Origin of the sequence: Saccharothrix carnea (assembly GCF_003014735.1) — a bacterium.
Lineage (GTDB): Bacteria > Actinomycetota > Actinomycetes > Mycobacteriales > Pseudonocardiaceae > Actinosynnema > Actinosynnema carneum.
This window is the reverse complement of sequence record NZ_PYAX01000001.1, coordinates 510,068-623,091: the sequence shown is the minus strand read 5'-3', so window position 1 is coordinate 623,091 and position 113,024 is coordinate 510,068. Positions and strand designations below refer to the sequence as shown.

Sequence of the window (113,024 nt, the reverse complement as noted above, 5' to 3'; positions counted from 1 at the left end):
ACACCGACGCGCCGAACGTCTCCCGGCCCGGGTGCTCGAACACGATGTCCGGGTCGTCGCCGCCGGTCAGCTCGCGGATCTTCGCGCCGAGCCGCTTCCACTCGCGCACGTCCTGCTCGTGCTCGTCCTTCCAGAACCGGTAGCCCTCGGCGCTGCGGTCGATGATCAGCTCGGCGCCCATCCGGCGGCAGATCTCGGCCTTCTCCGGCGACGACACGACGCAGATCGGGGTCGCGCCGCCGTTCAGCGCGAACTGGGTCGCGTACGAGCCGAGGCCGCCGGACGCACCCCAGATCAGCACGGTGTCGCCCTGCTTCATGTTCGCGCCGTTGGCCGACACGAGCTGCCGGTAGGCGGTCGAGTTCACCAGACCGGGTGACGCCGCCTCCTCCCACGTCAGGTGGGCGGGCATCGGCATCAGCTGGTTGGCCTTGACCAGCGCGATCTCGGCGAGGCCGCCGTAGTTGGTCTCGAAGCCCCAGATCCGCTGCTCGGGGTCGAGCATGGTGTCGCTGTGCCCGTCCGGGTGCTCCAGCTGCACGTCGAGGCAGTGCGCGACGACCCGGTCGCCGGGCTTCCACGTGTTCACGCCGGGCCCGGTGCGCAGCACCACGCCCGCGAGGTCCGAGCCGACCACGTGGAACGGCTGGTCGTGCCGGCCGCCGTACTTCTTCAGGAACGCGAACGTCGACAGCGGCTCGAAGATCGAGGTCCACACCGTGTTGTAGTTGATGGCGCTGGCCATCACGGCCACCAGCGCCTCGCCCGGTCCGAGCTCCGGCGTGGCGATCTCGTCCACGTGCAACGACTTGCGGGGGTCCTTGTCCTTGGTCGCGAGACCCTCGAACATCTTGACCTCGTCGGCGTGCACCGTCACGCCCCGGTAACTCTCCGGTACGTCCAGTGATCCGATCGCGTCCAGTTCGTCCGCGAGGATCGCGTCGAGGATCTTCTGCACGGCGTTCCCTCCCAATGGGGGCTTGGGGGATGGTCGGTGTGGCGGGCTCTAGAGGTCCACGCAGGTGGCCGGAGGTTACCCACGGGTAACCGATTCAGAACCGGAGCTGTGAGCCACCGCACTGGGTTTTCGCCCGATCGGTTCATCTTGACCGGGCGGCCAATCAAGCAGACCATCGAAGACGTCCGATCGACGGGGACGGAGGTACGAGTCATGGCAAAGGCGTGGACCAGGTGGCAGGACTGGGCCGAGGTCGTCATCGGTGTCCTGGTGCTGCTCTCGCCCCTGGTGGTGGAGACGACCACCGGGGCCATGTGGACGATGATCGTGCTCGGCGCCCTGATCGCCATCGACGGCCTCGCGTCGCTCGCGATGCCCGGGATGGTGTACGGCGAGTGGTTCCAGATGGTCCTGGGCGCGCTGCTGTTCATCTCCCCGTGGGTGATGGGCTACAGCGATCTGATGGCGGCGTCGTGGATCTCGTGGATCGGCGGCGTGCTGACCGTCGCGGCGGGCGCCATGGCGGTCCCGCTGGCGAACGCGGCGCACGGCGGCCGGGTGGCCGGCACCGCCTGAGAGTGACGGAACACCGGGCCCACGGCGAGCCGCCGTGGGCCCGATCAACGGGGAGGGTGCGTTGGCAGAGGACTCGTCGGCCCGGGAACGGATCCTGCAAGCGGCCGAGGAGTTGTTCGCCGAGTCGGGTTTCGACGCGACGCCGACCTCGCGCATCGCCGAACGGGCCGCCGTGCCCAAGGGGCTCGTGCACTACTACTTCCGCCGCAAGACCGACCTGCTGGCGGCCCTCGTGCAGCGCCTGCCGGACGGCAACGTCGACGCGCGCCGGGTCGTGGTCGTCGGCGACATCGCGGAGAGCCTGCGCAGGCTCGTCGCCGCGCTGGACGCCAGGCTCAACGCGTCACCGCTGCTCAGCCACCTGCTGTGGCGCGAGGCGGACACGCACAAGGCGGTCCGCGACGCGCTGCACGAGCGGTACGAGTCGGTGGTGCGGCAGATCCGCAACGTGATCATCGCCGCCGGTGGGGCGGCGGTGGCCGCGAAGGACGTGGACAGCGCCTCCGCGCTGCTCGCGCTCGCGGTCAGCTACCGGCACTCGGTGGCCAGGCACGCGCCGGGCGACGACCGGATGGACCTGGAGCTGTCGTTCGTGGCCGCCGCCCTGGAGCGGCCCTAGTGCCGTGCGGGCTCCACCAGCTCCACCAGCACGCCCCCGGCGTCCTTCGGGTGCACGAAGTTGACCCGGCTGTCCGACGTGCCGCGCCGCGCCTGCTCGTACAGCATCCGCAAGCCCTTGGCGCGCAGCGCGTCCGCCGCCGCGTCCACATCGGACACCCGGTAGGCCAGCTGCTGCAACCCCGGCCCGGACCGGCCGATGAACTTCGCGATGGTGGACTCCGGGGTCAGCGGCGCGAGCAGCTGCACGGCGGCGCCCGTGCCGTCGTCGCCCGGAGCGCGCAGCATCGCCTCGCGCACGCCCTGCTCCTCGTTGACCTCCTCGTGCGCTACCTCCAGGCCGAAGTGCTCGCGGTGGAACGCGATCGCGGCGTCCAGGTCGGGCACGGCGATGCCGACGTGGTCGATGGCGGTGACGAATCCGCGGAGTTCTTCCATGCCTCGCAGGCTAGTGGCCGAATCGGTGCAGGTCCCGCTGTGCGACGCCTCACACGGCTACTCTGCGGTAACCGTGGGTATCGTGGCGTGTTAACAACCGCTTACACCCGCTGTGGAGGCTGCTGTGTCCGGTTCCGTCATCGTCGCCGGGGCCCGTACCCCGATGGGGCGACTGCTCGGATCGTTGAAGGACTTCTCCGGCGCCCAGCTCGGTGGCGTCGCGATCAAGGCGGCCCTGGAGCGGGCCGGTGTCGCGCCCGAGCAGGTGCAGTACGTGATCATGGGCCAGGTGCTGACCGCCGGCGCGGGCCAGATCCCGGCGCGGCAGGCCGCGGTGGACGCGGGCATCCCGATGACCGTGCCCGCGCTGACGATCAACAAGGTGTGCCTGTCCGGCATCGACGCGATCGCGCTGGCCGACCAGCTCATCCGCGCCGGCGAGTTCGACATCGTGGTGGCGGGCGGCCAGGAGTCGATGACCCAGGCGCCGCACCTGCTGCCGAAGTCGCGCGGCGGGTTCAAGTACGGCGACGTCTCGATGGTCGACCACATGGCCCACGACGGCCTGTTCTGCGCGTTCGACCAGGTGGCGATGGGTGCCTCCACGGAGAAGTTCAACGCCCGCTACGGCGTGACCCGCGAGGAGCAGGACGCGTTCTCCGCCCGCTCGCACCAGCTGGCCGCCAAGGCGGCGGAGAACGGGATCTTCGGCGAGGAGATCGCGCCCGTCGCCATCCCGCAGCGCAAGGGCGACCCGGTGCTGTTCGCCGAGGACGAAGGTGTGCGCGGCGACACCACCGTGGAGACGCTGGCCAAGCTGCGCCCGGCGTTCGCCTCCGACGGCACGATCACCGCGGGCTCGGCGTCGCAGATCTCCGACGGCGCGGCGGCCGTGGTCGTGATGAGCAAGGCCAAGGCCGAGGAGCTCGGCCTGACCTGGCTGGCCGAGATCGGCGCGCACGGCGTGGTCGCCGGTCCGGACGCCAGCCTGCACGAGCAGCCCGCGAACGCGATCAAGGCCGCGTGCGCCAAGGAGGGCATCGACCCGGCCGACCTGGACCTGGTCGAGATCAACGAGGCGTTCGCCGCGGTCGGCGTGGTCTCCACCCGTGAGCTGGGCATCGCCGAGGACAGGGTCAACGTCAACGGCGGTGCGATCGCGCTGGGCCACCCGATCGGCATGTCGGGCGCCCGGATCGCGCTGCACCTGGCGCTGGAGCTGAAGCGCCGCGGTGGCGGCGTCGGCGCGGCGGCCCTGTGCGGCGGCGGTGGTCAGGGCGACGCCCTGATCGTCCGCGTGCCTAAGGTCTAGAGGTGTGGCCCGCACCGTTGACGTAGCCGAACTGGTCGACCGCGCGCGCGAGGGACAGCCGCGCGCGGTCGCCAGGCTCATCTCGCTGGTCGAGGACGCCAGCCCGCAGCTGCGCGAGGTGGCGGGCGCGCTGGCCCCGTTCTGCGGGAACGCGCAGGTCATCGGCTTGACGGGTGCTCCGGGCGTCGGCAAGTCCACGTCCACGTCGGCGCTGGTCGCGGCCTACCGGCGGCGCGGCAAGCGGGTCGGGGTGCTGGCGGTGGACCCCTCGTCGCCGTTCTCCGGCGGCGCGCTGCTCGGCGACCGGGTGCGGATGGGCGAGCACGCCACCGACCCCGGCGTGTTCATCCGGTCCATGGCCACCCGCGGCCACCTGGGCGGGCTGTCCTGGGCCACGCCGCAGGCGCTGCGCGTGCTCGACGCGGCGGGCTGCGACGTGGTGCTGGTCGAGACGGTCGGCGTCGGCCAGTCCGAGGTCGAGGTCGTGTCGCTGGCCGACACCACGGTGGTGCTGCTCGCGCCCGGCATGGGCGACGGCATCCAGGCCGCGAAGGCGGGCATCCTGGAGATCGCCGACGTGTTCGTGGTCAACAAGGCCGACCGGGACGGCGCCGACCAGACCGCGCGCGACCTCAAGCACATGATCTCGCTGGGCCGCCGCGAACGGGAGGGCGGCCGGTGGCGGCCACCCGTGGTGAAGGCGGTCGCGTTCCGCGCCGAAGGGCTGGACGAGGTCGTGGACGCGATCGACGCCCACCACGCGTGGCTCGCCGACCGCGGCGAGCTGGAACGACGCCGCGCCACCAGGGCGGCGGGCGAGATCGAGGCCATCGCGCTGGAGCGGCTGCGTTCCCGGATCGGCGGCTTGCGCGGCGCGTCCGCGCTCGAAACCCTGGCCAAACGGGTCGTGGCGGGGGACCTGGACCCCTACGCTGCGGCTGATCGACTGGTCGAGGGGGTGGGGCATGACGACGCCGGTGGTGATCGACATCGGTAGGCGGGACGTGCGCCGCGTGCTGATCGGGGGCGCGGTGACCGGTGCGCTGGGGGTGGCGGCACTGGTGGGCGCCGTGACGGCGTACGCGGACGGTGAAGGGGTCGGCGGCACGATCGGGCTGGTCATCGGGTTGGCGTTCACGGCCATCACGCTCGGCGCGATCGTCAACTGGAAGAGGATCTCCCGGCCGCGCAAGCTCGTGCTGGAGATGCCCGGCGTGCGGTGGGACGACCCGGCCGGCACGCCGTGGGCGGTGGCCTGGCCCGAGTTGGGCGGCGTGCGGATCTCCCGGACCCGGGAACGCGTGTTCCACCCGGCCGACTCGGTGGTGCGCAAGACCATGGTCCGGCTGGACCTGCTGCCGGCGGACCCGCCGACCTTCCAGGCGCGGCACGCCGACATGGCGCACCTGGCCCGCCAGGACGGCGTCTACCGGCTCCCGCTGGGCGACGCGGCCGCCTTGATCACGGTGGTCGAGCGGGCCGTGCTTGGATTCGCACCGCACCTGTACCGCGGAGTGCAGGACGAGGGCTTCACGGTGGGGTTGTCATGAACGAGATCGAGATTCCCTTCGGCAACAGGACCGAGCGGCGGGTGGCCCTGGCCGTCCAACTCGGCCTCACGCTCTTCGGCGTCCTGCTGATGTTCCTGTCCTACGCCGACGGCCACCTGGCGGCGATGTTCGTCGGACCGGTGGTGGCGCTCGGCGGCCTGGTCGGCGGCGGCGTGTGGCGGGCGAGCGCCCGGCCGCGCCGGCTCGTGGTGGAGCACCAGGGCCTGCGCTGGGTCGACAAGGGCCTGTCGTGGTCGGTGCCGTGGTACGAGCTGGCCGCGGTGGCGCTGGCGCGCGGCGGTGCCAAGCCGGCGCTGTGGCTCAACCTGGTCCCGAACGACCCGCAGGCGTTCCAGGCCACCTACCGCCGCATCCCGCACAACGTGCACGGCCACTGGATCAAGCTGGCCGACGACATCGGCGCCGAGATGCTGGACCTGGCACTGCGGCGGTACGCCCCGCAGCTCTACCGGGGCTTCGTGCCGCACTTCGCCGGTTAGCCCGGGGTCGCCGTCCGGGCCAGGTGCGCCTCGTGCTGGGACACCGCCTTGCGCCACAACGGTTCCCGGTCGTCGTCGGCGACGACCAGCCCGAAGACGTCGGCCAAGGCGGTGAACCAGTCGGCCCGGTCGTCCAGCACGGTCTTGGTGGTCGTCGCCTCGACCCGGGACAGGGTCAGCGCGCGCAGCACGTCCCAGCCCGCGGCGTCGGTCCGCAGCACGCCGAACGTGCGCACGAACCCCGACTCGGGTGACGTGGACAGCTCCACGTGCGGGTCGGCGAAGTGGTCCAGGCCCACCTCGTCGAGCGTGAAGTGCATGGCGAAGAAGCTGCCGCGCACGTCGTGCCGCAGCCGCCACGCGCCGGGCGCGGCCGTCGACGGTCCCAGCTCGAACTCGAACGGCCCCTGGCGGTGGACGCCCGCGCGCAGCGGCAACGGCGAGTGCAGGCCGTCGCCCAGACCGGCGTCCACCAGCCAGATGTCGTCGGAATCAGGCAGGTCGCGGACGGTGAGCGCGAGGTGCTTGCGGCTGATGGTCGGCGCGGACTCCGGGGTCATCTGCACGCCGCCGGGGTGCCGCGTCACGCGGTAGCCGAGCGCGTGCAGCAACTCGGCGAACGCGCCGTTGAGGTGGAAGCAGTACCCGCCGCGGCCGGACAGCACGCGGGCCACCGAGTCACGCGGGTCCAGCGAGGACACCCGGCCGAGCTGGATGTCGACCGACTCGTACGGCACCCGTTCCGCGAACGCCCGGTGCAGACTGGTCAACGCCGCGACGCTCGGTGGTTCGGCGTCGGCCAGGCCGAGGCGGCGCAGAAACGCCGTTACGTCCATTGAGTCCATCTGAAAATCCCCCATCCGGGTGGGACGCGTCGAAGCCGGGACTTCCGACTCTAGGCAAGGACGATCACAGCGCCGAACGTCTATCCCAGCGACCGGGTGACGAAGAGGTGCGATGTACGACTCCGCTGGGCTTCAGGTCCTGTCCCGCGAGGAATGCCTGAAGCTGCTCGGCACGGCCGCCATCGGTCGCCTGGTCTACACCGACAGGGCGCTGCCGGTGGTGCACCCCGTCGTGTTCGTGCTCGACGGCGAGTGCGTCGTGCTGCGCGTGCCGGACGGCAGCGCCACCCTCTCCGCCCGCGACACGATCGTGGCCTTCCAGATCGACGACGTGGCGCCCGACCTGTCCCGCGGCTGGTCGGTGATGGCCGTCGGGCACGTCACCGAGGTCGAGGAGCAGAAGCGGCTGACCAGGCTGCGCCAGTTGCCGCTGGCCTCGCGCGGGCACGGCCGCGGCGACCACTTCCTCGTGGTCGACCTGGAAGTCCTGTCGGGTCGTCGCATCCCCTAGGAGAAGGCGTTAACCTCGACACCTCCGACTCGTGAGGTGGTCTGGGTGGCCGGAACCCCGGACGCGAACGCGGCGACGCGGCTGGACGGCCTGCTGCGCGAGCTGACCGACCGCACCACCGAGGTCGTCGTGTCGCAGGAGCGGCTGAGCAGGCTGCTGACCGCCGTGGTGTCGCTGACCAGCGACCTGTCGCTGCCCGACGTGCTGCGCCGCATCGTGGAGTCCTCCTGCGGCCTGGTCGGCGCCCGGTACGGCGCGCTGGCCGTGGTCGGCCCGAACCGGCAGCTGCTGGAGTTCACCTACGACGACGGCCACCACAACGCCGACTTCGAGAAGCACGGGTCCGAGGCGACCGCGTTCGACCCGTCCGGGCCGGGGTTCCTCGGTGTGCCGGTGCACGTGCGCGGCGCGGTGTTCGGCAACCTCTACCTCAGCGACAAGGCGGACGGCTCCGAGTTCACCCGGGCCGACCGCGAGGTGGTGGTCGCGGTGGCCGCGGCGGCGGGCATCGCGATCGAGAACGCCCGCCTCTACGAGCAGTCGCGGCAGCGCGAGGTGTGGCTGCGCGCGTCCAACGAGGTGACGAACGCGCTGCTCACCGGCACCCCGGACCGGGACGCGCTGCGCCTGGTCGCGGTGCGCGCCCGGCTGGCCGCGGACGGCGTGAACGCGCTGCTGTCGCTGCCCGACCTGCAGGGCGAGCTGGCCGTGCGGGTGATGGACGGCGAGATGCGCGGGTTCGGCGAGGCGGGCGAGGGCGGTCCGGCGCACGAGGTGTTCGACACCGGCAAGGCGAAGGTGCTCGACGGGCTGCCCGGCCAGACCAGGATCGGCCCGGTGGTGTTCGTGCCGCTGGCCGCCGGTGACCGGGTGCTGGGCGTGCTGATGGTGGCGCGGGCGCGCGGGCAGCGGGCGTTCGACGCCTCCGACGTGGCGCTGGTCGAGTCGTTCGCCCGGCAGGCCGCGCTGATCCTGGAGTTCACCAGGGCCACCGGTGCCGGCAGGCGGCTGGCCGTGCTGGAGGACCGCGACCGGATCGCCCGCGACCTGCACGACCTGGTCGTGCAGCGGCTGTTCGGGCTCGGCCTGGGGTTGCAGAGCATGAACGGGCTGGTGGAGCAGCCGATGGTGGCGCAGCGGCTGGCGGACTTCGTGACCGAGGTCGACCAGACGATCCGCGAGATCCGGCGCACCATCTTCTCGCTGCAGGAACCGCCCGCGGGCGCGGCCGACCTGCGCGCCCAGCTGATGAAGGTGGTGCAGGAGTCGGTCAGGCTGCTCGGCTTCGAGCCCGCGCTGAGCATGGACGGTCCGATCGACTCGGTGGTGCCCGACCACGTGCGGCCGGACCTGCTGGCCACGCTGCGCGAGGCGCTGGCCAACGCCGCCCGGCACGCGTCGGCGAAGAACGTCGAGGTCGAAGTGGTGGTGGACCGGGCGGCGACGAACCTGCGGCTGGTCGTGCGCGACGACGGCGACGGCCTGCCGTCCGGGCGGGGCAGGCACACCGGCGGCCTGGTGAACATGGCGGCGCGGGCCGCGAAGTGGGACGGTTCGTGCCAGGTCGAGTCGGCCGAGGGCCGGGGTGTGACGCTGACGTGGTCCGTCCCGTTGGTATCGGTGTAGGGAGGGCTCGTGTCCATCTCGGTGCTTTTGGTGGACGACCACGAGATCGTGCGGCGCGGTCTGCAGCAGTTGCTGGCGGTCGAGTCGGACATCGAGGTCGTCGGTGAGGCGGAGAGCGCCGCGGCCGCCGTGTCCGCCGCCGCGTTCCACCGGCCCGACGTGGCCGTGATCGACGTGCGGCTGCCCGATGGCGACGGCGTGACCGTGTGCCGGGAGATCCGTTCGACGGTCCAGCCGCCGCCCGCGTGCCTGATGCTGACCTCGTACTCCGACGACGAGGCGCTGTTCGGCGCGATCATGGCGGGCGCCGCCGGGTACCTGCTCAAGCAGGTGTCCGGCAACGACCTGGTGTCCGCGATCCGCACCCTGGCCGCGGGCGGTTCGCTGCTGCACTCCGGCGTGACGGCGACCGTGCTGCAACGGCTGCGCGGCGGACCGGTGGAGGACCCGCGCTACGCGTCGTTGAGCCCGCAGGAGCGGCGGATCCTCGACCTGATCGCCGAGGGCCTGACCAACCGGCAGATCGCGAACCGGCTGTACCTGGCCGAGAAGACGGTGAAGAACTACGTCTCCTCGCTGCTGCACAAGCTCGGCTTCGACCGCCGGACGGAGGCCGGTGTCTACGCCGCGCGCAGGCGGCAGGCCGGCGGGATCTAGAGCGGCCAGCCGACCACGGGGCGGGTGTTCGCGGCGGCGGGCGCGGTCGGGTCGGGCAGGGGCATCCCCGGGCAGGTCAGGTCACGTGGCGGCACCTTCCCGTCCACGATGAACGCCTCCACGACCTCGTCCACGCACGGGTTGCCGAAGGCGTAGATGCCGTGGTCGCCCTCGTCGGTCACGGTGAGCATCCGCGAGCCCTCGAAGGCGCGGTGCGCGCGTAGGGCGCCTTCCACCGGCGTCGCCGGGTCGCGCACCGACTGCACCATGAGCACCGGCGGCACGCCCTCGCCGGTCGGCTTCTTCAGCTCCAGCGGCGGGCGGTCCCAGAACGCGCACGGCGCGAGCCGCTGGAAGTAGCCGTTCAGCGGGTACCGCGCGCCCAGCCGTTCCGCCTCCCGCGCCAGCGTGGTGCGGTTGTGCCGGAACTCCGTGTCGTTGCACGTGACGGCGTACAGCGTGGCGCTGGGCGCGTCCGGGTACCGGGCGGGCAGCACCGTCGCACCGGTCCGCGTGGCCTGCCGGAGCATCACGAGGGCCTGCGCCGCCTCCGCGAACAGCAGCTTGCTGTACTGCGCCCGGGTGAGCGTCAGGTCGAGCGCGAAACCGTCGACGACGGTCCCGTCCGGCAGCGTGAGCGGGTTCGCGGCGAGCTCCGCGCGGGTCGTCTCGTAGACCTGGCGGACCTGCTCCGCGGTCGTGCCCAGGTGGTAGACGCCGTCGTAGCGGGCCACCCAGGGCAGGAAGTCGGTCCGGAACCGGCGTTCGACGGCGTAGCCGAAGTTGTCGAAGATGTCCTGGAACGTCGAGGTGAAGTCCGGGTTGGAGTCGAGCACGACCTTGTCGACCCGGTCGGGGAAGTAGGTGGCGTAGTACGCGCCCATCCAGCTGCCGCCCGAGTAGCCGATCCAGTTGACCTTCTCGTGGCCCAGCAGGCGGCGCAGCAGGTCGAGGTCGTGGACGGTCTGCTCGGTGTTGACCACCTCGCCGAACTCGCCGGAACGGGTCTGGCACGCGGTGGCCTGGAGCCGCGCGGCGTCGTAGAGCAGGTCGGTGTTGGCGCGGCCGCGGTCGCGCGGGTCGGCGATGCCGACCCAGCTGTACCCGCCGCAGGTGGCGTTCGTGCTCGCGCCCGTGCCGCGCGGGTCGATGCCGATGACGTCCAGGTCTGCCACCAGCCTGGCGCGGTCCGCGTAGAGCAGCGGCAAGCCCCGGCCGGGCGCTCCCGGACCGCCCGGGTTGGTCAGCACGACGCCCTTCGCCTGGCCGGAGCGCGCCTTGAGCCTGCTCACCGCGATGGTGACGGTGCGGCCGTCGTCCGGCGTGCGCCAGTCGAACGGCGCCTGGAACGTGCCGCACTCCAGGCCTTCGTACTCGGCGCACGGCGACCAGGTGATGGTCCGCTCCGGCACCGGCTCGGCCTGCGCGTACGTCGGCAGGGCCGTGCCGATCAGGGCCGCGATCGCGGCGATGGCCGTTCTCGCTCGCATGGATGTCCCCCTCCGTCGAGGCCTCCACCCCACCGCGCACGTACGCTGGGGGACAACCGCAGAAAGGCCCTGTTCGGCTCTACGAAAGACTTAAGCCACTCGGGCTCGGAGGAAAGTAAGGTCGCTGGAGTGGGGATTTTCCGGAGGAAGCGGCCTGCCGCGCTCGCCCGTGAAGTGGTGCGGGACCACACCTACGACGACGCGATCCTGGACATCGCGGCGGAGGAGATGGACGCGGGCCACCTGAGGGCGGCGACCACGGTGCTCGCGGAGTGCCGTGACGAGCCCGAGGTGCGGGCGTTGCGGGTCGAGGTGCTCGGCGAGCACGCCATCGGCCACGCCGACGAGCTGCTGGAGCTGGCGAAGAACAACACCGACCCGGACCTGTGGCTGCTGGCCGGCACGGCGTTCATCCGGGAGGCGTGGGCGATCCGCGGCTCGGGGCGGGCCGACAGCGTCGGCAAGGACCGGTTCAAGGTCTTCTTCGGCACCCTGCGCAAAGCAGTCGGCCCGTTGCACGAAGCCGCCAAGCTCCTGCCGCGGGACGCGGTGCCGTGGGCGCAGCTGCAGACCGCGGGCCTCGGGTTGCAGGTCGACCGCGACCAGAAGGACGAGGTGTGGCGGGAGATCGTGGCGCGGTGCGCGACGCTGTACCCGGCGCACTGGACCCGGTTGCAGATCCTGGCGTCGAAGTGGGGCGGGTCGGCCGAGGAGATGATGGCGTTCGCGCAGGGCAGCGTCGACGCCGCGCCGCCGGGCGACCCGGTGGTGGCCATGCTGCCGCTGGCGCACTTCGAGATCTTCCTGGAGCAGTTCGAGGACGCCGTGCAGGCGCGGTCGGCGTTGAAGATCGCGACGTTGAAGATGCGGTACTTCACCCGGCACCGGGAGGAGATCGCCGCGGCGGCGGACAAGTGGGACTCGACCCCGACCAAGCCGCACCCGCGCGCGTTGCAGGCGCACAACCTGTTCGCGGCGGCGTTCGCCCTGGCCGACGACGCGCCGCGGGCCAAGCGCCACCTGCTCGGCATGCGCGACCACGTGCACGAGGTGCCCTGGGCCTACGTCGCCTACCTGGCCGACGACCTGGAGAAGGAGTACTCCGAGCTGGCCAACAAATACCTCTGACCGCGAGAGTCCAACGCTCACGCCGCGAGAGTCCAACGCTCAGCGCACCTGAATTCAACGCTCAGGTGCCCGCGCGGGACGCGTGAGCGTTGAATTCAGGGTCCGTGAGTGTTGGACTCTCGCGGGCTGAGTGTTGGACTCTCGCGGGCTGAAGTCCACCTCTCAGCTCCTCGGCACCGATGGCGGCCTGCACCGGACGGCGACCACGTCGCCGGTCACCACGACCTCGCCCGCCGCGTGCGGCACGACCACCGTGCTGCCCCGGTGCACCGCGACAGGACCCAGCGTGCCGGCGCCCTCCAGCACCACGAACACGCCGAACGAGGGCTCCAGCGCCGCCGTGCCGGACACGTGCAGCCGGTCGGCGCGGAAGAACGGGTCGGCCTGGGCGTCGAACAGGTCCACCGACCGGCCGGTGAGCGCCCGCGTGCGGCGCACGAGGTCGTCCGGCGACTGGGCGCGGCGCTCCAGGCAGTCCAACGCCTTGTCGTAGCCCAGACCGAGGTGCCCGGCCTCGGCGTCGGCCAGGAAGCCCTTCCACTCCAACGTGACCGAGAAGTCGGTCGGCTGCTGGAGCTCCACGATGAACACGCCCTCGCCGATCGCGTGCGGCACGCCCGCGGGCACGAACACCGTGTCACCGGGCGAGACCTTGACCGGGTTCAGCGCGGCCAGCATGGCGGCCGAGTCCTGAGTGGACACCCACCCGGCGGCGACCGCGGCGGGCACGTCCTCGCGGAACCCGATGTACACCGTCGGGTCGGGCCCGGAGGTGCCGATCACGATCCACGCCTCGGTCTTGCCGTGCCGGCAGCCCAGGTGCGCGGCCGCGAACGCGTCGGACGGGTGGCAGTGCACCGGCAGCCGCTGACCGGCGTCGAGCAGCTTCACCAGCAGCGCGGTGTCCGCGCCGAACTCCGCCGCGTGCTCCGCGCCCAGCCACACCTCCGGGTCGGCCGCCACCGCGTCCCGCAGCCACCGCCCGTCCGGCAGCCGCGTCAACCCCGCCTCGTCCTTGCCGAACTGCGCGGTGGTCGACGCGACCCAGTCCTCGGGCCCGGCGTCGGCGGAGTCCTGGCTCCGGAACGCCGCGATGGCCGCACCGCCCCGGTAGAACTGCCGCGGCTGGTTGGCCTCCAGCGCGACGGGCTGGGTGTCGGAACTCATGATGGGCGTACCTCTCCTGATCCACGGGCCACCAACCGGACCGGCAGGACGACGCGGCGCGGTGGGGAGCCGTCGCCGTCCAGTCGGGCGAAGAGCAGGTCCGCCGCTGCCTTGCCGAGCGCGCTCGCGTCGTGCGCGATCACGGTCACCGGCGGTGACAGCAGGTCGGCCAGCTCGAAGTCGTCGAAGCCCACCAGGGCAGGTCGCACGGCACTGCCCGCCAGCGCGCGCACCGCGTGCACGGTGATCCGGTTGTTGCCGGTCACCACCGCGGTCGCCGGGTCGGCGGCGTTCTGCAGGCCCTGCAACGCCTTGCGCACCGACTCCTCGTCGTGCGGCCCCATGACCACCAGGGACTCGTGGTACCCGATACCGGCGCGCACGCAGCCCTCGCGGTAGCCGCGCAGCCGTTCGTTGGCGGTGAAGATGTCCGGCGCGTCGCCGAGGAACGCGATCCGCCGGTGCCCGAACGACGCCAGGTGCGCCACCGCCGCCGCGGTGCCGCCGATGTTGTCCACCAGCACCGTGTCGGCCACGACGTCACCGGCCGGCCGGTCCAGGAACACGACCGGCGTGCCCGCCCGCATCTCCGGCACCAGGTACCCGTGCTGCAACCCGGCGGGCACGATCAGCAGCCCGTCCACCCGCCGCGAGCAGAACTCCAGCGACAGCTCGCGCTCCCGCGCCGGGTCCTCGTCGGACGAGCCGGTGATCACCTGACGGCCGCGCAACCGCGCGATCTCCTCGACCGCACGCGTGACGCCGGAGTAGAACGGGTTGCCGACGTCCTCCAGCACCAGGCCGACGGTGCCCGTGGACGAGCCGCGGCGCAGGTTGCGGGCGCTGAGGTTGCGCCGGAAGCCGAGCTGGTCGATCGCCGCCAGCACCCGCTCGGCGGTGGCCGGGTGCACGCCCGCCTCGTCGTTCACCACGCGCGAGACGGTCTTGATGCTGACGCCCGCCAGCCGCGCCACGTCGTTCATCGTGGCACGCCGCACCTTGCGGACGCCTGCCGCGCCGTTCGGGGACAACGTTGTCATAGTGCGCGAATCACACACCCCGCTGTCACGTCTGTCAACGTCCTGGCTGTCTCGAACCGGACAAACCCCGGACACCGGGGTTGACGGCCCCCCGACACTCTGCGCACCGGTACGTCTCGACGTTCTCGCACCGCGACGAGACCGCGTCCCCGGGCTACTACGGGGTGACCCTCGACAGCGGGACCGAGGTCGAGCTGACCGTCACCCAGCCAGCGCACCACGCCGTACCGCAACAACTCCAGCGGCGAGCCGCAGCAGCTGGAGGTGCACGTGTTCGCGACCGCGCCGATCGCGTCGCAGGCCGACAAGCAGGTCCGATCGGTTGCTCTGCCGCCTTCGGTGACCGGCGGGACGTTCCACGTGTTCGCCATCGCGGTGGGCTGACCCTATGGTGGATCGGTGACGGCTGACCCCGTGGAGTCCGTGAACACGTTCATCGGCACGAAGGACGACGGGAACACGTTCCCGGGCGCGTCGATGCCCTTCGGAATGGCCCATTCGAGCCCGATCGGCTCGCACTACGCCGGTTACCGCTACGACGACCCGCTGATCCGCGGGTTCGGGCACTTCTTCCTGTCCGGCGCCGGGTGCTCGGAGCAGGGCGGGCTGGTGTCGATCCTGCCGACGACCGGCTTGCCGCGCACCTTCGACCACCGCGCGTACGGCGCCGCGTACGCGCACGAGGGCGAGGTCGGCAAGCCCGGCTACTACCGCGTGCGGCTGGCGTCCGGCATCACGGTGGAGTCGACGGCGACCACGCGTGCCGGGGTGGAGCGGTTCACGTTCCCGGCCGGGGTGACGCCGCACGTGCTGGTGAACGTGGGCCAGGCGAACGACGGCGAGCCGGTGTCCGCGAGCAGCGTCCGGGTGGTGGACGACCGCACGTTGGCCGGAACCGTGGTGGCGCAGGCGTTCTGCGGCGGCAAGCCGTACACGACGTACTTCACCACGACGTTCGACCGGCCGTTCGAGCGCACCGGCAACTGGGGCGGCGCCGAGGGCGGCGCGGGGTTGCGCGGGCAGTGGGTGACGTTCCCGGAAGGCCCGGTGACGGCGGCCACCGCCATCTCGCACGTCGACGCGGACGGGGCGGCGAAGAACCTCGGCGAGGCGCGCGGGAAGTCGTTCGACTCGTTGCGCGCGGAGGCCCAGGAGGCGTGGCGGCGAGAGCTGTCGAGCGTCGAGGTCTCCGCGGAGGGCGCCGACCGCACGGTCTTCTACACCGCGCTCTACCACGTGCTGTTGCAACCGTTGACGGGCAACGACGTGGACGGCCGGTACCGCGGGTTCGACGGGCGGGTGCACACGGCCGACGGCTGGACCTACTACGAGTACTTCTCGCTCTGGGACACCTACCGGGCGCACAACCAGCTGCTGGCGCTGCTGCGGCCGGGGCGGGCGAAGGACGTCGCGCGGTCGTTGCTGGCGATCCACGAGCAGGGCGGGTGGCTGCCCCGCTGGGCGTACGCGAACCAGGAGACCAACACCATGACCGGCGACCCGGTCACGCCGTTCCTGGTCGACCTGTGGCGGTTCGGCGCGTTGGAGGGCGTGGAGGAGCGGGCCTACGAGGCGTTGTGGCAGAACGTGAACGGCGTGCCGCCCGCGTCGTCGCCGTTCGAGGGCAGGGCGGGCAACCCGTCCTACCTCCGGCACGGTTTCGTCCAGTACGACAAGGGTTTCCGCAAGAAGGGGCAGGACGTCGACCCGCACCACGGCGCCTCGGCGACGTTGGAGTACGCGCTGGCGGACTCGTCGCTGGCAATCATGGCCGCCGCACTCGGGCGCCACGACGACGCCGCGGTCCTGCGCGGGCGCGGGCTGAACTACCGGGTGCTGTGGGACGCCGCGGTGTCCGACCGCGGGTTCTCCGGCTTCCCGCGGCCGAAGCTGGGCGACGGGCGGTGGCTGGCACCGTTCAGCCCGCAGGGCCCGGACGGCTTCCACGAGGGCACGGCGTGGCAGTACCAGTGGCTCGTGCCGCAGGACGTGCCCGGGTTGGTGTGGCTGCTCGGCGGCCGTGACGCGGCGGTGGCCCGGCTGGACGACTTCTTCGCCTACCCGGACCTGGTGGCGGACCCGGCGCGGACCGTGCGCGACAAGTGGGTCGTCGGGCCCTATGAGTACTACAACCAGTTCCGCTACAACCCGAACAACGAGCCGGACCTGCACGTGCCGTGGATGTACGCGCTGATGGGGCAGCCGTGGAAGACCTCGGCCGTGGTGCGGGCGGCGCAGACGTTGTTCGTGGACGCGCCGAACGGAGTGACCGGCAACGACGACCTGGGGCAGATGTCGGCCTGGTACGTGTGCAGCGCCTTGGGCCTGTACCCGGTGACGCCGGGCACCGGTGACTTCGTGCTGAACGCGCCGAGGTTCGACCGGGCGGTCGTGCACCTGGAGAACGGGCGTGACATCACCGTCACGGCGGACGGCGCGGACCCGTCGAAGCTGCAGTACGTGCGGTCGCTGGACGTCGACTCGCAGCCCTGGGACAAGGCCTACCTCAACCTCTCGCGGCTCGACGGCGCGCACCTGGACTACCGCCTGACCACCGACCCAACGGAGGCGACGTGGGCGACCGGTCCGTCGTCCGCGCCGGCCTCCCCGAACACAGGTGAGCACGTCTCGTAATCGGTCGCGCGCGGGCTGCTACCAGCAGGTCCGTCGAAAGTCTCGATCGTCGTCCACTTCCGTCGCGAACGGACCGAAGCGGCACCACCGGCGGTCGGGGCGGCTTACCGTCCAGCCATGACAGGGGCACGCATACCGGCCGTCGTGGTTGCCGACATCAGAAAGAGCTACGGCGAGCTGAAGGCGGTGGACGGCGTCTCGTTCACCGTCGCCGAGGGGGAGTTCTTCGGCATCCTGGGGCCGAACGGCGCGGGCAAGACCACCACCCTGGAGATCGTCGAGGGCCTGCGCAAGCCAGACGGCGGCCAGGTGACGCTGCTCGGCGAGCAGCCGTGGCCGCGCAACCCGAAGCTGCTGCCGCGCATCGGCGTGCAGCTTCAGGCGTCGAGCTTCTTCGAGAAGCTGACCGCCCGGGAGCAGCTGCAGACGTTCGGCTCGCTGTACGGCGTGAGCCGGCGCACGGCCGACGAGATGCTGGAGCTGGTCGGCCTGACCGACAAGGCCGACGTGCAGGAGAACAAGCTCTCCGGCGGCCAGCGGCAGCGCCTGTCGATCGCGTGCGCCCTCGTGCACGACCCGGACCTGGTCTTCCTGGACGAGCCGACCGCCGCGCTGGACCCGCAGGCCCGGCGCAACCTGTGGGACGTGCTGCGCGCGATCCAGGCCAGGGGCAAGACCATCGTGTACACGACGCACTACCTCGACGAGGCCGAGATCCTGTGCGACCGGGTGGCGATCATGGACCGCGGCCGGATCCTCGCGATGGACGCGCCCGCGACGCTGGTGCGCGGTCTCGACGCGCCCACGCACGTGGTGCTGCAGAAGGGGTTGCTGACGCGTGAGGCGGCGCGTGGCATCACCGGGGTCGAGGACGCGCACGAGGACGAGGTGTCGTTGACCATCTCCACCCGCAAGCCCGCGCCGGTGCTGTCGGCGTTGGCCGAGCGCGGCACGTTGGACGGCCTGCAGGTGCGCACGGCCACGTTGGAGGACGTCTTCCTCGACCTGACCGGACGGGAGTACCGCGCATGACCGCGTTCCGGAGCCTGTCAGCGGCCATGGTCAAGGGCTTCCTGCGGGACAAGATGACGTTGTTCTTCGTCTTCCTGTTCCCGCTGATGTTCCTGGTCGTGTTCGGGCTGTTGCTCGGTGACTCGGGCAGCGACAAGACGAAGATCGCGGCGGTGGGCGAAGGGCCTGTGCTGTCGACGTTGGAGCAGACCGGCGCGATCGAGCTGGAGAAGCACCCGGACGTGGCTTCGGCGCGGCAGAAGGTGGACGACGGCGACCTGCCCGCCGCCGTGGTGGTGTCCGGTGACCGGGTGGAGCTGATCTACGCGGCCAGCGACCAGGTCGCGGCGGGCACCGTGACGGGCATCGTGTCGGGGGTGGTCGACAAGATCAACCTGGGTGCGGCGGACGTGACGCCTCGGTTCACGTTGGAGACGAAGTCGGTCGAGGACGCGTCGCTCAAGCCGATCCAGTACCTGACGCCGGGCATCCTGTCGTGGGCGATCTCGATCTCGGGCGTGTTCGGCTCGGCGTTGACCATGGTGTCGTGGCGCAAGAAGCAGGTGCTGCGGCGGATCCGGCTGGCGCCGGTGAGCACGACGACCGTGCTGACGTCGCGGGTGCTGGTGAGCATCGGCACGGCGGTGGCGCAGGGCGTGGTGTTCGTGGCGGTGGCGCTGCTGCCGCTGTTCGGGCTGAGGCTGACCGGCCAGTGGTACCTGGCGCTGCCGTTGCTGGTGCTGGGCACGACGGCGTTCTTCGCGATCGGGATGCTGGTGGGCGCGTTCTGCAAGACGGAGGAGGCGGCGTCCGGTGCGGCGAACATCGTGATCATGCCGATGGCGTTCCTGTCGGGCACGTTCTTCCCGGTGGAGAACGCGCCGGGGTGGCTGCAGACGGTGTCGTACATCTTCCCGTTGCGCCACATGAACGACGGCATGCTGGACGTCCTGGTCCGCGGCAAGGGCGTCGAAGCCCTGCTGCTGCCCTCCGCCGTCCTGATCGCCTTCACCCTGGTCGTGGGCTTCATCGCCGCCCGCATCTTCCGCTGGGAGGACTGACCGCGAGTCGAACGCGCGGGGGTGGGGGTGGGGTGAGGGGGGTCACGAAGCACAATGGGGGCATGTTCAGCAGCGCTGTTGGTCGGTTTCGCCTGCTCGCCCTGGCCGAGGCGGTGTCGTGGGCCGGTCTGTTGATCGGCATGTTCTTCAAGTACGTCGTCGTCGAGAACGAGATCGGCGTGAAGATCTTCGGGCCGGTCCACGGCGCGATCTTCGTCGGGTACGTGCTGGTGACGTTGATGCTGGCGGACCGCTGGGACCGCAAGACGCTCATCCTCGGCCTGGTCGCGAGCATCCCGCCGTTCGGCACCGTGGTGTTCGAGCGCTGGGCCAACCGGACCGGTCGCCTGGACGAGGCTCAGACCGCGAAGGACTGAGCGCGTTCCAACTCCGCCTCGGGGTCACCGAGGTGGTAGACCCGCTCACTCGGCTCGATGTTGTCCAGGAACTCCTGGTACACCAGCGCGCCGACGAGGTGTGACGCCGGCCGGGCGTGCCGCAGCGCGCTCGCCGGATCGCTCGACGGGTAGTGGCGCGACCACGCGTCCACCCACGCGCGTTCGATCGCGGGCCGGAACTCCGGCGCGACGAACCCGATCAGCCGCGCCGCGTCCAACGCCGGGTGGCCCCAGTGCGCGTCACCCCAGTCGAGCACCACCCCGCCGGAACGCCAGTTGCCCGGGTGGAAGTCGCCGTGCAGCAGGGACTCCGGCAACCCGAAGTCCGGCACCCGCACCCCGCGCACCCGCGACAGCGGCTCACCCGAACCGGCCAGCGCCGCCTGCACCGCCACCCACCGCGGCACGATCCGTTCGATCACGTCGTCACCCGGCTGCCAGCAGTCCACCCCGGGAGCCTCCGCCAGCAGCACCCGGCCGGGCTCGGCAGCGATCAACCCCGGTGCCAACGACGGGTCGACCGACGCCACCAGCCGGATCACCTCGCCCTCGTCCGCCATGAACGGCGGCGTGGCCTTCGCCCACACGTTCCCGCCCGCGGTCGGCAGCCGGTACAGGCACGACAGGTTCCACGTCTTCACCTGCACGGGCGGCCCGGTCACGTCGACGTGCCGCCGCGCCCACGCCACCAACGCCGCCGGACCGCCCGGACGCGCCCACGGCAGCCGCAGCGGGTGATCGGGGAACTCGTGCGGCGGCGAGTCGGCCGACAGCCCCCGGTCGGGCACCCGGTCGGCTTCCACCTGGTACGTCACCACGCCGTCACGCATCGCCGGCGTGGTGGTCCCCACCAGCCGCAACACGCTCGTCGTCACGCCGAGCACCCGGTCCAGGTGCGCGGTGACGGGTTCGACGTCGTTCCACCACGGGCTGTCGACGGTGAACGGCTCGGCCGCGCCGACGAACCGGCCGCCGACCGTCACCAGAGCCCTGATCTCCCGCACGACGTGCAGGGTGGCCGGGCCGGCGACGGTCTGTCGACCGAATTCAGTCCTCGAAGTCGCCGACCGCGCGGCGGACCTTCGCCAGCAGGTCGGTCAGCTGCTCGGTCTGCCGCTCGGTCAGCCCGCGCAACCCGAACCCGACGTCGGTCACGGCTTCGGTGGCGGCCTCGCGCCGGGCGTGCCCGGCCTCGGTGATCTCCACCAGGGTGGTGCGCCGGTCGGTGGGGTGGGGGTTGCGGCGCACGAGTCCGTCGGCTTCCAGCCGGTCCACGATGTTCGTGACGCTGGTCGGGTGCAGTTGGAGGCGTTCGCCCATGACCCGCATCGGCAGGCTGCCCGTGCGGGCGAACGTCAACAGCACCAGCGCCTCGAACCGCGCGAACGTCAGCCCGTGCGGCTTGAGGGCGGCGTCCACGGCGGACTGGATGATCTGCTGTACTCGCATGACGCTGGTGACCGCCGCCATCGCCGTCGACGGTCCGATCCGCTTCTCCCACAGCTCGGCGGCGCGCGCGATGGGGTCGAACGGCAGCGGCTGGGACGTCATGCGCCGAAGCTACCAGTGGGTACCCCGACCAGGAGGCAGAAGTGCTCGTCGCGTTCAGTGTCAGCCCGCTCGGCGGGGAGTCCGAAGGGGTGGCGGAGGCCGTCGCCCAGGCCGTGCGGGTGGTCCGCGAGTCCGGTCTGCCCAACGAGACCAACGCCATGTTCACGCTGGTCGAGGGCGAGTGGGACGAGGTGATGGCGGTGGTGAAGAAGGCGGCGGAGGTCGTGCAGGCCACCGCGCCGCGGGTCAGCCTGGTGCTCAAGGCGGACATCCGGCCGGGGTGGACGGGTCAGCTCACGGCCAAGGTGGAGCGGCTCGAACAACACCTCCCCACCGACGAGGGTCACTGACGAATAGTCGGACGTCCAACTAAAGTCGGTGCGCATGGAACCGAGGGAGCTGTGGGTCCGCTTCGAGACCTACCACGACGTCACGTACTTCTCGCCCGAGTCGCGGGCGGTGACCGACGCGCTGGGCTGCAAGGGCGGCTGGATGGGCTACTTCGGCCAGCGCGCGGCACCGCTGGGCGCGGTGCCGCCGGAGGTCGTGACCGCCGCGTTCTTCAGCTTCCACCCGCGCATGGTGGCCCGTGCGCTGCCCGACGCGTGGGACGTGGCCAGTCCCGCCCGGTTCCTGGAAGCCCGGCTGGAGGGCGTCGACCGGGCCCTGCGGCGGATGCTGGCGAGCCTGGACGTCGCCGAGGCCGCCGACCTGGCCGGGCAGGCGGCCGAGGCGGTGCCGCCGGCGGGACGCGTGCTGGGCGCGGCGAACCGCGCGCTGCCCGTGCCGGACGAGCCGCACCTGGCCCTGTGGCAGGCGTGCACGACGCTGCGCGAGTCGCGTGGTGACGGCCACATCGCCGCGCTGGTGGCCGCCGACCTGGGCCCGTGCGAGACGTTGGTGCTGTTCAGCGCCGACAAGGGCCTCGACCCGGCCTACATGCGCACCGCGCGCGGCTGGTCGGAGGAGGAGTGGCGGGAAGCCGAAGCGGCACTCACCGAGCGCGGTTTGCTGGACGGCGGCCTCACGCCGGCGGGTCGGGCGCTGCGCGAGGACGTCGAACGCCGCACCGATGAGGCCGCCACCCGTCCGTGGGACGTTCTGGGCGCGGCGGGCACCGCCCGTTTCGTCGAGTTGACGACGCCGATCGCGCTCCGCCTGGGACGTCTCAACGAGGCCATGCGGACCAACCCGATGGCGATCGACCCGGTCGCGCAACTCCCCGGCTAGCCGCGCGCGGCCCACCGCCGCACTCGTGCCAGGATGGAAGGCGTGACAAGGCCAGACCCCCGAAAGACCGCCGCACTGTCCGCCGCGCTGTCCGGGGCGGTCGACCTCGGCGCGCTGAAGGCCCGGGCCGACGCCGCGAGGCAGCGTGCCACCACCCCACCCCCGTCGTCCGGTACCGGTCCCGGCCCGGTCGGCGGCGGTTCGGACGCCGGTCCGAGCCCGTGGGTGCTGGACGTCACCGAGGCGACGTTCCAGTCGGTCGTCGAGCGCTCCCTGGACGTTCCGGTCGTCGTCGAGCTGACCGCGTCGTGGAGCCCCGAGGCGGGCCAGCTCTCACCCGTGCTGGAACGCGCCGCCAGGGCGTCCGGCGGCACCTGGCTGCTGGCCAGGGTCGACCTGGACGCCAGCCCGCGCATCGGCCAGGTGTTCGGCGTGCAGTCCGTGCCGACCGTGGTCGCGATCGCCGGCGGCCAGCCCATCGACGCCTTCGCCGGTCCGCTGCCGGAGGCCGAGTTCGGCCAGTGGATCACCCGCCTGCTGGACGCCCTGCGCGACCGCCTGCCGGGCATCAAGGCGGCTGAAGCGAACCACGCCGGTCAGCCCGGTGAGGAGCCCGCGGGCGAACCGGAAGACCCCCGCTTCACCGCCGCGGAAGAGGCATTCGAGCAGGGCGACTTCGCCGCCGCCGAGGCCGCGTACGAGGCGATCCTGGCCGCTGAGCCGGCCAACGCCGAGGCGAAGGCGGCCCTGGCGCAGGTGAGGTTCACGGCTCGGGCCGAGGCGGTGCCCGCGGACGCCATCACCAAGGCCGACGCCAATCCGGAGGACGTCGACGCCCAGCTGGCGGCGGCCGACCTGGAGCTGGCGACGAACGACGTCGACCAGGCGTTCAAGCGCCTGGTCGACACGGTCCGCCGGGTCTACGGCGAGGACCGCGACCGGGTTCGTGAACACCTGGTGGGCCTGTTCGAGCTCTTCCCGCCGGACGACGACCGGGTCGCCAAGGCCCGTCGCAACCTGGCCAGCGCCCTGTTCTGACCCACCGCTCGCACACCACTCCTGGCAGGGGTCCTGTTCGCAGGGCCCCTGCCGGGCGTCTTCGGCCTCAGCCCGCGTACTTGCGGGTGCACAACCCGGCACCCTGGTAGAAGCCGTCGCGGAAAGCCTCGACGCGGGCGAAGCCGGACGGCACGACGGTCCCGTTCACGTCGGCCGCGATCAGGCTCTTGTCCGCCAGCAGCTCGGCCACCGCCTCGTCCAGGTCACCGGACGACAAGCGCAGCTTCGCCCCGTTCTGGTTCGTCGTCCCGGCCCAGGCCCCGGTCAGGCACGCCGTCCGCAGCCCGGCCGCCGGTCCTTCCAACCCGTACCCGGTCGCCTTCTGGATCGACAGCGCGAACCGCGACGCGATCTCGGCGAACGCGGCGAAGTCGCCGATCCCGCCCTTCTGCCCGCGCTTCGGCGGCGTGCCGATCTTCACCAGGTCGGGCAGGTCGACGGAGATCGTGTTCGTGGACGGGCAGTACGCGGCGGGCGAGGTGTCGCCGCCGTCGGTGCACGCGGCGGCGGGGCTCGTGGTCAACGTGGGCGGGGTGGCGGCGGCGTCCTTGAAAGCCGAGCGCAGCGACTCCTCGAGCAGTTCGAGCGAACGGTCGTCGTCCACCTTCAGGTTGCCCTTGCCCTGCCCGGTGTCCCTGTCCTCCGAGTCGAACTTCTGCTGCGTGATCCGCGCCTTGATCTCGGCGTCGTCGATCTGCGCGCACCGCGTCGGATCACCGGCGAACCCGAACTGGAACGCCGCCACCCGGTCGAACGCGCTGCCGTGCGCACCCTGCTTCTCGGCCGACGTGCCCGCCGCGTCCCGGATGAAGAACATCGTCGCCAGCACCTGGTTCAGCCCCGGCCCGGTCGAGATCCGGAAGTGCTTGGACTTGCCCTCGGCCACCCAGCGGAAGAAGTTGCCCGCGAAGCAGTCCGCCTGCTGCTCCTTGATGATCGACGGCGTGGCCTGGTTGATGCCGCTGATGTCACCGAGCTTGTACTGGACCGCGTGACCCATCTCGTGCGCGAGCACGGTCACCACCGACATCGGTCCGAACGCGTCGTCCAGCATGGGCAGCAGCTCACCGCGGTCCCACGCGATCGAGTCGTCCAACGAGCAGTAGAACGCGTTCGCCACCCCGGCCGTGTTGGTCCGGCAGATGTCGACGCCCTTGCCGTTGGAGTCGTAGGACACCAGCCGCTTGACCGGCTCGAACTCCTTGCCGAACCGGGCGGGCAGCTGCTCGGCCCAGTACTCCTCGACGTCGGCCAGCGTGTTGATGGCCAGCCGGTCCATCTCGCCGCCGTCGCCGTTCTCCACCTGCAGGTCGGCGTCCGGCACACCGGGCTTCGCGCCGCTCTCGCCGGTGGTGATCTCCAGCCCGGCCACCTTGGTGACGTCGGGCCGTTCCGACCGGCCCTGCCCGGTCACCGTCTGGGTGCACCCGGTCAGCGCCAACGCGGCGGCCATCGTCGCCGCAACCCAAGCCCGTCGAGCCATGCCCAAGCCCCATCCCCGGTCGTGCCGTTCCGAGCCCGAACCCTACTTGGCCCGCCCGCGCGGTCAGGCCAAACCGCAGGCTTTGGTGCCCTCGAACACGCCGCCGCGGAACACCTCGACCCGCTTGAACCCCGGTTCGAGCGCCGCCGACCCCGTCGCGTCCCGGGCCGCGTAGTCGTAGGCCAGCAGCACCTGCACCGCCTCGTCCAGGTCACCGGGGGAGAGCCCGAACCCCTTCTGCCGGGTGAACACCTCCCGCGTGTACGCCCCGGCCAGGCACAACGCGCCGGCGGCGGCCTCCTCGCCCTCGAGGTCGACGTCCACGGCGGCCATCGCGGCCATCGCGTAACGGCTCGCCAGCAGCACGCCGGTGGCGTAGTCGCCGATCTCGGCGTGCAGCTCGGGCAGGTCGGCCTCGACCTCGATCTCCACCGACTTCTCCGCCGGGCAGTACGCCACCGGCCCCTGGTCGCCGGAGCAGTCCGGCTCCTCCTCGGTGGGGGTGGCCTTCGGCTCGGTCCACGTCTTGCCGGACTGCTCGACCAGCGTCTTGTAGTACAGGTTCAGATCGGGGGTGACGTTCTCCAGCATCTCGTCGAACGGCAGGTTGCCGCCGCGGTCGCGGTCGTCGGCGGAGGTGAACGCCTGCTGGGTGAACACCCGGTTCTCGATCGACATCTCCGCGCAGAACCCGGTGCCCTGCTGGTAGCCGTCCTGGAACGCGGACACCCGGTCGAACGCGTTGCCGTGCGCGGACCGGTCGCTCGCCGAGGTGCCCACCGGGTCCCGGAACGTGACCAGCGCGCCGAGCGCCGAGTCCAGCGTGTCGGTGCCGATGTCGAGGTGCTCGGACTTGCCGTCGTTGACCCACTTGATGAACGCGCCCGCGAAGCAGTCGGCCATCGCCTCGGTGAGGATCGTGGGGAACCGCCGCGGCTCGCGCCGTTCGGCTTCGGGCGTGATGCCCATCCGGTTCTGCACGGCGTGGCCCATCTCGTGGGCCAGCACGATCACCACGGCGGCGTCGCCGAAGCGGTCCTTGAGCACGGGCAGCAGCGCGGCCCGGTCCCAGGCGATGGCGTCGGCGCTGGGGCAGTAGAACGCGTTGCCCTCGACGTCGCTCGCCTTCTCCGTGCACGGCGGCGGCTTGGCGGACGCGTCGGAGGTGTCGACGGAGTAGATGCCGCCCTCGATCGGCTCCCACGGCTTGTCGAACGTGTCCGGGAACGCTTCCTGCCAGAACGTGTCGACGTCGGTGATCGCGGTGGCCGCGAGCTGGTCGATGGGACCGCCGTCGGTGCCCCTGATGAAGCCCGGGTCGACCTTGCCCTTGGTGACGGTCTCGCCCGCCACCGGTTTGCCCGGGATCACCTGGGCGCACGCGCCAACCGTGAGCAGGACCGCCGCCAGCAGGACCAGCCGAGCCGATACGAGCCGCATTGACCCATTGTGCCTGCCGGGAACCCCTACGGGTTCGTGTTCGACGGCACCGCCGGATCACGGGTTCGCGTCGCCCACCGGGTCAGCGCGGGCACGGGCGCGACCGCGACCAGGAAGATCACCGCCACGGCCAACCAGCCGCCCGCGCCGAACCCGCCGAGCGCGAACGTGAAGACGGCCGGCCCGAACAGCTGCACGGTGGCCGTCGCCGCCTCGTTCACCCCTTGGTACGCGCCCCGCGCGTCGTCACGCATCAGTTCCACCGACAGGCCCCAGTTCGCCGCCACGTAACCGAGTTCGCCGACCACGTGCAGCACCGCCGCGACCACCACGACCGTCACGCCCACCGCACCCGAACCGCCCGCCGTGGTGGCGAGCAAAGCGCAGCTCGCGGCCAGCACGACCCCGGATCGCACGGCCGTGCGTGCCGCTCGGGACGGCGTGCGGGCGAACCGCGCGAACGGCACCTGGAACACGGCGATGCCCACCGAGCTGACGACCACCACCACACCGCCCAGCGCGAGCGGCAGGTCCGTGGACCGGGACAGCCACAGCGGCAGGCCGGTCGACAGCATCGCCCAGCACAGCGACAGGACCGAGGTGACCCCGACGACGGCCAGGTACGGGCGGTCGCGCAACACGACACGTGCCCGGGGCGTGGCGCTGATCGACGGTTTCCGCACGGCGAGCGCCGTCACGGCCAGCACGGCGAAGGTGAGCGCGTTGCCGGTGATCGCCCACGCGTAGGCGGACGGGCTGTCGGCGGTCAGCACGAGCGCGCCGACCCCGGCCCCGATCGCGTAGCCGACGTGCTGCGCCACCCGCAACCGCGCCAACGCCCGCAGCCTGGCCGCGTTGTCGGCCACCAGACCCGCGACCAACGCGGTGCGCACGGCGTTGCCGCCGTTGGCGGGTGCGGTGAACGCCACCGTGGCCGCGAGGAACGCCCACGTGCCGTCCACGACCAGGTAGGACGCCATGGCCACGGCCCGCACGAGGGTGATCGCGGCCAGCACCACCCTCGGGTCGAAGCGGTCGGCCAACGCGCCGAGCGGCACCGCCGCCAGCAAGCCGGCCGCCCCGGCCACCGCCATCACGACACCGACCGTGACCAGCGGCAACCCGAGGACTCGGGTGAAGAAGAGCGCCCACGTGGTGAACCACAGGCCGTCGCCGAGCGCCGAGACACCGCGTCCCCACAGCAGTAGACCCATCGGCATTCACCCTTCACGGCTCCGTGAACTGTCACCGTAACGGGCGCTGTGGTGAGTCGCAATCGGGGTTCACGGCATTGTGCAGGGTGCTAGCGTGGACGTGTGGCGGGATGGATCGACTCCGGCAACGCCGTCCAGGCGTCGGTCGTCGGGCTGGCGCGCGAGCTGTCCGACCCGGTCCGGCTCACGGCGCTGCAACTGCTCGCCGCCGAGGGCCCGCACACGATGGTGCAGCTCGCCGACGCCATGGGCGTCACGCCGCCGCGCCTGGGCAACCACCTGGCCCGACTGCGCGCGGCGGGCCTCGTCACGGTCGAGCACACCGGCCGGCACGCCGTCTACCGCGTCACCCGACCGGAGATCGCCGACGTCCTCACCGCACTGGCCCGTTACGCCCACCACGACGGTCTCGCCACGCCACCGCGCACGTCATCGCCGGTCGACGTCGCGCACACGTGCTACGACCACGCGGCCGGCCGCCTGGGCATCGCCGTGTTCGCCACCCTGGTCGACGGCGGTGCGCTCGACCCGCCCGACGGGCGCACCGGCGAACTCGCGCTGGGCGCCGACCTGACCGCGTTGCACCGCCTCGGTGTCGACCCGGACGCCGTCGCGCCGCGCCGCCGCCTGGCGCTGGCGTGCCTGGACCGCACGCACCGCGTGCCGCACCTGGGCGGCGACCTCGGCCGGCTCGTGCTGGACGCGTTCGTGGCGGACGACCTGGTGCGCCGTCAGGAGGGCACCAGGGAACTCCTGGTCACCGCACGGGGCGTCGAACGCCTGCCCGTGCTGCTGCCGGGCTTCACACCGGCGACGTGACGCCCCGCACCGCCCACGCCCGCGCGGCGAGCCGGATGGAGCCGTCCGGGTCGGTGGGCAGGCGGGTGCGGAGCAGGTCGCGGAGGGCGCGGCGCCGGTCCTCGGGCAGCGACGCGGTGTAGCCGGGCGCCGGTCCCTGGCCGCCGAGGAACGGGCGCCAGAAGTCGTCGAAGTCGGCGAACACGGTGGGCACCTCCAACGCGTCCACGCGCACCGAGCCCAGCCCGGCGTCGTGCCACAGCGCCCGCAGCGGTTCGGGTCGGCAGATCGGGAAGCGCCTGCCCTCGTCCAGCGTCGTCGCGGCGGGGTCGAGGGCGGTGGCGGCGTCCCAGAAGTGCCGGGTGGTCGCCATGCCCTCGGCGTAGTCCCAGACGTAGGCGGCGACCACACCGCCGGGCGCGGCGACCCTCGTGCACTCGGCCAGCGCCCGCACCGGGTCCGGCACGAAGTTGAGCGCGAGCCCGCTGACCACGGCGTCGAACGTGTCGTCGGGCAGCGGCAACGACCGGGCGTCACCCACGTGGAAGGCCGTGCGCGGGTCGGCGACCCGGTGCTTCGCCGTGGCAAGGAACCCCTCGGACGGGTCGACCCCGACGACCTCGACCGGCTGCGCCACCTCCAACACCGCCGTCGTCAACGCCCCCGTCCCGCAACCGACGTCCAACCACCGCCGCCCGGCCGGCACGTCCAACAGGCGGAGGAACCGCCGCGCCACCGGCGCGCTCCAACGCCCGACGTAAGCCTCGTACGCCTCGCCGACCGCCCACACCTCGTCCGCCATGGGGCTCAGCATGGCAGGGCGACCCCACGGCGTCGGCCCGAACACCGAACCGACGTGCACCCAGTTCCCACCCGAACCCGCCGCAGCAGCGTCCCCTCCTCCGTGGGCCGCCGCTCATCCCGGCCACCTCTCGCGGTTCATGCGCGGTCTCGTTCACCCCTCCGCGGCTCCCGCGTTGCTCGCTCGGGCAAGAGCGGCTCGGAGAAACTCGGGCATCCGCAGCGTGGCAGGCAGGGCCGGTCGGCGACACCGTTCCCGTTCCGCGGTACGGCGCGGCCCCGGAGTTGTCCACAGACCACGTGCCGGCGCCACCGCGCTGTCGTACCCCTGTGGCAGGGTAAAAGCGGGGGTCCCCTGGGCGGGGACCCCCGCGAAGCGCGGCGCTAGGCCGGTCAGGTGTTGTCCAGCGCGGTCCGGTCCGGGGTCGGGTCGGTGACGTCGGTCGGGGCCGAGGCGGTATCGAGGCTGCCGGTGACACTGGTCGGGTCGGCGGCGGCCTCGACGGTGTCGGCGCTGGTGACGGTGGTGGTGGGCATCGGGGTTTCCGGTGCCAGCCAGAGGACGCCCGCCGGCGGTAGTTGCAGGACCGCCGAGGCCGGGCGGCCGTGCCACGGGTGGTCCTCGGCCTCGACCACGCCGAAGTTGCCGACACCGGACCCGCCGTAGACCTCCGAGTCCGTGTTCACCACCTCGCGCCACCGGCCGGCGACCGGCAGGCCCACCCGGTAGTCGTGGTGCGGCATGCCGGCGAAGTTGGCCACGCACGCGAGCACCGAGCCGTCCTCACCGATCCGCAGGAAGCTCAGCACGTTGCCCGCCGAGTCGTTCGCGTCGATCCACGAGAACCCCTCGGGACGGTTGTCCGCGCTGTACAACGCGGGCGAGCCCTTGTACACCCGGTTCAGGTCGCCGATCAGCCTATGCAGGCCGCTGTGCAGCGGCGACTCCAGCAGGTGCCAGTCCAGCGACCGGCCCTCCGACCACTCCTCCCGCTGCCCGAACTCGCCGCCCATGAACAGCAGCTGCTTGCCCGGGTGCGCCCACATGAACGCCAGCAGCGACCGCAGCCCCGCGGCCTTGTTCCAGTCGTCACCGGGCATCCGCTGCCACAGCGACCCCTTGCCGTGCACGACCTCGTCGTGCGACAGCGGCAGCACGAAGTTCTCGCTCCACGCGTACACCAGCGAGAACGTGATCTCGTTGTGGTGGAACGACCGGTGGATGGGCTCGCGCGACAGGTAGTGCAGCGAGTCGTGCATCCAGCCCATGTTCCACTTGAACCCGAACCCGAGGCCGCCCAGGTGCGTCGGCCGCGACACGCCCGGCCACGCCGTCGACTCCTCGGCCACCATCACCACACCGGGGTGGCGCTTGTAGACGGTCGCGTTCAGCTCCTGCAGGAACCGCACCGCGTCGAGGTTCTCCCGGCCGCCGTACTGGTTGGGCAGCCACTGCCCTTCCTGCCGCGAGTAGTCCAGGTACAGCATCGAGGCCACCGCGTCGACCCGCAGGCCGTCGATGTGGAACTCCTCGATCCAGTACAGGGCGTTGGCGACCAGGAAGTTGCGCACCTCGTTGCGCCCGAAGTCGAACACCAGCGTGCCCCAGTCGGGGTGCTCACCGCGGCGCGGGTCCTCGTGCTCGTAGAGCGCGCTGCCGTCGAACCGGGCCAACGCCCAGGAGTCCTTCGGGAAGTGGGCGGGCACCCAGTCCATGATCACGCCGACGCCGCGCTGGTGCAGCACGTCCACGAAGTGCCGGAAGTCGTCCGGCGAGCCGAACCGCGAGGTCGGCGCGTAGTACGACGTCACCTGGTAGCCCCACGACCCGCCGAACGGGTGCTCGGCCACCGGCATCAGCTCCACGTGCGTGAACCCGGCGCCGACCACGTAGTCCGCCAGCTCGTCGGCCAGCTCCCGGTACCCCAACCCGGGCTTCCACGAGCCCAGGTGCACCTCGTACACGCTCATCGGCGCGTTGATCCACTGCGTGGCGTCGCGCTTGGCCTCCCACTCCGCGTCACCCCACTCGTGCGCGGACCGGGTGACGACCGACGCCGTCGCGGGCGGTGTCTCGGTCGCGAACGCCATCGGGTCGGCCTTCTCGTGCCACCCGCCGTCCCGGCCGAGGATGCGGAACTTGTACCGGGTGCCCTCCGTGATGCCGGGGATGAAGACCTCCCACACCCCGGACGAGCCCAGCGACCGCATCGGGTTCGCCCGCCCGTCCCAGCCGTCGAAGTCGCCGCACACCCGCACACCGCGCGCGGTCGGGGCCCACACCGCGAACGAGACACCCGAGACGGTGCCGTTGGGCGTGTCGTAGGTGCGCACCCGCGCGCCCAGCACGTCCCACAGCCGTTCGTGCCGACCCTCGCCGATCAGGTGCAGGTCCAGCTCGCCGACAGTCGGCAGCCACCGGTACGGGTCGTCCACCTCGACGACGTCGTCGCCGTACTCGACCTCCAGGTGGTAGTCGCCCGCCGGGTGCTCGGGCAGCTCGCCCTCGAACAACCCGTCGGTGACCCGGTCCAGCTCGAAGCGCTTGTCACCCGCGATCACGGCCACCGCGGTCGCCCCCGGCCGCAGCGCCCGCGCGACCACGCCCTCGGGGACGTGGTGCACGCCGAGCACCGAGTGCGGGTCGTGGTGCGCCCCGGCCAGCAACCGGTCGACGTCCTCGGGCGAGATCATGACTGCACCGCTCCCTCTCCAGTGATCCGCGCGATCGACGACAACGGGACCGTCAACCACTCCGGCCTGTTCGCGTGCTCGTACGCGACCTCGTACACGGCCTTGTCCAGCTCGAACGCCCGCAGCAGGTGGCCGCGCTTGCGCGGGTCGCCGACCGACTCCGACGCCGCCTCCGCGTAGCCCTCGGTGAACGCCGCGCGGTTGCGCCGCGCCCACTCCAGCGCCCGCACGGTCAGCTGGTTGTCCTCCGGCTGGCCGACCAGGAGCTGGTGGGCCGCGTAGTCGAAGGATCGCAGCATCCCCGCGACGTCGCGCAACGGTGAGCGCAGCTCGGTCCGCTCGGCGATCGGCGAACCGGGCTCGCCCTCGAAGTCGATCAGCAGCCAGCCCTGCACGGTCCGCAGCACCTGGCCGAGGTGCAGGTCGCCGTGGATGTGCTGCACGGCCACCGCGTCCGGGGTGTCCCTGGCCTGCTCGAACGCCTCCCGCAACGCGGGCACGTACGGCCGCAGCTCGGGCACCGCGGCGACCACCTCGTCCAGCCGCGACACCATCGCCCGCACGGTCCGCTCGATGTCCTCGGCGTCCGCGTGCTGCGTGCCGAGTGCGCGCTCGAGGTCCGCGTGCACGGTGGCCACGGCCTGTCCGAGCCGCTGCGCCTCGCCCGCGAAGTCGCCGCCCACCTCGTCGGCGTGCAGGTCGGCCTCGGCCATCAGGTCCCGCACGCTCGTGGTGGCCATCGCCCAGCCGTCCACCGCGTCCGGCATGAACTGCTGCAACATGCCGACGGTCGTGGTCTGGCCGTCCAGCCTGCCGGTGATCGACCCGAGCGGCTGGGCGATGTGCTCGCACCCGACCTGGCGCAACGCCCGGTGCAGCACCAGGTCCGGGTTGTCGCCGTAGGTCAGCTTGCGGAACAGCTTGAGGATGTACTGGCTGCCGAACACGATCGAGGTGTTGGACTGCTCGGACGTGATCGGCCTGCCGCGCAGCCCGGTCTGCAGCTCCACGTCAGGCTCGTGCGCGAACCGCAGGCCCTCGATCTCGGCGCCCTCGGCGATCAGGTCGAGCAGCGCGCCGGTCAGCTCCGGCACGTGCGTCGCGTCGTAGTTGTCCACGTGGTCGGTGACCAGCAGCTGGTACGGCTCGCGCCGGTCCGGCTGCTCGACCTCCACCACCAGGTGCACCAGCACCGGCTCCTCGGCCCGCAGCACCGCCGTGCGCAGCGGTCGGATCGAGGTGACCGGGCGGTCCTTGCCGCCGAACCACCGCTGCGCGGGCAACCACTCGGGCAGCTCGGCCATCACCTTGTCGACCAGGTCGTGCGGTTCGGTCACGTCCATCACCTCGGCTCGCTGTCGTCGCCGGCTTCCACTAGCTGGAACCAGTAGAAGCCGTGACCGGGCAGGGTCAGCAGGTAGGGCAGGTCACCCACGGTGGGGAACACCACTCCGCCGGTCAGCTCCACGGGCCTGCTGCCGTGGTGCTCCGACAGGTCCAGCTCGACCGGCTGCGGGAACCGCGACAGGTTGTTCACGCACAGCACCACGTCCTCGTGGCCGTCCGGTCGCAGCCACCGCCGCCGGTAGGCCAGCACGCTCGGGTTGGAGCCGCCCAGGTCGGTGAAGTCGCCCTCGGCGAACGCGTGGTGCTGCTTGCGCACCTCGATCATCCGCCGGGTCCAGTGCAGCAGCGACGACTGGTTGTTCAGCTGGGCCTCGACGTTGAGCGCCTGGTAGCCGTACACCGGGTCCATGATCACCGGCAGGTAGATCCGTCCCGGGTCGCAGCTGGAGAACCCCGCGTTGCGGTCCGGTGTCCACTGCATCGGCGTGCGCACCGCGTCGCGGTCACCCAGCCAGATGTTGTCGCCCATGCCGATCTCGTCGCCGTAGTACAGGACCGGCGAGCCGGGCAGCGACAGCAGCATCGCGGTGAACAGCTCCTGCTGGTTGCGGTCGTTCTCCAGCAGCGGCGCCAGGCGTCGTCTGATGCCGATGTTCGCCTTCATCCGCGGGTCCTTGGCGTACTCCGCGTACATGTAGTCGCGCTCTTCGTCGGTGACCATCTCCAGCGTCAACTCGTCGTGGTTGCGCAGGAAGATGCCCCACTGGCAGCCGTCCGGGATCTGCGGCGTCTGCGCCAGGATCTCCGAGATCGGGAACCGCGACTCCCGCCGCACGGCCATGAAGATGCGCGGCATCAGCGGGAAGTGGAACGCCATGTGGCACTCGTCGCCGCCGACCTCGGGGTTGCCGAAGTACTCGACCACGTCGGACGGCCACTGGTTGGCCTCCGCGAGCAGCACCCGGCCCGGGTACTCGTCGTCCACGACCTTGCGGCAGCGCTTGAGGAAGTCGTGCGTGCGCGGCAGGTTCTCGCAGTTCGTGCCCTCCGACTCGAACAGGTACGGCACGGCGTCGAGCCGGAACCCGTCGATGCCCAGGTCGAGCCAGAACCGCAGCGTGTCCAGCATGGCTTCCTGGACGTGCGGGTTCTCGAAGTTCAGGTCGGGTTGGTGGGAGAAGAACCGGTGCCAGTAGAACTGGCCGCGCACCGGGTCGTAGGTCCAGTTGGACGACTCGGTGTCGACGAAGATGATCCGCGCGTCCGCGTAGCGCTGGTCGTCGTCGCTCCACACGTAGTAGTCGCCGTAGGGGCCGTCCGGGTCGGTGCGCGACTGCTGGAACCACGGGTGCGCGTCGCTGGTGTGGTTGAGCACCAGGTCGGTGATCACCCGGATGCCGCGCCGGTGCGCCTCGTCCAGCAGGTACACGAAGTCCTCGACCGAGCCGAACTCCGGCAGCACCGCGCGGAAGTCGGAGATGTCGTAGCCGCCGTCGCGCAGCGGCGAGGCGTAGAACGGCGGCAGCCACAGGCAGTCGACGCCGAGCCATTCCAGGTAGTCCAGCCGGGACGCCAGGCCCCGCAGGTCACCGGTGCCGTCGCCGTTCGAGTCGCTGAACGCGCGCACGAGCACCTCGTAGAACACCGCGCCCTTGAACCAGTCGCGCTCGCGCGGCACGAGCTTGGCCGACCGGAAGTCCTCGGCCTGCGGTTCGACCAGCAGGCCGTCGGCGCCGATGGCCTCGCCGGTGTGCGGCACGTTCTCCAGGCCTACCAGCGCGGCGTCGGGTCGGGCCTCTTCTTGCATGTGTGCTCCACCTCGTCCCACCTCATTGGGGGTGCGTTCGGTCGCCCCTCGTGCTCTTCGGCGGGCACGGGGGCTCGGTAAAAGGGGACCGGGCTGAGTTGTTCGCTAGCTGCTGAACCGTGCCCTAGGAGAACCTGCGTTGGACGCTCACGACGTGCGCCGCGGCGCGCCAGGGTTCCAGGCGGACGTAGTTGGCCTGACCCCAGTCCCAGGTCTCCCCGGACACCTCGTCGTGCGCGATCAGCCGCTCGTGCCAGTCGACGCCGAGCGCGGGCAGGTCCAGCCAGACGGTGCCGTCCTGCGCGGTGTGCGGATCCAGGTTGACCACGACGACGACCGTGTCGCCGGTGCCCGGGTCCTGCTTGGAGTAGGCGATCAACGCCGGGTTGTCGACGTGGTGGAACCGGAGTGTTCGCATCTGCTGCAGCGCCGGGTGCGCCCGGCGGATCGCGTTCAGCTTGCGCAACCACGGTTCCAGCGACCGTCCCTCGGCCACCGCCGCCGCGTAGTCGCGGGGACGGAGCTGGTACTTCTCCGAGTTCAGGTACTCCTCGCTGCCCGGACGCACGGCTTCGTGCTCGAACAGCTCGTAGCCCGAGTACACGCCCCAGGTCGGCGCCATCGTCGCCGCCAGCGCCGCGCGCAGCGCGAACATGCCCGGACCGCCGTGCTGCAGCGATTCGTGCAGGATGTCGGGGGTGTTCACGAACAGGTTGGGCCGCGCTTCGTCCCAGTGCTCGACCAGTTCGGTGCCGAACTCGGTCAGCTCCTCCTTGGTCGTGCGCCAGGTGAAGTAGGTGTAGCTCTGCGTGAAGCCGAGCTTGGCCAGGCCGTACAGGCGGGCCGGCCGGGTGAAGGCCTCGGACAGGAACAGCACGTCCGGGTGGCGGTCCTTGACCGCCCAGATCAGCCACGCCCAGAAGTCCGGCGGCTTGGTGTGCGGGTTGTCGACCCGGAAGATCCGCACCCCGTGGTCCACCCAGTGCAGCACGACGCGCAGCACCTCGTTGTAGATGCCCTGCGGGTCGTTGTCGAAGTTGACCGGGTAGATGTCCTGGTACTTCTTCGGCGGGTTCTCCGCGTAGGCGATCGAGCCGTCCGGCCGGGTGGTGAACCACTCGGGGTTCTTCAGCACCCACGGGTGGTCGGGTGCGCACTGCAGCGCCAGGTCGAGCGCCACTTCGAGGTTCAGCTCGCGGGCGCGGGCCACGAACGCGTCGAAGTCCTCGATCGTGCCCAGCTCGGGGTGGATCGCGTCGTGCCCGCCCTCGTCCGCGCCGATGGCCCAGGTCGAGCCGGGGTCGTCCTCGGTGGCGGTGAGCGTGTTGTTCGGGCCCTTGCGGTTCACCCTCCCGATCGGGTGGATCGGGGGCAGGTAGGCGACGTCGAAGCCCATGGCCGCGACGCGGTCCAGCTCCTTGGCCGCGGTGACGAACGTGCCGTGCACCGGCACGCCCGACTCGTCCACGCCGCCCGTGCTGCGGGGGAAGAACTCGTACCAGGACCCGAACGCCGCCCGCTTGCGGTCGACCCACACCTTCTGCGGCTTGCCCTTGGTGATCAGCTCGCGGACCGGGTGGTCGTGCATGATCCGCCGGACGTCGCCCGCCAGCGCGGGCGCGACCCGCTCGGCGAGGGGGCGGTGCTCGTCGCGCAGCGCGGTGGCCGCGTTGACCAGCAGCGGCTTGTCCTTGCGCCGGTCCGGGCGGCGGCTGACCCGGTCGAGCAGCAGCGCGCCGGTTTCCAGGTCGTTCGCCAGGTCGTCGGCGCTCTGGCCGGCGGCGATCTTCACCTCGACGGCGTGCTGCCAGGTGCTCCAGGGGTCGCTCCAGGCGTCCACGCGGAACGTCCAGGCGCCCTCCCCGTCCGGCACGATCGTGGCGGCCCAGCGGTCCAGGCCCACGCCCCGCGGCACCATCCGGGTTTGTCTGGCGACCCGGTCGTTCGGGCCCCGCCACACGACCGTGGCGGCCACGGCGTCGTGGCCCTCGCGCCACACCGTGGCCTCGACCGGGACGTGTTCGCCCACCACGGCCTTCGCCGGGTAGCGACCGCCGCTCACGGTCGGGGAGACCTCGTCGATTCCGAGTCGTCCGCTCATCGGCAGCGCCCCTCTCACCTGGTGTGACGCGTGCACGTGCAAGTCTGCCCGCAGTGATCGGACCAGCCGTCACCGGGACCCGTACCTGCTGTTCCTACCCCTTCTGGTTGGATTGCACACTTGGCGGTGGCGTCCGTCCCGCGATGGAAGAGCAGATTCCCAGGTCGTGATCAGCTCTCGCGTCAAGCCACGCCGGGACCGATCGGGCGATCTTTGATCACACGGTCGTGGTGGTGATCGCCGTCGTCGTCACGCAGCGGCAGCCGTGGTGCCGTTTGCGCACTGTGGCCGAAATAACTTGCGGCGCGCCGTTTCCGCTGGTGGGGCTGGATCGGTCCCTGCATCGGTTCGGGTGACCGTTGTCCCGCACCGCTGGATGGGGGATAAGGTCCGACGCCATGCGAGCACTTCGCCGGTTCACCGTCCGAGCCAGTCTGCCCGAGCCGCTGGCGGCCCTGGGCACCCTCGCCACGAACCTGCGCTGGACGTGGCACCAGCCCACCCAGGACCTGTTCGCGTCGGTCGACCCCGAGTCGTGGGCCGAGAGCGGCGACCCGTTGCGGCTGCTGTCCGTGGTCGCGCCCGAACGCCTCGAAGCGCTCTCCCGTGACGAGCAGTTCCTCGCGCACGCCCGCGCCCTGGCCGACGACCTGCACCGCTACACCACCGGACCCCGCTGGTTCCAGCGCCGCCAGGACGAGATCGCGCAGCGCCGCGAGCACGGCCACCACGACCCGCACCCCCTGCCGAACGCCATCGCCTACTTCTCGATGGAGTTCGGCGTCACGGAGGCGCTGCCGAACTACTCCGGCGGCCTCGGCGTGCTGGCGGGCGACCACCTCAAGGCGGCCTCCGACCTGGGCGTGCCGCTGATCGCGGTCGGCCTGCTCTACCGGTCCGGCTACTTCCGCCAGGCGCTGTCCCTGGACGGCTGGCAGATCGAGCACTACCCGGTCCTCGACCCGCGCGGCCTGCCGCTGGAGCTGCTCACCGAGCCGTCCGGCGCGCCGATCCTGGTGCACGTCGCCATGCCCGGCGACCGGGTGCTGCGGGCCAAGGTGTGGAAGGCACAGGTCGGCCGCATCCCGCTGCTGCTGCTCGACTCCGACGTGGAGGAGAACGACGAGGACCTGCGCGGCGTCACCGACCGCCTGTACGGCGGCGACCAGGACCACCGCATCCGGCAGGAGATCCTGGCCGGCGTCGGCGGCGTCCGCGCCGTGCGCACGTACTGCGACCTGACCGGCCACCCCGCGCCCGAGGTGTTCCACACCAACGAGGGCCACGCGGGCTTCCTCGGCCTGGAACGCATCCGCGAACTGGTCACCGGCGAGGGCCTGGACTTCGACCAGGCGTTGGCGGCGGTCCGCGCGGGCACGGTGTTCACCACGCACACGCCGGTCCCGGCGGGCATCGACCGGTTCCCCGTCGACCTGGTGCAGCACTACTTCGGCGCCGAGACGCTGCTGCCGGGCGTGAACACCCAGCGCATCCTCGCGCTGGGCGCCGAGGACAACCCCGGCCTGTTCAACATGGCGCACATGGGCCTGCGGCTCGCGCAGCGCGCCAACGGCGTCTCCAAGCTGCACGGCACGGTCAGCCGGGACATGTTCCGCGCCCTGTGGCCCGGGTTCGACGCCTCGGAGGTGCCGATCGGCTCGGTCACCAACGGCGTGCACGGCCCGACCTGGGCGGCGACCGAGATGAGCAGGCTCGTCGGCGACACGGAGGACTCCGGCGTCGGCCTGCACGGGTTCGAGCCGGTCACCGACCAGCGGCTGTGGGAGCTGCGCAACGACCTGCGCGCCAAGCTCGTCGACGAGGTCCGCCGCCGCACCCGCGCGTCGTGGCTGCAGCGCGGCGCGTCGGCGCTGGAGCTGGGCTGGACCGACTCGGTGTTCGACCCGGACGTGCTGACCGTGGGCTTCGCCCGCCGCGTGCCGACCTACAAGCGGCTCACGCTGATGCTGCGTGACGCGGACCGGTTGCGCGCGCTGCTGCTGCACCCCGAACGGCCGGTGCAGCTGGTCGTGGCGGGCAAGTCGCACCCGGCCGACGACGGCGGCAAGGCGTTGATCCAGCAGATCGTGCGGTTCGCCGACGACGCGGGCGTGCGGCACCGGATCGTGTTCCTGCCCGACTACGACATGTCCATGGCCCGGTACCTGTACTGGGGCTGCGACGTGTGGCTGAACAACCCGATGCGCCCGCTGGAGGCGTGCGGCACGTCCGGCATGAAGTCGGCGTTGAACGGCGGGCTGAACCTGTCGATCCGCGACGGCTGGTGGGACGAGCTGTACGACGGCAGCAACGGCTGGGCCATCCCGACCGCGGACGGCGTCACGGACCCGACCCGGCGGGACGACCTGGAGGCCGCCGCGCTGTACGACCTGCTCGGCAGCCAGGTCGCGCCGCTGTTCTACGACCGCGGTGAGGACGGCGTGCCGACCCGGTGGCTGGCCATGGTGCGGCACACGCTGGCGTCGCTCGGCCCGGCCGTGCAGGCGTCGCGGATGGTGCGCGAGTACGTGGAGAAGCTGTACGCGCCCGCCGCGTCGTCGGCCTCCTCGGTGGTCGGCGAGGGTTTCCGGGGCGCGAAGGAGCTGGCCGCGTACCGGCAGCGGCTGCGGGCGTCGTGGACGCGGGTGCGGGTGCTGGACTCGGAGATGTCGCTGAACGGGTCGGCCACGCCGAAGCTCGGCGCGCCGGTCGGCGTGCGGGCGCGGGTGGAGCTGGCCGGGCTGGAACCGTCCGAAGTGGACGTGCAGGTGGCGCTGGGCCGGGTCGGCGACTCCGACGAGCTGTACGACGTGGTCACGCACGGGATGCGTTACGCGGGCAACGGCAACTACGAGATCGAGGTGCCGCTGCCGCACGCGGGCGCGGTCGGCTACACGGTGCGCGTGTTGCCGCGGCACGACCTGCTCGCGTCACCCGCGGAACTCGGCCGGGTCGTGCTGGCGGGCTGACACCGCTCGACCGGATGACCGTCGACGTGACCGGCGGTCATCCGGTTCGGCGTAGTTTCACCCTTTCTCCCGGGTTTTCTACCGTCGGGTGAACTCGGCTCGTTCGCCGCGAGGTGCCGGGGTGTTCGTGCCTACGCTTTGCGGCGTGAGGAAATTCGCGACGATCGGCACGGTGCTCGCCGTGGTGCTCGCCGTGGCCGTCATCCCGGCCGCGTCGGCACAACGGCACTCGGCGGAACCTCCCGCCGCGTGCGCGGGACTGGTCACCCAGCTCGCGGACACGCTGAAGAAGGCCATCGAGCCGTTGGCCGCGAACCCGCCCGCACCGGACAAGGTCGCCGCGCCGCTGGGTGACGTGCTCCGGTTGCTGGTGGCGATGACGGCGGCGAAGTGCCTGCCCACGCCGCCGACGTCCGCTCCGGCGGAAGTCCGGGCGCACGGGCCGGAGCTGTGCCTGTCCCAGGCCATGGCGGTGTTCGCCGGGCTGTTCAGCGTGCTGAGCAAGGTCGTGCCCGGTGCGGTGGCGCCGGACCCGGGGAAGCTGCGCGGTGAGGTGCAGGCGTGGTTGAAGGCGGTGGCCGACGCGGTGCAGACGTGCGGACTGCCCGCGCCGCCAGACGGGATGCCGACCATGCCGAATCCGCCCGCGTAGCGCTGGTCAGGAGATGTTGAGCCGGGCCGTGGTTTCCGCGACCCGGGGCATCCAGCCGGCGAGCTGTTGTGCCTCGACCAGGGTCGCGCGTGCCGCCGCGTTGTCACCGGCCGCCATCTGCGCGCGGGCGATCGTGGCGAGGGCGTCGGCGCGGGCCAGCCCGGTCTCGCTGGTGGCCTTGGCCTGCGTGGCGAGGGTGAGGGCGGCGGCGTGGTCCTCCTCGATCAGGGCCAGTTGCGCCAACGTGCCCGTGCAGCGGTAGCGCGGGTAGCCGAGGCTCATCGCACCGTCTGCGGCTCGTCTCGCGGCGGGCACGCCGACCTCCGCGGGCAGTTGGCCGCCCTCGACGGCGTTGGCGGTGGAGCTGGCCATCGCCGCCAGGACGAACGCCATGTCGCGCGGTTCCAGGTCGCTGCGGCCCACCAGGCGGCTGATCAGGTGCAACGCCTCGCCGTACTGGGCGCGCAAGGTGAGCACGGCGGTCCGCGCGCCGATCGCGACCAGCAGCGTGGGGTGGCGTTCGACCAGTTCGTCGGCGATGGCCTCGGCCCGGTCGAGGTCGCCGACCGCCAGCGCGTCGGTCACCTCGTTGAGCAGCGGCGTCGCCTCGTACTCCGCGGTCGTGCGGGCCGACGCGCGGGGCAGGCCGAACAGGAACCAGCCGGGTGAGGTGGTGCCCGCGCCGCGTCGCGGCCACAGGCCGTTGACCAGCACCGCCGTGGCCGCGACGGCGAAACCGCGCAGGAACGGCTGGTCGGCGTCCGACCAGACCAGCGCGCCGAGCCAGACCACCACCACGACGGCCGTGGACAGCACCGCCGCCGTGAGGCCGGTGAACCACAGGCGACGGCGGACCGGCGCCTTGATCGACGTGAGGCCGACCGACATCAGCAGCGGGATCGTCCGCCAGACCACCCGCTGCTGGGGCCGCGTCCACGTGCGGATCTCACCGCCGACGCCGATCTCGACCAGCGACACCCGCACCCGGAACACCAGCGCGCCCACCAGCAGCCCGAGCTGAAGCACCGCGTGCAACGCCCACGCCCCGACCGCGGCCCCGCCGAACGTCGCGACACCCGGCCGCCAGACCACGAGGACGACCAGGGCCAGCCCGGTCAGCACTTTCCACACGACCAGGAGACGCGACCACCGCGCCCGCGGTTCCCGAACGTTCAACTCGGGGGTCCTGAACGTAGGACACGGTCGTTCCGAACGTAGGACACACGGGCGCTGAACGTACGACTCGCGCGTGTCCTACGTTCCGGTACCCCGAGTTGAACGCTCGGGACGGGCTAGGTGACGGCTTGGGTGGCGCCCGGGCGGACGGGGAGGCCGGCGGCGGCGTAGGCGCGGAAGCCGCCGACGAGGTCGGTGGCGCGGGGCAGGCCCACGCGTTGCAGGTCGCGGGCGGCCAGGCTGGAGGCGTAACCCTCGTTGCACAGCACGACCACGGTGGTGTCGGCGGTGAAGCCGGGGATCCGGTGCTCGCCGCCCGGGTCCAGCCGCCACTCCAGCACGATCCGCTCCACCGGGATCGAGCCGGGGATCTCACCCTCCGCCGCACGGTTGTGGTGCGGTCGGATGTCGACCACGAGCACGTCCGGCAACCCGGCCAGCTCCTCCGGCGACACCCGGCTCAACGACCGGCGCGCCTCCTCCAGCAACTCCTCGGCACTCACGGGCCCTCCTGGTCGGCCAGAACGCGCAGCTGCTCCAACGGCAGCCGCCGGGCGGGCAACGGCTCGATCTCCTGCGGGATGTCGGCGAGGCTGCGGTACTCCCGGGTCGGCACCAGCGGCGGGGAGTAGGCGTGCACGCTCGCCGCGCCCGCGGCACCCCGGTTCACCACCTGGTGCGCACGTCCGGCACCGAACCCCAGCGCGCTGCCCACGGGCCGCGAGGCACTGCGGATCGGCCCACCGGGGTAGCGGTAGTCCTCCGCCAGCTCGCCGGTGAGCACGGTGAACGAGCCCGCCGCGCCGCCGTGGTCGTGCGGCTCGGTGCCCTGACCGGGCAGCCAGCTCAGCAGCCACAGCTCGACGCCCTCGGTCAGCCCGAGCCGCGCCCACCAGCGGCGGTCCGGGTCGAACCGGAGGATGTCCAGCAACGGGGTGGTCAGCTCGGCGGCCACGGTCGAGGTCAGCTCACGCAGCTCGCGCGGCGTCCACAGGTCGCGTTCGGGGTGGATGATGTCGCGCAGGAACCGCACGTCCAGCTTCGGGTGCAGGTCGGCGCGCGCGATCGTCGCGGTCACGGTTGGTCGCTCCTGATGGCTACGGTTCGGGCGGGGTAGCGATCAAGACGCGACGCGGCGTCAACCCGATGAGCGGGACCGGCCACGTCGCGTCCGGCTACACCCGCACGACGCCACCAGCAGGAGGTCGATCGTGCGGTCGCACCAGGTCAGCAACGGGCGGGCCACGCCGGCATCGTGCCACGGATCCGCGATCCGCGGGCAGCGCTCTCACCAGGCAGGATTGCCTCGGGATCCGACAGTTCCGACAGTTCAGTTCGGCACGCGCAGCAGCAACAGCGAGCGGCCCTCCAGCACGACGGTCGCACCGGCCGCCAGGTCGCCCTCCAGCGCGGGCGTGCCGTCTGCGGTGGTGGAGTCGATCGTCGGCTCGTAGCGCCCGCCGTACTCGGGCCCCGGCAGGGTGACCTCGATCGGGTCCGCGCCCGCCTGCACGAGCAGCAGCCACGAGTCGTCCGACACCAGTTCGCCGTCACGGGAGCGCGACAGGCTGTTCGACCCGTCGATCCACATGCCCAGGAACCGACGCCCCTCGTCGAACCAGTCGGTCTCGGCCATCTCCTCGCCGTCCGGCCGGAACCACACCAGGTCGGGCGCGCCGGACGCGGTGGTGCGGCCGTCGAAGAACTGCGGCTGCCGCAACGCCGGTGACGCGCGGCGCACCCCGATCACCCGCCGGGCGAACGCCAGCATCGCCTCACCCTCGCCGGCGAGCTTCCAGTCGACCCACGACGTCTCGTCGTCCAGGCAGTACGCGTTGTTGTTGCCGCCCTGCGTGCGCCACTGCTCGTCACCGGCGGTGAGCATCGGCGTGCCGGTGGACAGCATCAGCGTGGCGAACAGGTTGCGCGCCTGCCGTGCCCGCAGCGCCAGCACCTCGGGATCGTCGGTCTCGCCCTCGACACCGCAGTTCCACGACCGGTTGTCGTTGGTGCCGTCGCGGTTGTCCTCGCCGTTGGCCAGGTTGTGCTTCTCGTTGTACGACACGAGGTCGCGCAGCGTGAACCCGTCGTGCGCGGTGATGAAGTTGACCGACTGCCACGGTCGCCGCAGGTCGTCGGCGTACAGGTCGGACGAGCCGGACAGCCGGTACGCCAGGTCGCGCACGCTGGTCATGCCGCGCCAGAAGTCGCGCACGGTGTCGCGGTACCGGCCGTTCCACTCGGCCCACTGCACGCCGAAGTCACCCACCCGGTAGCCGTCGCCGGTCGCGTCCCACGGCTCCGCGATCAGCTTGCACCGCGACAGCACGGGGTCCTGGGTGATCGCGGTCAGCATCGCCGACGCCCGGTCGAACCGCCCGCCGCCCGGCCTGCCCAGCGTGGACGCGAGGTCGAACCGGAACCCGTCCACGCCCATCTCGGTGGCCCAGTACCGCAGCGAGTCGGTCACCAGCCGGACGAACTGCGGCGATCCGGCCTCGGTGGTGTTGCCGCAGCCGGTGATGTCGAGCGTGCCGCCGCCGTCGATGTGCAGGTAGTAGCCGGGCGCGTCGAAGCCCCGGTAGGACAGCGTGGGGCCCTCCGGCCCGCCCTCGCACGTGTGGTTGAACACCACGTCGATGATCACTTCGATCTCGGCGTTGTGCAGGGCCGCCACCATCGTGCGGAACTCCTCCACCTCCCGGCCCGGCTCGCTGGCGTAGGCGGGGTGCGGCGCGAAGTAGCTCAGCGGCGAGTAGCCCCAGTAGTTGTGCCTGCCTTCGCGGATCAGCGACGGCTCGTCCACGAACGCGTGCACGGGCAGCAGCTCCACCGACGTCACGCCGAGCCGCGTCAGGTGCTCCAGCACGGCCGGGTGCGCCAGCCCCAGGTAGGTGCCGCGCTGGTGCTCGGGCACGGCCGGGTGCTGCCGGGTGAAGCCCCGCACGTGCAGCTCGTAGACCACCGCCTCCTCGAACGGCACCTCCGGCTTCACGCCCGTGTCCGGCCCACCGGGCGAGGTGACCACGGACAGCGGCACGCTGCCCAGCGAGTCGACCGGCGACGGCCCGCCGAGCATCGGGTCGCCCACGTAGCCCAGCGCCGCGTCCAGGTCGGAAAGAGTCCCCGTGATCCGCGTCGCATACGGGTCGACCAACAGCTTCGCCGGGTTGCACCGCAGGCCCCGGGACGGGTCGTACGGGCCGTGCACGCGGTAGCCGTACCGCTGGCCGGGCGTGACGCCGGAGATCAGCCCGTGCCACACACCGAACGTGCGCTCGGTCAGCTCCACCCGTTCCTCGGTGCCGTCTTCGCTGATCAGGCACACTTCGACGGCGTCAGCGGGCGGCGCCGAGACCGCGAAGCGCACACCTCCGGCCTCGGGGTGAGCCCCGAGGGGGAACGGTCGGCCCGCGAGCAGGATCGAGTCGGCAGCCATGTCCCCGATCTTTCCAGCACACGCGCCCCGTGTGGGATGAGCGCGCTGAGGTTCACCGACCCCGCCCATACCTCCCCCCACCGGACCACCGGCGGAAGGGGGTGCAGAACAATGGCGGCGGCGATGCACCGACGGGGCGAGGGCAGGCGTGGAAAACGAAGATCTGGTCATCCACATGCAGGGTGTTTCGGTTCGACGTGGCAAGACCACGCTGGTCGGGGACGTCGACTGGAGCGTGGAGCTGGACGAGCGCTGGGTCGTGCTCGGCCCGAACGGGGCGGGCAAGACCACGCTGCTGAGGCTGGCCGGCGCGGAGCTGCACCCGACCAAGGGCAAGGTGCACCTGCTCGGCGAGCGGATCGGCCGGACCGACGTGGCCGAGTTGCGGCCCCGGATCGGGCTGTCCTCGTCGGCGTTGAACGGGCGCATCCCGGCCGACGAGAAGGTGGTCGACCTGGTGGTCAGCGCCGGGTACGCGGTGCTGGGCCGCTGGCGCGAGGAGTACGACAAGCTCGACACCGGCCGTGCCAAGGAGCTGCTGGCCACGATGGGCATCGAGCACCTGGCCGACCGCACCTACGGCACGTTGTCCGAGGGTGAGCGCAAGCGCACGCTGATCTCCCGGGCGTTGATGACCGACCCCGAGATGCTGCTGCTGGACGAGCCGGCGGCGGGCCTCGACCTGGGCGGTCGCGAGGACCTGGTGGCCCGGCTGTCGGAGCTGGCGCTCGACCCGGACGCGCCGGCGATCGTGCTGGTCACGCACCACGTGGAGGAGATCCCGCCCGGTTTCACGCACGCGCTGCTGCTGCGTGACGGCGGCATCGTGGCGCAGGGCCTGCTGGACGACGTGCTGACCGAGGAGAACCTGTCGAAGACGTTCGACCAGCCGTTGGAGCTCCAGCGGTCGGGTGACAGGTACTTCGCCCGGCGCAAAACTACCCAGGGGTAACCTGCGAGGCGCACCGACGTCAGGTCGAGGAGGACCGCGTGGCTGAGTTCGTGAGGCTCGAAGTCGAGGACGGGATCGGCACCATCCGGCTGGACCGCCCGCCGATGAACGCGCTCAACCGGCAGGTCCAGGAGGAGATCCGGTCCGCCGCGCTGGAGGCGACCGACCGGGCCGACGTCTACTCGGTGATCGTGTACGGCGGTCCGAAGGTGTTCGCGGCGGGTGCGGACATCAAGGAGATGGCCGAGCTGTCCTATGCCGAGATGGCGGCCCGCGCGGGCGCGTTCACGTCGGCGTTGCGCGCGGTGGAGGAGATCCCGAAGCCGACCGTGGCCGCCATCACCGGCTACGCCCTGGGCGGCGGGTTCGAGCTGGCGCTGTGCGCGGACCGGCGGATCGCGGGCGACAACGCCAAGGTCGGACAGCCGGAGATCCTGCTCGGCGTGATCCCCGGCATGGGCGGCACCCAGCGCCTGCCGCGGCTGATCGGGCCGTCGCGGGCCAAGGACCTGATCTACACCGGCCGGTTCGTCGGCGCCGAGGAGGCGTTGCGGATCGGCATGGTGGACGAGGTCGTGGCACCGGACGACGTCTACGAGGCGGCGAAGCGGTGGGCCGGCCGGTTCGTCAACGGCCCGGTGCGCGCGTACGCCGCCGCGAAGGCCGCGATCGACGGCGGGCTGGACACCGACCTGGGCAGCGGGCTGAAGCTGGAGAGCCAGCTGTTCGCCGCGATGTTCGCCACCGAGGACCAGAAGACCGGCATGGCGTCGTTCATCGAGAACGGCCCGGGGAAGGCGAAGTTCAGTGGCCGTTGATCCCAAGCCGAACCCGCACGCCACCGCCGAGGATATCGAGGCGGCGTACAAGGACCCCAAGCTCGCCAACGTGCTCTACCACGACTGGGAAGCCGGCACGTACGACGAGAAGTGGTCGATCTCCTACGACGAGCGCTGCATCACCTACGCCAAGGACCGGTTCCGGGCTGTCGCGGGTGACACCGGGCCGTACGAGCACGCGCTGGAGCTGGGCTGCGGCACCGGGTTCTTCCTGCTCAACCTGATGCAGGGCGACTTGATCAAGCGCGGCTCGGTCACCGACCTGTCGCCGGGCATGGTCGAGGTGGCGCTGCGCAACGCCGACCAGCTGGGGCTGCCGGTGGACGGCCGGGTGGCCGACGCCGAGCGCATACCGTACGACGACGACACGTTCGACCTGGTGGTGGGGCACGCGGTGCTGCACCACATCCCGGACGTGCCCGCCGCCATGCGCGAGGTGCTGAGGGTGCTCAAGCCGGGCGGCAAGTTCGTGTTCGCGGGCGACCCGACGAACGTGGGCAACTTCTACGCCCGCAAGCTCGGCCGGCTCACCTGGTGGCTGACCACGAACGTGACCAAGCTCGGCCCGCTCAACGACTGGCGCCGGCCGCAGGAGGAGCTGGACGAGTCCTCGCGCGCGGCGGCGCTGGAGGCCGTGGTGGACCTGCACACGTTCGACCCGGGTGACCTGGAGCGGACGGCTCGCGGTGCCGGCGCGGTCGGGGTGCGTGCGGTGACCGAGGAGCTGTCGGCGGCGCTGTTCGGCTGGCCGGTGCGCACGTTCGAGGCCGCCGTGCCGCGCGAGAAGCTGGGCTTCGGCTGGGCGATGTTCGCCTACAAGACCTGGCAGCGGCTGTCCTGGGTGGACGAGAACGTGCTGGCCAAGGTGCTGCCGCGCGAGTTGTTCTACAACGTGTCCGTGACGGGCCGCAAGCCGCTCTAGTGGCCTACGCGTTCAGCCTCGACGACGTGGCGTACCTGCGTTCGGACGCCGGGTGCGCCGCGTTGTCGGCGCTGGCCGACCTGCCGTTGACGCCCGCGTCGCGGCTGGCCGACGTGAACCGGGCCAGGCAGGTCTCGCCGACGCACTTCGCGGCGGTGCTGGAGACGTTGCTGCTCCGGCGCAAGGCAGTGGCGAAGGTCGCTTTCGCCGACGGGTTGTTCACCTCCGACGCGGTGCAGCAGGCCACCGCGCACCCCGTGGCGGTGCACCGGGCGCGTCGGTTCACCGGACCCGCGCACGACGTGACGTGCTCGATCGGCGCGGACCTCGCGGCGTTGCCGGAGGGCTCGGTCGGGTCGGACCTCGACCCGGTGCGGCTGGCGATGGCGCGGCACAACCTGGGCGACGCGGTGCCGCTGGTGCGGGCCGACGCGTTGCGGCCGGTGTCGCGTGGCACGGCGGTGCTCGCGGACCCGGCCCGGCGGGACGCGAGCGGGCGGCGCACGTGGCACCCCTCGGACTTCGCGCCGCCGCTGGACGAGCTGGCCGACGCCTACGCCGCGCGTGACCTGGCGGTGAAGTGCGCGCCGGGCGTGGACTTCGCGGTCGCGCCGTGGGCGGACGAGGTCGAGCTGGTGTCGTTGGACGGGCAGGTGCGCGAGGCGTGCCTGTGGACGCGCGGCCTGGCCACGCCGGGGGTGACGCGGCGGGCGACCGTGCTGCGGTCGGACGGTCCGGAGTGGACGATCACCTCCGCCGAGCCGGACGACTGCGGGGTGAGCGAGCCGGCCGAGTGGCTGGTCGACCCGGACGGCGCGGTGGTGCGGGCCGGGCTGGTGCGGCACTACGCGGCACGGCACGGGCTGGCGCAGCTGGACGAGCGGATCGCCTACCTGACCGGGCCGGTGCCGCCGCCGGGCGTGCGCGCGTTCCGGGTGGTGGAGCACGGGCACTACAGCGAGAAGGCGTTGCGGTCCGTGCTGCGCGCGCACGACGTGGGGCGGCTGGAGGTCCTGGTGCGCGGGCTGGACGTGGACCCGAACGCGTTGCGGCCGAGGCTGAAGCTGTCCGGTTCGGGCGAGGCGACCGTGGTGTTGACCCGCATCGGCCGCCGTCCCGTCTACCTGCTCGCGCACGCCGAGCGCACCTAGCCCGCCAGGCCCGCCAGGCCCGCCAGCCTTTCGAACAGGAACGCGCGCAGGCCGTCGAGGTCGGCGTCCATCGTGATGTCGAGGGTCTTCGGCGCGTCCACTTCGAGGCGTTGGTCGACCACGAGCGCGCCCCGGTTCGGGCCGAACGAGCAGTCGACGTCCACCGGGAACGGGGTGCCGCTGAGGATCCCCGGCCGCACGGCCTCGGCCACCGCGACCGCGTCGTGCACCGCCATGCCGTCCCAGCCGAGGAACCGCCGGTAGGTCTCCAGGTAGGACGGCGTGAGGCCGACCAGCGTGGCGGCGACGGCGGACGTCTTCGCCAGCGCGTCCAGCCACTCGGCGCTGACCGCGCACCGGCGGGTGAGGTCCATCGGGACCAGCGTCGTCGGCACGTCCTCCTCGACCAGCACGCGGCGGGCGGCCTCGGGGTCGCTCCAGACGTTGAACTCGGCCGTGGCGGTGACGTTGCCGCCACCGACACCGCCGCCCATGACGACGAGCCTGCCGATCTTCGGCTTGAGGTCCGGGTGCGCGGCCAGCAGCAGGGCGATGTTGGTGAGCGGGCCGATGGGCACGATCGTGACGGGTCGGGCTGCCTGTTCGAGGAGTTCGCGCAGGAGCGTGACGGCGTCACGCGCGTCCGGGCCGCGGGTGGCTTCGGGCAGCGTGTCGGCGTACCCGGAGAGGCCGTCCGAGCCGTGTGCGCTGGACAGGTGCGGGTGGGGGTGGACCAACGGTCGGGACGCGCCCACGCCCACCGGCACGTCGTCGCGGCCGAGCAGCGCCAGCAGCCGCAGGGCGTTGCGGGTGGTGTTCTCCAGCGAGACGTTGCCGAAGACCGTGGTCACCCCGATCAGCTCGACCTCGGGGCTGGCGGCGGCGACGGCGAGGGCGAACGCGTCGTCCACGCCAGGGTCGGTGTCGATGATCAACGGAGTGCGCACGGGCCCCACTGTGACACGGTTCGTCGGTGACCGGGAGCGCCGGCTACCCTGCCTGCGTGACGAGCATGTGGGGCGCACCGGTGTGGACGAGGTGGCGTCGGTCGCGCCGCGACCCGGCGCAGGCCAGGTTCCTCACCCTGGCCTCGCTGCGCTGGGTGCTGCGGCACCGCGCGTACACGCCCTGGTACCTGGTGCGGTACTGGCGGCTGCTGAAGTTCCGGGTCGCGAACCCGCACGTGGTGCTGCGCGGCATGGTGTTCCTGGGCAAGAAGGTCGAGCTGCACTGCCGCCCCGGCTACGGCCGGCTGGAGATCGGCCGCTGGGTCCACATCGGCGACGGCAACGCCATCCGCTGCCACGAGGGTTCCCTGCGGATCGGCGACAAGGCCGTGTTCGGCAAGGACAACACGGTCAACTGCTACCTGGACGTGGAGATCGGCGCCGCCACGCTGATCGCCGACTGGGTCTACATCTGCGACTTCGACCACGTGACGGCGGACATCACGCTGCCGATCAAGGACCAGGGCATCGTGAAGTCGCCGGTGCGCATCGGGCCGGACTGCTGGCTCGGCACGAAGGTCACCGTGACCCGCGGCACGCGGATCGGGCGCGGGTGCGTGATCGGCGCGCACGCGGTGGTGCGCGGCGAGGTGCCGGACTTCAAGATCGCCGTCGGCCTGCCGGCGCGGGTCGTCAAGGACCGCCGTGAGGACTACGAGGCCGACGCGGTGCGCCGGGCCGCCGTCGCCGACATGGCCCGCAAGGCGCGGGAAGCCCTGGAACAGTCCCGCAACGGTTCCTAGCTACACGGGCTGGAGTTCCTCGCCCGCCTTGCGGTCGTACGCCTCCTGCGCGGCGCGGATGTCCTCGATGTGGTTCTCCGACCACGCCCTGATCGCGTCCATCAGCCCGCCCACGTCGTCACCCAGCGGCGTGAGGCTGTACTCGACGCGCGGCGGCACGCTGGGGTAGACGGCGCGGTGCACGAGACCGGCCCGTTCCAGGTCGCGGAGCGTCTGGGTGAGCATCTTCTGGGTGATGCCGTCGAGGCGGCGGCGCAGTTCGCCGAAGCGCATGGTGCCTGGCCGCAGGGCGGCCACCACCAGGCACACCCACTTGTTGGCCAGCAGGTCGAGCACGGCCCGGGAGGCGCAGGTGCGGAGGTAGGCATCCGCGCCGCCGTGGGCGCGCAGGTCAGAGACGGTATACACAAGGTACCTAGATACCATTCAGGTGCCTTCTTCACAAGAGATACCACCATGGATGATCCTTTCGACCATGACGAACGAGATGCGTGCGGTTGTGGTCGAGGCCTTCGGCGAGCCCGAGGCCCTGAAGGTGCGGGCGGTCGCGAAGCCGGAGCCGGCGATGGGCGAGATCCTGGTCGAGGTGCGCGCGGCGGGCGTGAACGCGTTCGACTGGCTGGTGCGCCGCCACGGCTACTGGTTCAGCACGCCGTGGGTGCCGGGTTGGGACGTGTCCGGCGTCGTTGCGGCCGTGCCGGCGGGGGAGAACCGGTTCCGGGTGGGCGACGAGGTGTTCGGGATGCCCCACCTGCCGCGCCCGGCCGGTGCGTACGCCGAGTACGTCGCCGCGCCCGCGCGCCACTTCGCCCGCAAGCCCGCCAACGTCGACCACGCACAGGCGGCGGCGCTGCCGCTGGCCGCGCTCACCGCGTGGCAGGTCCTGACCGAGGCCGCCGGGGTCAAGCCCGGTGACCGGGTGCTGGTCCACGCCGCCGCGGGCGGTGTCGGGCACGTCGCCGTGCAGCTGGCGAAGGCGCTCGGCGCGTGGGTGATCGGCACCGCGAGCGCGGGCAAGCACGACCTGCTGCGCGAGCTGGGCGCCGACGAGCTGGTGGACTACCGGACGCGGGACTTCGGCGAGCTGGACGACGTCGACGTGGTGGTCGACCTGGTCGGCGGCGACTACGAAGAGCGGTCGATGCGGGTGCTCAAGCCGGGTGGGGTGTACGTGGGCCTGACCGACCCCAGCCGGCTGCCCGAGCTGCTCGTGATGGCCGAGGCGCTGGGTGTGCGTGCCAAGACCGTGTCCGTGGCGCCGGACCACGCCGCGCTGGAGCACCTGGCCGGGTTGGTGGAGCGCGGCGAGCTGAGGGCGGTCGTCGCCGAGACGTTCCCGCTGGAGGACGTCGTCAAGGCGCACGAGGTCGGCGAGGCCAACCGGACCACGGGCAAGCTGGTGCTCACCGTCTGAGGCCGTCCACCACCAGGTCGACGGTGGCGACCAGGAACTCGTCGGTGACCGGCCGACCGGTCACCAGCAGGCGGAAGTAGGGCGGCCCGAGCACCGCCTCGATCACCCGCTCGGGGTCGACGGGCGCGATCTCGCCGCGTTCGACGGCACGGCGGACCACCTCGCCGTCCACCGCGAGGCGTTCGGTCCAGAACGCGCGGCTGGTCGCGGCCACCGCGTCGTCGTGCGGCGAGAGTGCGACGGCGACCCGGACCATCGCCTGCACCTCGACCGTCGCCAGGTTCGCGATCGCGGTCCGGACCAGGGCGAGCAGGTCTTCGCGCAGGTCACCGGTGTCCGGGATGGGCACCTCGGCGGTCGCGCGGGCGCGGATCGCGTCGAGCAGCAACGCCTCCCGCGTGCCCCAGCGCCGGTAGACGGTCGTCTTGTTGACGCCCGCGCGCCGGGCGACACCTTCCAGGCTCACATTGTGGTAGCCGGCCGCGGCCAGCTCGGCGAGGCCGGCTTCCAGCACGGCGGCGCGGACCTGCGCGCTGCGACCACCTGGACGACGGCGTGGCTCGGGCACGTGGTGCAGTCGGCGGCCCTGGAGTACGGCGTGGACGGCATCCGCGTGAACGCGATCATGCCCGGCATCACCGACACCCCGATGATCCGCCCGGCCGAGTTGGACGACGCCACCTGGAACCAGGCCAAGGTCGCGTTGGGTCAGCTCAACGTGGACGGCCTGAAGCGGATCGCGTCACCGGACGACATCGCCCGCGCCGTGCTCGCGCTGGCGTCCGACGACCTGGCCTACCTGACCGGCGCCGCCATCCCGGTGGACGGCGGCATCGTCGCGGGCCGCCGGATGCTCCTGCCGCAACTGCCCGCCTGACCTCGATCCGCAGAAGTGCGGCTCATCGGAGTCGATCTCCTGCGAGGATCGGCCGAACCCCGCCGTCCCGCCTCGTGGAGTGCCCGTGTCACGACCCGACTTGTTCACGTACACGGGCGCTCTTCGCGTGCTGGGGAAGTACGAACGGCCGTGGTTCGAGAAGTTCGACATGGCCTTGGGCGGCGCGATCCTGGCCGGTGGCGCGCTCGGCGGCGGGGACGTCCTCGGGCTGATCGACCCCAAGAACGAGGCCATGTCGTCGTTGCGGAAGGTGCTCGACGGGCTGTCGGCGAAGCTGACCGGCCTGTCCGGTGTGCACCGCCAGGAACTGGTGTCCGCCGCGCACACCGTGATCGCGGTGAACTCGGTGTTCGACGCCTTCCGCGACCTGCTCGGTCCCGCGTTCGACCGGCTCGACATCACCGATCGCGAGAAGTTCAGGATGCTCGGCGTCGAGCCGGCCGGGAAGAACGAGGCATCCGCCTTACCCGCGTTGGCCGAACTGGACGTCCCGGCTCCCGGCGCCACGCGCGGTTTCCAGCAGAACCTCGACGGCCCGCTCACGCACTTCTTCTCGGCGACCGCGACGGCGGTGGCGAACTTCCTCGCGGGACTGGCGGCGTGGCCCGCCCTGTCGGCCGGGTTGGACCACCGCTGGCTGTCGACGGTCGCCGAGGGGAGCCGCGAGCAGTACCAGCACCACTACCTGGGGCTCGCGTCGGCGATCCCGGAGTTCGAGGTGTGGACGTTCATCGGTGAGCACTCGGCCACTCGCGCCGCCGTCGAGGCGGGCAACGCGCGGCTGGCGGAAGCCTTGGCCGCCCAGACCGAATCGCTGGAGCGCTTCGCCCGGCTGCTGTCGCTGGCCACGCCCGCGAGGCCCCAGCCGGACCGTTCGTACCGGGCGAAGCTGGAGAGGGCGGCGTCGGCCACGCTCGCCAAGCCCTTGCTGCGGACCGACCCGGACACGCACCCCGTCAACGCCCGCTTCCCGTCCGTGGAACGCGGTTTCGTCGCGCCCAGGTATCGCGTCGCCGTGCACGACGAGGAAGCCGTGCCGTCGTCCGAGGAGTGGTGGTCGTCGCACACCGCGATCGAGGAGGACATCGACGCGTTCCTGGCGGCGCACCTGTCGAGCCCGACCAGCACCGATCGGCCGCTGCTGGTGCTGGGGCACCCAGGCGCGGGCAAGTCGCTGCTGATGGAGGTGCTCGCGGCCCGACTGCCCGCGTCCGGGTACACAGTGGTCAACGTCCAGCTGCGCAAGGTCAACGCCGATGACCCGGTCCGGGCGCAGATCGAGACGGCGTTGACGGACGTGCTGGCGGAGAAGGTCGACTGGGGCAGGCTCGCCGACGAGTGCGACGACAGCATCCGCGTCGTGCTGCTGGACGGGTTCGACGAACTCGTCCAGGCGAGCGGCGTGACGCAGTCCAACTACATCAAGCAGGTGCGCGACTTCCAGGAGGGCGAAGCCGCCCTGGGTCGGCCGGTGGCGGTCGTCATCACGTCGAGGACGCTCGTCGTGGACCGGGCGCGCATCCCGCACGGTGTGCCGATCGTGAAGCTGGAGGAGTTCGACAACCCCCGCATCGGCAAGTGGCTCGACGCGTGGAACACCGCGAACACCGCCACCCCGGACTTCCGGCCGCTCGCCCCGGACGACCTGCTCCGCCACGGCGACCTGGCCAGGCAGCCGCTGATCCTGTTGATGCTGGCCATCTACGCGGCCGACGCGGAGAGCGGTCGGCTGGACGACGAGAACCTGTCCCAGGCCGAGCTGTACGAGCGGCTGATCGACTCGTTCGTGGTGCGGCAGGCCCGGGACAAGAGCCGCGTGCAGCCGTCCGAGGCTCAGATCGCCAAGCGGGTCAAGCAGGGCAGGTGGCAGCTGGGCATCGCCGCGCTGGCCATGTTCAACCGGGGACGCCAGTACGTGGAGGACGCGGAACTGGAACGCGACCTCAAGCCGTTCACCGCGTCGCCGGAGGCCGTGCAGCGCAGCACGTTCGACGACCCGCTCACCCTCGCCGACCGGACCGTGGGCGACTTCTTCTTCATCCACTCGGCGCAGCTGAACGAGCGTGACGGCAAGCCGAGCCGCCGGACCTACGAGTTCCTGCACGCCACGTTCGGCGAGTACCTGATCGCCGAGGTGACCCTGAACCTGCTCCGCACGATCCTCGCGGACAAGCAACGGCGCGAGTCGAGTCCCTTCGAGGACTTCGGCCTGCTGGACGACGCCCTGCTGTACGCGCTCATCTCCCACCAGGCGTTCACCAAGCGGCTGCCGGTCCTCAACTTCGCCAAGGGCTTGTTCAGCGCCCTCGACCAAGACGACCGCACGGGCATCCTCGACGTGCTGGACCAGCTGATCCGATCGGTCCACGAGCGGGTGAAGCACGACCAGCACCCGGCCTACGACCCGTCCGGGGCGACGCTCGTGTCACGGGTGGCGGCCTACTCGGCGAACCTGATCTGCCTGCGGGTCGCCATGGATGACGCGCCCGTGCCGCTGGACCGCCTGTTCCCGGAACTGGACGACTGGCGATCCGTGGTCCACCTGTGGCACTCCGGGCTGGACACCGAAGGGTGGCAGAGCGTGCTCCGGACGCTCACCCTCGGTTGGGACGGCGAGACCGCCCGCATCATCTTCAACGACGATTCCTCCGGAAGCGACCACGTGCGCGAAGCTCGGCTCTTGGGCGATCCGGTGCTCGAAGGCACGATCAGTGCGGGGCGTCACTTCGTCGGTGCCCCCATCTCCCCGGTCGAACGCGAACAAGCGCTGCTGGAGGAGTTCTCCCAGTGGATCGTCCAGACGACCGGGATGGCCGACCTGCGCAGCGCCCTCCCCTACGACATCACCAGGTTCGAAGAGATCATCTCCGCGCTCGAGGACGGGGTGGCGCTGAACGACGCCGGAGAGCGGGCCCTGCTCTTCGCCTTGTCCCGCGACGCGTGGAGACTTCCTCCGGACGTGGTGCGCAGGGCGGTCGTGTGGCTTCTGCCGGCCGAGCCGCGCGCCCTCGCCATGGGAGCCGAGATGTGTTCCATCATCTGTGCGCATCCGCAGGTGCTGGACGAGATCGGACACCTGGCGGATCGGCTGATCACCGTGATCGCCGCGGACCGGGACAGCGTGCACGTGAGCCTGGTCCTGCTGTGGCGGGCACGATCGAGCGCCGCCGAAGGCGCCCCGGTCATGTTGGACGCGCTGCTGGGAGCCGTGGACCACACCGCCCGCGAGTCCACTCGGGGCCTGTTGAGCAGGATCTACTTCCCGGTCGAGTTCTTCGAGTACCTCACCAGTGCCGAAGCGGTGAACTGGGTGTTCGACCGGGCACTCCTCGAGTGGTTGAAGGACGCCTCCCGGTTCGCGTTGAACAGAGTCGAGCCGCAGCACTTCCGGGCAGTGGTCGAGAAGTTCGTGGAGGGTGCTACCCCAGAGGAGGACATCCTCGACTTCGTCCGGGGTTACCTCACCGTGCACGAGGTCGAAGGGACCTTTCCCGACCTTGCCTCGGCGCTCGACGCGCTCCGGCGCATGGAGTCCTAGAGGAACACGTTGCCGGTCGGGATCTTCGGGCGGCCCAGCGACGGGTGGTCGTGGACGGTGGCGGAGCGGTAGACCGCGACGGTTTCCTCGGCGATCTTCGACCAGTCGAAGTCGGTCGCCAGGCGGGACTTCGCGGCGCGGGCTCGGCGTTGGGCGGCGGGGCGGTCGTCCAGGACGGAGCGGACCGCGCCGGCCAGGGCGTCGATGTCACCGGGGGCGAAGGACAGGCCGGTGACGCCGTCCAGGACGACTTCGCCGAGACCGCCCGCGGTGGACGCGACCAGTGGAGTGCCGGCCGCCGCCGCCTCCAGCGCCACGATCCCGAACGGCTCGTACTTGCTCGGCAGCACGACCGCGTCCGCCGCCGCCAGGGCCGCCGCCAGCGCGCGGTCCGGCAGGTGGCCGACGAAGTCGACCGCCCGCCGCACCTTGTGCTTGCGCGCCTGCTCCACGAGCCAGTCCCGGTGCGTCCCGGTGCCGGCCACGACCAGCCGCGTGCCGGGGTGGATGCGGCGGATGCGGGGCAGGGCGGCGATCAGGTCCTGCACGCCCTTCTCCCACTCCAGCCGACCGAAGAACAGCAGCAGCGGCGCACCGGACGGGCTGTGCGCGGCCCGCGCGGCGGCCACGTCGGACGAGCGCACGCGCCACCGTCGTGGCTCGATGCCGTTGTGCAGCACGGTGACGGACGACGGCTCCACCTCGAACAGGTGCGCCACCTCGGTCCTCATCGCCGACGAGCACGTGATCAGCGCGTCCGCCCGGTTCGCCAGCCACCACTCGACGGAGTGCACCTGCTGGTTCAACGTCTGTGACAGCCACCCGCTGTGCCGCCCGGCCTCGGTCGCGTGCACGGTCGCCACCAACGGCGCGCCGCACACCTCCGCCAGCGCGATCGCGGGGTGCGTGACCAGCCAGTCGTGCGCGTGCACGACGTCCGGCCGCCAGTCCGCCAGCAACCTCAACCCGGCACGCGTCATCGCGTGACCCATGGCCAGCGTCCACGCCACCAGGTCCCGCTCGAACACCAGGTGCGTCGGGTCCTCGGCCACCCGGATCAGCCGCACGCCGTCGACCACGCCATCCGTCGTGGGGTGCGTGACCGCGTCCGTCCCGGCGGGCTGCCGGCACAGCACGACCACCTCGTGCCCCTGCGCCGCCAGGTGCCCGGCCAGCGCGTGCACGTGCCGGCCCAATCCGCCGACGACGACCGGCGGGTACTCCCAGGACAACATCAGCACGCGCATGGGCCATCCCTGTGTTCGATTGCCGCTGCTCCGCAGACGGCGGGCTCGGTCGCCTGACCGGCGCGACCTCGCATGGCGGTCCAGTCTGCGGGTAGTGGGCCAGTGGCGGCTAGGGGCGTGCAGCGCGCGGGTGTCGCGTACCGGGAGCACGGCAACGACGTCTCGGGCGGCGGGGGCGTCAACTAGCCAGCCCTCGCGCGTCGAGGTGGCCGAACGGACCGTCGACCAGGCGCAGTTCGGCCGCCCGCGCACGTCCGCGCCCGGCCCGCCGGAGCCCGACCAGCTCGCTGAACCGGTCCGCGTGCACCTTGGCCCGGTAGCGGGCGTAGTCGGCGGCCGAGTCCTTGGTGACCATGAACGCCCAGTCGCTGGACAGCGCCAGCAACGCCTCCCGCACGGCCTGGTCGGCGACCGGGTCGCGCACCGCGCCGGACAGGTCCAGCGCGAGCAGTTCCCGCTGCACCTCCGCGTTGCCGTGCACGATGTCGGCGACCTGAGGCCCGTTCCACACCTGCCAGTCCTTGCCCGAGCCCCACGACGACGGCGGCACGTCGACCGGCGTGCCCACGTGCCCGGCCTCGACCGCGCCGCGCAACGTCGTCACCCGCACCCCCGCCGAGGGCAGCAGCCGCAGCACCGCTTCCAGCCACGCCGGACCCTCGTGCCACCAGTGCCCGTACAGCTCGGTGTCGTACGCGGCGACCACCAGGGACGGCTTGCCGTGCTGCTCCTTCAACGCCCGCAGCCGCCGCACCACCGTGTCCACGAAGTCCGCCGCGTGCCGCTGGACGGCCTGTGCCGCCGAGTCCGGGTCGTACGGCCGCTTGTCGGACGGCTCGACGTGCTTGCCCGTCACCCGCGACGGCTTGAGCCCGCTCGGGTGGTCGTAGGTGTGGAAGTCCCGGTAGGCCGGGTCGCCGGGGTAGCCGACCTTGGGCGACCACACCCGGTACGACACCTCCAGGTCACGCCCGAAGGCCACCACGTCCGAGGTGCCGACCGGCCTGCCCGCGGCGGTGTCCCCGCGCAGCGACGGCCCGTCCACCAGGAACCTCCGCACACCGGCCCGCGCGTAGTCGTGCTCCAGGCCCGGCGCGTAGGCGCATTCCGGCGCCCAGATGCCCTCCGGCGTCGACCCGATCCGCAGCGCGGTGTCGGCCAGCCCGGTGCGCAACGAGAACGCCCGCAGCCGCGGGTCGAGCAGCGGCTGGAACGGGTGCGCGGCCGGTCCGCCCAGCAGTTCGACCGCCCGTGAGTCCACAAGGGACCGCAGCACCGGCGAGAAACCGTGCCGCCAGCGCGTTTCGAAGCGGTCCAAAGCCCAGGCCGACGCACGGTGCTCGCGTGCCGCCAGGTCGGGCAGCCGGGACGACGCGCTGTGCGCCCGCAGCTGCCAGTTGCCCAGCCAGTCGTGCAGGCCGCGCAGGCTGTACGGGTCGTCCAGCTGCGCCGCCAGGATCGGCGTGACGCCCAGCGTCAGCACGTCCTCGCGGCCCTCGGCGGCGAACCGCTCCAGCAGGTCCACCACCGGCAGGTACGAGTGCGCCCACGCCTGGTACAGCCACTCCTCGCCGACCGGCCAGGCGCCGTGGTGCGCCAGCCACGGCAGGTGGCTGTGCAGGACCAGGCAGAACGTCCCCTCGTGCGTCACGGGCGCACCGCCACGGCCACCAGGTCCAGGCTCGCGTCCAGGTCGTCGGTGGTGATCTCGAAGTCCTCCGCGCGCACCGACGCCACGGCGGCCAGCAGGTCGTCGGGCCACTCGCCGCCGTCCACCACCACGGCCACCTGCGCGTCGATGACCGACCCGCCGAACCGCTCGTCGAGCGCGCGCAACGCCGGGCCGTGCCGCAGACCGGCCAGCAGCTCGACCCGCAGACCGGCGTCGACCAGCAGACCGTGCAGCTCGGCGGGCGCCAGCTCGCGGGTGTGGAACGGGTTGAGCGGCGTGTCGCGGCCGGGGGAGAACGTGATCCGGTTCGGCGTGGTGACCAGCAGCCGCCCGCCGGGCCGCAGTACCCGCGCGCACTCGACCAGGAAGCCCTCCTGGTCCCACAGGTGCTCGATGACCTGGAGGTTCGCCACCACGTCCACGCTCGCGTCGCGCAGCGGCAACGACGCCAGGTTGCCGCGCAGCACCGCCAGTTCCGGGTACGCGCGGCTCGCGTGCGCCGCCGTCAGCTCGTCGTAGTCGAGCGCGACGACCCGTTCGGCGTGCCGGGCGATCAGCGCGGCACCGTAGCCCTCGCCGCAGCCCGCTTCGAGCACCACCGCGCCGCCGCAGTGCCGGACCAGGTCCAGGTACGCCGCCTCGTGGCGCCGGAACCAGTAGTTCTCCTCGGCGATCCCGGGCACGGTGCGCTCACCGGTGAGGGGCAGCGGCTCGACGGTCACCCGACCAGCGTAGTTGCTCGTTACTCGTTGGTAGGCGTCGCCCGTTCGTTGGACTGTCACTGTTTCGTGTGAACTTGCCGACTCGCGACGGCGGGTAATTGTTGCTGTGTGCATTAACAATGGATCGGCTGATTCGAGAAAATAACACTATCGGGTGACCTGAGCCAGGCCTGCGCTGATCTTCCCTGATGGTGTTTCCGCAGCCAGTGGTATGCATCGGCGGTGTCGCACCAGGGTAGTCGTGGGTGGTCATGTGCCGGTTGGGTGCCTTACGCTCGGTACCCTCGGCCAATCTTCGAACGAGCGGGGCCGCCATGGGTGCGAAAGAGCCGGAGATTGTTCCGCTGCACGCGGGTTTCGACATCGTCTACCGAGGTTTCCACCGCCGTCAGGTGATCGAGCACCTGGAGAACCTGGACGAGCAGCTCAAGTACAACGCCCTCGACCGCGCCGAGGCGCTGGCCCAGGCGGCCGACCTCCGCAAGCTGCTGGAGATGACCCGCGGCGACCTGGACGCGGCGCGGGCCCGCATCGAGCGGTTGGAGAAGTCGCCCAACACGACCACCGGCGCGTCCGAGCGGCTGCACCGGATGCTCACGCTCGCCGAGGACGAGGCGAACGACCTGCGGCTGCGCGCCGAGCAGGACGTCGCGACGTTGCGCGAGCGCACCGAGGCGGAGCTGGCCGACCTGCGGCGCCAGGTCGAGGAGGAGTTGGCCGCGCAGCGGGCCGAGGCCGACGCGCACGCGCGGGAGCAGCGTGACGCGGCGAACCAGCGTGCCGCCGAGCTGGACCAGCGCGAGGTCGACCTGGAACGCCGTCAGGCCGAGGTCGAGGCGCACCTCAGGGCCCGGGCCGAGGAGGTCGAGGCCGAGTGCGCCGCCGCCGTGGCGAACGCGGAGCAGGAGGCGGACCGCGTGCTGCGGGAGGCGGCCGAGCGGTGCACGCAGTTGGAGGCCGACTCCGACACCAGGCGCACCAAGGCGCAGAACTTCTTCGAGCTGACCATGAACCGGCGCCGCCACGAGGCCGAGCAGCACTTCGCGGAGCAGGAGGAGCTGGCGAAGACACGGGCCGCGTTCCTGATCAAGCTCGCCGCGCGTGAGGCGAGCAGGCGCATCGACGAGATCCAGCGGCAGGCCGAGGAACTGCGCGAGTTGCGCCAGACGGTGGCCGCCCAGCTCGCCTCGGCCCGCGTCGCGCTGGACTCGGCGGCCGACCGCGTGCCCAACCTGATCCCGGAGCAGACGACCGCCGAGCAGGTGAACGCGGAACAGGTGAACGCCGAGCAGGTGGCCGTGGAAGCGGTGGACGTCGTGCCGCCTGAGGTCGGGCGGGCGACTGACGACGAACGGGTCGGTGCTTGATGGTCTCGCGGCTCGTCCTGCTGTCGGTGGTGGGCTTGGTGCCGGTCTTCGCCGTCCACGGCGGCGAGGCCGCGGGCGCGCGACCGACGAAGGCGCCGGTGCGGCCGACGGTCGAACCGGCGCGGGAGATCCCGATCGGGCCGTCCGTCCGGTCGAGTGAGGACGGGTGATGTCCGGGGTGGCGGCGGTGTTCGGGCTGTGCGCCCTGTCGTTCGCGGCGGGCTGCGTGCTGACGGCGATCATGCTCCGGCGCGAGCAACCGCCCGAACCCGCCGCCGAACCGGCACCCGCCCCGCCGGCGCCCCGGCCGGAACCCCTGTTCCCGCCGCAGGACTACGCGACCAAGCCGATCCACCGCAACCCGGTGATGGGCATCCCGACCTCGCTGCCGGCACCGCGATCCGCCCGCCCGAACCTGGCCCTGGTGCCGGATCCCCAGCCGGGGACCGAGCTGCCGGTGCGGCAGGACGCCGTGCGCCGGATGCACGTGGTGCGCACCGGTCCGACGCCCGAACCGCTGGGATCACCCGCGGAGGGCGCGGAAACGGCCGAGCCGGCCACCGAGGACGCGGAACCGGCCGGCGCGGTCGTCGAACCGGCCGAGCCCGCCGTGGTCACCGAGCCCGCTGAACCTGTCGGACCTGCCGAAGCCGTTGCGGAGGCGGCAGGGGGTGTCGAGCCGGTCGCGCCCGCGGAATCAGCCGGGCCGGCCGAGCCCGCCGACGAACCTGGTGAGCCGATGGTCATCCAGGTACCGGTGCGGTCGGAGCCGGTCCGGCGCACGGTGGAAGCGGCCCGCCGGGAATCCAACCGGTAGCGGGCCGCCGAACCGCCTTGGTCGCTGTCAGCGCTTGCGGAACTTGCGCAGCAGTTGCTGGGCCTTGGCCTTGTTGCGGGGGTCGCGTGCCGCTTGCTTGACCTGTTCGGTGACCCGACGGCCCTGCGGACTGCGGGCGAACGCGGCGAGCTTGCTGAACAGAGATGCCATGTCCACCTCCTTCCCCGCACGCTCAACGCTCAAACCCCGCACGGAGTTCCTAAACCGGCGAAACGGTCACGCCGACCGCCCCGGGCCCGACGTGCGCGCCGATCGCCGAGCTCACCTGCGTCACCAGGAACCGCCGCACGTTGGGCAGCTTCGCGCGCAACTGCTCCAGCACGCTGCCCGCGCGATCGGCGGCGTCGAAGTGCTCGACCGCGATGTCCACGGCCTCCTGGCCCGCCCGCTTGACCGCGATCTCGACCAGCTTGCGCACCGCCCGTTCGGCGCCGAGCACCTTGTCCAGCGGCGCGATCCGCCCGTCCGTGACGGTCAGCAGCGGCTTCATCGACAGCGCCGAGCCGACCAGGGCGGCGGCCTTGCCGATCCGACCACCGCGCCGCAGGTACTCCAACGTGTCCACGTACAGCAGTTCGCTGCTGCGCCGGACGCTGTGCTGCGCGGCCGACACGACGCGGTTCGCGTCACCGCCCGCGGCGGCCACGGTGGCGGCGGCCACGACCGCGTAGCCGAGGCTCATGCCGCACGTCTGCGTGTCCACCACGTGCACCGGCACCTGCACCTGGGCGGCGGCCTGCCGGGCGGCCTCGACGGTCTGCGAGAGGCCGGTCGACACGTGCAGCGACACGATCGCCTCCGCGCCGGAGGCGGCCGCGTCGGCGTAGGACCAGAAGAACGCGCCGGGGTCGGGTGGCGCGGTGGCCACGTCCAGCTGCCCGCGCAGGGCGTCGACCAGCTTCGGCACGGGCACGCGGACCTCGTCCTCGACCCAGTCGCCGATGCGCACCTGGATCTGCGCGACGGTCACGCCGAGCTTCTCGGTCAACTGCGGCGGCAGGCAGGCGGTGGAATCCGTGACAATCGCTACTCGCCGTGGCATGCGCTCGAACGTAGCCCAATAGGGGGAGGGCCTGTAACGCCGTCGTGCGGAGAGACGACATTGTCCGAATAGCCTGGAACGCGCCAGTGAGCATCATCACCCGCCAGGGGTGCTTGCTGTCGCTTGCACCTCTGCTACCGGTGGGTAACATTCGGGTGGCCGACACCACCATGCCAATGCGGCGATGACATGGCAGGGTCACGAGCAATCCGGCGACCGCAGGCAACTACCGTCGCCCACCCACGTCGCCGCCCGTCCGCAGGAGGTCGAAGAGGACCCATGAACATTGTCGTCCTGGTCAAGCAGGTGCCCGACACCTGGTCCGAGCGCAAGCTCGCCGACGCCGACCACACCCTCGACCGCGAGTCCGCGGACGCCGTGCTCGACGAGATCAACGAGCGCGCCGTGGAAGAGGCGCTGCTGCTCCAGGAGGCGCACGGCGGCGAGGTGACCGTCGTCGCGATGGGTCCCGACCGCGCGACCGACGCGATCCGCAAGGCCCTCTCCATGGGCGCGGACAAGGCGGTGCACGTCTCCGACGAGGCCCTGCACGGTTCCGACGCGCTCACCACCGCGAAGGTGCTGGCCAAGGCCATCGGCACGATCGAGGGCTACGACCTGGTCATCGCGGGCAACGAGGCCACCGACGGCCGCGCGGGCGCGGTGCCGGCGATGCTGGCGGAGCTGCTGGGCGTGCCGCAGGTCACGCAGGTGCGCAAGCTCACCGTCGAGGGCGGCACGGTGAAGGCCGAGCGGGAGACCGACGAGGGTGTCGCGCACCTGGAGGCGAGCCTGCCCGCCGTGGTCAGCGTGAACGAGAAGATCAACGAGCCGCGGTACCCGTCGTTCAAGGGCATCATGGCGGCGAAGAAGAAGCCGGTCAGCACGCTCACGGTCGCCGACCTGGGGTTGGACGCGGGCGAGGTCGGCCTCGGCGCCGCCTGGTCGCAGGTGCTGGAGTCGGCGCCGAAGCCGCCGCGCGGCGCCGGTCAGCGTGTCGAGGACTCGGGTGACGGCGGTTCGAAGATCGCCGAGTACCTGGTCGGCCAGAAGCTCATCTGAAGGCGAGGAATCCAATGTCTGAGGTACTCGTCCTCGTCGACCACGTCGACGGCGAGGTCAAGAAGGTCACCTATGAGCTTCTATCCGCCGCGCGCCGTCTCGGCGAGCCGGCCGCGGTGGTGGTCGGATCGCCCGGGACCGCGGGCAAGGTGAGGGAGTCCCTGGGCCGCTACGGCGCCGTGAAGGTGTACGCGGTGGAGTCCGAGGACGCGGTGAACCACCTGGTCACGCCGAAGGTGGACGCGCTCGCCGCGATCGCGGGCACCGCGTCGCCCGTCGCCGTGCTGGTGTCGGCGACGCTGGAGGGCAAGGAGGTCGCGGGCCGGCTGGCCGTGCGGCTGGACTCCGGCCTGCTCTACGACGCCGTCGACCTCGACGGCGAGGGCGTCGCCACGCAGTCCGTCTTCGGTGGCGCGTACGTGGTGAAGTCCAAGGTCACCAAGGGCGTGCCGGTCATCGCCGTGCGCCCCGGTGGCGTCGAGGCTTCCGAGTCACCGGCGGACGCGGTCGAGCAGGCCGTCGAACTGCCCGCGGCGAACCCGGCGCTGGTCACCAGGGTCACCGGCCGCGAGCCGGTCGTCGGCGGCGACCGCCCGGAGCTGACCGAGGCGTCGGTCGTCGTGTCCGGCGGTCGTGGCGTGGGCAGCGCGGAGAGCTTCGAGGTCGTGGAGAAGCTGGCCGACAGCCTCGGCGCGGCGGTGGGCGCGTCCCGTGCCGCGGTGGACTCCGGCTACTACCCGCACCAGTTCCAGGTCGGCCAGACCGGCAAGACGGTCTCGCCGCAGCTGTACATCGCGCTGGGCATCTCCGGCGCGATCCAGCACCGGGCGGGCATGCAGACGTCCAAGACGATCGTCGCGGTCAACAAGGACCCGGAGGCGCCGATCTTCGAGATCGCCGACTTCGGCGTCGTGGGCGACCTGTTCGCGGTCGCCCCGCAGCTGACCGAGGAAGTCGGCAAGCGCAAGGGCTGACCTGCCGGTTCGTCCACGAGGGCCGTCTCGCCGCACGCGAGGCGGCCCTCGTGCCGTGCACGACCACACCGTGGCTTAACCGACCTGCCACTGAGGCGTCATCGGAACGACCTGCTCCCGGTCGCCAACCGGTCGGTAGACCAGAGCCATGACGCAGCCGCAACTGCTTGTCAGCACCGGTGACGCCGCTTCCGACGCGCCGCGCTACTCCCTGCTGGTCGCGCGTGACAGCGACGAGGTCGTGGCCGCGCAGCGGCTGCGGCACGACGTGTTCGCCACCGAGATGGGCGCCGTGCTGCACAGCTCCGTGCCGGGGCACGACGTCGACTACTTCGACCAGTACTGCGACCACCTCGTGGTGCGCGACGACCGGACCGGCGACATCGTCGGCACCTACCGGATGCTGCCGCCCGAGCGCGCCGCCGAGGCGGGCCGGCTGTACTCCGACGGCGAGTTCGACCTGTCCGCCCTCGACGCGCTGCGGCCGTCGCTGGTGGAGACCGGCCGGTCGTGCGTGCACCCCGACCACCGCAACGGCGCCGTCGTGTCGTTGGTGTGGGCCGGGATCGCCCGGTACATGCTGCTGTCCGGGCACTCGTGGCTGATCGGCTGCGCCTCCGTTCCCCTGAATTCGGGCACACTGCACGACCGCGGCTCGTTCGCGGCGGGCGTCTGGGACGTCGTGCGGGCCAAGCACCACGCGCCCGAGGAGTACCGGGTGACACCGTGGACGCCGTGGGACGTCGACTCGGTGGCGCGGCCGGACAAGACCGTGCTGCCGCCGTTGCTGAAGGGCTACCTGCGGCTGGGCGCGTGGGTGTGCGGGCGGCCCGCGCTGGACGCCGACTTCGGCGTGGCCGACCTGCCCGTGCTGCTCGGGATGGACCGGGTGGACCAGCGGTACCTGAAGTTCTTCCTCGGGGAGACGGCGTGAACAAGCACGCGTGGATGCCCGTGTCGCCGTGCGGCGACGGGTGCGTCGACCACTCGACGGCCTCGGTCGGCACGGCGCGGGTGGTGTGGCGGGTGGTGGCGGCGTCGGCCGTGATGCTGTCCGGGCTGCTCGTGGTCCTCGCGGTCCTGTGCGTGCGCGGGCAGGCGCGTTCGGTGCTGCTGCGGCGCTGGTTCCGGGCGCTGCTGGGCGCGTTCGGCGTGCGGCTGCGGGTGGTCGGGCCGGTGTTCCAGGACAACCCGGGACGTGGCGTGCTCGTGGTGTCCAACCACGTGTCCTGGTTGGACGAGCTGGCGATCGACGCCGTGCAGCCGATCCGGATGGTGGCCAAGCGCGACATCCGCGACTGGCCGGTGCTCGGCCGGCTGATCACCGCCGCCCGCACGGTCTACCTGGACCGGGAGCGGCTGTCGCTGCTGCCGGGGACGGTGGCGGAGCTGGCGGCGGCACTGCGGGACGGCGCGGCGGTCGGCATCCACGCGGAGGGCACGACGTGGTGCGGCGTGGTGTCCGGGCGCTACCGGCCGGCGCTGTTCCAGGCCGCGCTGGACGCCGGCGTGCCGGTGCGACCGGTGGTGCTGCGGTACCTGCAGGGTTCGACGACGACCACCCGGCCCGCGTTCGTCGGGTCCGACACGCTGGTCGACTCGATGCTGCGGGTCCTGCGCTCGCGCGGGCTGGTGGTGGAGGTGCACGTGCTGGACGAGGTCGCCCCCGGCCGCGCGTCGACGCGGCGCGAACTGGCCGCACTCGTGCAGCAGGAAGCCGAACGGGTCGCGTACGGGTCGGTCGAACTGCCCGCGCAACGGGTGCACGCCCCCTCGAAGACCGCGCAGGCCGCCTGACGGGTCCGCGGGTGGCCCCACCCCCAGGGCGGGCCACCCGCGGTCACCGCCTCAGCAGGCCTTCACCGCCACGGAGTGGACCCGGCCGGAGATGTTGTAGATCGTCACCTTGCCCCAGCCGCCGCTCTTGGTCACGTTGTAGGTGTAGCCCGACTGCACCCGCTGGCTGCGCTTCGCGCCGGCGGGGACGTCGCTCTGCTGCACGACGAGCGTGCCCGACTTCGACCCACTGGCGTAGATGATCGAGTACAGCCGGGGACCGCTGCAGTTGTTGGTCCAGTTGATGTAGCCGTAGCTCTCGGCGGACGCGGGGCCGGCCGTGACGGCGAGCCCGCCGAGGGCCAGGCCGAGGGAAGCGAGCAGGACGGTCAAGCGCTGACGCACGGGTTCTCCTCGGTGCACGGGGGATCAGCCGCGAGTCAACACCGCGCCACCGTTCCGCGCGTCGGTCGTTCACACCACATGATCCCTGGTCTGCGTCATATGGCCTTGACCTCGACCTGGGTGGAGGTTGAACCATTGACCCGTGACGACGACGACCGATGCGCCCGCCAAGAGCAACCTGTGGACACCTGAACGGCGGGGCCCGACGCTCGGGATCATCCTGCTCGTCACGCTGCTCGCGTTCGAGAACATGGGCGTCAGCACGGCGATGCCGCGCATGGTCGCCGACCTCGACGGCAACGACCTGTACGCGTGGCCGTTCCTGGCGTTCCTCGCCGCCAGCGTGGTCGCCACCGTGCTGTCCGGACGGCTCAGCGACCTGCGCGGGCCGCGGCCGTCGCTGCTGGTCGGACCCGCGCTGTTCCTGGTCGGCCTGCTCGTCGCCGGACTCGCCCAGGACATGTCGCTGCTGCTGCTCGGCCGGGTGCTGCAGGGCTTCGGCGGCGGCGCGCAGGTGGTCGCGGTCTACGTGCTGATCGGGCTGGTCTACCCGGAACGGGACCGGCCCGCGGTGTTCGGCATGCTCGCGTCCGCGTGGGTGGTGCCGTCGCTGGTCGGACCGGCGGTCTCCGGGTGGCTGACCGAGGCGCTGAGCTGGCGCTGGGTGTTCCTGGGGCTGGCGCCGTTCGTGCTGCTGGGCGTGCTGCTGCTGGTGCCCGTGCTGCGCAACCTGCCGCCGCACACCCCCGACTCGAACACCCGGCGCGGGTTGCCGCTGGCCGCGCTCGGCGCCGGGTTCGGTGTCGCGGCGCTGAGCTGGGCCGCGCAGCACCCGCGCGGCCTGAACCTGGTGATCGGCCTGGTCGGGCTGGCGGTGCTGGCGCCCGCGCTGCGCGTGCTGCTGCCCAAGGGCACCCTCACCGCGCGTCGCGGCCTGCCGGTGACCATCCTGGCCCGCGCGCTGCTCGCGGGCTCGTTCTTCGCGGCCGAGGCGTTCATCCCGCTGACGCTGACCGCCGTGCACGGCTACTCGGCCATCGCCGCCGGCATCCCGCTCACGCTGAGCGCGCTCGGCTGGTCCAGCGCCGCCTGGTGGCAGTCGCGCCGGCCGGACATCCCGCGCGAGAAGCTGGTGCGCTGGGGGTTCGTGCTCAACGCCGCGGGTATTTCCGGAGTGACGCTCATCGCACCGTCGTGGGGTCCCGCGTGGGCGACCCCGGTGCTGTGGGCGATCGCCGGAGCGGGAATGGGGATGGCCATGTCGAGCCTGAGCGTGCTCACCCTCGGCGCGTCGTCCGAGGTCGACCGGGGGTTCAACTCCTCGGCCCTGCAGATCAGCGACATGCTCGGCTCGGCGCTGCTGGTCGGCCTCGGCGGTGTGCTGGTCACCACGTTCGCCTCGGCCGCCGCGCCCACGGCCGCCGTGGTGCCGTTCGACCTGCTGATGGTGGGCGTCGCGGTGCTCGGTGCGGTGCTCGCCGGGCGGCTGGGCCGGGCTACCCTGGAAAGCTGATGGCCTACTTCGACCACGCCGCCACGACCCCCATGCTCCCCGAGGCGATCGAGGCGATGACACGGGCGTTGTCCACCACGGGCAACGCCTCGTCGCTGCACACCTCGGGACGGCGGGCGCGGCGGCTGGTCGAGGAGGCGCGGGAGGACATCGCGGACGCCCTCGGCGCGCGACCCTCCGAAGTGATCTTCACCAGCGGCGGCACGGAGAGCGACAACCTCGCCGTCAAGGGCATCTACTGGTCCCGCCGCACGTCCCGCCGCCGTCGCGTGGTCGCCACGTCGGTCGAGCACCACGCCGTGCTGGACGCCGTGCAGTGGCTCGCCGAGCACGAAGGCGCCGAGATCACCTGGCTGGAGCCGGACGGGCTCGGCCGGATCAGGCCCGAGGTGCTGCGCGACGCGCTGGACGACGACGTGGCCCTGGTCACCGCGATGTGGGCGAACAACGAGGTCGGCACGATCAACCCGGTGCCCGAGCTGGCGGGCCTGGCCGCCGAGCGCGCGATCCCGCTGCACACCGACGCGGTGCAGGCAGTCGGCGCGGTGCCGGTCGACTTCGCCGCCTCCCGTGCGTCGGCGCTCACGCTCACCGGCCACAAGCTCGGCGGGCCGTACGGCGTCGGCGTGCTGCTGCTGGGACGTGACGTGACGACGACACCCGTGCTGCACGGCGGCGGGCAGGAGCGGGAAGTGCGGTCCGGCACGCTCGACGTGCCGTCGATCGTGGCGCTGGCCGCGGCGGTGCGGCACGCGGTGGACCACCAGGCCGAGTCGGCGGCGGAACTCGCCGCGCTGCGCGACGAACTGGTGGCGTCGGTGCGGCGGGTGGTGCCGGACGTGGCGGTGAACGGCGACCCGGTGCACCGGCTGCCCGGCAACGCGCACCTGACGTTCCCCGGCTGCGAGGGCGACAGCCTGCTGATGCTGTTGGACGCCAAGGGCATCGAGTGCTCCACCGGCTCGGCCTGCACGGCGGGCGTGGCGCAGCCCAGCCACGTGCTGCTGGCCATGGGCGTGGACCCGGTGCTGGCGCGTGGTTCGCTGCGGTTCTCGCTCGGCCACACGTCCACGGCGGCCGACGTGCGCGAACTGGCCGAGGTGATCGGCCCGGTGGTGGAGCGGGCCCGCACGGCGGGCATCGCGGGGTTGAAGAGGCTTGCTGGCAAGGCGACGGCGGAGGTGTGACGGGCATGCGGGTGCTGGCGGCGATGAGCGGCGGGGTGGACTCCGCCGTGGCTGCGGCGCGGGCGGTGGCGGCGGGCCACGAGGTGACCGGCGTGCACCTGGCGCTGTCGGCGAAGCCGGGCACGTTGCGCACCGGCGCGCGCGGCTGCTGCACGATCGAGGACGCCCGGGACGCGCGGCGCGCGGCGGACGTGCTCGGCATCCCGTTCTACGTCTGGGACTTCGCGGAGCGGTTCACCGAGGAGGTCGTGGACGAGTTCGTCGCCGAGTACGCGGCCGGCCGCACGCCCAACCCCTGCCTGCGGTGCAACGAGAAGATCAAGTTCGAGGCGTTGCTGGACAAGGCGATCGCGCTCGGCTTCGACGCGGTGTGCACCGGGCACTACGCCCGACTGGCCACTGTGGACGGTGTGCTGGAGCTGCGCCGCTCGGCGGACGACGGCAAGGACCAGTCGTACGTGCTGGCGTCGTTGACGCACGAGCAGCTGTCGCACGCGATGTTCCCGCTGGGCGACTCGACCAAGGCGCAGGTGCGGGCCGAGGCCGCCGAGCGCGGGCTCCAGGTCGCGGACAAGCCCGACAGCCACGACATCTGCTTCATCCCGGACGGCGACACCCGCGGCTTCCTGACCCGGCGGTTGGGCGAGCAGCCCGGCGTGCTGGTCGACGACGAGACCGGTGCGGTCCTCGGGCGGCACGTGGGCGTGCACGAGTTCACCGTCGGCCAGCGCAAGGGCCTGGGCATCGACGCGCCCGCGCCGGACGGGCGGCCCCGGTACGTGCTGTCCCTGGAGCCGGTGAGCGGCACGGTGCGGGTCGGTGCGGCGGAGAAGCTGAAGGTGACCGAGATCGTCGCACGGCGGCCCGTGACGCGGATCGGGTTCGACGGGCCGGTGGAGTGCGTGGCGCAGGTGCGCGCGCACGGCGGCCTGGCGCCCGCGGTGGCCGAAGTCGTCGATGGTGAGCTGCTGGTTCACCTTAGGGAGCCGTTGAGCGGCGTCGCCCCTGGTCAGGCGGTCGCGGTGTACCGGGAGGACGCGGCGGCGGGCGACTTGGTGCTCGCCAGCGCCACCATCAGCTCGACCCGCTGACCTCGGGGCTTGTGGATTTGTCGGTGTCGCCTGCGACACTGCGTGCGTGCCGTATGACAACGCACGACGCCGGAGGTCGCTGGTGGACATCGGGACCCGGGTGAGGGTGCTCTCGAGCAAGCTCGACCACCCGTCCGCGCAACGTCTCGACGCGGAGCAGTTCGAGCGGCTGCGGGCGGAGGTCCGCACGCTGCGCTGGGTGGTCCGGGAGCGCCTGCACCGGCCCGAGTGGGCCGACCTGATCGCCGAGGTCGAGGCCATGGTGGAACGGGTGGCGGGGCTCGACCCGGCGCTTGCGCGCGAGGTCGAGGTGCCGTCGCAGGCCGGGATGTCGCAGGGGGGAGTGTCGGGGCGCGTTTCGCCGGAGTTGGGGGCGGTGGAGCGGGTGACGGAGTGCCGGTGAGGGTTGGGGTCGGTCGTTGAGCTGCGGGCTCGGCGGTTGGCTGTGGCTCGGTGGAGCGGCGGCCCGCTGGCTGGGTCCGGCTCGATTCGACATGGGGCCCCTTACGGGCACTCCAGGTAGGCCAAAGCCGGGCAGGCCTGGCGGGAAGAGCGTCCGCCAAGCCTGCCCGGCTTCGTAAAATCGGGCCTTTGGGGTGGTGGTGTCAGGGGGTCCAGTCGGTGTTTGCGCCGCACAGGATGATGCAGGGCAGGTCGCCCGGGACCTGACCGTCCAGCCAGGCGGCGAAGGGGACGGCGGCGGCTGGTTCGACGGCCAGGCGGAAGTCTTCCCACAGCCGGTCGCGGGCGGCCAGGATTTGCTGGTCGGAGACGAGCACCGACGTGACCGGGTGGCTCCGCAGGACCTCGAACGGGACATTGCCCACGCGGGTGGCGCCCAGGGCTGAGGCGGCGATCGAGTCGACTTCGGCGTCGACCGGCTCGCCTGCGGCCAGGGCGTGGTGCAGGGCGCAGCAGTGCTCCGGCTCGACGGCGATGGTGGGCCTTGCGGAGGCCAGTGCGGTTCCGGCGGCCAGGCCACCGCCGCCGACTGCGACCGCGATCGCGTCCACGTTCGGCGCGTCCTCGACGACCTCGGCGGCGACGGTGCCCTGACCGGCGACCACGATCGGGTCGTTGTAGGCCTCGACGTAGAAGCCGGGGGTCTCGCGGGCGGCCAGGACGGCCTCGGCGTACGTGTCGCCGTGCCGGATCAGTTTGGCGCCGGCCGCTTCGATTCGGCGGACCTTGCCTTCCGGGGCGCCGGTCGGCACGAACACCGTGGCGTGCAGGCCGAGCAGTTGGGCGGCCTTGGCGACGCCCAGGCCGTGGTTGCCGCCGGAGGCCGTGACCACACGATCCGGTGAACCGGCGGCGATCAGGGTGTTCAGCGCGCCGCGCAGCTTGAACGACCCGGTGAGCTGGAGGTGCTCCAGCTTGAACACGATCGGCCTGCCGTCGACCTCGGTGCGCCACAACGGGGTGCGGCGGGCGTGCGGGCGGATGCGGTCAGCGGCGGCGGCGACGTCGGGGGTCATGGGTCCAGCATGCGCTCATCCGGTGAACCACCTGTAGGCCCACATGACGAGCGTCACCGCGCCCACCACGAAGCACAGCAGCACGATCACCAGGCCGATGAGCACGAGCACGTTCGTGTGCCACGACGAGTCGCGGTCGTCGGCCACGAGCAGTTCCGCGCGCAGCTGGTCGTTGGCCGCCTCCTGCAGCGCCACCAGGCGTTGGCGGGCGGTCTCGGTGGTGGCGGCTGCCTCGCCGCCGGTCCAGTTCATCGCCTCCAGCCGCGCCAACGGGGTCCGGTAGGCGCGTTCGAACGCGGCCACCTCCGCCTCGTCGCGCACCTCGGACAGGTAGCTCCACCGCCCGGCCTGCGCCGAGTCGCCGAGCAGCCGGTACACCGCGGCGAGGCGCTCGCGCAGGTCCACCCGGTCGGGGTAGCTGGTGACCAGCCCGACCAGCCGTTGCCGGGCCCGCAGGACACTGGCCAGGTCACCGCGTTCGACCTCTTCGGCGGCCTTGCGGAGCGTCAGCTCGAGCGGCATGAGCCACATCGTCCCAGCCCGTGCAACCGTAGGATCTCCGGGTGATCGCGGTGTCGGTGGTGACGTTCGGCCTCGCCTGGTGGCTCGGGCTGTACCTGCTCGTGCGCGACCCCCGGAAGCGCCTGCTCCAGCGGGCCTCGGTCGGGTTGCTCGCTTACGCGCTGGTGATCGTCCTGCCGCTGCCGGCGATGGCGATGGCGGTGCCCGCGGTGGCGTGGACCGGCGTGGTCGTGTGCTGGCTGCCCGTGCGCTACGACCGTTGGTGGCGGTACAGCGCGCTGCCGTTGCTGGCGGCGGCCTACTTCGCGCCCGTGGTGGTGCTGATCCCGTTGGCCGCGGCCCTGGTGCTGTGCCTGCGGGTGCGGCGGGCGTTGTTGGCGGCGGCGACGGTCCTGTTCGGGCTGAGCTGTGCGTTGCTGCTGGTGGACGTGCTGCCCGAGCCGCTGGTGATCGCGTCGGCCGGGTTCGACCTGCTGGTGTTCGGCGTGATCGTGGCGGTGGCGGACGCGTTCGACGAGGGTGAGGCGATCCGGGCGGACATGGTGCGTTCGCTGCTCACGTCGGCCGGGTTGGGGGCGGTGTTCGGCGGCCAGGTGGCGTTGTTCCTGGACGACCGGCTGGTGCCGCTGCTGTACGGCACGGTCGCCGCCGCGATCGCGGTGCAGGTGCTGGCCAACCCGCTGGCGCTGCTGGTGGACCGGGTCGCCGTGCCGGACGTGGCGTCCGAACGGGCGGAGCTGCGTGACGCCGCCGACGCCCTGCCGCGTCGTCCCCCGCTCGACCCGGCGGATTTCGTGAAGCTGACCAGGCGTGCGCTGAGCAATTACGGCGACCTGGGGAAGTTGGTCGCGAGCCCGTTGACGGAATTGCCGGTGATCGACGCCCGACTGGCCGCGCGCGGTGCGTCGGACCAACCGCTGGAACGCGCGGCGGAGTTGAAGTCGTTGTTGCTGGAGAGCATCTGCCGGCTCAAGCCGCGCGACGGTGATTTCGGCACCAGCGACGAATGGCGGCACTACAACGCTCTGTACTTCTACTACGTGGTCGGCATCCGGCCGTACAGCAGGCGGACCAAGCGCGAGGACCTCGACCCGCAGGCACGGCGGGCGCTGGCGTGGTTCGTCAACCAGGTGCCGGAGCGGACGCTGCACAACTGGCAGAACGCGGGGGCGAAGCTGGTGGCCGAGGACTTGTTCTCGCAGGTCGACGCCCCGTAACTGGCAGGCGTTGGCAGTGTTTGGCGTACCGCTGGCAGTGCCGTCGACCCTAGCTTTCGAGCCATGACGACAACTCAGGTCCGCCACGACGGTCTGCTCCGCTTCGCCCTCAAGCTCGACGGTGTCGCCTCGGGCGGGCTCGGACTCATCACCCTGCTGTTCAACGACCTGCAGACGGGATTGCCGCGAGGCCTCGTGATCGGCCTCGGCGTGTTCCTGGCTTTTTACGGCGTGGGTGTTTTCCTGCTCGGCCTCCGCCCTATCCGCCCCTTGGTCGCGGTGGTGATCATCGGCAATTCGGTGTGGGTCCTGGACAGCTTCCTCACCGCTTTCGCCGGCTGGTTCCCGGTCACCGGCCTGGGCGTTTTCCTGATCGTCGCCCAGGCGATCGCCGTGATGGGTTTCATCACCCTTCAGGTGCTGGGTCTGCGCCGTTCGGCTTGAGCGTCCGGCTCCGGCCGCGGAACTCCGCCACCACCTCGGCGCCCCGGCGCACGGTGATGTCGTAGATCCCACTGCGCCCGAACCGCACCCGCTCCACCGCCTCGGCCACCAACTCGTCCCCCTCGTGCACGGGGGCGATGAAATCGATCTCCGCCTGCGCCGCCACGGTCACCGAACCGTGGCGGTTGCACGCGCAGGCGAAGGCCGTGTCCGCCAGCAGGAACACGTACCCACCGTGCCCGATCCCATGCCCGTTGACCATCCGCCCGCTGACCGTCATCGCGAGCTTCGCCGTCCCGTCACCGAGCTCGATCGCCCTGATCCCGAGCGCAGCCGACGCGGCATCGTTGGCAAGCATCTCCGCAGGTCCGTTCATCCCTGCACCTTAAGACAGCGGCGGCGCCGGCCAAGGAACGACCGACGCCGCCACCGGCAGGGTTATGCGGTGAAGCCCTTGAAGATGTTGGTGAACTCGTACTGGGTCTGGCTGATGCTGCTGCACGTCGGTGAGATGCCGCCGCCCGGGCAGCCGCCGTTGTCGCGGCCGACCGACCAGAAGCCCAGCAGGCCGATGCGGTTCGTGTTGGCCCAGGCCACCAGTTTGCGGGCGTGGGCTTGGGTGAAGACCTTGCCGTTGAAGTTGCGGCCGATCATCGGGGTCACGCCGAGCAGTCGCTTCAGCTCGGCATCGGACTTGGCGGGCCAGATCTGCTTCATCTGGCGGAGGCTGCTCTCCGCGGCGGCGATGACGGCGTCGCCCCAGTCCGGGCGGGACGAGCCGAACTCCATGGTCATCGGGTTGACCAGGACGGTCAGGCCCTTGGCGGCGGCGTTCTGCAGGATCTGCACCGAGTACGGGTCCATGCCGTAGTCGTCACCCTGCACGCGCATCGTGTAGCTGATCGACGTGCCGCGCTCGGTCTGCAGGCGCTTCAACGCGGTGTTCACCATGTCGTGCGGGATGGACGCCTCGACGTCCACGTCCAGGTGGTTGCTGCCGACCGCGTCGAGCACCTTCTTGTACGCCGCCAGCAACGCGTCGGCGGTGGAGCACGAGTACTCCAGGTACGGTCCGGCCGCGCCGCCGGTCGCCACGATCACGTCGCCGCCCAACGCCTTCAGCGCCCGCACGTCGTTGATGATCCGGCTGTCGTTCAACGGGATCGTGCCGCCCCACGACGGGTTGCAGCCGCTGCTGTCCGCGAGCGCGAACGCGAGCGTGAACACCTTCTGGCCGGTGGCCCGGGCGACCGACTCCAGTGACGGCGTCGGCATGGTGATGTCCACGTACGGCGCGGACTTCAGGCTGCCGGGGAGGGGAGGCTGGTCCGTGGTCGTTGTTGTGGTGGTGGTGGTGGTGGTCGTTGTTGTTGTGGTGGTCGTGCCGCCGGTGCAGGGTTGGCCGTTGAGCTTGCAGTTGGCGGGCAGTCCGGTTCCGTTCACCAGGAACCCGAACGACGTGGACGCGCCCGCTGCCAGGCTGCCGTTGTACTCACGGTTGGTGAACGTGTGGTGCGAGCCGCTGCTGGTCAGCGTGGCGTCCCAGTACGAACCGGGCGTGCTCCCCGCCGGCAGGTCGAACTCGACCTTCCAGCCGGACACGGCGCCCGACCCGGCGGTCACGGTGAACTTGCCCTGGTAGCCCGAGCTCCACGCGGAGTCCTGGCTGAACACGGCGGTCGGGGTCGGTGCGGCGCCCGCGGGGGCGGCCAGCAGCAGACCGGCGGTGACGATCGCGGTGACGCCCGCCGCCAACGCGGCCAGGCTCGTGCGCTTGCGGGACATCGGTACCTACTCCCGTGCAGGGGGGAACGGGGTGGGAGTGGTGCGGGAGCGCGGGGCGCGGCACGCCCCCACACCACGTCGTGGCGGTGCCCTCGACCACTGTCGGCACCGACAAGGTGACCGTAGGTGGCCTAGACCACTTCGTCAATGGGTCTAGACCTTTTCAGTCCTGAACGGCCGAGCGGCGGTGGTGGGAGACTGTCCGCGTGGATGCCCTCCCTTGGTCCGCCGGTGCCGCCACCGGCATCGGCTCGCTACCCGGAACCGACCCGCTGGAGGCCGCCAGGATCGTGCTCGGCGAACTCCCCGACCTCCCTCACCTGCCCGAACTGCCCGCACGGGGTGTCGGCGCGGACATGATCGGCCGCACCGCCGCGCTCCTGGTCGACCTGCCGGTCGAGGTGGTCCCGTCCGGTTGGCGGACCGCCGCGCACCCCGGTAGGGACCACCGGCGCGCGGTGGACCTGTTGCGCCGCGACCTGGACGCGTTCGAGGAAGCCGCCGAGCCCGTGCCGCCACCGGTGGTCAAGGTGCAGGCCGCCGGACCGTGGACGCTCACGGCGAGCGTCGAGCTGCTGCGCGGCCACCGCGTGCTCACCGACAGGGGTGCGCTGCGCGAGTTCACCCAGTCCCTGGTCGAAGGGCTCAACCGGCACGTCGCCGAGGTCGCCAAGCGCACCGGCGCGAAGGTCGTCGTGCAGCTGGACGAACCGGCGCTGCCCGCCGTGCTCAAGGGCCTGCTGCCGACGCCGTCCAAACTGGGCACGGTCGCCGCTGTCCCCGAGCCGGACGCGCGTGCCGTGCTGCAGACCGTGGTCGACGGCCTCGACGCGGACGTGATCGTGCACTGCTGCGCGCCGAAACCGCCCGTGACGCTCTTGCGCCAGGCGGGTGCGCGGGCCGTGTCGTTCGACGTCACGATCCTGGACGACACGATGTGGGACGAGATCGGCGAGGCGTGGGAGGAGAAGACCCAGCTGCTGCTCGGTCTCGCCCCGAGCACCGACCCGGCCACGCCGCAGACGCTGAAGTCGCTGGCCCAGCCCGCGTTGGACCTGGTGGACCGGCTGGGGTTCCCGCGGTCGATCCTGGGCACGCACGCCGTGCCGACGCCGACGTGCGGCATGGCCGGTGCGAGCGCGAAGTGGGTGCGGCGGGCGCTGGCGCTGACCCGTGACGTGGGCAAGGCGTTCGTCGAACCACCCGAAGGCTGGTAACCCCGCGAGTCGAACACTCAGGTCCCGCGTGTCCTACGTAGGACACGCGCGTTCCGAACGTGGGACACGCGGGACCTGGAGGTTCGACTCGCGCGGGGTTAGAGGGTGGTGAAGGGGGTGGCGTAGGTGAAGGGGCCGGTGAGGGCGGGGGTGTAGGTGGTGAGCGTGCGGGCTTGGAAGTACGGGGTCCAGGTGGGGTCCGGTGGGGTGATGTCGTAGGTGGACGCCGGGACGAAGCCGAAGCGGGAGTAGTAGGCCGGGTCGCCCAAGAGGATCACCAGGGGCTCGTCGAGGGCGTCGGCGGCACCCAGGACGGCGTGCATCAGGGCCTTGCCGACGCCGGAACGTTGGTGCGAGGGGAGCACGCTGAGAGGCCCCAGGCCGAGGGCCGGGAAGTCACCCACGGACCCGCGCGTGCACACGACGTGACCGACCGTGGCACCGTCGAGCTCGGCGACGAGCGACAGGGCCGGGATCCACCCCGGATCGGCCCGCAGCTCACCGACCAGGCGCGCCTCACCACCCGGTCGGGCCGCGAACGCGGCCTCCGTCACGTCGTGGATCGCCTGGACGTCGGCCGCGTTCTCGCGTCGGATCAGCACGGTCCAGCAGCCTAGGACCCCACCAGGTGAACCCCAGACGGCAGATCCGCCCCACGCAGGAACGCCAGCAGCACCTGCTGGAACGCACGCCCGGCCGACGTCGGCGCCACGTCCGTCCGATGCGCCAGCGCCACCGTCCGAGTGGTGGCCGGCGCCAACGGCGTCCCGTGCAACGACCGCGCCGCCAGCACCGTGCTCGGCACGATCGCCACCCCCAACCCCACCTCCACGAACCGCAGCACGGCGTCCATCTCCCCGCCTTCCACCGCGAACCGCGGCTCGAACCCCGCCTGCCGGCACGCCGCCAACGTCGTCTCCCGCAGGTCGTACCCCGGCCGGAACATCACCAACGGGTGATCCCTGAGGTCCGTCAACCGCATCCGGGTGACCCCCAACGGTGACGCCGACGCCACCACCAGCTCCTCCCGCAACACCGGCACCACGGTCAGCGCCCGGTCCGCGTCCGCGGGTGACACGATCACCAGCGCCAGGTCCAGCTGCCCCGCCTCCAGCGCCGCGACCAGGTCACGCGACCCGCCCTCCGTCACCGACACCTGGATGCCGGGGTAGGCGTCGTGGTACCGCTTGATCACGTCCGCGAACAGGCTGCCGCACAGGCTGGGCGTCGCACCCACCCGCACCCGACCCCGCCGCAGCCCCACCAGCTCGGCCACCTCCAGCCGCGCCGTGTCCACATCGGACAGGATCCGCGCGGCCACGGGCAGCAGCGCCTCACCCGCCGGCGTCAACGTCACGTTCCCGCGCGCCCGGCTGAACAGCTCCGCCCCCAGCTCCTTCTCCAGCGCGTGGATCTGCTTGGACAGTGAGGGCTGCGCCACACGCACCTCCGCCGCCGCACGCGTGAAGTGCCGTGTCCGGGCCACTGCCAGGAAGTACACGAGCTGCTGCAGCGTCATAGCCCCAGGCTATCTTCAGCCAGCTCACGATGTATTGGACGACTCGTCACCCCCGTTCCTAGCGTCAGCGACGTGGACACGATCGGGCTCTACCGCACCACCGTCGGCAAGAAAGTCGTCATGGCGGTCACCGGCGCCGGACTGCTGCTGTACGTCGTCGTGCACATGCTCGGCAACCTCACCGTCTTCTCCGGCCCGGACGCGATCAACGGCTACGGCCACTGGCTGCGCGAGATCGGCGCGGTCTGGCCGACGCGGGTGGCGCTGCTCGCCTGCGTCACGCTGCACTTCGTCGCCGCCTACCAACTGACCGCGAAGGCGCGCAAGGCCAGGGGCCGCTACGAGCACCGCCGACGTGTCCAGGGCAGTTACGCGGCCCGCACCATGCGCTGGGGCGGTGTGATCATCGCCCTGTTCGTGGTCTACCACCTGCTCGACCTCACGGTCGGGTGGCTCAACCCGAACGGCATACCCGGCGAGATTCACGCGAACGTGGTCGCCGACTTCCAGCACTGGTACGTGGTGCTGGCGTACGCGATCGCCGTGCTCGCCCTGGGCTTCCACATCCGCCACGGCGTGTGGAGCGCCATCCAGACGTTGGGCGTCACCACCTCGCGCGTGATCGGCCTCGGCGTGGCCGTGGCGATCTGCGCCGGTTTCCTCTCCGTTCCCTTCGCCGTCTTCACCGGATTGGTGAGCTGACATGTACTTCACCGAAGGTTCCCCGATCGCCGACCAGCGCGTGCCGGCGGGACCGATCGAGACCCGCTGGGACCGCCGCCGCTTCTCCGCCCGGCTGGTCAACCCCGCGAACCGGCGCAACCGCAGCGTGATCGTGGTCGGCACGGGCCTCGCGGGCGGTTCGGCCGCGGCGACCCTGGGCGAACTCGGCTACCAGGTCAAGTCGTTCTGCTACCAGGACAGCCCGCGCCGCGCGCACAGCATCGCCGCGCAGGGCGGCATCAACGCGGCCAAGAACTACCGCAACGACGGCGACAGCGTGCACCGCCTGTTCTACGACACGGTCAAGGGCGGCGACTTCCGCTCCCGCGAGTCGAACGTGCACCGGTTGGCGCAGGTCAGCGTCGAGATCATCGACCAGTGCGTGGCGCAGGGCGTGCCGTTCGCCCGCGAGTACGGCGGCCTGCTGGACACCAGGTCGTTCGGCGGCGCGCAGGTCTCCCGCACGTTCTACGCCCGCGGCCAGACCGGGCAGCAACTCCTCCTTGGCGCCTACCAGGCGCTGGAACGGCAGGTCGCCGCCGGACGCGTGGAGATGCACCCGCGCACCGAGATGCTCGACCTGATCGTGGTGGACGGCCGCGCCCGCGGCATCGTCGTGCGCGACCTCGTCAGCGGCGCGGTGTCGACGCACTTCGCGGACGCCGTGGTGCTCGCCACCGGCGGCTACGGCAACGTGTTCCACCTGTCCACCAACGCCAAGGGCTGCAACGCCACCGCGATCTGGCGGGCGCACCGGCGCGGCGCGCTGTTCGCCAACCCGTGCTTCACGCAGATCCACCCGACGTGCATCCCGATCAGCGGCGACCACCAGTCGAAGCTCACCCTGATGAGCGAATCCCTGCGCAACGACGGCCGGGTGTGGGTGCCGCGCGACCGGAACGACACGCGTGCGCCGAACGACATCCCCGAAGCCGACCGGGACTACTTCCTGGAGCGCATGTACCCGGCGTTCGGCAACCTCGTGCCGCGTGACATCGCGTCCCGGGCGGCGAAGAACATCTCCGACGAGAAGCGCGGCGTGTACCTCGACTTCGCCGACGCCATCGCCCGCCTCGGCGCGCTCGCCGTCGAACAGCGCTACGGGAACCTGTTCGAGATGTACCAGCGCATCACCGGCGACGACCCCTACCGGACGCCGATGCGCATCTACCCGGCCGTGCACTACACGATGGGTGGACTGTGGGTCGACTACGACCTGCGCTCCACGATCCCCGGCCTGTTCGTCATCGGCGAGGCGAACTTCTCCGACCACGGTGCGAACCGGCTGGGTGCGTCGGCGCTGATGCAGGGTCTGGCGGACGGCTACTTCGTGCTGCCCGGCGTGATCGGCGACTACCTGGCCGACGCGCCGTTCGGGCCGGTCGACGACAGCCACCCGATGGTCGCCGACACCGTGTCCGAGGTGCGCGGTCGGGTGAAGACGCTGCTGGCCGTGGACGGTGACCGCACGGTCGAGTCGTTCCACCGCGAACTGGGCCGGTTGATGTGGGACGAGTGCGGCATGGAGCGCGACGAGGCGGGGTTGCGCAAGGCGCTGGAGCGGATCCCGGAGCTGCGCGAGGAGTTCTGGCAGCGGGTGAAGGTGCCCGGCACCGGTGAGCGGCTGAACCAGGAGCTGGAGAAGGCGGGCCGGGTCGCGGACTTCTTCGAGCTGGCGGAGCTGATGTGCGTGGACGCCCTGCACCGCCGCGAGTCGTGCGGCGGCCACTTCCGGTCGGAGAGCCAGACGGAGGACGGCGAGGCGCTGCGCGATGACGCGAACTTCTCGTACGTAGCCGCGTGGGAGTACACGGGCGTGGGCCGACCACCCGTGCTGCACAAGGAAGAGCTGGTCTTCGAACACGTCACGCCGAGCACGAGGAGCTACGCGTGAAGCTGACCCTGCGGATCTGGCGGCAGAGCGGTGCCACCGGGCGGTTGGTGGAGTACGTCCTGGACGACCTGTCGCCGGACATGTCGTTCCTGGAGATGCTGGACGTGCTCAACGAGCGGTTGATCACCGAGGGGCAGGAGCCGGTGGCGTTCGACCACGACTGCCGCGAGGGCATCTGCGGCATGTGCGGGTTGATGATCAACGGGATGGCGCACGGGCCGGAGAAGGCCACCACGGCGTGCCAGCTGCACCTGCGGCACTTCCGCGACGGCGACGTGGTGACCGTCGAGCCGTGGCGGGCCGAGCCGTTCCCGGTGGTGCGCGACCTGGTGGTGGACCGGTCGGCGTTCGACCGGATCGTGGCGGCGGGCGGGTACGTCAGCGTGCCGGCCGGGTCGGCGCCGGACGCGCACGCGACCCCCGTGCCCAAGCCGGACGCGGACACGGCGTTCGAGGCGGCGGCGTGCATCGGCTGCGGCGCGTGCGTGGCCGCGTGCCCCAACGGGTCGGCCATGTTGTTCACCGCGGCGAAGGCCACGCACCTCGGCGTGCTGCCGCAGGGCCAACCGGAGCGGTACTCGCGGGCACGGGACATGGTGGCCGAGCACGACGCGTCCGGCTTCGGCGGCTGCACGAACACCGGCGAGTGCACGTCGGCGTGCCCCAAGGGCATCCCGCTGACCACCATCGCCCGGCTGAACGCCGACCTGCTGCGCGCTCACACCACCCGCAGCGACAGGTAACCCGTCCCGCACACCAGGACCGTGGCGAGCAGCCCCAGGAGGAGCGCCCTGGGGCTGGTCCGCAACAGTGCTCCGGGGCGCACGGACGTGCCCAGACCGAACAGCGCGGCGGCCAGCACGACGGTCGTCACGGTCTTGGCCACGTCTAGCACGGCACCCGGTACCAGCGGGCTGACCAGCATCAACGCCAGGAAACCGAGCAGGAAACCGGGCACCGGTGGTGCGCCGCGACCACCCACACCGGCCACGATCGGCGCCAGCAACGCCACCCGGCCGAGCTTCACCGCCATCGCCGTCGCCAGGCCGCCGGCGGGCGCGGCGGCGGCCACCTGCGCCACCTCGTGCACGCTCAGCCCGATCCACTCCGGTGACGCGCCCAGCAGCGGCAGCACGACCATCGCCAGCGTGCCGTAGAGCGTGACCAGGGCGACGCTCGTGGCCACGTGCTCGTCCTCGCGGTCCACCCTGCCCTCGACGGCGGCGATGGCCGACGCGCCGCAGATCGAGAAACCGCTGGCCACCAGGACGTACAGGCCTCGCGGCAGGCCCAGCCACCGGCCGAGCCACACCGTGCCGAAGAACGTGACCGCGACGGTCACCACCACGGCCACCAGAACGCCCGGTCCCAAAGTGAGAAGTTGCACAACGGACAGTTGCAGGCCGAGCAGTACCACCCCGGCGCGAAGCAACCGGCGCGTGACGCCGCTCAGGTCCGGCAGGCGTCCACCCACCAGCACACCCAGGACCAACGCGGCGATCAGCACACCGCCCACCCTCCGCCCGCGCGAACGCTTCCGGTAGGCGGCGGTGAGGTCTGGGGTCATACCCTGTGGCTATGACCCCGGACCTCGAATCGCTGCGCCTGCTGGTGCTCGTCGGGGAACTGGGCAGCCTCGGCCGGGCCGCCGATCAACTGGGCATCGCGCAGCCCTCGGCGAGCAAGCGGCTGTCCACACTGGAACGGCGACTCGGCGTCGTGCTCGTGGACCGCGGCCGGCGCGGCTCGGTGCTCACACCCGCGGGCGTGGTGGTGACCGAACGGGCACGGCGCGTGCTGGACGAGGTCGCGGGTTTGGTGGAGGGCGCGCGGGCGCTGCGGTCGGCGCAGGAGGCCGAGCTACGGGTCGCCGCCAGCATGACCGTGGCCGAGCACCTCGCGCCGAGCTGGATCGGCGAACTGCGCCGCGCCCGCCCCGACCTGCGCGTGGGCCTGAGGGTGACCAACTCCGAGACTGTCGGCACCCTCGTCCGCGACGCTGCGGTCGACCTCGGGTTCGTCGAAGCCCCAGGTGCTCTACCAGGGCTTTCGTCCCGGAAGGTGGCCGTGGACCGGCTCGCCCTGGTCGTCGCGCCAGGACACCCGTGGTCGCGCCGGCGCCGACCGCTCACCCCGCCGGAACTGGCCCGGACGCCGCTGGTCATGCGCGAACGCGGCTCGGGCACCCGCGACACCCTCGACCGGGCGTTGCCGGACGCGTGCCCGCCCGCGCTGGAACTGGGCTCCACCACGGCCGTGCGGGGCGCGGTCGTCGCCGGCGTCGCACCCGCCGTGCTCAGCGTGCTCGCGGTCGCCGTCGACCTCGCCGAAGGACGCCTGGTCGAGGTGCCGGTCGAACTCGACCTGCGCCGCGTGCTGCGTGCCGTGTGGCCGGGCGGGCGGCGGTTGGTGGGACCCGCCGCGGAACTCCTCGCGGTGGCAGGCCGGCGCAGTTCGACCACCGCCGCGGTTCAGCCGTAGTTCAATGAACGCATGAGCTGGTTCCGCCGACGCACCGAACCCGAGCCCGAGCCCGTTCACCTGCCCAACCCGGCCGAAGCCGCGGTCGCGTTCTGGCAGGAGTGGTTCGAGCTGCTGCCCAGCGTGAGCGCGGCACTGGGCGACGGCGAGCCGTACCGGGTGGAGGGCGAGATCGGGGCCATGGTCGCGGCCATGCACCCCGACCTGGAGTTCTCCCTCGAACGCGGGCACCGCGCGATCTACGCCCTGGTGATCACCAGCCGTGAAGACCCGAAACTGCGCCCTTACACGGACGCGTGGATCGAAGCCGCGCCGCCCGAGGACATGATCTGGGAGTACCACGACTCCGTGCCCGCCGTGCCCGACCCGACCGCTGTCACGATCAACCTCGGGCCCCGCCGCATCCGACTCGCCGACGTGCGCGTCGTCGCCCAGGTCTCAGACGGACTGGTCGACGTCGCCGTCTACCACCCCGAGTTCGCCAACCTGGATGATCAGGCCAGGCAGACCATGACGTTCCTGCCCCTGGACGTCACGCTCGGTGAGCGCCTGGCGGGTGAACGGCTCGGCCGGGTGGAAACGGCGTCCGCCGAGCCGGCGGGCACCATCGGCCTGCTGGAGCTGCGCGACCTCGTCCACGGGATGGCTGGGGATCCCTCCTGAAATTGTCGGACCCCCTGGTTACCCTCATGCCGTGACCAGCGACGACCCGTTGAACCCGACCCAGGCCCCCGCCGAGGGCGTCGAGGACGTGCCCGCCGCCGTGCGCGACGAGCACGCCGCGCTGGCCGAGGTGGTGCGCGGGCACCAGTTCCGCTACTACGTCCTCGACTCGCCGACGGTCAGTGACGGCGAGTTCGACGCGTTGCTCCGGGAGTTGGAGGCGCTGGAGCGCGAGCACCCCGGGCTCGCCACGCCCGACTCGCCCACCCAGCTCGTCGGCGGCACGTTCTCGACAGAGTTCAAGGCGGTCGACCACCTGGAACGGATGCTCAGCCTCGACAACGTCTTCTCGCCCGAGGAGCTGGAAGCCTGGTTCGAGCGGGTCCGCAGGGAAGTCGGGCCGGACGCCCACTTCCTGTGCGAGCTGAAGATCGACGGGCTGGCGATCAACCTGCTCTACGAGCACGGGCGGCTGGTCCGCGCGCTGACCCGCGGCGACGGGCGGACCGGCGAGGACGTGACGCTCAACGTCCGCACGCTGGAGAACGTGCCGGAGACGTTGACCGGCACCGACACCTACCCCGTGCCCGCGCTGGTCGAGGTGCGCGGCGAGGTGTTCTTCGCGGTGGAGGACTTCCTGGAGCTCAACGCGCGCCTCGTGGAAGCGGGCAAACCGCCGTTCGCGAACCCGCGCAACACCGCCGCCGGGTCGTTGCGGCAGAAGGACCCCAAGGTCACCGCGTCGCGTCGGCTCCGGATGATCTGCCACGGGCTGGGCAAGCGCGAGGGGTTCGAGCTGACCAGGCAGTCCGAGGCGTACGAGGCACTGCGGGCGTGGGGGCTGCCGGTGTCCTCGCACACGGTCGTGCTGAGCGCGTTCGAGGAGATCGGGTCGCACGTCGCGTACTGGGGCGCGCACCGGCACGACGCCGTGCACGAGATCGACGGCGTGGTCATCAAGGTGGACGAGGTGTCGTTGCAGCGGCGCCTCGGCAGCACGTCCCGCGCGCCGCGGTGGGCGATCGCGTTCAAGTACCCGCCGGAGGAGGCGACCACCACCCTGCTGGACATCAAGGTGCAGGTCGGCCGCACCGGGCGCGTGACGCCGTTCGCCGTGATGGAGCCGGTGAAGGTGGCCGGATCCACGGTCGCGCGCGCCACCCTGCACAACGCGAGCGAGGTCAAGCGCAAGGGCGTGCTGATCGGCGACCGCATCGTGATCCGCAAGGCCGGTGACGTGATCCCCGAGGTGCTCGGCCCGGTGATCGACGCCCGGCCGGAGGACGCCTACGCGTTCGAGATGCCCCTGACCTGCCCCGAGTGCGGTCACGCGTTGCGCCCGATGAAGGAGGGCGACGTCGACATCCGCTGCCCCAACGCCGCCGGGTGCCCGGGTCAGCTGCGCGAGCGCTTGGCGTACCTGGCGTCGCGTTCGGCGCTGGACATCGAGGTGCTCGGCTTCGAGGCGGCGGCGGCCCTGGTCGAGTCCCCGGTGTACGGCGACGAGGGTGACCTGTTCGACCTGGACGGGGACAAGCTCGCGCAGATCGACCTCTTCCGCACCAAAGACGGTGAGCTGACCGCGAACGCCGTGAAGCTGCTGGACAACTTGGAGACCGTCAAGCAGCGTCCGCTGTGGAGGGTGCTGGTGGCGCTGTCGATCCGGCACGTGGGTCCGACCGCGGCTCGTGCGTTGGCGCAGGAGTTCGGCTCTCTGGAGCGCGTCATCGGTGCCACGGAAGAGGAGTTGGCGTCCGCGGAGGGCGTGGGCCCGACCATCGCCACGGCCGTACGGGAGTGGGTGGAAACCCCTTGGCGGCAGGCGATCGTGACCAAGTGGGCGGCGGCGGGCGTGCGGATGGCGGAGGAACGTGACACGACGATCCCGCGCAACCTGGAGGGGCTGTCGATCGTGGTGACGGGTTCGCTGGAGACGTTCTCGCGTGACGAGGCCAAGGAAGCGATCCTGTCGCGCGGCGGCAAGGCGGCGGGTTCGGTGTCGAAGAAGACGGCCTTCGTCGTGGTGGGCGAGTCACCGGGTGCCAAGGCGGACAAGGCACTCCAACTCAAGGTCCCGGTCCTGGACGAAGCCGGCTTCCAAACCCTCCTGACCGAAGGCCCCGAAGCCGCCACCAAAGTCGCCACCATCACCGAACCCCCCACAACCCCCGAGGAGTCACCCACCTCAACCCCCTAACCGCCAACCCCCTCCACCGCCCTGACCAGCACTTACCTCCCACCCCTCCTCCACGATCGAGTGAACCTGCCAACCGAACCAAACCAAAACACCGTTATCCCCAACCTCAAACGTCGGTTGAAACAACGAGGCCGCCAACCAACCCCGCCCCCTGACACCCCTCCCACCCTCGCCCCTCCCACCCCCTCCCGCCCCAGTCGCTCACCCTCCCGCCTCACCCGCCAAGCCCACCCACCACTGCCGGTCCGCCCACAGAGCCCACCCACCTCACCTCACCTCACAGAGTCCACCCGCCGCACCACACAGCCAGCAGCCACACCGACCCGGTCCCACCACACGGCCACATCGACCGCCAACCGCCACACTCGCCGCCACGCCCCACAACCGCGCCGCGCCACAGCACCGCCGCGCCGCGCCACAGCACCGCCGCGCCGCGCCACAGCACCGCCGCGCCGCGCCACAGCACCGCCGCGCCGCGCCGCACTCGCCACACTGCGCCGCCTGACTACCGCGCCACAGCAGCGGTCATGTCCCACCGCCACGGCGCAGCAGATCGCCGACCGTCATGCCGCACTCGCTGCACCGCCGCTGCCGCACTCTCGCCGCGCTGCCGCTGCAGTCATCGCACCCCTGTCCCAGCGCCGCTGCCGCGGTCATCGCACCGCTGCCGCCGCGCCGTCGCGCCGCTGAGTGCGGACCGCGCTGATCGCTGACCAAGCGGCTGCGGGCCGGCAGGTCGAACCCGCCGTCGCACGCCAAGCCGCGCCTGGTGGGCAATGCCGGCGCCGCCCGCTCCCGCATGCCGGCACGTACGCGCCGCCGAGTTCCGACGGCCTGTGTGCGCGGCGTGGGTAGCTGGAACGGGCTGCGCGGCAAGGGGTGTGCGGTGGGGGGATCGAGCGCGTGATGACGATCGTCGGGGAGCGGGGAGCGGGGAGCGGGGAGCGGGGAGCGGGGAGCGGGGAGCGAGACGGGAGCGAGGCGGGTGGCGGCGTCACACCGGTCGGTACACGGACACGTGGCTGCGGCTGGTGCCGGTGAATAGGCGGCGGTCCCAGGTTTCGTGGCGTTCGGCCAGCCGGAGCCCTGCCCGTTCGGCCATGAGGTCCAGTTCGCCGGGATAGGTGTAGCGCTGCGCGTGCGGCTTCAGCCGGATTCCGTCCGCCGTGAAGATGACCTTCTGGCTGACGAACCGCTGCGCCGCCAGGTCGACGTCGTAGACCTCGATCGCCGCCGACCCGACGTCCGCCCACAGCGCCTGGACCCGCTTGCCATCGGGGAAGCGGGACGGGTCCGGGACGTACGTCTCGACCACGAACGCGCCGTCCGGCTCCAGCACCCGCGCCACGTTCGCGAAGCAGTCCGCCTGCCGCCGGACGTCCACCAGGTTGAAGATCGTGTTGAACACCAGGTACACCACCGCGAACCGGCCCGTCACGGGCACGTCCGCCATGTCACCGATGGTCACCGGGACCTCCGCACCACCCGGCTTCGCGGCCAGTTTCGCCGCCATCAGCTCGGATCCCTCCACCCCCTCCACGGGCACGCCCCGCGCGGCCAGCGGCAACGCCACCCGGCCCGTGCCGATCGCCAGTTCCAAGGTCCGCCGCCCACCGGCCAGCGGAGCCAGGAAGTCCACCGCGGGCGTCGGGTCGAGCTCGGGCCCGCTGTCGTAGTCCTCCGCCCACACCCGACCGAAGAACGCCGGATCACCGATCACGTCATAACTGGACAAAACCGTCTCCTGTGTCAGTCGGCCCGCCGCGTCACGCGCAGCAGGTATTCCTTGCGGTTCAACGGGTTGTGATCCGACCGGTCCCGCATGGGCACGACGCCGCGCACCGGGGCGTGGTGCGAGAACGCCGTCTCCAACACGCCTTCACCACGCGTCAGAGCGGGCACGGTCCGCTGGAACCCGTGCACGAACGCCGCCGGCACCTCGCCCTCCACCACGGTCACCCGCCCACGCGGCACGCTGCTCAGGATCACCGCCCGCAACCGCGCCATCACGGGCGTCAGCGCACCGAGAACATCCCCCGGCACCTCCAACGTGAACCGGTGCACGGGTGAGAGCACCGACGTCCCCGCCGAACGCAACGCCGAGAGCAGCACCAACGGCGTCAGCAACCGGAAGTCGCCCGCCGTGCTCGACATGCTCTTGTCGAACGTCCCGTGCGCGTGCGACTGCCGCGCCCAGTACCCGGCGTGCGTCATCGTCACCGCGCAATCGGTGACCTGCCACCCGCACAACCCCTGCCCGAGCGTCTCCCGCACGGTCTCCTCGACGGCCTTGAAGAACGCGAGCGGCATGGATCCCAGCTCCACGCCCAACGCGAACGTCACCCCGTCACCCGGCTCCACCCGCAACCCGACCGTCGCCAGGAAGGGGTTCCCGCCGCTACCGATGAACTCCACCGCCGTCCCCACCCCGACCGGCCGCTCCAAGCAGATGGTGGTCGTCTCCCGGAACTCGACCTCCACCCCGTACTCCTCGGCCAACGTCGCCTGCAGCACCTCCTTCTGCACCTCGCCGTACAGCGAAACGCGCCCGCCGTGCCGCAGCCCGATCAACGGGTCCCGCTCGGCCAACCGCGTCAGCGCGACGTGCAGCGCCCCGCGGTCGGCCTCCCGCGAGGGCACCACGACGGCCTCCAACGTCGGCGGCGCGAACCGGTGCCCCTCGCCCGGAGGCGGTGTGCCGAGCGCGTCACCGATCCGGACGCCCTCCAATCCCCACACCTTCGCCACCTGCCCCGCGCGGACGGCGTCACAGCGCACCGCCGCACCCCGCGAGAACACGGCCAGCCCGGTGACCCGCTCCGGCAACCGGTCGCGCACCCGCACCGTCCCGGAGAACATCCGCACGAACGCCACCCGCTCACCACCCGGGCCGCGTTCCACCTTGAACACCACCCTGGACACCGGCCCGTCCGGATCACCGGACGACGCGGGCAGGAACTCCGCGATCCCCGCCGCCAACTCCGGCACGCCCGCGCCCGTGATCGCCGACCCGAAGAACACGGGGTGCACCGCGCACCGCCGCGCCTGCGCCGCCACTACCGCACGGAGACCGGGCACTTCCCGCCCGTCGACGTAGGCGGCCAGCACGGCGTCGTCGTGCTCGGCCAACACCTCGACCGCGCCGTCACCGATCACCGGCACGACGTGAGCCGCACGACCGCCGGCCCCGACCACCCGGCCCATCGCCACCACGGACGGCGTCAGGAGAGCCGCGACGTCCCGCAGCACCGACTCCGGCCGCGCCCCACCCCGGTCCACCTTGTTGACGAACACCAGCGTCGGGATGCGCAACCGCCGCAACGCCCGCATCAGCACGCGGGTCTGCGCCTGCACGCCCTCGACCGCCGACACCACCAGCACCGCGCCGTCGAGCACGCCGAGCACCCGTTCCACCTCGGCGATGAAGTCCGGGTGACCGGGGGTGTCGATCAGGTTGACCGTCGTGCCGCCGACGTCGAACGACACCACCGCGGCCTTGATGGTGATGCCGCGCCGTCGTTCCAGCGCGAGCGAATCGGTCCGCGTGCTGCCGTCGTCGACGCTGCCGACCTCGTCGATGACACCGGCGGCGTGCAGCAGCCGCTCGGTCAGGCTCGTCTTACCGGCGTCGACGTGCGCCAGGATCCCCAGGTTCAGCGTTCGCACCAAGCGTCAAGTCCTCTTCGAGACAGGCGATTACGACCTTCTGGAAGGGCATGACAGCTCGCACGATCGTCCTCCTCGGTGGACACCAGGGACAGCCACCACCGAAGCAGCCGGTCACGACACCGGCAACCGATTAACGCGCCGAGCACGCCGTCGCGGCCGCAGTCTTGCGGGTCCGCGGGGCGGCACGGGTGACATCCGGCCCGACCTCGGACCGGAATCTTGATCGAACCCCTGGCGCGGCAGTTGTGTGGACGACAATCGTGGACTGTCCGATGACGCGCAGAGGGGAACCAGATGGCCGACATCGTGGTGAGGCCCGCCAGGGAAGACGAGTGGGCGGCGGCGGGTGCGATCACCGTGGCCGCCTACCAGGCCGACCGCCACATCGACAGCCACACCGGCGGGTACGCCGACACGCTGGTCGATACGCGCACCCGGGCCCGTGAAGCGGAGCTGCTGGTGGCGGTGGACGTCGAGGACACCGTGCTCGGCACCGTCACCGTGGTCCGGCCCGGCACCCCGTACGCCGAGGTCAGCCGGGACGGCGAGGTGGAGTTCCGGATGCTCGCGGTGAGCCCGGCCGCGCGCGGCCGCGGTGTCGGTGAGGCGTTGGTGCGGGCGGTGATCGTGCGGGCGCGGGAACTCGGCGCGCGGCGGCTGGTGATGAGCAGCTCCGAGCACATGACCACGGCGCACCGGCTCTACCGGCGGCTGGGGTTCCGGCGACAGCCCGACCGGGACTGGCGGCCGGTGCCGGGCGTGGACGTGACCGCGCTCGGGTTCAGCCTCGAACTCGCATGATCTCGTCGCGCAGCGACCGGTCGCGCGCGGCGCGGTCGTAGAGCAGCTCCACCAGGGTCGCGTGGTCGAGTTCGGCGAGGCGGTCGCGCAGCTCCTCGTCCTCCGCGTCCGGCGGCGGCACGGTCAGGCCGCGCTCCAGCAGCACCAGGCCCAGCGCGACGCAGTGCTTGCAGAAGAAGCCCTGCGACCCGTACGGGCAGGTGCAGGCGCCGACCAGGCGGGTGTCGTCCCACTCCAAGGTCACCCGGTACTCATCCGCGCCGACGACCACGCCTTCCACGTGCCGCGAGCGGACGGACAGCTCGACCACGGAGTCCCGGTAGGTCAGCCCGCGCCAGTACGACTTGGCGCCCGCGTGGTGGCGCAGCAGGGCTGAGGTCAGCGTCGGCATGGCGGTATCCAACACCTTGTGGTTCGGTGGGTTTCGTGCTCCAGGCTTGTCTGAACGGCGCCCGTGAGCCGGGCAGCCACCCTAGTCTGCCGATCACCCCGCAGCAGCTGGCGGCCGACGCCGCGGGGTGCGCCGAGCTGGGCGTGACGTCGTTCCACCTGCACCCGCGTGACGTGGTGGGGTTGGAGGTGCTGGCCGGTCCGGAGGTCGCGACGGCGGTGTCCGTGGTGCGGGCCGCCGTGGCGCACGCGGAGATCGGCGTGACCACCGGCGCGTGGATCGTGCCGGATCCCGTGCGACGGGCGGAGCTGGTGCTCGGGTGGGCGGGGCTGGCGGCCGGACGTCCCGACTTCGCGTCCGTCAACGTCCACGAGGACGGCTGGCTCGGCGTGGCCGCGGCGCTGCGTGACGCGGGGATCGGGATCGAGCTCGGTGTGTTCGACGTGGGGGCGGCGCGGACGTTGCTGGACGTCGGCGTGCCCGCGGGGACGGTGCGGGTGCTGGCGGAGGTGCAGCCGGGGGAGACCGTGGACGACGCCGTGCGGCTGGTGGACCTGCTGGTTCCGCTGGGTGTGCCGATCCTGCTGCACGGTGAGGACGACAGCGCGTGGCCGGTGCTCGACCTCGCGGTGGCGCGCGGGCTGGACACGCGGATCGGTCTCGAGGACACGCTCACCGCGCGTGACGGCACGGCGGCGGTCGACAACGCCCAGCTCGTGGAACTGGCTCGGTGAGGGTGGAAAAACGCTGGTAGCGGGGGTGCGGATCGTGGTTTCGTGGCGGCATGGTGTCCACTGACCGGCTGCTCGCCTTCGCGGCCATGTCGTTCCTGCTGATCGTGATCCCCGGGCCGAGCGTGCTGTTCGTGGTCGGGCGGGCGTTGGCGCAGGGGCGTCGGGCCGCGCTGATCACCGTGCTGGGCAACACGCTCGGGGCTTACGCGCTGGTCGTGGCCGTCGCGTTCGGTGTCGGGGCGGTGGTGGAGCGTTCGGCGGTCGTGTTCACGACGTTGAAGCTGGTGGGCGCCGCGTACCTGGTGTACCTGGGGGTGAAGGCGGTGCGGCAGCGCGGGGCGTTGCACGCGTCGTTCACCGCCGGTGGTCCGGCGCACGGCGGGCTGCGCACGTTGTGGGAGGGCTTCGCGGTCGGCGTGGCGAACCCGAAGACGATCGTGTTCTTCGCCGCCGTGCTGCCGCAGTTCGTGGACCGCGCGCAGGGCGGCGTCGCGGCTCAGATGCTCCTGCTCGGCCTGCTGTTCAACGTCATCGCGCTGGCGTCCGACAGCGTCTGGGGCCTGGCCGCCGCCACCGCCCGCACCTGGTTCGCCCGTTCACCCCGCCGCTTGGCCCTGGTGGGCGGCGCCGGCGGCCTGACCATGATCGGCCTGGGCGTCACCATCGCCACCACCAGCCGCCACCCCTGACCGCGAGAGTCCAACGCTGAGCGCGCGAGAGTCCAACGCTCAGGACCCGTGAGTTCAACGCTCGGACGTACCGGCTGGTCGGGCCGAGCGTTGAATTCGGGGTGCCTGAGCGTTGGACTCTCGCGCCGTGAACGTTGGACTCTCGCGGGGTTAGTCGGGGAGGACGACGGAGACGATGCCGGCCAGGTGGGCGAGGCGGGCGACTTCGGCGGCGCGGAACATCGGGCCGCCGGGGCGGCCCACCAGCAGGACGCGGTCCGGTTTGCCCAGCGGGGTGGCGGCCAGTTCGGTGCCCAGTTCCTGCCACGTCTCCGGCACCCACGAGTCCTCGCCGTCCAGCACGGTGGCGCGGGCCAGCGGCAGCCACGGCGGGGTCGCCAGCTTGGTCTCCGGCGCGGCCGACGACGAGGTCAGGCGGTGCACGGTGCGGCCGTCCCACGACACGACCACCGCCCACCCCGCCCGGATGATCTTCGGCACGCCCTCGGTGAACACCGCCAGCCCGTTGCGCGGGTCGTCGGCGATGTCCTCCACCAACTCCAGCTCGCGGTGGGTGTCCAGCACACCCGCGTACGGCCGCACGGCGTCCACCTCGACCCCTTCGATGGACTCCGCGGCCGTGATCAGCACGTCCGGCAGCCGCCCGGACGGCAGTTCGACCACCAGGTCGTCGATGGCCAGGCCCGCCCCGCGCTCCACCACGTCCACGCTGAGGATGTCGGCCCCGATCGCGCCGAGCGCGGAGGCGACCGCGCCCAGGGTGCCGGGACGGTCCGGGAGCTGGACCCGGATCAGGAAGGACACGGTGCACGCCTCCAAGGTGGAACGTCGAGGTGGAAACTCGCCGGCCGATGATTCTCGCAGACGCAGCTTCGCTTTCCGACCCACCGGGCGCGTTGCACACGGGTAAAATCGCGCACCCTCGCGCGCGAGCGCGGGCAACCCGGTCGGAGGTCGGCCTGACCAGCCAATAGACTCGGCAGGTCCAAAATCCGAAGAACCGACCCACGGGGGTTGACGAGGTGCCCAGCATCTCCCGCGACGAGGTCGCGCACCTGGCCCGCTTGGCGAGGCTCGCCGTCACCGACGACGAGCTCGACCTGTTCGCCGGCCAGCTTGACGTGATCCTGCAGTCGGTGGCCACGGTGGGCGACATCGCCACCGCGGACATCCCGCCCACTTCGCACGCCGTTCCGCTGACCAACGTGTTCCGCGAGGACGTGGTGCGTCCCAGCCTCGGTCAGCAGCAGGCGCTCGCGGGCGCCCCCGCCGCCGAGGACGGCCGTTTCCGCGTGCCCCGCATCCTGGGGGAGGAAGCATGACCGCCGACCTGACCCGCGCCACGGCCGCCGAGCTGGCGGCCAGGATCGCGAACCGCGAGGTCTCCGCGGTGGAGGTCGCGCAGGCCCACCTCGACCGGATCGGTGAGGTCGACGGCGCGGTCAACGCGTTCCTGCACGTCGACACCGAGGGTGCGCTGAACGCCGCCCGCAAGGTCGACGAGGACATCGCCGCCGGCGCCCACGTGGGCCCGCTGGCCGGCGTGCCGATCGCGCTCAAGGACGTGCTCACCACCGAGGGCGTGCCGACCACGGTCGGCTCGAAGATCCTCGAGGGCTGGATCCCGCCCTACGACGCCACGGTCACGCGCCGGCTGAAGGAAGCCGGCCTGGTGATCCTCGGCAAGACCAACATGGACGAGTTCGCGATGGGCTCCTCCACCGAGAACTCGGCCTACGGCCCGACCCGCAACCCGTGGGACACCGACCGCATCCCGGGCGGCTCGGGCGGTGGCTCGGCGGCGGCGCTGGCCGCGTTCGAGGCGCCGCTGTCGATCGGCACGGACACCGGCGGCTCGATCCGCCAGCCCGGCGCGGTCACCGGCACGGTCGGCGTGAAGCCCACCTACGGCGGTGTCTCGCGGTACGGGCTGGTGGCGTTCTCGTCGTCGCTGGACCAGGCCGGCCCGTGCGCCCGCACGGTGCTGGACGCGGCCCTGCTGCACGAGGTCATCGCCGGGTACGACCCGATGGACTCCACTTCGATCGACGCGCCCGTGCCGCCGGTGGTGGCTGCCGCCCGCGAGGGCGCGAACGGTGACCTGTCCGGTGTGCGCGTCGGCGTGGTCACGCAGTTCAGCGGCGAGGGCTACCAGCCCGGCGTGCTGCGCAGCTTCGAAGCGGCCGTGGCGCAGCTCAAGCAGCTGGGCGCCGAGGTCGTCGAGGTGTCGTGCCCCAGCTTCGACTACGCGCTGCCCGCGTACTACCTGATCGCGCCCAGCGAGGCGTCGTCCAACCTGGCCCGGTTCGACGCGATGCGCTACGGCATCCGGGTGGGCGACGACGGCACGCGCAGCGCCGAGGAGGTCATGTCGCTGACCCGCGAGGCCGGTTTCGGCCCCGAGGTGAAGCGCCGCATCATGATCGGCACGTACGCGCTGTCGTCGGGCTACTACGACGCCTACTACGGCTCCGCGCAGAAGGTGCGCACGCTGATCAGCCGCGACTTCGACGCCGCGTTCGCCACCGTGGACGTGCTGGTCTCGCCGACCACGCCGACCACCGCGTTCCCGATCGGCGAGCGCACGAACGACCCGATGGCGATGTACAAGGCGGACCTGTGCACGATCCCGGCGAACCTCGCCGGCAACGCCGCCATGAGCGTCCCGAGCGGACTGTCCGACGAAGACGGCCTGCCGGTCGGCCTGCAGATCATGGCGCCCGCGTTGCAGGACCACCGGATGTACCGGGTGGCGGCGGCGTACGAGGTGGCGCGTGACGCGGCGCTCGGCGCTCCGGTGATCAGCGGCGTGCCGCAGTTGGCGGGGGTGGCGCGGTGAAGCGGGCGCGTACGGTCCTCGCGCTCGTCGGCGCCGCGGGTGCGGCCACCAGCGCGTTCTCCACGTTGAAGTCGGCTCGCGGCAAGAACGACAAGCTCGCCCTGGCCAACGCGGCGGCGAGCATCCTGGTGGCGATCACCGGCGCGGCGCTGGCCGTGCGGGGTCTGCGGAAGGACGGGAAGGCATGACGTCGGTGCACGAGCTGATGGACTACGCCGAGGTCATCGAGCGCTTCGACCCGGTGCTGGGGTTGGAGGTGCACGTCGAGCTGCACACCAACACCAAGATGTTCTGCGGCTGCGCGAACGTCTTCGGCGGCGAGCCGAACACGCAGGTCTGCCCGGTGTGCCTGGGCATGCCCGGCGCGCTGCCCGCGCTCAACGGCAAGGCGGTGGAGTCGGCGATCCGGATCGGGTTGGCGCTCAACTGCGAGATCGCCGAGTGGTGCCGGTTCGCCCGGAAGAACTACTTCTACCCGGACATGCCGAAGAACTTCCAGACCTCGCAGTACGACGAGCCGATCGCGTTCAACGGCTACCTGGACGTGACGCTGGACGACGGCTCGCTGTTCCGGGTCGAGATCGAGCGCGCGCACATGGAGGAGGACACCGGCAAGTCGCTGCACGTCGGCGGCGCGACCGGGCGGATCCACGGCGCGGAGCACTCGCTGCTCGACTACAACCGCGCGGGCGTGCCGCTGATCGAGATCGTCACCAAGCCGATCACGGGCACCGGTGAGCGGGCGCCGGAGGTGGCGCGGGCCTACGTGACCGCGTTGCGCGACCTGCTGAAGGCGCTGGACGTGTCGGACGTGCGGATGGACCAGGGTTCGCTGCGCTGCGACGCGAACGTGTCGCTGATGGCCAAGGACGCGACCGAGTTCGGCACGCGCACCGAGACCAAGAACGTGAACTCGCTGCGCAGCGTCGAGCGGGCGGTGCGGTTCGAGATGACCCGCCAGGCGGCGCTGCTGGCGTCCGGCGGCGAGATCACCCAGGAGACCAGGCACTTCGACGAGTCGACGGGGTCCACCTCGTCGGGCCGCACGAAGGAGACCGCGGAGGACTACCGGTACTTCCCGGAGCCCGACCTGGTGCCGATCGCGCCGTCGCGCGAGTGGGTGGAGGAACTGCGCGGCACGCTGCCGGAGCTGCCGTGGGAGCGCCGCAAGCGGGTGCAGCAGGAGTGGTCGCTGACCGACGCCGAGCTGCGCGACCTGGTCAACGCGGGTGCGGTGGACCTGGTGACGGCCACGGTGGACGCGGGCGCGACGCACGCCGAGGCCCGGTCGTGGTGGGTGGCCTACCTGACCAAGGAGGCCAACGCCCGCGGTGTCGAGCTGGCCGAGCTGGGCATCACGCCGGCGCAGATCGCCCGGGTGATCGCGCTGGTGAACTCCGGTGAGCTGACCAACAAGCTCGCGCGCGAGGTGGTGACCGGCGTGCTGGACGGCGAGGGCGAGCCGGAGGCCGTCATCGAGGCGCGTGGCCTGAAGGTCGTCTCGGACGACTCGGCGCTGGAGAAGGCGGTGGACGAGGCGCTGGCCGCGCAGCCGGACGTGGCGGCGAAGATCCGCGACGGCAAGGTGGCCGCGGCGGGTGCGATCGTCGGCGCGGTGATGAAGGCGACGAAGGGCCAGGCGGACGCGAAGCGCGTGCGCGAGCTGATCATCGCCCGCTGTTCGTAGGGGTTCGACCCGGCGGTGGGGCGGTGCTGCGTGACGCGGCCCCGCCCCACCGCCGTTTTGTGCCCGATGTGCCCGAGTCGGGTCCGCGCCGGGGGTGGTCCATTCGCGATTCGTCCACTCGGACACCGTTCGTCACCATTTCGGGACGGCCCGTGGCCGAACGGGGAATTACCGCGGTGCGATTCCACGTCGGGCGGACCGCGTGGACTCGCCTTATTGCGGGTCCAGGGCGCCTGCAGCCTGTTAACACGTTCCCCCATTCGAGTGGTAACGCCCCTCGAACCGGCTCTGCGGTGCTGGTCAGCGAAGCTCAAGATCAGCCCGTTGGTAGCTCTAGGTAAATCTCCACCTCCCCAGGTGCGTCCATCTGTGTCACGCTTGGGCCGTTCGGCAGGCCGGGGGGCCACCGAAACTACCTGGATCAGCCGCCGAGGCTGCCCCGATCAGGGGCCCGTTGTAGGGGAGGCAACACCATGACCCGCACCGATCCGAAGCTCGTCGCCGAGATCGACGCCATCGAGGACGCGGTCGTCGACGGGGGCGTCGACACCGGCCAGACCAGCGTCGACCTGGTCGACGTCGGTGGCCTGGAACCCACCGGTGGCCCGTACAAGCCGACCACCGACGACCCCGAGGTCGAGCGGCTGGTGAAGCCGATGGGCGGCCCGTACAAGCCGACCGGCGACCCGGAGACCAACGGCGGGCCTTACAAGCCGACGACCGACGAGCCGGCGGCTGTCACCCAGACGAAGTAATAACCGGTCACCGACAATCACGGTGACGTCACACCGAATGCCGCCGGCCACAGGTCGGCGGCATTCGTCTTCCGCTTGTGATCTCATATGACCGTGCCTGGCGAAACGCGTGGCTCCTCCGGACCGGATCACGCGGTCAGACTGGCCCGGCAGTTGCACCGCAGCGCGCGCGACGCGGCCACCGCCGACCGCCACCCGTCCGCCATCCGGCAGATGCGCCGGGGCCTCGCGCTGCTGGAGACCCCCGGGATCGACCCGCAGGAACGGCTCGAGGTCCGCACCCGGCTGCGCAACACGCTGGCGTTCTGCCTGGCCGAGACGGGCAAGGTGGACGACGGCCTGACCCAGCTCGCGGGCGTCGACTCCGAGCTCGCCGGGCTGCGCGACGAGGCGCTGCGGGCCCACCTGTCCACCCTGGTCAACCTCAACCGCGCCGCGCTGCTGTGCCGGGTCGGCCGCATCGACGAGGGCATCGCCCAGCTGGACGTGGAGATCGAGCGCAGCGAACGGCGGCTGCGCGCGCACGCCGACCCGGAGGCCGTCGACCTGCTCGCGCTGGCCCTGTCCAACCGGGGCAACGCGCACGGCGAGGTGCACCGGCACGAGAAGGCCGTCCGCGACCTCAACCGCGCCGTCGAGCTGGCCGACGCGCACGACCTGCCGCTGCGCGCCTCGATCGCCAAGCACGCGTTGGGCAACGCGGAGCAGCGAGCCGGCGACATCCCGGCCGCCCTGCGCCACTACCAGGAGGCCAACCGGGCGTTCCAGGACCTCGAACCCGGCCTGCTGCTGCGGCTGCGCATCGACCAGGCGGAGGCGATGATCAGCGTCGGGCTGGCCGACGAGGCGGGCAGGCTGCTGGACGAGGTGCTGCCGGAGCTGCGCCGCCAGCGCATCGGGCAGGACGTCGCCGAGGCGGAGCTGTTCCGCGCGGCGGCGGCGTTGCAGGACGGCGACCTCGTGCTGGCCCGGCGGATGGCGAACTCGGCGCAGCGCAAGCTGGTCCGGCGCGGTAGCCCGGCGTGGGCGGCGGTGTCGGGGCTGATCGCGTTGCGGGTGGACGCGGTGCGCGCGCTCGGTTCACGCCGCCCGGTCGCCGGGGTGGTGCGGCGGGCGATCGAGCTGTCCGGGGAGCTGGCCGCGCTGAAGCTGCACGACCAGGCGGCGTTCGCGCTGGTGCTGGCGGCCAGGCTGGAGATCCGCCGCGGCGACCCGGACCGGGGCGCCGAGCTGCTGCGCAGCGTGCCCAAGTCGCGCCGGATCTCGCCGATCGACCACCGGATGCTGCTGCGGCTGTGCCGGGCGGAGCTGGCGCTGGCGCGCGGCAACCAGCGGGTGGCGCTGGCACAGGCCAAGGCGGGCCTGGCGGAACTGGGCAGGCTGCGGGACCGGCTCGGCGGGCTGGAACTGGTGTCCGGCACCGCCGTGCACGGCCGTGAGCTGGGCGAACTGGCCGTGCGCCTGGTGCTGGGCGGTCGTGACTCGGCGGCCAACGCCAAGCGCCTGTTCACCTGGCTGGAGCGGACCAGGGCCCAGCTGTACCGGTACGACCCGGCCGAGTCCACTGTGGATTCCGAGCTGGGCGAGCGGATCGCCGAGGTGCGCAGGCTCAGCCGCGCCCTGCTGCGGGCCCGCCTCGACGGCCTGCCGACCCAGGAGCTGGAGGCGCGGCTCAAGGCGAGCCAGCGCGCGGCCACCCGGATGGGCTGGAGCGCCAGCCCCTGGGGCACGCCGCGCCCGGTCGTCAAGCCGGACGAGGTGCTCGACCGGCTGTCCGGGCAGGCGATGGTGAGCTTCGCGGTGTCCGGCGACGAGCTGATCGCGGTGGTGTTCGCCGGTGCTCGGGTGCGCATGGTGCGGCTCGGGTCGGCCGCCGAGGCCACCGAGGGCGCGCGCCGCCTGCACGCCGACCTCAACGCGCTCGCGCCCGACCACCTGCCGGCGCCGCTGGTCGAGGTCATCTCCGCGTCCGCGCGCCGTGAGGCGGAGAAGCTGGACCGGCTGCTGCTGCGCCCGCTGGCGCCGATGATCGGGGACCGGTCGCTGGTCGTGGTGCCCACCGGCGCGCTGTACGTGGTGCCGTGGAACGTGCTGCCGACGTGCGCGAACCGGCCCACGACGGCGGTGCCCTCGGCCACCGCGTGGGTGTCGGCGATCCGCGGGGAGCGGGCGCCGGTCGACGGCGTGCTGCTGGTGCGCGGTCCCGGGTTGCAGGCCGCGCAGGGCGAGATCGACCGGCTGGCCGGCTACCACGGTGACGCGAAGCTGCTCGGCGTGAACGAGGCCAGGGTCGGCGCGGTGCTGGAGGCGCTGGACGGGGTGGAGCTGGCGCACATCGCCGCGCACGGCGAGCACGAGCCGGAGAACGCGCTGTTCTCCCGGCTGGAGCTGGTCGACGGCGCGATGTTCGCGCACGAGATCGGCCGGGTCCGCCGCCCGCCGCACCAGGTGGTGCTGGCCGCGTGCGAGCTGGCGCTGAACCGGGTGCGGCCCGGTGACGAGCCGCTGGGGTTCGCGGGCGCGTTGCTGGCGGGCGGTGCCCGGACGGTGATCGCCGCGTCCAGCCGGGTGGGCGACCAGCCCTCGGCCGCGGCGATGGCCGACTTCCACCGCAACCTGGCGGCCGGCGCGTCACCGGCCGTGGCACTGGCCGAGGCGGTCGCGGTGGACCCGCTGCGTCGTCCGTTCGTGTGCCTTGGTTCGGGTTAGCGCTTGACCAGCCGTTCGACCGGTTGACCGGGATCACCCGCACCCACTAGTCAGGGTGGAGGAGTTCTTCGGCGATCACCCCCAGGGGGTCCGGTGCGCTGGTTGACGCTGACGCTGCTGTTGCTGGCCACGATGACCACCCCGGCGACCGCCGCGCCCGCGGTCGGCCGGGCGCACGAGCCGGGCAACGGCCCGGAGCGCAACCAGGTCGCGGCCGTCGACGCGCCGCTGCACGCCAGCGCGCGCGGCGACAACTGGCCCGACGCCAACCCCGGCTACCCGCGCCGCACCCTGCTGCGGGTCTACCCGGAGGACCAGGCCGACCGGTCGATCAAGCTCGGTCTCGCGCCCTACCACTCGCTCGCGCCGCGCCTGAACGACCTGCAGCGCCGCAGCGACCGGGTGTCCGTCGAGGTCGTCGGCCGGTCCACCGCGGGCCGCGACCTCTACCTGGTCACGCTCACCGCGCCGGAGAGCCCGGCGGAGACCCGCAGGCAGGAGGCGTGGCGCGACAAGATCGAGAACGACCCGGTCGGCGCCGCCCGGGACGTCTTCCTGCGCGGCGGCTACAAGGCGCCGGTGTGGATCAACGCCAACATCCACGGCGACGAGTGGGAGGGCACCGACGGCGCGCTGCGCGTGATCGAGGACCTGGCCTTCGACCCGGCCGCGCGGGACTTCCTGCGCCGCCACCGGGTCTACGTGAACCTGACCGCGAACCCGGACGGGCGGGTGGCCGGTACCCGCGCCAACGCGAGCGGGTTCGACCTCAACCGCGACTTCGTCACCTCGTCGCAGCCGGAGTCGCGGGCGATGCGGGACGTGGTCAAGCGCGTCCAGCCGCTGCTGGTGCTCGACGAGCACGGGTACGTGGCCAACACGCTGATCGAGCCGACCACCCCGCCGCACGGCCAGAACTACGACTTCGACCTCTACATCGAGCACGGTTACGCGGGCGGGCTGCGCATGGAGGACGCCGTGCGGGCGCTCGGCCACCCGGAGGCGGCCACGCCGGAGATCCCGTTCCGCGACTACGAACCGGGCGTGTGGGACGGCTGGGCGCCGATCTACACCGCCCAGTACTCGATGTACCACGGCGCGGTGTCCTACACGATCGAGATCCCGATGCGGGTGAACCGAGGCGATTACACGACACAGCCGGTGATGGAGCTGCGGCGTCGTTCGGCGATCAACACGGACGTGGTCGAGGCGACGATCCGCAGCGCGCTCGCGTACGTGCAGCAGCACCGGACCGCGATGGTGGACAACCAGATCGAGATGTTCCGCCGCGGCCTGGCGGGCGAGCCGCAGCGGGTCGTGCCGGACGGTTTCGTGCCCGGCTTCGGCCCCGAAGACCGCTACACCACGGAGTTCCCGCGCGCGTACGTCATACCGGTCGGTGACGGGCAGCGGTCCGGGCAGGCCGCCGCACGGCTGGTCGACCACCTGGTCGCGCACGACGTCCGGGTGAAGAGGGCGGACCGGCCGTTCACGCTGGGCGACCGCGCGTACCCGGCCGGGTCGTACGTGGTGGACCTGCACCAGCCGAAGCGGGCGCTGGCCAACGTGATGCTGGAGGCCGGTCGGGACATCTCCGACCACGTGCCGGTCATGTACGACATCAGCGGCTGGAGCCACCGGCTGCTGTGGGGCGCGTCGGTGGACGTCGTGCGGGACGGGCCGCTGCACGTGCGCGGGCGTGACGTGGCGGCGGCGTCGCCGACCGGTTCACTGCACGCGCCCGAGGGCAGCGACCTGGCGCTCACGCTGGTCGACGGCAAGGACGCGGCGGCGGTGAACGACCTGCTCGCCCGCGGTGTCGAGGTGCGCAGGCAGGACGACGGCACGATCGTGGTGCCCGCGTCGGCGCGGGCGGCGGCCGAGGAGGTGTCGGACCGGTACGGCGCCCGGTTCACCGCGGCGGGGCCGGGCGGCACGCCGCTGCGCCGTCCCGCGGTGGCGGGCGCGGTGGCGGCGGATGAGCTGAAGGCGTTGCGGGACATGGGTTTCGACGTGCGGCCGGTGTCGACGGAGGTGCTGAACGCCGGGTTCGACCTGTCCGGGGTCGACGTGCTGCTGGTGTCGTCGGGCTTGCGCTACGACCACCTCGTCGCGCCCGCCAAGGCCGCGGTGGACGCGTTCCTGGCGCGAGGCGGCGTGGTGACGCGCGGTGCGACGGGAGCGCGGTTCAACGCCGACGCAGGTGTGCTGCCGGTGCGCGCGGTCGCGGGCCGGGAGGACGCGAACGGCGTCGTGTCGGTGGTGGACGGCGCGGGCGCGGTCGGCCACGCGTTCGTGTACGCGCCGTACTGGTTCACCGACCTCGGACCCGGCGTGGTCGTGCGGCAGCGCTACCAGGACCTGGTCGCCGGGCACTGGGCCACGCGCCCGGACGGGTCGGGCGGGCAGGCGGAGGCGGCCGGTCAGGCGGCGGTCGTGGCGGGCACGTCGCCGCGGGGCGCGCGGGCGGTGCTGTTCGGCACCGAACCGCTGTTCCGCGACCACCCGAAGGGCCTGTACTGGCAGGTTGCCGACGCCATCTTCGCCACGGTGGGCTGAGCGGGCTACTCGTCGCGACAGGCGTGCAGCAGGGCCTGCACCGCGTCCTGCCGGTCGACGCCCAGGGCCTTGGCCGACGCGGCGTACTCGGCCGCGGCCTCGGCGAGTGCCGCGGCGGTCACCGCGTCGGTCCGGGGCACCGCCGCCACCACCGTGCCCCGGCGCCGCGCGGTGGCCAGCACACCGGCCAACTCCAGTTCGCGGTACCCGCGCGCCACCGTCCCGACCGAGAGCCCGAGGTCACGCGCCAGCTGCCGGATCGGCGGCAGCGGTGCGCCGACCGGCAGCTCGCCGACCCGGATCAGGTGCACGAGCTGGTCACGCACCTGCCGCCAGGGCGCCACCCCGCTGTCCGGGTCGACGACGATCCGGGTCACGCGGCGGTCCGCGAGGCCGGTGGCCGGGACGGGTTCGCCACCCAGATCCAGCCGCCCACCCCGACGAGCAGCGTCACGAGCCCCAGGTACCCACCCGTGGACGTGTGCTCCAGCCACGCGGGCACCGGTTCCGCCCCGGCCGCGGTGAAGTCGAGGCCGCGCAGGAAGTCGAGCCGGTTGCCCGCCACCAGCACCACCGCCGCCGTCCACGCCAGGCCGATGCCGACCGCGACCCGGGCACTGCGCGTCCGGAACGCGGCGTCCACCGGCGGCTCCGCCAACGACCGCCGACGCACCGCGAGCCGCACCACGCCCAGGACGACGACCAGGCCGCACGCCACACCGATGAGCGCGACCAGGCTCACCGGCTCGCGCATCTCCGCGAGGTACTGCACCGACACGGTCCCCTCCGCGGTGCCATCGGCGGAACGCCACACACCGTCGGCGGGGAAGGTAGCGGCGACCCGGTCCGCCCACGGCTGGGCGGCCAGCCCTGCCCCGGCCAGGAGGGCGGCCACCGCGCCGAGCACCAGCAGCAGCCCGATCGCCCACCGCGGCACCAGGTCGCGCCAGTGGCGGCGGGCCAGCGTCGCGGTCCTGGTGCCGCGCACCGGGCGCAGCGCCGCGGCGGCTTCCGCGACCAGCAGCGCAACGAGCAGCGGCGCGAAGTTGCGCACCGCGCCGGATGACTGGTCCGCGAAGCCGAACGCGCGCGCGGCGGGCCCGGCCACCACCGGCGTGAGCAGGAACAGCACCGGGTAGAGCAGCCGCCGGTCCCGCAGGTACCGCACCGCCTGCGCGCTCTGCCGGTCGTCCGGCTCGGGCACGCCCCAGCGCAGCAGGAACCGCCGCCCGGCGGACGTCGTCGGCCACAGCACGACCACCACGGCCAAGCCGATCAGTCCGTGCACCAGCGCCGTCCCGACGAGTCCGCCCACGACGCCACCCCCTTTGTGTCATCCCCTTGACACAAAGAGTCGCACGGCGGTCAACCGTGCCGCCGCGGCTTCAGTCCTTCGTGCCGCCCGGACCGCCGCCGTCCCGCACCACGATCACCACGCGGTCGTCGCTGGAGACCGGTGCGCCGCCCGCGTTCTTGTTCACCGTGCCGGACAGCGCGGTCGTGTCGTCCAGCATCACCAGCGGTCCGAGGCGGCCGAAGCCGTCCTCGCCGGTCATGGTCGCCTCCGGCTTGCCGGTGAACGCGCCCTCCGGGTTCATCGGCAGGTTGAGCAGGCCGGGGGTGGCGCTCGTGGCCACCATCACCAGGTTCGAGAACGACGCGCAGCCGCCGACACCGGGCCGCTCGGGCCACGACCACGCCGGATCGCCCAGCGCCTTGCCCGGCTGCACCCGGTACAGCAGGTCCGCCGTCGCGCCCGCGTCGGTCACCCACGTCTTCGACCCGTCGCCGGACACGCACAGCCCGCCCGGCGACTTCAGCCCGCTCGCCAGCACCCGCGAGCCCGCGGTCGGGTTGCCGCGCGCGGGCTGGCCGGCGCCGTCGATCCGCAGCACCTTCCCGGCCAGCGAGTTCGGGTCGGCCGCCGCCGCCGGGTTGCCCGCGTCACCGGTCGCAACCAGCAGCGCGCCGGTGCGGTCGTGGGCGAGCACGCCCCGGTTGCCGGTCGGGCCCTTCGGGATGCCGGTCAGCACCGGCTTGGGCACGTCGCCGGGCGCGAGCCGCAGCACCCGGTTGTCGGTCGCCGTGGTCACGTACACGTAGACCAGCTGGTCCTCGGGGTAGGTCGGCGACAGGGTGAGCCCGGTGAGCCCGCCGTCACCGGCCGCGTCCACCTCGAACTTCGCCACCTCGACCGGGTCGACGTCCTTGGTCACCTTGACCAGCCGCCCGGTGGCGCGCTCGGTCGCCAGCGCCGTCACCGCACCGGTGGTCTGGTTGACGTCGGTCAGCGCCACGCCGGAGATCGGGCTCAGGCACGTGCCGACCACGGCGGGGTTGAAGTCCTTGCAGCCCTGCGGCGGCGGCACGGGTGTCGGCTCCTGGCCGGGTGGCTGGCCCTGGGCGGGTCCCTTCGGGAGTTCACCGGGCAGCTCGGGCACCGGCCCGGCCTGCGGCGTCAACGGCTGGGCCGCGCTCCACCCCGCCGGTCCCGGCTGCTCGGGGAAGCCGGCGCAGCCCGCGGCCAGCAGGCCGAGGGCCGTCCCGATCAGCACTCCACGCAGTCGTGACACGGGTCCCAGGTTAAGCGCGGGGCCGTGAACGCGGGGTGAGCGGCCCGTCCACGTCCTCGTGCACGGCCCGCCGCACGGCGTCGGCGCGGTCGAGCAGCAGCTCCAGCTCGTCCACCACCACCTGCGGGTCCTCCAGCGGCAGGAAGTGCGTGTTCGGCAGCACCCGAACCCTGGCCTGCGGCAGCGCGGCGACCGGCCCGAGCACGCCATCGGCCGACGCCAGGAAGTCGTACCGGCCGGCCAGGACCGTGGTGGGGCACGTCACGCCGGTCAGGTCGAGCCGGGGCGTGCGGCCCAGCGCCAGCGCGAGGGTGAAGTACCAGCCCCAGTCGTGCTGGAGGTAGTGGCGCAGCGACCCGACCAGCGGCCCGCCGAGGTCCGGCACCGGAACGCGGTGCAGCACGGCGTCCAGCAGCGGCCCGGCGGCCTTCAACGCCGCCACCCCGCCGACGCCGATCAGCCGCCGCACCGCCGCCGGCACGCCGGGGATGCCGAGCGCGCTCGCGAACGTGTCACCCGGCGCGCCCGCGACGAGCATCAAGCCGGTCACCCGGTCCGGGTGCCGCAGCGCCAGCTCGGCGGCCACCGTCACGCCCATCGACCAGCCCATCACCACGCACCGCTCGACGCCGCCGTCGTCCAGCACCGCCAGCGCGTCGGCGACGTGGTCGGACACCTCGATGCGGGACGGGTCGGCCGGCCGGTCCGACGCCAGCGTGCCGCGGTGGTACCAGCTGTGCACGCGGGCCGACGGCACCTCCGGCCACACCGCGGGCACGGCGCCGAGACCGGGGCTGAGCAGCACGTCCGGCCCGTCCGCGTCGGTGCGCCACAACCTGATCCGCGTGCCGTCCGCGGAGAAGACGTCGTGCTCCCGCATGGCGGTCAGTGTGCCGTAACGTGCGAACCCGTGAGCCTCACCGTTCTGGTCCCCGACGAGCTGGGCGTCCGCGCGCTGTCCGACGTGGAGGGTGTGCGGCCCGTCCGCTACGAGCCGGGGCAGCCGCTGCCCGCCGACGCCGCGCACGCGGAAGTCCTGGTACCCAAGTTCCTGCTCGGCGCGGACCCGCGCGACGTGTTCGCGCAGCTGCCGTCGCTGAAGCTGGTGCAACTGCTGTCGGCGGGCGCCGAGCGGTTCATCGGTGTCGTACCCGATGGTGTGATGCTGTCGACGTGCCGCGGCGCGCACGGCGGCAGCACGGCCGAGTGGGCGATCGGTGCGCTGCTCGCGATCTACCGCGACTTCCCGAGGTTCGAGCGGGCCAGGCAGGAACGCCGGTGGGACTACCACCTCACCGACACGCTGCAGGACAAGAAGGTGCTCGTGGTCGGCGCGGGCGACCTGGGCGAGCAGTTCCGGCGCAGGCTGGAGCCGTTCGACGCGACCGCGACCCTGGTCGGCCGCACCGCGCGGCCCGGCGTGCACGGCGTGGACGAGCTGCCCGACCTGCTGGGCGGGTTCGACGCGGTGCTGGTCGTGGTGCCGCTGACCGAGGAGACCACCGGGATGGTCGACGCGAAGTTCCTGTCCCGGATGAAGGACGGCGCGATCCTGGTCAACGCGGCCCGCGGCGCGGTGGTCGACACCGACGCGTTGCTGGCCGAGCTGACCTCGGGGCGGCTGCGCGCGGCGCTGGACGTGACCGAGCCCGAGCCGCTGCCGACCGACCACCCGCTGTGGACGGCGCCCGGCCTGTTCCTCACCCCGCACGTGGCCGGCAGCTGCACCGGTCACGCCGAGCGGGCGTACGCCGTGGTGGCCGCCGAGGTCGCCCGGTTCGCCCGCGGCGAGCAGCCCCGGAACCTGGTCAAGGGCGAATATTAGCCCATTCGGGTGAAGGTGCACGGCGAAACGGACGCTCGCGGACGTCGTCCGAACCTCCTAACGTGCGGGTGCGTGGCTACTCACGACGACCGTTCGAGGACATCGGGCGGCTACTCCGACGACGGGTTCTACTCGACGAGTGGCGTGGGCGGAGGAGTTCACCACTTCGACGACGGCACCCGGACGATCGACGGCGACGCGTTCGGCAGGGACACGAAGGGCTTCGACACCTCCGGCTACACGCCGATCGCGGACTTGGACGACAAGCCCGCCACCCACTACGACGCCCTTGAGGACGAGGACGACCGCAAGCCGTTCGGCTGGACCGCCAGTGCCGACATCGGCCTGCTGGTGCTGCGGCTGGCGCTGGGCGGCGCGTTCGTCATGCACGGCCTGCAGAAGGTGTTCGGCCTGTTCGGCGGGCCCGGCATCGACGGGTTCGCGGCCTACCTGCAGTCCGCCGGGTTCCGCGAGGCGCGGATCCTGGCGTGGGTCACCGGCGTGACCGAGCTCGGCGGCGGCGCGCTGCTGATCCTCGGCCTGTTCACGCCGCTGGCGGCGGCGGGCGTGCTCGGCGTGATGGCGAACGTCATCGCGCTGAAGTACAAGGGCGGCTTCTTCGCGCCGAACGGCGTGGAGCTGGAGGCGGTCTACGCGGCGATGGCGTTCGGGGTGCTCTTCGCGGGCCCCGGCCGTGCCGCCTTCGACTACAACCGCAGCTGGTTCCGCCACCCGCTGCTGTCCGGTTTCATCTGCCTGGTGATCGCCGCCGGCGCGACTGCGGCGACCCTCTACGTCTTCAGGTAGACCGGCGAGGTCGCGTCGACCGTTCGCGACTCATCTCCCGGCGATCACGCTTTCCGATCGTCGGGAAGTTCAGGCGCGAACGGTCGACTTCCGGGCGACCTCGCCCGCCGTCTGCGGAGCAGCGGCAATCAGGCAGAGTTCACGTCGCGCACCGCGCCGGTGGAAGCGTCCGTCGCCATCCGGGCGTACGCGCGCAGCGCCGCCGTCACCGGGCGGACCCGGTCGACCGGCTGCCACGGCCGCTCCGAGGCCTCCATCTTGGCCCGCCGCTCGGCCAGCACGCTCTCGTCCACCAGCAGCTCCAGCCGCCGCTCGTGCACGTCGATCAGGATCCGGTCGCCGTCCTGGACCAGGCCGATCACGCCGCCCCCTGCCGCCTCCGGCGAGACGTGCCCGATCGCCAGGCCCGACGTGCCGCCGGAGAACCGGCCATCGGTGATCAACGCGCACTTCCTGCCCAGCCCCGCGCCCTTGAGGAACGCGGTCGGGTGCAGCATCTCCTGCATACCCGGCCCGCCCGCCGGACCCTCGTAGCGCACCACGAGCACGTCGCCCGGCTGGATCTCCTTCTTCAGGATCGCCGAGACGGCCTCCTCCTGGGACTCCACCACCCGCGCCGGCCCCTCGAAGTGCCACAGCTCCTCGTCGACGCCCGCCGCCTTGATGACCGCGCCGCGCTCGGCCAGGTTGCCGTGCAGCACGGCCAGGCCGCCGTCCTTGGTGTACGCGTGCCCGACGTCGCGGATGCAGCCGCCGGCCGCGTCCGTGTCCAGCTTCGACCACCGGTTGGACGTGGAGAACGCCTGCGTCGTGCGCACGCCGCCCGGCGCCGCGTGGAACAGCTCGATCGCCCGCTGCGACGGCGACTCGGCGCGGATGTCCCACTCGCCCAGCCACGACGCGACGTCCGGGCTGTGCACGGTGTGCACGTCCTCGTTGAGCAGCCCGCCCCGCCACAGCTCGCCCAGCAGGGCCGGGATGCCACCGGCCCGGTGCACGTCCTCCATGTGGTAGTCCGAGTTCGGCGACACCTTCGCCAGGCACGGCACCCGGCGGCTCACCGCGTCGATGTCGGCCAGCGTGAAGTCGACCTCGCCCTCCTGCGCGGCGGCGAGGACGTGCAGCACGGTGTTCGTGGAGCCGCCCATCGCCATGTCCAGCGCCATGGCGTTCTCGAACGCCTTGCGGTTGGCGATCGAGCGCGGCAGCACCGAGTCGTCGTCCTGCTCGTAGTACCGCTGGCACAGGTCCACGACCGTGCGGCCGGCCTCGGCGAACAGCTCGCGCCGCGCGGAGTGCGTGGCCAGCGTGGAGCCGTTGCCCGGCAGCGCCAGGCCCAGCGCCTCGGTGAGGCAGTTCATCGAGTTCGCGGTGAACATGCCCGAGCACGAGCCGCAGGTCGGGCACGCCGACCGCTCCACCTCGGCCAACCCGGCCTCGTCCACGTCCGGCGAGGCGGATGCGGCGATCGCGGTGATCAGGTCGGTCGGCGCGACGGCCACGCCGTCCACCACGACCGCCTTGCCCGCCTCCATCGGTCCACCGGAGACGAACACGACCGGGATGTTCAGGCGCATGGCCGCGTTGAGCATGCCCGGCGTGATCTTGTCGCAGTTGGAGATGCACACGATCGCGTCGGCCTGGTGCGCGTTGACCATGTACTCGACCGAGTCGGCGATGATCTCCCGCGACGGCAGCGAGTACAGCATCCCGCCGTGCCCCATGGCGATGCCGTCGTCCACCGCGATCGTGTGGAACTCGCGCGGCACCCCGCCCGCCTCGCGGACCGCCTCGGCCACGATGTCGCCGAGGTCGCGCAGGTGCACGTGCCCCGGCACGAACTGCGTGTAGGAGTTGGCGATGGCCACGATCGGCTTGCCGAAGTCGCTGTCGGTCATGCCGGTCGCACGCCAGAGCGCGCGTGCGCCCGCGGCGTTGCGGCCGTGCGTGGTGGTGCGGGAACGGAGCGGTGGCACGGCTCCTCCAGAAGTCTTTGCCAAGAGGTTCGCGTAACGACGCGCGCGGGGGTGGGGGCGCGGGAAGGTCGGAGCGGTGCCTCAGAGATTACTCCGCCGCAACGCGCCGGTGACCAGCACGGCGGCGAGCGCGAGCGTGATCACGTGCACGGCGGTGCACCACAGGCAGACCTTCCCGATCAGCAGGAACTCGGCCGCCACCAGGTACACCACGAACAGCACGCCGACGCCGACCGACACCAGCCGCGCCCAGTGCAGCGCCTCGCTGCGCCAGGCGAACGGCAGGCACGCGACGGTCAGGAACGCGAAGAACGCCAGGCCCAGCACCGCGACCGGGATGCCGAACAGCTCCGACTGCTCGCTGCTGGTGACCGTGCCGCAGTCGATCACCGAGCCCTCGGCGCACAGCAGCGCGCCCTCGGTGAAGTGCGCGATCGTGAGGTAGGTCGAGACCGCCAGGCCCGCCAGCGACAGCACCAGGCTGACCACAGGCACCCACTGTGTGCGAGAACTCACTCCTGGGACTTTACGGGCGGCGGCGTTGCGTCCCCGTCAGCCTCGGCGGGCTCCTCCGCGGGCTCGTCGGCCGCGGCCACGGCCGTCGGATCGGCCACCCGACCCCGGCTGACCTGCGACAACATCGGCAGGTGCGCGGCGCGGACGGCGGGCAGCCGCATCACGGAGTCGTCGGTCAGCACCGCCGACAACCACCCCTTCGGGACCACCTTGATCGCCTTCACGTCCGACCACGGCACCTCGCGCTTGCCGAACGTGCCCCGGGCCACGATCCGATCGCCGTCCACGGTCGTGCGGTTGCGCACCACCCACCACGCGAAGGCCGCCGGCAGCAGGTAGAGGGCTTGGAGACCGGGCACGCCCCAGGCGACGGGCGTCGCGCAGATGGCGGCGGACCCGGCGGCCAGCAGCGCGGGGGTGGGGATGCGGAACACGACTTTCGGCACGTGTCGAGATGCTGCCACTCATCGTCCGAGCGGGTGACTCCGGCCCGCGTCCACCCACGTGGAGGCTTCCACCATCCGGGAGTGCCGTCCCGCACAGTTGACGCTCCACCTGCTTCACGGTTAACGTCAGCGCCATGCAGCGCAACCTCGTTCTCGTACTTCCCAGGCGCGTCGACGCCTAGGCATTCGAGCTTGCGTCGACGCGCGACCCTCGTACGACCCGTTCGGGTTGGCGAGGGTTTTTTCGTGCCCGGACCGTGCATTCTC

Annotated in this window: 108 protein-coding genes and 1 pseudogene (1 of these 109 cut by a window edge); 61 read left to right on the top strand and 48 right to left on the bottom strand. The window is 71.8% G+C overall.

Going from position 1 to position 113,024, the window contains the following annotated elements; translation table 11 throughout:
- A protein-coding gene (gene ccrA, locus B0I31_RS03035; protein WP_106613709.1) for a crotonyl-CoA carboxylase/reductase crosses the window boundary here: on the bottom strand, window positions 1-958 show its 5' portion. 356 nt of this gene lie to the left of the window's left edge; 958 of the gene's 1,314 nt are visible here — the first part of the coding sequence; the start codon lies at window positions 956-958; its stop codon lies beyond the left edge, outside the window.
- Window positions 959-1,171: 213 nt separating this feature from the next.
- On the opposite strand from ccrA, the gene B0I31_RS03030 reads away from it, so the two are divergent.
- Window positions 1,172-1,534, top strand: a complete 363-nt coding sequence (locus B0I31_RS03030) for an SPW repeat protein (protein ID WP_106613708.1) — start codon at window positions 1,172-1,174, stop codon at window positions 1,532-1,534.
- 61 nt (window positions 1,535-1,595) lie between these two features.
- On the top strand, window positions 1,596-2,153 hold the full coding sequence (locus B0I31_RS03025) for a TetR/AcrR family transcriptional regulator (protein WP_073887101.1): 558 nt from the start codon (window positions 1,596-1,598) through the stop codon (window positions 2,151-2,153).
- Here B0I31_RS03025 and mce read toward each other — a convergent pair.
- Window positions 2,150-2,590: a methylmalonyl-CoA epimerase gene (mce, locus tag B0I31_RS03020; protein ID WP_106613707.1), complete on the bottom strand. Its 441-nt coding sequence runs from the start codon at window positions 2,588-2,590 to the stop codon at window positions 2,150-2,152. The two genes, B0I31_RS03025 and mce, sit on opposite strands and share 4 nt — an antisense overlap.
- A gap of 124 nt (window positions 2,591-2,714) precedes the next feature.
- Here mce and B0I31_RS03015 point away from each other — a divergent pair, with 124 nt between their 5' ends.
- The 4 genes from B0I31_RS03015 to B0I31_RS03000 are packed head-to-tail and all read left to right on the top strand — an operon-like array spanning window position 2,715 to window position 5,952.
- Window positions 2,715-3,902 carry an acetyl-CoA C-acetyltransferase gene (locus B0I31_RS03015; RefSeq protein WP_106613706.1) on the top strand — a complete coding sequence of 396 codons (1,188 nt, stop codon included), beginning with the start codon at window positions 2,715-2,717 and terminating at the stop codon, window positions 3,900-3,902.
- Window positions 3,903-3,906: 4 nt separating this feature from the next.
- Window positions 3,907-4,899: a methylmalonyl Co-A mutase-associated GTPase MeaB gene (gene meaB / locus B0I31_RS03010; RefSeq protein ID WP_106613705.1), complete on the top strand. Its 993-nt coding sequence runs from the start codon at window positions 3,907-3,909 to the stop codon at window positions 4,897-4,899.
- A complete protein-coding gene (locus B0I31_RS03005) occupies window positions 4,868-5,452 on the top strand; it encodes a hypothetical protein (RefSeq protein ID WP_106613704.1) in 585 nt (194 codons plus the stop codon). The genes meaB and B0I31_RS03005 overlap by 32 nt, the downstream gene beginning before the upstream one ends.
- Complete coding sequence (locus tag B0I31_RS03000) at window positions 5,449-5,952, top strand: hypothetical protein (protein ID WP_106613703.1); 504 nt, start codon at window positions 5,449-5,451, stop codon at window positions 5,950-5,952. The genes B0I31_RS03005 and B0I31_RS03000 overlap by 4 nt, the downstream gene beginning before the upstream one ends.
- On the opposite strand, the gene B0I31_RS02995 is transcribed toward B0I31_RS03000, so the two are convergent.
- Window positions 5,949-6,797, bottom strand: coding sequence for an arylamine N-acetyltransferase family protein (locus B0I31_RS02995; protein WP_106613702.1), 849 nt, complete (start codon window positions 6,795-6,797; stop codon window positions 5,949-5,951). The two genes, B0I31_RS03000 and B0I31_RS02995, sit on opposite strands and share 4 nt — an antisense overlap.
- Before the next feature lie 112 nt (window positions 6,798-6,909).
- Between B0I31_RS02995 and B0I31_RS02990 the strand changes: the two genes are divergently transcribed.
- From B0I31_RS02990 to B0I31_RS02980, 3 genes are read left to right on the top strand one after another with little or no spacing between them, the layout of a single operon-like run.
- A complete protein-coding gene (locus tag B0I31_RS02990; protein WP_106613701.1) occupies window positions 6,910-7,308 on the top strand; it encodes a pyridoxamine 5'-phosphate oxidase family protein in 399 nt (132 codons plus the stop codon).
- A gap of 45 nt (window positions 7,309-7,353) precedes the next feature.
- On the top strand, window positions 7,354-8,934 hold the full coding sequence (locus B0I31_RS02985; RefSeq protein ID WP_106613700.1) for a sensor histidine kinase: 1,581 nt from the start codon (window positions 7,354-7,356) through the stop codon (window positions 8,932-8,934).
- 9 nt (window positions 8,935-8,943) lie between these two features.
- The gene (locus tag B0I31_RS02980) at window positions 8,944-9,591 is read left to right on the top strand and encodes a response regulator (RefSeq protein ID WP_106613699.1); all 648 of its coding nucleotides are present in this window, start codon (window positions 8,944-8,946) and stop codon (window positions 9,589-9,591) included.
- Here B0I31_RS02980 and B0I31_RS02975 read toward each other — a convergent pair.
- Entirely contained in the window at window positions 9,588-11,081 is a 1,494-nt protein-coding gene (locus B0I31_RS02975; protein ID WP_106613698.1) for an alpha/beta fold hydrolase, read from the bottom strand. The genes B0I31_RS02980 and B0I31_RS02975 overlap by 4 nt on opposite strands.
- A 129-nt stretch (window positions 11,082-11,210) precedes the next feature.
- Between B0I31_RS02975 and B0I31_RS02970 the strand changes: the two genes are divergently transcribed.
- Window positions 11,211-12,209, top strand: a complete 999-nt coding sequence (locus tag B0I31_RS02970) for a hypothetical protein (protein WP_241828537.1) — start codon at window positions 11,211-11,213, stop codon at window positions 12,207-12,209.
- Between the two features lie 162 nt (window positions 12,210-12,371).
- On the opposite strand, the gene B0I31_RS02965 is transcribed toward B0I31_RS02970, so the two are convergent.
- Together B0I31_RS02965 and B0I31_RS02960 are read right to left on the bottom strand one after the other, a co-directional pair.
- Window positions 12,372-13,376: a class I mannose-6-phosphate isomerase gene (locus tag B0I31_RS02965; protein ID WP_106613697.1), complete on the bottom strand. Its 1,005-nt coding sequence runs from the start codon at window positions 13,374-13,376 to the stop codon at window positions 12,372-12,374.
- The gene (locus B0I31_RS02960) at window positions 13,373-14,359 is read right to left on the bottom strand and encodes a LacI family DNA-binding transcriptional regulator (protein WP_106613696.1); all 987 of its coding nucleotides are present in this window, start codon (window positions 14,357-14,359) and stop codon (window positions 13,373-13,375) included. The genes B0I31_RS02965 and B0I31_RS02960 overlap by 4 nt, the downstream gene beginning before the upstream one ends.
- Window positions 14,360-14,496: 137 nt before the next feature.
- Here B0I31_RS02960 and B0I31_RS43025 point away from each other — a divergent pair.
- From B0I31_RS43025 to B0I31_RS02940, 5 genes and pseudogenes are all read left to right on the top strand, one after another.
- Window positions 14,497-14,613, top strand: a pseudogene (locus tag B0I31_RS43025) (hypothetical protein); the annotation flags it as partial.
- Window positions 14,614-14,815: 202 nt separating this feature from the next.
- Window positions 14,816-17,050: a GH92 family glycosyl hydrolase gene (locus B0I31_RS02955; RefSeq protein WP_106613695.1), complete on the top strand. Its 2,235-nt coding sequence runs from the start codon at window positions 14,816-14,818 to the stop codon at window positions 17,048-17,050.
- Window positions 17,051-17,167: 117 nt separating this feature from the next.
- Entirely contained in the window at window positions 17,168-18,082 is a 915-nt protein-coding gene (locus B0I31_RS02950; protein WP_106613694.1) for an ABC transporter ATP-binding protein, read from the top strand.
- A complete protein-coding gene (locus B0I31_RS02945; RefSeq protein WP_106613693.1) occupies window positions 18,079-19,122 on the top strand; it encodes an ABC transporter permease in 1,044 nt (347 codons plus the stop codon). Before B0I31_RS02950 ends, B0I31_RS02945 begins: the two co-directional genes overlap by 4 nt.
- A gap of 62 nt (window positions 19,123-19,184) precedes the next feature.
- Complete coding sequence (locus tag B0I31_RS02940) at window positions 19,185-19,499, top strand: DUF3817 domain-containing protein (RefSeq protein ID WP_106613692.1); 315 nt, start codon at window positions 19,185-19,187, stop codon at window positions 19,497-19,499.
- On the opposite strand, the gene B0I31_RS02935 is transcribed toward B0I31_RS02940, so the two are convergent.
- Both B0I31_RS02935 and B0I31_RS02930 read right to left on the bottom strand, forming a co-directional pair.
- The gene (locus B0I31_RS02935) at window positions 19,481-20,524 is read right to left on the bottom strand and encodes a phosphotransferase (RefSeq protein ID WP_219910572.1); all 1,044 of its coding nucleotides are present in this window, start codon (window positions 20,522-20,524) and stop codon (window positions 19,481-19,483) included. The two genes, B0I31_RS02940 and B0I31_RS02935, sit on opposite strands and share 19 nt — an antisense overlap.
- 43 nt (window positions 20,525-20,567) lie before the next feature.
- Entirely contained in the window at window positions 20,568-21,071 is a 504-nt protein-coding gene (locus B0I31_RS02930) for a MarR family winged helix-turn-helix transcriptional regulator (RefSeq protein ID WP_106613691.1), read from the bottom strand.
- 41 nt (window positions 21,072-21,112) lie between these two features.
- Between B0I31_RS02930 and B0I31_RS02925 the strand changes: the two genes are divergently transcribed.
- The 3 genes from B0I31_RS02925 to B0I31_RS02915 are packed head-to-tail and all read left to right on the top strand — an operon-like array spanning window position 21,113 to window position 23,339.
- A complete protein-coding gene (locus B0I31_RS02925) occupies window positions 21,113-21,421 on the top strand; it encodes an MTH1187 family thiamine-binding protein (protein ID WP_106613690.1) in 309 nt (102 codons plus the stop codon).
- A gap of 34 nt (window positions 21,422-21,455) precedes the next feature.
- Window positions 21,456-22,301, top strand: a complete 846-nt coding sequence (locus B0I31_RS02920; protein ID WP_106613689.1) for an SCO6745 family protein — start codon at window positions 21,456-21,458, stop codon at window positions 22,299-22,301.
- Between the two features lie 42 nt (window positions 22,302-22,343).
- Window positions 22,344-23,339 (top strand): tetratricopeptide repeat protein, encoded by a 996-nt coding sequence (locus B0I31_RS02915; RefSeq protein WP_425444342.1) that lies wholly within the window; start codon window positions 22,344-22,346, stop codon window positions 23,337-23,339.
- A gap of 67 nt (window positions 23,340-23,406) precedes the next feature.
- On the opposite strand, the gene B0I31_RS02910 is transcribed toward B0I31_RS02915, so the two are convergent.
- The 3 genes from B0I31_RS02910 to B0I31_RS02900 all read right to left on the bottom strand — a co-directional run bounded on the left by B0I31_RS02910 (window position 23,407) and on the right by B0I31_RS02900 (window position 27,497).
- Complete coding sequence (locus B0I31_RS02910) at window positions 23,407-24,843, bottom strand: neutral zinc metallopeptidase (RefSeq protein WP_106613687.1); 1,437 nt, start codon at window positions 24,841-24,843, stop codon at window positions 23,407-23,409.
- Window positions 24,844-24,906: 63 nt separating this feature from the next.
- Complete coding sequence (locus B0I31_RS02905) at window positions 24,907-26,283, bottom strand: neutral zinc metallopeptidase (RefSeq protein ID WP_106613686.1); 1,377 nt, start codon at window positions 26,281-26,283, stop codon at window positions 24,907-24,909.
- A 26-nt stretch (window positions 26,284-26,309) separates the two neighbouring features.
- The gene (locus B0I31_RS02900) at window positions 26,310-27,497 is read right to left on the bottom strand and encodes an MFS transporter (protein WP_106613685.1); all 1,188 of its coding nucleotides are present in this window, start codon (window positions 27,495-27,497) and stop codon (window positions 26,310-26,312) included.
- 102 nt (window positions 27,498-27,599) lie between these two features.
- Between B0I31_RS02900 and B0I31_RS02895 the strand changes: the two genes are divergently transcribed.
- Entirely contained in the window at window positions 27,600-28,316 is a 717-nt protein-coding gene (locus B0I31_RS02895) for an ArsR/SmtB family transcription factor (RefSeq protein WP_106613684.1), read from the top strand.
- Here B0I31_RS02895 and B0I31_RS02890 read toward each other — a convergent pair.
- From B0I31_RS02890 to B0I31_RS02870, 5 genes are all read right to left on the bottom strand, one after another.
- Window positions 28,300-29,097: a class I SAM-dependent methyltransferase gene (locus B0I31_RS02890; protein WP_106613683.1), complete on the bottom strand. Its 798-nt coding sequence runs from the start codon at window positions 29,095-29,097 to the stop codon at window positions 28,300-28,302. The two genes, B0I31_RS02895 and B0I31_RS02890, sit on opposite strands and share 17 nt — an antisense overlap.
- A 392-nt stretch (window positions 29,098-29,489) precedes the next feature.
- Window positions 29,490-31,790 (bottom strand): 1,4-alpha-glucan branching protein GlgB, encoded by a 2,301-nt coding sequence (gene glgB / locus B0I31_RS02885; RefSeq protein ID WP_245949618.1) that lies wholly within the window; start codon window positions 31,788-31,790, stop codon window positions 29,490-29,492.
- Window positions 31,787-33,127 carry a maltokinase N-terminal cap-like domain-containing protein gene (locus B0I31_RS02880; protein WP_106614012.1) on the bottom strand — a complete coding sequence of 447 codons (1,341 nt, stop codon included), beginning with the start codon at window positions 33,125-33,127 and terminating at the stop codon, window positions 31,787-31,789. Before B0I31_RS02880 ends, glgB begins: the two co-directional genes overlap by 4 nt.
- Before the next feature lie 5 nt (window positions 33,128-33,132).
- Window positions 33,133-34,944 (bottom strand): maltose alpha-D-glucosyltransferase, encoded by a 1,812-nt coding sequence (gene treS / locus B0I31_RS02875; RefSeq protein WP_106613682.1) that lies wholly within the window; start codon window positions 34,942-34,944, stop codon window positions 33,133-33,135.
- Between the two features lie 124 nt (window positions 34,945-35,068).
- The gene (locus B0I31_RS02870) at window positions 35,069-37,045 is read right to left on the bottom strand and encodes an alpha-1,4-glucan--maltose-1-phosphate maltosyltransferase (RefSeq protein ID WP_106613681.1); all 1,977 of its coding nucleotides are present in this window, start codon (window positions 37,043-37,045) and stop codon (window positions 35,069-35,071) included.
- A gap of 398 nt (window positions 37,046-37,443) precedes the next feature.
- Between B0I31_RS02870 and glgP the strand changes: the two genes are divergently transcribed.
- Both glgP and B0I31_RS02860 read left to right on the top strand, forming a co-directional pair.
- Entirely contained in the window at window positions 37,444-40,014 is a 2,571-nt protein-coding gene (glgP, locus tag B0I31_RS02865) for an alpha-glucan family phosphorylase (protein ID WP_106613680.1), read from the top strand.
- Between the two features lie 145 nt (window positions 40,015-40,159).
- Complete coding sequence (locus B0I31_RS02860; RefSeq protein ID WP_106613679.1) at window positions 40,160-40,666, top strand: hypothetical protein; 507 nt, start codon at window positions 40,160-40,162, stop codon at window positions 40,664-40,666.
- 6 nt (window positions 40,667-40,672) lie between these two features.
- On the opposite strand, the gene B0I31_RS02855 is transcribed toward B0I31_RS02860, so the two are convergent.
- The 4 genes from B0I31_RS02855 to glgX form a co-directional block, all read right to left on the bottom strand.
- On the bottom strand, window positions 40,673-41,842 hold the full coding sequence (locus tag B0I31_RS02855) for a hypothetical protein (protein ID WP_245949617.1): 1,170 nt from the start codon (window positions 41,840-41,842) through the stop codon (window positions 40,673-40,675).
- Between the two features lie 116 nt (window positions 41,843-41,958).
- A complete protein-coding gene (locus tag B0I31_RS02850) occupies window positions 41,959-42,345 on the bottom strand; it encodes a rhodanese-like domain-containing protein (protein WP_106613678.1) in 387 nt (128 codons plus the stop codon).
- Window positions 42,342-42,920 (bottom strand): cysteine dioxygenase, encoded by a 579-nt coding sequence (locus B0I31_RS02845; RefSeq protein WP_106613677.1) that lies wholly within the window; start codon window positions 42,918-42,920, stop codon window positions 42,342-42,344. The genes B0I31_RS02850 and B0I31_RS02845 overlap by 4 nt, the downstream gene beginning before the upstream one ends.
- A 252-nt stretch (window positions 42,921-43,172) precedes the next feature.
- Window positions 43,173-45,281 (bottom strand): glycogen debranching protein GlgX, encoded by a 2,109-nt coding sequence (gene glgX, locus B0I31_RS02840; protein WP_106613676.1) that lies wholly within the window; start codon window positions 45,279-45,281, stop codon window positions 43,173-43,175.
- A gap of 175 nt (window positions 45,282-45,456) precedes the next feature.
- Between glgX and B0I31_RS02835 the strand changes: the two genes are divergently transcribed.
- The 4 genes from B0I31_RS02835 to B0I31_RS02820 are packed head-to-tail and all read left to right on the top strand — an operon-like array spanning window position 45,457 to window position 49,145.
- Window positions 45,457-46,233: an ABC transporter ATP-binding protein gene (locus B0I31_RS02835; RefSeq protein WP_106613675.1), complete on the top strand. Its 777-nt coding sequence runs from the start codon at window positions 45,457-45,459 to the stop codon at window positions 46,231-46,233.
- Between the two features lie 38 nt (window positions 46,234-46,271).
- Window positions 46,272-47,051 (top strand): enoyl-CoA hydratase/isomerase family protein, encoded by a 780-nt coding sequence (locus tag B0I31_RS02830; RefSeq protein WP_106613674.1) that lies wholly within the window; start codon window positions 46,272-46,274, stop codon window positions 47,049-47,051.
- Complete coding sequence (locus B0I31_RS02825) at window positions 47,041-47,994, top strand: class I SAM-dependent methyltransferase (protein WP_106613673.1); 954 nt, start codon at window positions 47,041-47,043, stop codon at window positions 47,992-47,994. The genes B0I31_RS02830 and B0I31_RS02825 overlap by 11 nt, the downstream gene beginning before the upstream one ends.
- On the top strand, window positions 47,994-49,145 hold the full coding sequence (locus B0I31_RS02820; RefSeq protein ID WP_106613672.1) for a THUMP-like domain-containing protein: 1,152 nt from the start codon (window positions 47,994-47,996) through the stop codon (window positions 49,143-49,145). The genes B0I31_RS02825 and B0I31_RS02820 overlap by 1 nt, the downstream gene beginning before the upstream one ends.
- Here B0I31_RS02820 and B0I31_RS02815 read toward each other — a convergent pair.
- Entirely contained in the window at window positions 49,142-50,092 is a 951-nt protein-coding gene (locus B0I31_RS02815; RefSeq protein WP_106613671.1) for a nucleoside hydrolase, read from the bottom strand. The two genes, B0I31_RS02820 and B0I31_RS02815, sit on opposite strands and share 4 nt — an antisense overlap.
- 56 nt (window positions 50,093-50,148) lie before the next feature.
- Between B0I31_RS02815 and B0I31_RS02810 the strand changes: the two genes are divergently transcribed.
- Window positions 50,149-50,895 (top strand): acyltransferase, encoded by a 747-nt coding sequence (locus B0I31_RS02810; RefSeq protein ID WP_106614010.1) that lies wholly within the window; start codon window positions 50,149-50,151, stop codon window positions 50,893-50,895.
- Here the strand turns inward: B0I31_RS02810 and B0I31_RS02805 are convergent, their stop codons facing one another.
- Complete coding sequence (locus tag B0I31_RS02805; RefSeq protein WP_181319957.1) at window positions 50,896-51,303, bottom strand: winged helix-turn-helix transcriptional regulator; 408 nt, start codon at window positions 51,301-51,303, stop codon at window positions 50,896-50,898.
- A 67-nt stretch (window positions 51,304-51,370) separates the two neighbouring features.
- On the opposite strand from B0I31_RS02805, the gene B0I31_RS02800 reads away from it, so the two are divergent.
- Entirely contained in the window at window positions 51,371-52,309 is a 939-nt protein-coding gene (locus B0I31_RS02800; RefSeq protein ID WP_245949615.1) for an NADP-dependent oxidoreductase, read from the top strand.
- Here B0I31_RS02800 and B0I31_RS02795 read toward each other — a convergent pair.
- Window positions 52,299-52,775 (bottom strand): TetR/AcrR family transcriptional regulator, encoded by a 477-nt coding sequence (locus B0I31_RS02795; RefSeq protein WP_181319956.1) that lies wholly within the window; start codon window positions 52,773-52,775, stop codon window positions 52,299-52,301. The genes B0I31_RS02800 and B0I31_RS02795 overlap by 11 nt on opposite strands.
- A 3-nt stretch (window positions 52,776-52,778) precedes the next feature.
- Between B0I31_RS02795 and B0I31_RS02790 the strand changes: the two genes are divergently transcribed.
- Entirely contained in the window at window positions 52,779-53,186 is a 408-nt protein-coding gene (locus B0I31_RS02790; RefSeq protein ID WP_181319955.1) for an SDR family oxidoreductase, read from the top strand.
- A gap of 85 nt (window positions 53,187-53,271) precedes the next feature.
- On the top strand, window positions 53,272-56,745 hold the full coding sequence (locus B0I31_RS02785) for an NACHT domain-containing protein (RefSeq protein WP_146173708.1): 3,474 nt from the start codon (window positions 53,272-53,274) through the stop codon (window positions 56,743-56,745).
- On the opposite strand, the gene B0I31_RS02780 is transcribed toward B0I31_RS02785, so the two are convergent.
- From B0I31_RS02780 to B0I31_RS02770, 3 genes are all read right to left on the bottom strand, one after another.
- Entirely contained in the window at window positions 56,742-57,992 is a 1,251-nt protein-coding gene (locus tag B0I31_RS02780) for a glycosyltransferase family 4 protein (RefSeq protein ID WP_106613667.1), read from the bottom strand. The two genes, B0I31_RS02785 and B0I31_RS02780, sit on opposite strands and share 4 nt — an antisense overlap.
- A gap of 178 nt (window positions 57,993-58,170) precedes the next feature.
- Complete coding sequence (locus B0I31_RS02775) at window positions 58,171-59,643, bottom strand: 1,4-alpha-glucan branching protein domain-containing protein (protein ID WP_106613666.1); 1,473 nt, start codon at window positions 59,641-59,643, stop codon at window positions 58,171-58,173.
- Complete coding sequence (locus B0I31_RS02770; RefSeq protein ID WP_245949613.1) at window positions 59,640-60,386, bottom strand: class I SAM-dependent methyltransferase; 747 nt, start codon at window positions 60,384-60,386, stop codon at window positions 59,640-59,642. Before B0I31_RS02770 ends, B0I31_RS02775 begins: the two co-directional genes overlap by 4 nt.
- Window positions 60,387-60,700: 314 nt before the next feature.
- Here B0I31_RS02770 and B0I31_RS02765 point away from each other — a divergent pair, with 314 nt between their 5' ends.
- Genes B0I31_RS02765 through B0I31_RS02760 form a run of 3 tightly spaced genes read left to right on the top strand, consistent with a single transcriptional unit; the run spans window position 60,701 to window position 62,570 of the window.
- Entirely contained in the window at window positions 60,701-61,753 is a 1,053-nt protein-coding gene (locus tag B0I31_RS02765) for a coiled-coil domain-containing protein (protein WP_106613664.1), read from the top strand.
- On the top strand, window positions 61,753-61,923 hold the full coding sequence (locus B0I31_RS40340; RefSeq protein WP_181319954.1) for a hypothetical protein: 171 nt from the start codon (window positions 61,753-61,755) through the stop codon (window positions 61,921-61,923). The genes B0I31_RS02765 and B0I31_RS40340 overlap by 1 nt, the downstream gene beginning before the upstream one ends.
- Window positions 61,923-62,570 (top strand): hypothetical protein, encoded by a 648-nt coding sequence (locus B0I31_RS02760; protein WP_106613663.1) that lies wholly within the window; start codon window positions 61,923-61,925, stop codon window positions 62,568-62,570. Before B0I31_RS40340 ends, B0I31_RS02760 begins: the two co-directional genes overlap by 1 nt.
- Window positions 62,571-62,597: 27 nt before the next feature.
- Here B0I31_RS02760 and B0I31_RS40335 read toward each other — a convergent pair whose 3' ends face one another.
- Both B0I31_RS40335 and B0I31_RS02755 read right to left on the bottom strand, forming a co-directional pair.
- On the bottom strand, window positions 62,598-62,741 hold the full coding sequence (locus B0I31_RS40335) for a hypothetical protein (RefSeq protein WP_181319953.1): 144 nt from the start codon (window positions 62,739-62,741) through the stop codon (window positions 62,598-62,600).
- A gap of 49 nt (window positions 62,742-62,790) precedes the next feature.
- Entirely contained in the window at window positions 62,791-63,633 is an 843-nt protein-coding gene (locus B0I31_RS02755) for a DegV family protein (protein WP_106613662.1), read from the bottom strand.
- Between the two features lie 279 nt (window positions 63,634-63,912).
- Between B0I31_RS02755 and B0I31_RS02750 the strand changes: the two genes are divergently transcribed.
- The 4 genes from B0I31_RS02750 to B0I31_RS02735 all read left to right on the top strand — a co-directional run bounded on the left by B0I31_RS02750 (window position 63,913) and on the right by B0I31_RS02735 (window position 67,466).
- The gene (locus B0I31_RS02750; protein ID WP_106613661.1) at window positions 63,913-64,695 is read left to right on the top strand and encodes an electron transfer flavoprotein subunit beta/FixA family protein; all 783 of its coding nucleotides are present in this window, start codon (window positions 63,913-63,915) and stop codon (window positions 64,693-64,695) included.
- Window positions 64,696-64,709: 14 nt separating this feature from the next.
- On the top strand, window positions 64,710-65,669 hold the full coding sequence (locus B0I31_RS02745) for an electron transfer flavoprotein subunit alpha/FixB family protein (protein WP_106613660.1): 960 nt from the start codon (window positions 64,710-64,712) through the stop codon (window positions 65,667-65,669).
- A gap of 148 nt (window positions 65,670-65,817) precedes the next feature.
- A complete protein-coding gene (locus tag B0I31_RS02740) occupies window positions 65,818-66,603 on the top strand; it encodes a GNAT family N-acetyltransferase (protein WP_106613659.1) in 786 nt (261 codons plus the stop codon).
- Window positions 66,600-67,466 (top strand): lysophospholipid acyltransferase family protein, encoded by an 867-nt coding sequence (locus B0I31_RS02735; RefSeq protein WP_245949611.1) that lies wholly within the window; start codon window positions 66,600-66,602, stop codon window positions 67,464-67,466. Before B0I31_RS02740 ends, B0I31_RS02735 begins: the two co-directional genes overlap by 4 nt.
- 51 nt (window positions 67,467-67,517) lie before the next feature.
- Here B0I31_RS02735 and B0I31_RS02730 read toward each other — a convergent pair whose 3' ends face one another.
- Complete coding sequence (locus B0I31_RS02730; RefSeq protein WP_146173707.1) at window positions 67,518-67,850, bottom strand: hypothetical protein; 333 nt, start codon at window positions 67,848-67,850, stop codon at window positions 67,518-67,520.
- A gap of 142 nt (window positions 67,851-67,992) precedes the next feature.
- Between B0I31_RS02730 and B0I31_RS02725 the strand changes: the two genes are divergently transcribed.
- The 4 genes from B0I31_RS02725 to B0I31_RS02710 all read left to right on the top strand — a co-directional run bounded on the left by B0I31_RS02725 (window position 67,993) and on the right by B0I31_RS02710 (window position 72,044).
- Window positions 67,993-69,363, top strand: a complete 1,371-nt coding sequence (locus tag B0I31_RS02725) for an MFS transporter (RefSeq protein ID WP_106613657.1) — start codon at window positions 67,993-67,995, stop codon at window positions 69,361-69,363.
- Window positions 69,363-70,550, top strand: a complete 1,188-nt coding sequence (locus B0I31_RS02720) for a cysteine desulfurase family protein (protein ID WP_106613656.1) — start codon at window positions 69,363-69,365, stop codon at window positions 70,548-70,550. The genes B0I31_RS02725 and B0I31_RS02720 overlap by 1 nt, the downstream gene beginning before the upstream one ends.
- Before the next feature lie 5 nt (window positions 70,551-70,555).
- A complete protein-coding gene (gene mnmA / locus B0I31_RS02715; protein WP_106613655.1) occupies window positions 70,556-71,641 on the top strand; it encodes a tRNA 2-thiouridine(34) synthase MnmA in 1,086 nt (361 codons plus the stop codon).
- Window positions 71,642-71,723: 82 nt separating this feature from the next.
- Window positions 71,724-72,044: a hypothetical protein gene (locus tag B0I31_RS02710; protein ID WP_106613654.1), complete on the top strand. Its 321-nt coding sequence runs from the start codon at window positions 71,724-71,726 to the stop codon at window positions 72,042-72,044.
- Window positions 72,045-72,246: 202 nt separating this feature from the next.
- Here the strand turns inward: B0I31_RS02710 and B0I31_RS02705 are convergent, their stop codons facing one another.
- Together B0I31_RS02705 and B0I31_RS02700 are read right to left on the bottom strand one after the other, a co-directional pair.
- Window positions 72,247-73,119, bottom strand: a complete 873-nt coding sequence (locus B0I31_RS02705; RefSeq protein ID WP_106613653.1) for a serine/threonine dehydratase — start codon at window positions 73,117-73,119, stop codon at window positions 72,247-72,249.
- Between the two features lie 15 nt (window positions 73,120-73,134).
- Complete coding sequence (locus tag B0I31_RS02700; RefSeq protein ID WP_106613652.1) at window positions 73,135-73,641, bottom strand: DUF6584 family protein; 507 nt, start codon at window positions 73,639-73,641, stop codon at window positions 73,135-73,137.
- Window positions 73,642-73,682: 41 nt separating this feature from the next.
- Between B0I31_RS02700 and B0I31_RS02695 the strand changes: the two genes are divergently transcribed.
- Entirely contained in the window at window positions 73,683-74,858 is a 1,176-nt protein-coding gene (locus B0I31_RS02695) for a hypothetical protein (protein WP_106613651.1), read from the top strand.
- Between the two features lie 63 nt (window positions 74,859-74,921).
- Complete coding sequence (locus B0I31_RS02690; RefSeq protein WP_106613650.1) at window positions 74,922-75,302, top strand: hypothetical protein; 381 nt, start codon at window positions 74,922-74,924, stop codon at window positions 75,300-75,302.
- Here the strand turns inward: B0I31_RS02690 and paaI are convergent.
- Complete coding sequence (gene paaI, locus B0I31_RS02685; protein WP_106613649.1) at window positions 75,265-75,678, bottom strand: hydroxyphenylacetyl-CoA thioesterase PaaI; 414 nt, start codon at window positions 75,676-75,678, stop codon at window positions 75,265-75,267. The genes B0I31_RS02690 and paaI overlap by 38 nt on opposite strands.
- Before the next feature lie 62 nt (window positions 75,679-75,740).
- Window positions 75,741-77,087, bottom strand: a complete 1,347-nt coding sequence (locus tag B0I31_RS02680; protein ID WP_106613648.1) for a glycoside hydrolase family 18 protein — start codon at window positions 77,085-77,087, stop codon at window positions 75,741-75,743.
- A 206-nt stretch (window positions 77,088-77,293) separates the two neighbouring features.
- On the opposite strand from B0I31_RS02680, the gene B0I31_RS02675 reads away from it, so the two are divergent.
- Window positions 77,294-78,304: a methionine synthase gene (locus tag B0I31_RS02675; protein WP_106613647.1), complete on the top strand. Its 1,011-nt coding sequence runs from the start codon at window positions 77,294-77,296 to the stop codon at window positions 78,302-78,304.
- Window positions 78,305-78,402: 98 nt separating this feature from the next.
- Here B0I31_RS02675 and B0I31_RS02670 read toward each other — a convergent pair whose 3' ends face one another.
- Together B0I31_RS02670 and B0I31_RS02665 are read right to left on the bottom strand one after the other, a co-directional pair.
- The gene (locus B0I31_RS02670; RefSeq protein WP_106613646.1) at window positions 78,403-78,906 is read right to left on the bottom strand and encodes a GNAT family N-acetyltransferase; all 504 of its coding nucleotides are present in this window, start codon (window positions 78,904-78,906) and stop codon (window positions 78,403-78,405) included.
- Window positions 78,907-78,917: 11 nt separating this feature from the next.
- Window positions 78,918-79,823: a LysR family transcriptional regulator gene (locus B0I31_RS02665; protein WP_106613645.1), complete on the bottom strand. Its 906-nt coding sequence runs from the start codon at window positions 79,821-79,823 to the stop codon at window positions 78,918-78,920.
- A 72-nt stretch (window positions 79,824-79,895) separates the two neighbouring features.
- Between B0I31_RS02665 and B0I31_RS02660 the strand changes: the two genes are divergently transcribed.
- From B0I31_RS02660 to B0I31_RS02650, 3 genes are read left to right on the top strand one after another with little or no spacing between them, the layout of a single operon-like run.
- A complete protein-coding gene (locus tag B0I31_RS02660; RefSeq protein ID WP_245949609.1) occupies window positions 79,896-80,525 on the top strand; it encodes a succinate dehydrogenase cytochrome b subunit in 630 nt (209 codons plus the stop codon).
- 1 nt (window position 80,526) lies between these two features.
- The gene (locus tag B0I31_RS02655; protein WP_106613644.1) at window positions 80,527-82,440 is read left to right on the top strand and encodes a fumarate reductase/succinate dehydrogenase flavoprotein subunit; all 1,914 of its coding nucleotides are present in this window, start codon (window positions 80,527-80,529) and stop codon (window positions 82,438-82,440) included.
- Window positions 82,437-83,183, top strand: a complete 747-nt coding sequence (locus B0I31_RS02650; protein ID WP_106613643.1) for a succinate dehydrogenase/fumarate reductase iron-sulfur subunit — start codon at window positions 82,437-82,439, stop codon at window positions 83,181-83,183. The genes B0I31_RS02655 and B0I31_RS02650 overlap by 4 nt, the downstream gene beginning before the upstream one ends.
- Here B0I31_RS02650 and B0I31_RS02645 read toward each other — a convergent pair.
- On the bottom strand, window positions 83,159-84,007 hold the full coding sequence (locus B0I31_RS02645; protein WP_106613642.1) for a YeiH family protein: 849 nt from the start codon (window positions 84,005-84,007) through the stop codon (window positions 83,159-83,161). The two genes, B0I31_RS02650 and B0I31_RS02645, sit on opposite strands and share 25 nt — an antisense overlap.
- 11 nt (window positions 84,008-84,018) lie before the next feature.
- Here B0I31_RS02645 and B0I31_RS02640 point away from each other — a divergent pair, with 11 nt between their 5' ends.
- From B0I31_RS02640 to ligA, 3 genes are read left to right on the top strand one after another with little or no spacing between them, the layout of a single operon-like run.
- Complete coding sequence (locus B0I31_RS02640) at window positions 84,019-84,921, top strand: LysR family transcriptional regulator (protein WP_106613641.1); 903 nt, start codon at window positions 84,019-84,021, stop codon at window positions 84,919-84,921.
- Window positions 84,922-84,933: 12 nt separating this feature from the next.
- A complete protein-coding gene (locus B0I31_RS02635) occupies window positions 84,934-85,584 on the top strand; it encodes a hypothetical protein (RefSeq protein ID WP_106613640.1) in 651 nt (216 codons plus the stop codon).
- Window positions 85,585-85,615: 31 nt separating this feature from the next.
- Window positions 85,616-87,781 (top strand): NAD-dependent DNA ligase LigA, encoded by a 2,166-nt coding sequence (gene ligA / locus B0I31_RS02630; RefSeq protein WP_245949607.1) that lies wholly within the window; start codon window positions 85,616-85,618, stop codon window positions 87,779-87,781.
- A 277-nt stretch (window positions 87,782-88,058) separates the two neighbouring features.
- Here ligA and B0I31_RS02625 read toward each other — a convergent pair whose 3' ends face one another.
- From B0I31_RS02625 to B0I31_RS02615, 3 genes are all read right to left on the bottom strand, one after another.
- Window positions 88,059-88,265: a hypothetical protein gene (locus B0I31_RS02625; protein WP_106613639.1), complete on the bottom strand. Its 207-nt coding sequence runs from the start codon at window positions 88,263-88,265 to the stop codon at window positions 88,059-88,061.
- Between the two features lie 510 nt (window positions 88,266-88,775).
- Window positions 88,776-89,501 (bottom strand): class I SAM-dependent methyltransferase, encoded by a 726-nt coding sequence (locus B0I31_RS02620; RefSeq protein ID WP_106613638.1) that lies wholly within the window; start codon window positions 89,499-89,501, stop codon window positions 88,776-88,778.
- A 29-nt stretch (window positions 89,502-89,530) separates the two neighbouring features.
- Window positions 89,531-91,447 (bottom strand): elongation factor G, encoded by a 1,917-nt coding sequence (locus B0I31_RS02615; RefSeq protein ID WP_106614004.1) that lies wholly within the window; start codon window positions 91,445-91,447, stop codon window positions 89,531-89,533.
- 297 nt (window positions 91,448-91,744) lie between these two features.
- Between B0I31_RS02615 and B0I31_RS02610 the strand changes: the two genes are divergently transcribed.
- Window positions 91,745-92,251 (top strand): GNAT family N-acetyltransferase, encoded by a 507-nt coding sequence (locus tag B0I31_RS02610; protein ID WP_106613637.1) that lies wholly within the window; start codon window positions 91,745-91,747, stop codon window positions 92,249-92,251.
- Here the strand turns inward: B0I31_RS02610 and B0I31_RS02605 are convergent.
- On the bottom strand, window positions 92,232-92,642 hold the full coding sequence (locus B0I31_RS02605) for an SWIM zinc finger family protein (RefSeq protein WP_106613636.1): 411 nt from the start codon (window positions 92,640-92,642) through the stop codon (window positions 92,232-92,234). The genes B0I31_RS02610 and B0I31_RS02605 overlap by 20 nt on opposite strands.
- A 26-nt stretch (window positions 92,643-92,668) precedes the next feature.
- On the opposite strand from B0I31_RS02605, the gene B0I31_RS02600 reads away from it, so the two are divergent.
- Entirely contained in the window at window positions 92,669-93,376 is a 708-nt protein-coding gene (locus tag B0I31_RS02600) for a 3-keto-5-aminohexanoate cleavage protein (protein WP_219910571.1), read from the top strand.
- A 50-nt stretch (window positions 93,377-93,426) separates the two neighbouring features.
- Window positions 93,427-94,065: a LysE family translocator gene (locus tag B0I31_RS02595; RefSeq protein ID WP_106613635.1), complete on the top strand. Its 639-nt coding sequence runs from the start codon at window positions 93,427-93,429 to the stop codon at window positions 94,063-94,065.
- A gap of 150 nt (window positions 94,066-94,215) precedes the next feature.
- Here the strand turns inward: B0I31_RS02595 and B0I31_RS02590 are convergent, their stop codons facing one another.
- The gene (locus B0I31_RS02590) at window positions 94,216-94,869 is read right to left on the bottom strand and encodes an ACT domain-containing protein (RefSeq protein ID WP_106614002.1); all 654 of its coding nucleotides are present in this window, start codon (window positions 94,867-94,869) and stop codon (window positions 94,216-94,218) included.
- A gap of 218 nt (window positions 94,870-95,087) precedes the next feature.
- Between B0I31_RS02590 and gatC the strand changes: the two genes are divergently transcribed.
- The 7 genes from gatC to B0I31_RS02555 all read left to right on the top strand — a co-directional run bounded on the left by gatC (window position 95,088) and on the right by B0I31_RS02555 (window position 104,614).
- Window positions 95,088-95,387: an Asp-tRNA(Asn)/Glu-tRNA(Gln) amidotransferase subunit GatC gene (gene gatC / locus B0I31_RS02585; protein ID WP_015104569.1), complete on the top strand. Its 300-nt coding sequence runs from the start codon at window positions 95,088-95,090 to the stop codon at window positions 95,385-95,387.
- Window positions 95,384-96,904, top strand: coding sequence for an Asp-tRNA(Asn)/Glu-tRNA(Gln) amidotransferase subunit GatA (gene gatA / locus B0I31_RS02580; RefSeq protein ID WP_106613634.1), 1,521 nt, complete (start codon window positions 95,384-95,386; stop codon window positions 96,902-96,904). The genes gatC and gatA overlap by 4 nt, the downstream gene beginning before the upstream one ends.
- Entirely contained in the window at window positions 96,901-97,092 is a 192-nt protein-coding gene (locus tag B0I31_RS02575) for a hypothetical protein (RefSeq protein WP_106613633.1), read from the top strand. The genes gatA and B0I31_RS02575 overlap by 4 nt, the downstream gene beginning before the upstream one ends.
- Window positions 97,089-98,591 carry an Asp-tRNA(Asn)/Glu-tRNA(Gln) amidotransferase subunit GatB gene (gene gatB, locus B0I31_RS02570; protein ID WP_106613632.1) on the top strand — a complete coding sequence of 501 codons (1,503 nt, stop codon included), beginning with the start codon at window positions 97,089-97,091 and terminating at the stop codon, window positions 98,589-98,591. Before B0I31_RS02575 ends, gatB begins: the two co-directional genes overlap by 4 nt.
- 473 nt (window positions 98,592-99,064) lie before the next feature.
- Window positions 99,065-99,346: a hypothetical protein gene (locus tag B0I31_RS02565; RefSeq protein ID WP_106613631.1), complete on the top strand. Its 282-nt coding sequence runs from the start codon at window positions 99,065-99,067 to the stop codon at window positions 99,344-99,346.
- Between the two features lie 153 nt (window positions 99,347-99,499).
- Window positions 99,500-102,055 carry a CHAT domain-containing protein gene (locus B0I31_RS02560; RefSeq protein ID WP_342751450.1) on the top strand — a complete coding sequence of 852 codons (2,556 nt, stop codon included), beginning with the start codon at window positions 99,500-99,502 and terminating at the stop codon, window positions 102,053-102,055.
- Window positions 102,056-102,148: 93 nt separating this feature from the next.
- The gene (locus B0I31_RS02555) at window positions 102,149-104,614 is read left to right on the top strand and encodes a M14 family metallopeptidase (protein ID WP_245949605.1); all 2,466 of its coding nucleotides are present in this window, start codon (window positions 102,149-102,151) and stop codon (window positions 104,612-104,614) included.
- A 5-nt stretch (window positions 104,615-104,619) separates the two neighbouring features.
- Here the strand turns inward: B0I31_RS02555 and B0I31_RS02550 are convergent, their stop codons facing one another.
- The 4 genes from B0I31_RS02550 to B0I31_RS02535 all read right to left on the bottom strand — a co-directional run bounded on the left by B0I31_RS02550 (window position 104,620) and on the right by B0I31_RS02535 (window position 108,067).
- The gene (locus B0I31_RS02550) at window positions 104,620-104,991 is read right to left on the bottom strand and encodes a GntR family transcriptional regulator (RefSeq protein ID WP_106613629.1); all 372 of its coding nucleotides are present in this window, start codon (window positions 104,989-104,991) and stop codon (window positions 104,620-104,622) included.
- Complete coding sequence (locus B0I31_RS02545; RefSeq protein WP_106613628.1) at window positions 104,988-105,929, bottom strand: hypothetical protein; 942 nt, start codon at window positions 105,927-105,929, stop codon at window positions 104,988-104,990. Before B0I31_RS02545 ends, B0I31_RS02550 begins: the two co-directional genes overlap by 4 nt.
- A gap of 70 nt (window positions 105,930-105,999) precedes the next feature.
- A complete protein-coding gene (locus B0I31_RS02540) occupies window positions 106,000-107,187 on the bottom strand; it encodes a PQQ-dependent sugar dehydrogenase (RefSeq protein ID WP_106613627.1) in 1,188 nt (395 codons plus the stop codon).
- Window positions 107,188-107,197: 10 nt separating this feature from the next.
- Entirely contained in the window at window positions 107,198-108,067 is an 870-nt protein-coding gene (locus B0I31_RS02535) for an alpha/beta fold hydrolase (protein WP_106613626.1), read from the bottom strand.
- A gap of 30 nt (window positions 108,068-108,097) precedes the next feature.
- Between B0I31_RS02535 and B0I31_RS02530 the strand changes: the two genes are divergently transcribed.
- Both B0I31_RS02530 and B0I31_RS02525 read left to right on the top strand, forming a co-directional pair.
- Window positions 108,098-109,012, top strand: a complete 915-nt coding sequence (locus tag B0I31_RS02530) for a 2-hydroxyacid dehydrogenase (RefSeq protein WP_106613625.1) — start codon at window positions 108,098-108,100, stop codon at window positions 109,010-109,012.
- Between the two features lie 72 nt (window positions 109,013-109,084).
- On the top strand, window positions 109,085-109,819 hold the full coding sequence (locus B0I31_RS02525) for a DoxX family protein (RefSeq protein WP_106613624.1): 735 nt from the start codon (window positions 109,085-109,087) through the stop codon (window positions 109,817-109,819).
- 128 nt (window positions 109,820-109,947) lie between these two features.
- On the opposite strand, the gene ilvD is transcribed toward B0I31_RS02525, so the two are convergent.
- The 3 genes from ilvD to B0I31_RS02510 form a co-directional block, all read right to left on the bottom strand.
- Complete coding sequence (ilvD, locus tag B0I31_RS02520) at window positions 109,948-111,795, bottom strand: dihydroxy-acid dehydratase (RefSeq protein ID WP_106613623.1); 1,848 nt, start codon at window positions 111,793-111,795, stop codon at window positions 109,948-109,950.
- Between the two features lie 81 nt (window positions 111,796-111,876).
- Entirely contained in the window at window positions 111,877-112,311 is a 435-nt protein-coding gene (locus B0I31_RS02515) for a vitamin K epoxide reductase family protein (RefSeq protein ID WP_106613622.1), read from the bottom strand.
- Window positions 112,308-112,757, bottom strand: coding sequence for a PH domain-containing protein (locus B0I31_RS02510; RefSeq protein ID WP_181319952.1), 450 nt, complete (start codon window positions 112,755-112,757; stop codon window positions 112,308-112,310). Before B0I31_RS02510 ends, B0I31_RS02515 begins: the two co-directional genes overlap by 4 nt.
- Window positions 112,758-113,024: the final 267 nt, after the last annotated feature.

What these genes read in the sequence shown, in the direction of transcription:
- B0I31_RS03030 (WP_106613708.1), top strand. Translation starts at nt 1,172, where the DNA reads ATGGCAAAGGCGTGGACCAGGTGGCAGGACTGGGCCGAGGTCGTCATC.
- mce (WP_106613707.1), bottom strand. Translation starts at nt 2,590, where the DNA reads ATGGAAGAACTCCGCGGATTCGTCACCGCCATCGACCACGTCGGCATC.
- B0I31_RS03005 (WP_106613704.1), top strand. Translation starts at nt 4,868, where the DNA reads ATGACGACGCCGGTGGTGATCGACATCGGTAGGCGGGACGTGCGCCGC.
- B0I31_RS03000 (WP_106613703.1), top strand. Translation starts at nt 5,449, where the DNA reads ATGAACGAGATCGAGATTCCCTTCGGCAACAGGACCGAGCGGCGGGTG.
- B0I31_RS02995 (WP_106613702.1), bottom strand. Translation starts at nt 6,797, where the DNA reads ATGGACTCAATGGACGTAACGGCGTTTCTGCGCCGCCTCGGCCTGGCC.
- B0I31_RS02990 (WP_106613701.1), top strand. Translation starts at nt 6,910, where the DNA reads ATGTACGACTCCGCTGGGCTTCAGGTCCTGTCCCGCGAGGAATGCCTG.
- B0I31_RS02975 (WP_106613698.1), bottom strand. Translation starts at nt 11,081, where the DNA reads ATGCGAGCGAGAACGGCCATCGCCGCGATCGCGGCCCTGATCGGCACG.
- B0I31_RS02965 (WP_106613697.1), bottom strand. Translation starts at nt 13,376, where the DNA reads ATGAGTTCCGACACCCAGCCCGTCGCGCTGGAGGCCAACCAGCCGCGG.
- B0I31_RS02960 (WP_106613696.1), bottom strand. Translation starts at nt 14,359, where the DNA reads ATGAACGACGTGGCGCGGCTGGCGGGCGTCAGCATCAAGACCGTCTCG.
- B0I31_RS02950 (WP_106613694.1), top strand. Translation starts at nt 17,168, where the DNA reads ATGACAGGGGCACGCATACCGGCCGTCGTGGTTGCCGACATCAGAAAG.
- B0I31_RS02945 (WP_106613693.1), top strand. Translation starts at nt 18,079, where the DNA reads ATGACCGCGTTCCGGAGCCTGTCAGCGGCCATGGTCAAGGGCTTCCTG.
- B0I31_RS02940 (WP_106613692.1), top strand. Translation starts at nt 19,185, where the DNA reads ATGTTCAGCAGCGCTGTTGGTCGGTTTCGCCTGCTCGCCCTGGCCGAG.
- B0I31_RS02930 (WP_106613691.1), bottom strand. Translation starts at nt 21,071, where the DNA reads ATGACGTCCCAGCCGCTGCCGTTCGACCCCATCGCGCGCGCCGCCGAG.
- B0I31_RS02920 (WP_106613689.1), top strand. Translation starts at nt 21,456, where the DNA reads ATGGAACCGAGGGAGCTGTGGGTCCGCTTCGAGACCTACCACGACGTC.
- B0I31_RS02910 (WP_106613687.1), bottom strand. Translation starts at nt 24,843, where the DNA reads ATGGCTCGACGGGCTTGGGTTGCGGCGACGATGGCCGCCGCGTTGGCG.
- B0I31_RS02905 (WP_106613686.1), bottom strand. Translation starts at nt 26,283, where the DNA reads ATGCGGCTCGTATCGGCTCGGCTGGTCCTGCTGGCGGCGGTCCTGCTC.
- B0I31_RS02900 (WP_106613685.1), bottom strand. Translation starts at nt 27,497, where the DNA reads ATGGGTCTACTGCTGTGGGGACGCGGTGTCTCGGCGCTCGGCGACGGC.
- B0I31_RS02890 (WP_106613683.1), bottom strand. Translation starts at nt 29,097, where the DNA reads ATGGCGGACGAGGTGTGGGCGGTCGGCGAGGCGTACGAGGCTTACGTC.
- glgB (WP_245949618.1), bottom strand. Translation starts at nt 31,790, where the DNA reads ATGATCTCGCCCGAGGACGTCGACCGGTTGCTGGCCGGGGCGCACCAC.
- treS (WP_106613682.1), bottom strand. Translation starts at nt 34,944, where the DNA reads ATGCAAGAAGAGGCCCGACCCGACGCCGCGCTGGTAGGCCTGGAGAAC.
- B0I31_RS02870 (WP_106613681.1), bottom strand. Translation starts at nt 37,045, where the DNA reads ATGAGCGGACGACTCGGAATCGACGAGGTCTCCCCGACCGTGAGCGGC.
- glgP (WP_106613680.1), top strand. Translation starts at nt 37,444, where the DNA reads ATGCGAGCACTTCGCCGGTTCACCGTCCGAGCCAGTCTGCCCGAGCCG.
- glgX (WP_106613676.1), bottom strand. Translation starts at nt 45,281, where the DNA reads ATGGCTGCCGACTCGATCCTGCTCGCGGGCCGACCGTTCCCCCTCGGG.
- B0I31_RS02835 (WP_106613675.1), top strand. Translation starts at nt 45,457, where the DNA reads ATGCAGGGTGTTTCGGTTCGACGTGGCAAGACCACGCTGGTCGGGGAC.
- B0I31_RS02800 (WP_245949615.1), top strand. Translation starts at nt 51,371, where the DNA reads ATGACGAACGAGATGCGTGCGGTTGTGGTCGAGGCCTTCGGCGAGCCC.
- B0I31_RS02780 (WP_106613667.1), bottom strand. Translation starts at nt 57,992, where the DNA reads ATGCGCGTGCTGATGTTGTCCTGGGAGTACCCGCCGGTCGTCGTCGGC.
- B0I31_RS02765 (WP_106613664.1), top strand. Translation starts at nt 60,701, where the DNA reads ATGGGTGCGAAAGAGCCGGAGATTGTTCCGCTGCACGCGGGTTTCGAC.
- B0I31_RS40340 (WP_181319954.1), top strand. Translation starts at nt 61,753, where the DNA reads ATGGTCTCGCGGCTCGTCCTGCTGTCGGTGGTGGGCTTGGTGCCGGTC.
- B0I31_RS02760 (WP_106613663.1), top strand. Translation starts at nt 61,923, where the DNA reads ATGTCCGGGGTGGCGGCGGTGTTCGGGCTGTGCGCCCTGTCGTTCGCG.
- B0I31_RS40335 (WP_181319953.1), bottom strand. Translation starts at nt 62,741, where the DNA reads ATGGCATCTCTGTTCAGCAAGCTCGCCGCGTTCGCCCGCAGTCCGCAG.
- B0I31_RS02755 (WP_106613662.1), bottom strand. Translation starts at nt 63,633, where the DNA reads ATGCCACGGCGAGTAGCGATTGTCACGGATTCCACCGCCTGCCTGCCG.
- B0I31_RS02750 (WP_106613661.1), top strand. Translation starts at nt 63,913, where the DNA reads ATGAACATTGTCGTCCTGGTCAAGCAGGTGCCCGACACCTGGTCCGAG.
- B0I31_RS02745 (WP_106613660.1), top strand. Translation starts at nt 64,710, where the DNA reads ATGTCTGAGGTACTCGTCCTCGTCGACCACGTCGACGGCGAGGTCAAG.
- B0I31_RS02740 (WP_106613659.1), top strand. Translation starts at nt 65,818, where the DNA reads ATGACGCAGCCGCAACTGCTTGTCAGCACCGGTGACGCCGCTTCCGAC.
- B0I31_RS02720 (WP_106613656.1), top strand. Translation starts at nt 69,363, where the DNA reads ATGGCCTACTTCGACCACGCCGCCACGACCCCCATGCTCCCCGAGGCG.
- mnmA (WP_106613655.1), top strand. Translation starts at nt 70,556, where the DNA reads ATGCGGGTGCTGGCGGCGATGAGCGGCGGGGTGGACTCCGCCGTGGCT.
- B0I31_RS02705 (WP_106613653.1), bottom strand. Translation starts at nt 73,119, where the DNA reads ATGACCCCCGACGTCGCCGCCGCCGCTGACCGCATCCGCCCGCACGCC.
- B0I31_RS02700 (WP_106613652.1), bottom strand. Translation starts at nt 73,641, where the DNA reads ATGCCGCTCGAGCTGACGCTCCGCAAGGCCGCCGAAGAGGTCGAACGC.
- B0I31_RS02690 (WP_106613650.1), top strand. Translation starts at nt 74,922, where the DNA reads ATGACGACAACTCAGGTCCGCCACGACGGTCTGCTCCGCTTCGCCCTC.
- paaI (WP_106613649.1), bottom strand. Translation starts at nt 75,678, where the DNA reads ATGAACGGACCTGCGGAGATGCTTGCCAACGATGCCGCGTCGGCTGCG.
- B0I31_RS02680 (WP_106613648.1), bottom strand. Translation starts at nt 77,087, where the DNA reads ATGTCCCGCAAGCGCACGAGCCTGGCCGCGTTGGCGGCGGGCGTCACC.
- B0I31_RS02665 (WP_106613645.1), bottom strand. Translation starts at nt 79,823, where the DNA reads ATGACGCTGCAGCAGCTCGTGTACTTCCTGGCAGTGGCCCGGACACGG.
- B0I31_RS02655 (WP_106613644.1), top strand. Translation starts at nt 80,527, where the DNA reads ATGTACTTCACCGAAGGTTCCCCGATCGCCGACCAGCGCGTGCCGGCG.
- B0I31_RS02645 (WP_106613642.1), bottom strand. Translation starts at nt 84,007, where the DNA reads ATGACCCCAGACCTCACCGCCGCCTACCGGAAGCGTTCGCGCGGGCGG.
- B0I31_RS02640 (WP_106613641.1), top strand. Translation starts at nt 84,019, where the DNA reads ATGACCCCGGACCTCGAATCGCTGCGCCTGCTGGTGCTCGTCGGGGAA.
- B0I31_RS02635 (WP_106613640.1), top strand. Translation starts at nt 84,934, where the DNA reads ATGAGCTGGTTCCGCCGACGCACCGAACCCGAGCCCGAGCCCGTTCAC.
- B0I31_RS02610 (WP_106613637.1), top strand. Translation starts at nt 91,745, where the DNA reads ATGGCCGACATCGTGGTGAGGCCCGCCAGGGAAGACGAGTGGGCGGCG.
- B0I31_RS02605 (WP_106613636.1), bottom strand. Translation starts at nt 92,642, where the DNA reads ATGCCGACGCTGACCTCAGCCCTGCTGCGCCACCACGCGGGCGCCAAG.
- B0I31_RS02595 (WP_106613635.1), top strand. Translation starts at nt 93,427, where the DNA reads ATGGTGTCCACTGACCGGCTGCTCGCCTTCGCGGCCATGTCGTTCCTG.
- gatA (WP_106613634.1), top strand. Translation starts at nt 95,384, where the DNA reads ATGACCGCCGACCTGACCCGCGCCACGGCCGCCGAGCTGGCGGCCAGG.
- gatB (WP_106613632.1), top strand. Translation starts at nt 97,089, where the DNA reads ATGACGTCGGTGCACGAGCTGATGGACTACGCCGAGGTCATCGAGCGC.
- B0I31_RS02565 (WP_106613631.1), top strand. Translation starts at nt 99,065, where the DNA reads ATGACCCGCACCGATCCGAAGCTCGTCGCCGAGATCGACGCCATCGAG.
- B0I31_RS02535 (WP_106613626.1), bottom strand. Translation starts at nt 108,067, where the DNA reads ATGCGGGAGCACGACGTCTTCTCCGCGGACGGCACGCGGATCAGGTTG.